The following is a 115343-nucleotide window of genomic DNA, read 5'->3' as shown; positions in this document are numbered from 1 at the left end:
TACCATTGCACTTATACTTGGCGTTGCTGTTGGGTTAGTTTTCGGAGAGCAGGCAGCTGTTCTGGCTCCGCTGGGCGACTTGCTGCTGAACTTGTTGACCTTTCTGATCATCCCGCTGATACTTTTTACCATGATGGTCGGCATTAACCAATCTTCCATCGGGGATCTCGGCAGAATGGGTGGCAAGGTTTTCATCTACTACGCCCTCAGTTCTGCATTTGCCATTGTTGTCGGTTTGGCCGTAGCCAGTTTTTTTCAGCCAGGAACCGGCATGCAGCTACAGGGCAATGAAACCTTCGACGTTCCGGATAATCCCGGGGTAATCAGCGTCCTGCTGAACATCGTTCCTTCCAATATTTTCACTGCTTTTACCGAGCTTAATCTGCTCGGCATCATCTTCACCGCCCTTGCTTTTGGCATCGCGCTGTCCTATATGCGCCATTCCAGTGAATTGGAAAGCTTGGGCGACCATCTATATAAAACTGTAAATGCGCTGAACGAAGTGACTCTGGTTGTACTGAAAGCCGTTCTGCAATATGTGCCAATCGGGATTTTTGCCATCATGGCCGAAACTGTCGGGAGCCAGGGCTTCGATACACTTTTGTCACTCGGTGAAATGGTGCTGGTATTATACGTGGCCCTGATTGTCCAGGTTGCGCTTTACACATTGATTTTGCTGCTTTTCAAAGTAAAGCCCGGACAATTTTTCAAGCAAGCGCGTACACCTATGTTGACTGCATTTGTCACCCAGAGCAGTTCAGGAACTTTGCCACTGACTTTGGATGCCGCTAAGAATCTGGGGCTTTCGAAAAGCCTATACGGATTCAGCCTGCCGCTCGGTGCGACCATCAATATGGACGGGGCTGCCATCCGCATTGCTGTTTCAGCCGTTTTCGCAGCAAACCTTGTAGGCAATCCTTTAAGTCTTTCCGAAATGCTGATGGTGGTGCTGGTCGGAACTTTGGCATCCATCGGAACTGCTGGCGTTCCGGGTGCCGGAATTGTCATGATTGCCACTGTATTTGTCCAACTTGGCTTGCCGATGGAAGCCGTCGCATTGCTGGTTTCCATTGATGCATTGGTCGGTATGGGCTGTACCGCACTGAATGTTACCGGCGACCTGGTCGGGACCACAGTGATTGATAAAAACGAAAAGAAAAGAAAAACTGCATAACCCGAGAAAAGAGGCTGCCAGGTAGGCTGCCTCTTTTCTATAAATCCCATTTCAGTTATTCTGATAGTACAGCAAAGGAGATGGCTCTATTGACAACAATTGGTTTGGTACGTCATGGCATAACGGATTGGAACATAAAGGGCATCGCCCAGGGATCTTCGGATGTCCCGTTGAACAGAACAGGAAGGCAGCAGGCCCAGTCGCTTGCAAACCGCCTTGCCACTGAAGAAAATTGGGATCTGATCATCTCCAGTGATTTGTCCCGCGCAAAAGAGACCGCTGAAATCATTGGCCAAAAGCTACAATTGCCGGTCAGCCATTTTGACACGCGGCTGCGCGAAAGAAGCGGCGGCAAGATCGAAGGCACAACAGAAAGAGAGCGCCTTGAAAAATGGGGAACCGATTGGCGCAAGCTCGATTTGGCGATGGAAAACCTGGATGTGGCAACTGAAAGAGGACTATCCTGCCTCGAGGACATCCTGGAAAATTTCAATGGCCAGCGTGTGCTGCTTGTCAGCCACGGGGCTTTAATTGGTCTCACACTGCAAAAACTGCTGCCTGAAAAATTCAAGGAAACCTCCATGGACAATACCTCCATCACGATTTTAAAAAACACCGAAAGCCAGTGGAACTGCTCGCTGTATAATTGTACTGTACATCTGGCGAAGAGCGAAAGTTATTGATTGTTGGCATAGCTTACCGGCTCTAGCAATTGGCCAAAAGCCGCTAATTCGGGGTAAAAACTATATAATAAACAGTCGCCGACAAAAAAACCAACACTGACCTTACACGACAGTAGAGAAGCGATTGTGTTCTGGCATTTCTTAACTTGTGCAATGACCAATTCGCCCAAGCATCACATGCTCAACTTATTGGATATCGGGCTGACTGATATAAGAACTGCTGCTTCCTACCCAGCTCAAGGCTTTTCTTTGAGGCGTCATCCAGCCAACCTCATTTCCGATATTTTCACAAGAATAATTTACTGAGAGATACTTGGACAGAAAAAGATAAGCGATGCCTGCAGAACACACATCAAATTGCAGAATGTGATAAAGTTAATAACAGTGAGAACCACAAATTTGAACGAAAAAGGAGAGATTCTTGATGTATATCGTAACCAACCGTATTAAAATGAAACCGGGATTCGCAGAAAAAATGGCTCCTAACTTCGCCCGCCCAGGTGCATTGCAGGAAATGGAAGGATTCATCAAAGTCGAAGTGACGATTACACAAGACTTGACCGAGTATGATGAATTGAACGTTAATATGTATTGGGAGACTCTGGAGAACTTTGAGGCCTGGAAAACCAGTGATACCTTTAAAGAAGCCCATAAACGCCCTGAAGCGAATGCGGACAGCAGTGAACCAAAAAAAGAATCGCCAATGCTTGGCAGTGAACTGGTGATCACCAAAATCGCCGCCCTTATTGAAGCCAAAACTTCAAACTGATGAATACAGACAGATAGCCTGGTTTTGGCTGTCTGTTTCTTTTGTGCCTGTCTATTTACTGTCTTATGAATTATATTACTCAGCAAGGAGAATTTTTATTGAACACTTCAAAACCTGCTTTATGGACAAAAGACTTTATCGTCACTGCCTTGGTGAACTTTTTCTTAGTCCTCATTTTCTATCTCTTGATGGTCACCATCGCTGTATACGCCGTCGAAGAATATAACGCCTCAACGAGCGAAGCCGGACTGGTTACCGGGATTTTCATCCTGGGTGCTTTAGCTGGAAGGCTGATCATTGGCCGTACCATTGACAAAATCGGCCGTAAACGGACCTTAATCATCGGTCTCGCTTTGTTTACGCTGACCACGTTCTTCTATTTCCTGAACTTCGGGCTGTCTTTTCTGCTGCTCAACCGCTTTTTGCACGGCATGACCTTAGGGATGGCAAGCACAGCAGCCGGAACCATCGTTGCCCAGATCATTCCAATGAGACGCAAAGGCGAAGGAATCGGCTATTTCAGTCTCAGCGCGACATTGGCGACCGCTTTTGGGCCGTTTATCGGGTTGATGATGAGCCAGTACAGCAGCTATGAAATGATTTTCGCATTGTGCTTAGCTCTAGGCACAATCAGCTTAATCGTGTCTTTATTTCTTTATGTACCACCAATTGATGCCCCGCCCTCCACTGACGAAACGAAAGGGTTTAAAATTTCCGATTATATCGAAACGAAGGCCGTCCCAATTGCACTCGTTAGTTTGGCAGTTGCCCTTTGTTATTCCAGTGTCCTGTCTTTCATCAACTTTTACGCCATGGAAGAGAATTTGGTGGAAGCAGCCAGCTATTTCTTCCTGGTCTATGCATTGGCAATATTGGTTTCACGGCCATTTACCGGTCGGCTGATGGATTTGAAAGGTGCAAACTTTATCATGTATCCAGCCTTCGCTGTTTTTGCAGCAGGATTGTTCTTGTTGAGCTTGTCGAGCAGCAGTACAGGCTTGCTGGTAGCCGGTGCGTTGATCGGCTTTGGCTTCGGCAACATGCAGTCAACGGCACAAGCTGTCGCAGTCAAACTGACGCCGCCTCATCGGATGGGGCTTGCAACCTCGACGTTTTTCATTTCGATGGATGCAGGGCTTGGCTTTGGCCCGTATCTGCTAGGCTTTGTGATTCCGCTGATCGGTTATAGTTCGCTGTATGGGATACTTGGCTTTGCGGTTCTGGCTACTGCGGTTCTGTATTATGGGATGCACGGCAAAAAAGAGCGCGCGGACGCGGCGGCTTTGGCTTATAAATAAAAGAAGTTTGCTTTTAAGTGCGTTGCAAACAGTTGGTGTCAAAGTAAACTATATAAGTTGAACTAAAGAAACTAGCTTTTCGCCAACGCTTCGGCCGCTCTGGGCATGCCTCCCGCAAGAAGCCAGGCAAAGAACGCCTGTCTTCTTGCTTCGCCTAGCCCCTGGACGCGCCGGCGCTAAAAAAATTAGTAAATTCAAAGCAAGCTTATGATTTTCCCCTGTAATCATAAAAGAGTTGGAGCAATTTAGCTGATTTGCACAATCTCACCAAGAAAGTGCTTGTTGTTAAATCTGATTATTTCACTAATATAAAAAAAACGGCCACTTGGGCCGTTTTTTTTATTCTTCCTCTTCTTCTGCTTTGTCAGCAATTGCTTTGGTTTTATGGACCGTGCCGTGTGGATGTTCAGGCGGCGCGTAGATTGAATAGATTTTTAAAGGGTTATCGCCCGTATTTGTGACGTTATGCCATTTTCCTGCTGGAATCATGATGGCATAGTCATCTTCGGCGTTTTCTTCGAATGTAAGGTTGTCCTCACTGTCGCCCATTTGGACAAATCCTTTTCCAGACTCAATCCGCAGAAATTGATCACCTTCTTCATGGACTTCCAGGCCGATGTCATCCCCCACTCTAATGCTCATCACGGTTACCTGCAGGTTTTTTCCTGTCCACAAAGCGGTACGGAATGTGTCATTTTGCTTGGTCGCCTCTTCGATATTCACCACAAACGATTCTGCTCCATAATCTTTTAATTCCATTGCCAATTCCTCCTCCGAATTTTCTTAACAGCCTTCTATACCTCTGTTTGGACTAACTGAAACAATTTGGAGAAGTCTTGTCTTACACCAGTAATTGCTTGACCAATTCTTTATTGCGCTTTTTGAATACTTCATTATGAGAAGACACCATCGCGATTTTGTTCGCGTCCGGCTGAATATAATGCTTGGCTTTATTGACTGCATTTGCCGCGTCATGGAAGGTTCCGGCAATCAAATTCAATTTCCCTTCATGCTGCAGGATGTCCCCCGCTGCAAAAAGGCCAGCTACTGAAGATTCGCTGCTCGGCGTGCCGGTGATGTAATAATCATCTGCAATTTCAATGTTCAAGGGGCTATTGCCAAGCAAACTGATGTCGCGTTCGTAACCGTGATTGATGATCATTTCGTCGATCGGCAACACTTGCTTTTCATTTGTTTCCTGATGGGTCAGTTCGACAAATTCAATGGCATCCCGACCATCTGAAGCGATCAGGCGCGTAATATTTGTATGCAGGCAGCAAATGGCTGATCCGTTCATGAGCTGTGTCACTTGTGCTTCATGTCCTGCAAGTTCCGGCTTGCGGTAGGTGACGTATACTTTTTTGGCGATTGGCTCCAGCTCATTGGCCCAGTCGATTGCAGAATTTCCGCCTCCCGAAATGAGGACCGTCTTGCCTTTAAAGCGACCCAGTGATTTGACCGTGTAATTCAGATTGGATACTTCAAAGCGTTCGGCTCCTTCAATCTTCAGTTTTTGAGGATTCAGGATACCACCACCCACTGCGACGATGACCGTTTTCGACAAGTGTACTTGGCCCGAAGAACCGATCAATTCAAAAATACCTTCTTCGTTTTTCGCTATGGATTCTACTTTTTCGTCTAATACGACTTCCGGTTGAAATGTCAGCCCTTGTGCAACTAATTGGTCGATAAGTTTGGCTCCCTGGATTGGTGGCTGTCCTCCCACGTCCCAAATCATTTTCTCGGGGTAGACATGAAGCTTGCCGCCCAATTGCGGCTGAAATTCGATAATCTTCGTTTTCATTTCCCGCAGCCCGCTGTAAAAAGCTGAATATAGCCCCGCAGGCCCCCCACCTATAATCGTTACATCAAAAAGCTCTTTTTCCACCATCTATATTCACCCTATCCTTTTATATTTCGTATTGACAACGCTAAAAATTAGTCTTATAGTATTGATTGTACTGAAAATGAGAATCATTATCAACGAAAAAGAATATAAATTTAGAAAAGGAGGTTTTTGGGATGGTGCGCTTATTCACCGAGGAGCTGAATATCGGTTATGGAGACCGGTTGATTGTCAAAGATTTGACCGTCCAAATTCCAGACAAGAAAATCACAACAATCATCGGCTCCAATGGCTGCGGCAAATCAACGCTGTTAAAAGCGATTACTCGGGTGATTTCGCATCAATCCGGAACAGTGGTATTGGATGGCAGCAATATTGCACTGGAAAACACGAAGTCCCTGGCAAAGAAAATGGCCATTCTTCCTCAAACCCCGGACAGTGCCGCAGGGTTAACGGTCGGCGAGCTGGTTTCCTACGGCCGTTTTCCTTATCAGAAGGGTTTTGGGCGACTGTCCAAAAGGGATTACGAGATCATCAATTGGGCACTCGACGTCACCGGCACGCAATTTTTCAAATACCATCCGGTTGATGCTTTATCCGGCGGCCAGCGCCAACGTGTCTGGATTGCGATGGCATTGGCACAGGAAACCGAAATGATTTTCCTAGATGAGCCGACCACTTACCTGGACATGGCCCACCAACTGGAAATTTTGGAGCTGCTGCAGCAACTCAACCGGGAACAGGAACGGACCATCATCATGGTGCTTCACGACCTGAACCAGGCGGCGCGTTTTGCCGATCACATCATCGCCATGAAAGACGGGCAAATCGTCAAATCCGGCAATTGCCACGAAGTCATTACCCAGCCCGTATTAAAAGAAGTATTCCGAATCGATGCCGAAATCGGGCTGGATCCACGAACACAAAAACCGATGTGCACAACATACAACTTAATCAAAGGAGTCTAACCGACATGAAAAAATTATTCTTGCCCCTATTTTTATTTACTTTGCTGCTGATCCTTGGCGCCTGCAATTCCGAATCAACTACGGAGGAAACTGAAAGCGCCACTGCTGACCAAACTTCCGATACCATTACATATGAATCTGAAAGCGGCCCGGTTGAAGTTCCTGCAGATCCACAACGTGTAATCGTACTATCTTCTTACACCGGTGACGTTATGTCCTTGGACGTTCCTTTAGTGGGAGTCGATTCTTGGTCAAAAAACAATCCGCGTTTTGAAGAAGCGCTGGCAGATGTGGAAGAAGTAGCAGACACAGACCTTGAGAAGATCATCGAATTAGAGCCTGACTTGATCCTTGGCGGCTCAACCATCAACAACATCGATAAATTGAGCGAAATCGCACCAACGGTCACATTCACTTACGGCAACTTGAGCTATTTGGATCAGCATCTGGAAATCGGAAAAGTGCTGAACAAAGAAGAACAAGCCCAAACCTGGATCACGGACTTCCAGCAACGCGCACAGCAAGCCGGGGACGACATCCGCGCTGAAATTGGCGAAGACACAACCGTTTCCGTTATTGAAAACTTCGACAAGCAAATCTATGTATTTGGAGACAACTGGGGACGCGGAACGGAAATCCTTTACCAGGAGATGAAATTAAAAATGCCTGTAAAAGTGGAAGAAATGGCTTTAGCAGACGGTTATTATATGCTTTCTCAGGAAGTATTGCCGGAATACATGGGTGATTACGTCATCTTCAGCAAAGACAGCACGCAAGACAACTCATTCCAGGAAACTGACCTGTACCAAAACACACCTGCCGCTCAAAACGGCCAAATCTTTGAAGCCAACGCCAAAGAGTTTTACTTTAACGATCCGATCACACTGGAATACCAATTGGAATTCTTTATCGAAAACTTTTTAGGTGAATGATAGTGCTGTAGAATCATCATTTTGTAAAACGCTTTGGGCATGGCTCTCGCAAGAAGCCGGAAAAATCATCTGTCTTCTTGCTTCGCCTAGCGCCCGTGGACGACGGCGCTGAGAAAGTTACTTCACTAGCGATAAGTGTCTATTTCTTCACTCACTTACCAGCAGTTTTTTGAAATATCTGTTGTGTACGATTAAGTAGTTCAACTTATATAACTAATAATTTCATTCGACTTCTATACTAAAAAAGAGGAATTCTGATTTTAGAATTCCTCTTTTAATCTCAGGAAAAGATGATGATCAATGAGCCCCAAAGTTTCCTTTCCAATTAAATTTATCTTAAGCTTACTTGCATTAGTGCTGACACTCATCGTCTCTCTGATTTTCGGGGCGGCGGACATCAGCCTGAAAGAAGTGGGACTGGCATTATTTTCAACCAGCTCCAGTGATGGCATCGGGGTCATTCGGGAAATCCGGCTGCCGCGTGAAATCGCCGCCATCTTTGTTGGTTCCGCTCTTGCAGTGTCTGGCGCGATGATGCAGGGCATGACCCGAAACCCGCTGGCCGATCCAGGTCTTCTTGGCTTGACAGCCGGTGCCAACGCCGCGCTTGCTTTCACTTTGGCCTTCATTCCTGCAGCCAATTATTTCGGCATCATGATTGCCTGCTTTATCGGAGCGGCGGCCGGTGCGGCTTTGGTGTTCGGCATCGGTGCTGCAAAAAAAGGCGGTTTCTCACCTTTTCGGATCGTTCTTGCAGGAGCTGCCATTTCGGCCTTTCTGACAGCAATTGCTGAAGGGATCGGCCTGTATTTCAATATCTCAAAAAACGTTTCACAATGGACTGCCGGCGGTTTGATCGGCACTTCCTGGGGACAGCTGCAAGTGGTTGTTCCGTTTATCGCCGTGTCTTTGCTGATTGCTTTGCTGCTGTCGCGTCAGTTGACCATCCTCAGCTTAAGTGAAGAAGCCGCCATCGGTTTAGGGCAAAAAACGGCGCAGATTAAAGCAATTCTCTTTGTCGTCATCACGCTTCTTGCCGGTTCCGCCGTTGCGCTTGCCGGCAATATGGCCTTTATCGGCCTGATGATTCCGCATGTGGTACGGGCGATTGTCGGAACCGATTATCGTTTCATCATTCCGATGTCCGCAGTTGCAGGAGCCATTTTCATGCTGCTCGCCGACCTCATCGGCCGAACCATCAATTCACCATTCGAAACACCGGTAGCCGCAATCATTGCGATCATTGGCTTGCCCTTCTTCCTGATCATAGTCCGTAAAGGAGGCAAAGCATTCGCATGATCCATCCAAGCTTACGCAAAAAACAACGAATTTCGTATTACCTATTGCTGGCTCTGATCTTGTTGACGGCAATCGCCAGTATGGGGCTGGGTTATTCTCCTATCTCCTACGACCGCTTGATGCCGGCAATTCTCGGCCAGGGTACATTCAAAGAAGAGTTTATCCTGTTTTCCATCCGCCTTCCGCGCATTTTGATCACCGTGCTGGCCGGTATGGCGCTGGCCTTGTCAGGCGCCATTTTGCAGAGCGTGACGCGCAATGATCTCGCAGATCCGGGAATCATCGGCATCAACTCTGGTGCCGGTGTCGCCATTGCGGTTTTCTTTTTATTCATTCCGGTCGAAGCTGGAGCTTTTGTCTACTTGCTGCCCGTCGTGGCGTTTGGCGGAGCTCTTGCAACTGCTGCATTGATTTATGCATTTTCCTACTCACGCAACACCGGCTTGCAGCCAATCCGGCTGGTGCTCGTCGGCATCGGCTTTTCGATGGCTTTGTCGGGAGTCATGATCGTTTTGATTTCTTCTGCAGAGCCGGAAAAAGTCGACTTTATCGCCAATTGGCTGGCTGGCAACATTTGGGGAGCGGACTGGCCGTTTATTGTAGCCATCCTTCCCTGGCTGCTGGTACTGATTCCGTTCAGCATGTATAAAGCCAATCGGATGAACGTCCTTGGCCTCAGTGATCCTGTCGCTGTGGGCATCGGCGTTTCTGTCGAAAAAGAACGGATTGTCCTGTTGTTAGCCGCTGTCGCTCTTGCTGCAGCCGCCGTCTCCGTTACTGGCGGAATTGCATTTATCGGCCTAATGGCACCACATATTGCCAAAGCTATCGTTGGTCCGCGCCATCAGATGTTCCTGCCGCTAGCCCTACTGATCGGCGGCTGGCTTTTGCTGCTGGCAGACACCGTCGGCCGGAACCTGCTCGAGCCTGCCGGAATCCCGGCAGGCATTATGGCAGCGCTGATTGGAGCTCCTTACTTTATTTATTTACTGTTGAAAAAATGACAGACAAAAACACAGTAATCTTCAGTGCGAAGATTACTGTGTTTTTATTTGCCCGAAAGCATTGATTGGACGCTTGCTACGGATCTGATCTATTCTATTTTAATGTCGTTTGTCTGTTGCCGCATCTTTCACCTCGGGCTGTTTCTGTTTATTGCGCATCTGCATCGACACCTGAAGTACCAAGCTCAACATGACACCGATGCCGGTGATTGTGTAAAGAATCGTAAAAATTTTACCGAAATCCGTCTCAAGGTCAAAATAAAAGATACCATACGATGGTATTCCTCTCTTTCAGTTGCAGTATCCCCATTTCTTCAGTATACGGGATTCTCCTCGAAAAAGGCCAACAAACCACGATGGTTGTTGGCCTTCCGTTTTATGCTTCCATTTGCTGGCCCTATAAAGGCGTTGCTGCCGGTTTTCCAAAGTAATATCCTTGGAATAATTGATATCCACGCTGCTTCAGCCAGTCAAAGTCCTCACGCGTCTCAATGCCTTCTGCCAATGGAATAGAGCCGATTTCGAAAGCTTTCTCCAGGAATTTCTTGGCGACTTTCTGCTTTTGTGTATCCGTTGCTACATTCTGGGCATATTGCATATCCAGTTTCATATACTTTGGCTTCAGATCCGCAAGCATCTCAATGGTGCTGTATCCCTCACCCACGTCATCCAATGCGTAATCGAATCCTTTTTCCCGATAATAAGTCAGGATTTTTTTCAAATGATCGAGATCGTCCACTTTTTCCGTTTCCACCACTTCAAATACCAGCGATTTCGGATCCACTCCTAATTGTTCAGACAAAGAAATTGTCGAGCTCAGGCAAAATTCAGGCGAATAAATTGAAGTGGGAATAAAGTTGATGAATGCCTTTTCTCCTTTTAGCGCAGCCGCATATTTAACAGCAGTCATTCTGCAGACCCGGTCCAATGCATACAATCGTCCGCGGGTTTTTGCTGCAGGGAAAATTTCATTCGGGTAAATCATCGAACCGTCTTCGTTTTGAAAACGCGCCAACATTTCATAGGCAAAAACGGTTTCATCCGCCTCCACAATCGGCTGATAATGGCATGTGAGCCGTTCGTTCTCGATAACATCGTCTATCCATTCGGTTGCGAAAACCCGAGCCAGCCCGTCAAATGGCTGCCATGCTTCCTGATTGATGCGGAACTTTACTTTTTCCACATCCAACACGTTGCTGCAAAAGTCCAGAAACTCCCTGGCGCCTTTTTCATCCATCTGCAGCTTGCTCCCTTTCCTGACGATCTCGATGCCTCTTCGATCTAAATGATCTATAACTATCTGCAATGCCGAAAGATTCCTGTCTCCTTCCAGCTTAATTTCAAATTTGATGGCCGTAACTGAGCAGTTATTGCATTCCATAATTACTCGCTCCCTTTTTTATGGTATTTATAGTTTACATTATAAGGAATAATAACTGTAAAATTTTTATTTACGCTTTTATCTATACCCTTTCTACTGAAAGATTTTCAACTTTGTTTAAATTAAAGGATATTTTTAATCGAGCTCGAATTTACCTTAATATAATATGTGAGGAGAGCCGTTTTCTAACGACTATTATTCCGATATAATAATTTAAAATAATGATATTCCCTAATCCTATACCTTGCGCCATTCTGCGGAAACAACTCAAACCATCAGCCTGGAGCGATTTCCTTAGAATCGCCCCTCTTAACATGAAAGGAGAATGATCATGGGAAAAATCGTTGTAGCGATGTATTTGACGCTTGATGGGGTCATGGAGGAACCTTCCTGGACTGCGCCGTATTGGGACGATGAGATAGCCAAATTCCAGCTGGATCTGCTGTTCGGCAGTGACGCGCTGCTGCTCGGAAGGGTAACGTATGAAGGGTTTGCAGCGGCTTGGCCGGCGGCAGAAGATGACGAGGGATTTGCAGAGCGGATGAACCAGCTGCCGAAGTATGTAGTTTCCACCAGCCTGAAGCGCACAGAATGGAATGCACGCCTGATCACCAGCAACGCAGCACAGGAAGTTGCCAAGCTGAAAAAAACCGGACAGCGGCTATTGGTCTATGGCAGTGCAGAACTTATCGAAACCTTGCTAAAGCATGATTTGATCGACGAACTGCACCTGATGACATTTCCGCTTGTTTTAGGAGAGGGCAAGCGGCTGTTCAAGGAAAATGCCGACCAGAAAATGTTCAATCTCAAGGAAATCCGTTCGACGGACGCAGGCGTACTCATCGCCAGCTACACGCCGGACAAATAAACCCCAAAGCAAAAAGGCTCCCTTTACAGGAGCCTTTTTGCTTTGGGTAATTACGCTTTGGAAAACTTCCTTTTGGCATAAACATAGGTGACTGCCAGTGCAGCAACCAAAACGCCGCCTTTAATGATGTCAAAAGCGTAATAAGGTAGGTTCAGTATCGTCAAGCCGTTCAGCAGAATGCCAATAACTGCGGCACCGAAAAATGTGCCCAGCGCATTTGGTTTGCCTGCCCCCAAAACGGAGTAGCCGACAAAGACAGCGGCGACTGCTTCCATCATCAATGGAGCCCCGGCATCAATCTGCCCCGAACCCACACGCGCCGTGAACAGGATGCCCGCCATCGAAGCAAAAACGCCCGATACCACATAAGCCGTAAACTTCACTTTTTTGACGCTGACGCCTGACAGCGTAGCCGCTTCGGCATTTCCACCGGTCATATACAGCACTCTTCCCCAGCGTGTATGGTTAAGCACTACATAGGAAGCGAGGACCATTATCAGCATGATCCATACAGGAACCGGCAGGCCCAGCATCTGTCCCTGGCCAATCCACAGAAAGGCTTCCGACAATTGACCAGGGGCGGTTCCGCCTGAAGTCAACGGCATATTATTGTAGATCGAATAGCCTTCCGTATACGTCCGGTGCAAGCCCGCTACGATATACATCATGCTCAAGGTCGCCAGCAGATCCGGAATGCCGATGACCACGATGAGAAAGCTGTTGACGGCTCCGACCAATACACCGATCAGTAACGGTAAGATCAGCACGAGCCATAAAGGCAGATCGTACCAGACCATCAAGGAAGCAGAAACGACCGTCGATAACGACATCGTCGAACCGACAGACAGATCAAAGCCATCCACCACCAATGTGAACGTCACCCCTAGAGCCAATAAGGTAACAATGGAAATCGAGCGCAGAATGTCCGAGAAATTGCCGTATGTGAAAAAGGAGTCACTAATGGTGCTGAAGTAAAAAATAATAAAAATGAGGAGGGCAATAGCACCATATTTAAATAGAAACTGAATCGCGTTTTCTTTCACCGAGCTCTGGTTTTTCCCCAAGTTCTTCTTTTCCGCCACTTGCATACAATAAAATCCTTTCTTGGGTCGCTTCTTGTCGTGACAATTCTTTCACGATTTGACCGTTGTACATTACGAGAATGCGATCGGAAATTCCGATGGCTTCGTGAATTTCACTTGAAAAATACAAACACCCTTTGCCGCTTTCGGCCAGTTGGCGGATCAATTTAAAAATATCGACTTTGGCGCCGATATCAACGCCTTTGGTCGGTTCATCAAACAGGTACAGGGTGGAATCGAGTGAGATCCATTTGCCGATGGCCACTTTTTGCTGGTTTCCGCCGCTCAAATGGACAAGCGGTGTATCTGTACTGTCGGTTTTGATGCGCAGCCGCTCAATGATTTCATTGGCAAAACGCTTTTCGGCTTGCCGGTCTATCAACAGACGCTTGGAGAATTTTTTCAGGTTGGGAAATGACGCATTGGCCTCAAGCGATTCCTGGACAAACAAGCCTTCTTTTCGGCGTTCTTCGGGAATCAGCGCCATCCCTGCTTTGATGGCGTCTGCCGGATGTTTGATCTTGGCGGTCTTTCCTGCAAGTTTAATCGTTCCGGATGTTAAAGGGGTTCCGCCGAACAACGCTTTGGCGAGTTCCGTTTTGCCGGCACCTACCAGTCCGACGACACCCACCACTTCGCCTGCTGCCACTGTCAGCGACAAATCCTTGAGCTTTTGGCCGTCCGATAAATTCGCCACTTCCAGCAAGGCCGTTCCGATATCATGCGCCCGCGGTTCCAATTCATGGCTGAGTGCCGCCCCGAGCATGGCTTCGATTACCTCGTCCTGATCGGCTTGAGCCGTATCATAGGTTTTGACAAGAGCACCTTCCCGCATGACCGTGATCCGGTCGCTGATTTCAAACACTTCCGGCAGGCGATGGGAAATGAAGACGCACCCGACGCCCTGTGCTTTTAATTTCTCAATGACTGTGTACAGTTTTTCCGATTCATGAATCGACAGCGGCGCCGTCGGTTCATCAAAAATGATGATTTTCGCCGAATGGACCAATGCTCTCGCAATCAGCACCATCTGCTTTTCCGCCAATGTCAGGCGCGCCGCTTTCTGCTGGACATTGATGCTGTCCGCCTGAAGCTCGTGCAGTACCTGACGGGCGCGGTCATTGATTTTTTGCCGCGAAACGAACAAGTTTCCCTTTTCTGCAAATGTATCAAGCAGAATATTTTCCGCAACGGTCAGCTCGGACACAATAGCGGTATCCACTTCCTGATAGACGCAGTAAATCCCCTGCTCTTTGGCTGCCTTCGGCGATTCCAGCCGAATGGCGGCGCCGTCTAGGTAGATTATTCCTTCATCCTGTTGGTAGACGCCCGAAAGAATTTTGATCAATGTGCTTTTTCCTGCACCGTTGACGCCAAGAATGGCATGGACTTCCCCTTTTTCCAATTGGAACTCTGCTCCTTGAAGCGCCGTCACTGTGCCGAATTTCTTTCCGATGGCGGTCATCGAAAGTAAAGGATCTGCCATAAGAATGCCCCTTTCTGATAAAAAAGCTGTCCCCATCTTTCAGGACAGCTCGAAATGATGAAGATTATTGGCCTTCCAATTCGCGCAGGTCCTCTGTGTAGCCCTGGTCGCTTGCTCCCCAGCCTTCTACGTATTCGCTCAACTCATCAGTTGTCACCGTTTTTTCCGGCAAGTTCTCCGCCTCAATAAATACAGGCTCCAAGACTACTTTTTCTTCCGGTTGTTCGCCGTTCAGCAGCTGATACAGGTAACGCACTTGAATGCGTCCGATATCCGCAGGATCGACAGCTGCAGAAGCAAGCCACGGGCTCTCTTCTTTTTGCATCAATTGCAGATCCTCGTCACTCATATCAATGCCGTAAACTTTAATATCTGTACGCCCTGCCTGTTCAATTGCACGGACGGCACCTTTTGCAAATTCATCCCAAGAAGCCCAGACCGCTGTGATCTCGCCTTCGTTCGGGTATTGCTTTAACACAGCTTCCATCTGTGATTGCGTATCCAGAGCCGTGTTGTCAGTAGCAGAACCAAATGCCGTGACTTCCTGGATGCCTGGATTGTCAGTCATGAATTTTTCGTAGGCAATCTGGCGCCTTTCCATTGGCGCAAAGCCTGCTGTCCAAATTTTGACGATATTGGCTTCACCATCATTATCTTCCGCCAATTTTTCCAAAGTCATTTCAGCCATCTTCTGGTCGCCCTGCTCCAAAGAAACAACGCCTTCCACGTCGATGCCTGTATCAAACGCCACTACCGGAATCCCAGCTTCCAGCGCTTTTTCCACTCCCTGGTTCAATGCTTCTTTTGTTCCGTGATCAATCAAGATGCCGTCGACGCCCTGGTTGATTGCGGCATCAAGGTTGGACGCCATTTTCGCCAAATCTCCTTCAGAGGTGAAAACGGTCGCTTTTCCGCCGAAATTCTCTACTTGTTCTTCCACCCCGGCAATATATTGAGCTGAAAATGTTCCAAGATTGATTTGCATGATCAATGCGATTTCCTTGCCTGCAAGCGGATGGTCTGAGGCTTCAGCTTCGGTATCTGAAGATGTTGTTTCTTCACTGACGTCCCCCTGCGGCTGGCATGCAGCCAATAAAATACTGATTAATAAGAGTGCGGCAAGCAGCCAAATGGATTGTTTTTTCATAGTTTTTCTCCTTTTCCTGCAGTTGCACCAAGCAAATCAGGGATGTTTTTTTGATAGTCGGGTTGGATAATGCCTTTTTCAGTAATGATTGCGGTAATGAGCTGTGCCGGTGTCACGTCGAATGCCGGATTAAATACTTTTGTGCCAAGCGGCGCTACCGGCTGCCCGTTCATGTGGGTGATTTCTTCGGGGTTGCGCTCTTCGATCGGAATCGCGGTGCCGTCTTCTATCGACAAATCGAAAGTTGAAGCCGGGGCTGCCACGTAAAACGGAATGCCGAATGCAGCAGCCAATAACGCCAGATTATAAGTTCCGATTTTGTTCGCGGTATCGCCATTGGCTGCAATGCGGTCGGCGCCGACAATGATGGCTTCGACTCCTTTTGCTCCAATGGTGTGCGCGGCCATGCTATCGGTGATTAACGTAACGTCAACTCCGGACTGCTGCAGCTCCCAAACCGTCAGGCGTGCACCTTGATAAATCGGCCGGGTTTCGCAGGCGAACACTTCAAATCCGCGGCCACGCTCGCTGCCAAGATGAAACGGCGCTAAGGCAGTGCCGTATTTGGCCGTAGCAATCGAACCGGCGTTGCAGATGGTCATGACACGCGTTTGCCCCTGCAATAACACCAGTGCATGCTCACCGATGCTGCGGCAGGACGCTTCATCTTCCTTGTGAATCTTCACAGCCTCTGCCAGCAGCAACAGTTTTGCCTGCGGCACGTTCTCCGCCTCCAGGACTTTGTCTTTCAGACGGCTGAGCGCCCAGCCGAGGTTGACTGCAGTTGGCCTGGAAGAATTCAGGTACGCCGCATCTTTTTCTACGTATTGCCCAAAGGCTTCCAGTGAATCCGTGTCATGGCGCTTGGCCCCCACGGCCAGTCCGTATGCTGCGGTGATGCCGATCGCGGGTGCTCCGCGAACCTTCAATGAAAAGATTGCTTCGTATACGTCTTCGACGGTTTCAAGCATCAAGTATTCAATGGTATGCGGCAGTTTTTGCTGATCCAGGATGGTCAGCTGCTGGCCGTCCCATTTGATGGACAAAGGAATGCTCATGTGCGCGCCTCCCCCAAAATTTGCAGCACATCATTGATTGATGCTATCCCTTGGCGCTGCAGGATCAAAGCGCGCCCTGTCTCCAGCGCCTGCTTCTTAGAGTGGATTCTTTTTTCCGTGTCTTCGATGCTGTCCAGGTCCTTAACATGCGCCAAGCCGATCGTCCGGCGAATCAATTCGCAGCCTGCAAAACCGGCCGCATCTGTCAACACTTTCTCCAGCACATACTCCAGGTAGCCTTCTGTGTCCCTGAACGATTCCACGCTGTGTTTTATCCACAACTCGGCGAAAGAAGCAGCGAAAACTTCCCATGTCTTTCCAATATCCTCCACAATCACTTGGCGACCTTCGCCTTCGCGTGTGATGGACTGAAAAATCAGATTGGCCAGAAACAAGCCGACATCAAATCCGATTGGGCCGTAAAAGCCGAACTCCGGATCGATGACCTTTGTTTCCGTCTGGCTCGCAAAAATACTGCCTGTGTGAAGGTCGCCGTGCAGCAGGGCTTCCGATTCGGTCAAAAAGCTTTTCTTTAATTTAGCCACTTCCAGCTGCAGCTTCCGATCGCTCCAAATTGCCTCGGCCGCTGATTGAAGCTGTGGTTCGTAATCGTTGGTATCGAGGTCAAAGAACGGATCCGTAAAAATAAGGTCTTCTGTAATCTTGCACAGCTCGGGATTGGAAAACTCCGCAGCCAAACGCTTTTTTTCAAAAGGATGCAAACCGTAATCCGATGTATGGAATAAAGTCAGTGCTAAATATTCGCCAATATCCTGCGACAGCCTTGGGAAATTCCGTCCGTGTATCAAGCCTTCCCGCACAATCTGCAAGTGGGACAAATCCTCCATCATGGTAATGGCCAGCTGTTCATCCGTCGCATAAACAGCCGGCACCAGTGACGGAACAAACTCTCCGTGCTTTTTCAGGACATTGGCTTCAATCGTCGCCCGCTTCAATGTCAGCGGCCAGCTTTCACCGATAATCTTGGCATACGGCAATGCCTGCTTGATGATCAGCCGCTTGCCTATATTCGGGTCTTCAATTTGGAAGACATAATTTAAATTGCCGTCGCCGATCTCCCGGCAGGTCAATTGAGCACCGTGATCAAAGGTATGGGCAGCCCTTGCCAATGCGATGGCTGTCTCTTCGGTTAATGCCTTGTAAGTAGTTGGAACAGTAAGAGTCATCATGGATCTTCCTTTCATCTGCAATATAAAAAGCCTCTTTCATAAAAGAAAGAGGCCAGAATAAGAGATCCCATGCCTCTTATCTTTCAGAAATACATTTCTGATGGAATTAGCACCGTGCCTTGCAGGATTTGCATCCTGGCGCCAAAGCGCCCCGTCTCACAACGGTATTACGGTCGGTTGCTGGGCGTCATCGGGCCAAAATCCCTCTGCCAGCTCTTGATAAGAGTACTACGTGTTATTCAATTAAGTTATGAAAAGAATCCTATCACGATTCAGAATTGACTGTCAATCCATTTTTCCCAATAAAAACAATTTTGCAATAACGGTGTTGACAGATTTCTACGCTCATGAAATAATCAGAATTACTTTACTGTATTCAATCGAATTTATTATTTTGAGTTATATATATTTCTATATGAGATTCCGCAAACCAACTACGCTTTCCTGCGGGCGAGCGCCAAGCCTCCTCAGTCGCTTCGCTCCTTGCGGGGTCTCGGCTGTCTCGCTTTCCCGCGGGAGTCTCCGTTGGTTTGCTCCATCTCCGAGTGGTGATGTAAAAAAATCTCCATTTATATTGATGATGCTTAGAAGAAAGAGTGAAAGGCGGCGACTCCTGCGGGAGCAGTGGCGGAGCAAAGCGGCAGAGGCCATGCCCGTGGAAAGCGTCCGCCTGGAACGACTGCTTCTTTGCAGAAGCATATGTTTAGTACTACTAGAAAAATCGTTGAACCTCTATAAAAATAATTTACCCAATTTCATATCTTTCTTATTCAGAGCAGGTGGAGGGACAAGCCCTATGATACCCGGCAACCGGTCCATTGATGGACACGGTGCTAATTCTTGCAGCCAGAACCGATGGCTGAGAAATAAGAAGTTGTTAACGCCCTTAACCTCTTCTTATTTGAAGAGGTTTTTATTTTTTAAATTTGCATGGGAGTGTGGAATAGATGAGCGTATTGACTGCTACTTATCAAGTGTACGGTAAGCCTGGCTCCTTCGAGAAAAAAGCGGAAGGCATCGCGTTGGGACTGACGATCGGTTCCTGGACCGATTTGCCGCTGCTCGAACAGGAACAGCTGAAACACCATAAAGGAAATGTTATTTCCATCAAGGAATTTGTGGAAGACAGCCATCCACTGAAACCGGATCTGATAAAGGCTGAACTTGAGATTGCCTACCCGAGCGTTAATTTCTCGGCCGATCTGCCCGCTATCCTCACTACTGTTTTCGGAAAATTATCACTGGATGGCGAAGTGAAGCTATTGGATCTGGATTTCAGCCATGAGCTGCTCAGCCATTTTCCCGGACCGCGCTTTGGCATCGAAGAAATCCGCAACACACTCGGTGTAAGTGGAAGGCCGCTTCTGATGAGTATTTTCAAAGGCGTCATCGGCCGTGACATGGATTTCCTCTCTGCTCAATTGCGCGAGCAGGCATTAGGTGGCGTGGACCTCGTCAAAGACGACGAAATTTTATTTGATAATCCGCTGACTCCATTCGAAAGCCGCATCATCACAGGCAAACGGGTGCTGGATCGTGTATATGAAGAAACCGGCCATCGCACGCTTTATGCGGTGAATCTGTCAGGCAGAACTTCCGAACTGAGAGGAAAAGCACGAAAAGCACGCGAACTCGGAGCCGATGCCTTATTGTTCAACGTCCATGCATATGGGCTGGATGTGCTGCAGGAACTCGCTGAAGATGATGAAGTCGGTTTGCCGCTAATGGCGCATCCCGCTTTTAGTGGTGCCTTTACCTCCTCAGCCTTCTATGGTCTTGCCACGCCGCTCGCACTTGGAAAATTGATCCGCTATGCCGGCGCAGATTTCTCACTGTTTCCTTCACCATACGGCAGTGTCGCATTGGAGAAAACAGCGGCACTGGAACTCGGCAAAGAACTGACGAGGGATAGTCCACTGAAACGCAGTTTCCCGGTGCCATCCGCCGGGATCCATCCGGGCCTTGTGCCTTTGCTGTTGGCTGATTATGAAATCGACAGTGTCATCAATGCCGGCGGCGGTGTCCACGGACATCCCGCTGGAGCAGCTGGCGGCGGACGGGCATTCAGACAAGCTATTGATGCGGTACTGCAGGGAGAAACCTTGCAGAATGCCGGCAAACAGCATAAAGAATTGCAAACTGCACTTGAGTTATGGGGGTGAAAAGATTGAACAAACCGATTATTTTCTGCGATTTTGACGGCACGATTACAGCCAATGACAATATCATCGCCATCATGAAGAAATTTGATCCGCCGGGCTGGGAACCGGTCAAAGACCAGATCCTTGACCAATCCATCTCAATACGTGAGGGTGTCGCGACAATGTTTTCTCTGCTCCCGGTTTCGGCAAAAGAAGACATCATTTCCTATGTTCTGGAGCAGGCGGAAATACGGGAAGGCTTTAGTGATTTTGTCGCCTATGCGAAAAAACAGCAGCTTTCTTTATACATTGTCAGCGGCGGCATTGATTTTTTCGTCTATCCGTTGCTTGAACCTTTTGGGCCTTTTGATGACATCTATTGCAATAGTGCCGATTTCTCGGGAGATCTCATCAACCTGGAATTTCCGCATGGCTGTGACGAAGCCTGCACCAGCCAAGGCTGCGGCTGCTGTAAGCCATCGGTCATCCGGGATCTTTTGGATAACGGCACCAAAAGCATTGTCATTGGGGATTCCATCAGTGACTGGGAAGCTGCTAAAGAAGCCAACTTTGTCATAGCCAGGGATTTACTGGCTGAAAAATGCAAAAAGGCCGGCATCGATTATGAGCCGTTTGAAACTTTCCATGAAGTCATCGCAATTGTTGATGATTATATAGGAGTGAAGTCATGACCGCATTACGTGAAAAATGGCTGGAACTGGCGGATGTTAAAGACGAACTGGCCGTTCGCGACTGGTTCATGGGCACCAGCGGCAATCTTGCCATTAAAGTGGCGGACCAACCGCTCGAATTCCTTGTCACTGCCAGCGGCAAAGACAAGAAAAAACGCACCGACGAAGACTTTTTGCTTGTTGACGCCAATGGCCAGCCTGCTGGCGAAACACCACTAAAGCCATCTGCTGAAACCTTATTGCATTGTGCGATTTATGGGAAGACGGAGGCTGGCTGCAGCCTGCATGTGCATACCGTCGCCAATAACGTCATTTCCGAATTATACGGCGATGCCGGAAAAATCGATTTCCAGGGACAAGAATTGATCAAGGCTTTCGGATTATGGGAAGAGGATGCGGTACTGACCATCCCCATCATCCCTAATTACGCCGATATTCCAAATCTTGCCAAAGCATTTGATCCTTATATTACAGCTGACAAAGGAGCGGTGCTGATCCGCAACCATGGCATCACTGTCTGGGGTAAAGATGGCTTTGAAGCAAAAAAACTGCTCGAGGCCTGTGAGTTTTTATTTCAATACCAATTGGCGTTGCAACTACATTTAAAATAAGAGAGGAAGATTGGCATGGCTATCATTAAATTTCAAGGAACAAATGATACAATCGAGGCGCAAACGGACGTGGCCGCATTTCTGGAGCAGCAGGAAGTCGTTTATGAACATTGGGACATCAATAAATTGCCAGAGCCTCTTCGCGAAAAATTCGATTTGAGTGATGAAGACAAAGACGAAATCCTTCAAGCATTCAAAACAGAAATCGATGACATCTCAGAGCGCCGCGGCTACCAGGCAGCGGATATCATATCCCTGTCAGACTCCAACCCGAAATTGGATGAGCTGCTGAAGAATTTCCAGCGCAAACACATTCATACCGACGACGAAGTGCGCTATATTGTCAGTGGGCATGGTGTCTTCATTATTCAAGGCAAAGACGAACGCTACTTCGAAGTCCACCTGACACCAGGTGACTTGATCTCGGTTCCTGAAAACATCACGCATTACTTTACACTCTCTGAAGACCGGAAAGTCGTGGCCATTCGGATCTTCGTCACAACTGAAGGCTGGGTACCCGTTTATCAGGAAGAAAGCAGCGTTTAAAACTAATAATCCCCCTCAAAAGACCCGACTGTGTCGGGTCTTTTTTATTTTGAAAAAATAGGTAATTCATTTCTATTTTAACCAATTTTTAAGCTATAATAATTTCGAGTTGTATTTTGGAAGAGAAAAGAGTGATATCAATGAAGACGGTGCTTCTGTCCCTTTTGGCAGTGGTTATTTTATTTGGATTCCCTATTATAATCTGGTTTTTTCAGGAAGAAAAAGGAGTGAATATTGCAATCATCGATAAGACGGTTCCGACCGAAAGTTACCGGGAACATAAAGGGCTGACCTGGCTGTTGAACCACCACCGCTATGTATCAGAGTCTCAAGGCACATACCAGGCAGATAGCGATTATTACGGTTTTGTTCCGGATGAAGAAGCAGAAAGCTACACCATCCGTGAGCTGCCTGAAGATTTATCCGGAACTGATCTCATTTACCTGGCAGATTCCTACGGTGTCTATGAAGAAGATCTGCCGTGGCAATCAGCGGAAAAAACACCGGGCAGTTCGTCCATGATTACCGGTGGACTCCAAATGAACGAATGGCAGACCATCAAAAAGCAGGTTCAATCTCAAGGCACCGATTTGGTTGTGGAGTTTAATACCTTCGCCTCCCCCACTGCAAAAGCAGTCGCGCAGGACATGAATGAGTTTCTGGGACTGGAATGGAGCGGTTGGAGCGGACGCCACTTTGTGGACCTCCATTCTCCTGAAGGCGAAGTTCCTCAGTGGATTGTAGACAACTATGAAGAAAACGATGTGAAATGGAATTTCGAAGGCGCTGGATTTGTCTTGGTCAATGATGCCGACGGCGAAATTGTGGTGCTTTCCGAAGAAGCCGGCGAAGTCGGCACTGACGGACTTCACCTTGCCTTCACCGAACAGGGCACTGACCGGTTCGATTTAGCGGACAGCCCTTCTTTCGGCTATTGGTTTGATATCAACCAGCCGGCTGCAGGCACCGAGGTTCTGGCCGACTACCAATGGGATCTCGAAAGTGCAGGCAGCGAGAAGTTGGTAACAGCCGGCATTCCGGAGAACTTCCCAGCTGTGTTCCATCAATCCAAGCATGGAGCAGACCTTTATTACTTCGCGGGGGATTTTGTCGATATTGACGACACCCCAGGCTTCTATCGCTATTCCGGCTTCTCGAAACTGCGTTCCTTCATTTCCATGGAATCGCTGGATGCCGAAAAGAGTTTTTACTGGCAGACTTACGTCCCACTGATGGAAACCATTTTGGCAAATACAGTAGATAAAAAAACACAGTTTGAAACGGTTAAAACAACTGCAGCCGAGACGGATGGCATTGTTTATCCTTCCCGTGTAAACGGACAGGCATTCGAAGTGTATCAGGATGGCGAATGGCAGCCGTTCACCATCAAAGGCATCAATATGGGAATGGCCAAACCTGGGACATTTCCTGGAGAAGCCGCGATTACGCGCGAAGAGTATGACCGCTGGTTCAAAGCCATCGGCGAGATGAATGCCAATGCGGTCCGCGTCTATACGCTTCATCCTCCAGCTTTCTATGAAGCGTTTGCTGCCTATAATGCCAGCGCAAAAGAACCGCTTTACCTGCATCATGGCGTCTGGATTGACGAGGAGCCTTTGGTGGAGACCTTAGATGCCTTTACCCCCGAAATTACTGAGCGCTTCGAGGCTGAGGTCAAAAAAATCGTGGACGTCATCCACGGTGACGCAGTCGTAGAACCAGAACCTGGCCACTCCTACGGAACTTATAAGACCAATATCTCCTCCTACGTCATCGGCTGGATGATCGGCATCGAATGGTTTCCCTTGACGGTTCATCAGATGGAGATTGATTATCCGGACCTGGGTGATTACGAGGGCACCCACGTATACACAGAAAGAGCCAATCCGATGGAGCATTGGCTTGCGCAGCAATTGGACCACCTTGCTAAGTACGAGTTGGACAAATACCAAAGCATGCGCCCGCTCAGCTTCACCAACTGGGTAACGACGGACAATATCGATCAGCCCGCAGAGCCGACTGAACAGGAAGACATGGCCACTGTCGATCCGAATCACATCAAAACCAAAGGCGTGACAGACACGGTCGGCATGTTTGCGTCCTACCATGTGTATCCGTACTACCCTGATTTTCTAAACTTGGATGAACGCTATATCGAATTCGTTGACCATCGGGGCGAATTCAACAATTACGCAGGTTACTTGAAAGATTTAAATGATTCCCACTACATGCCAATCGTCATCGCCGAATTCGGCGTTCCGGCTTCGCGCGGCATGACCCATGAAAATCCGTTCGGCTGGAATCAGGGATTTATTTCTGAACAGCAGCAGGGCAAGATTGTCAGCCGTTTGTACGAAGATATTCTCGAAGAAGGTATGATGGGCGGCATGGTTTTCACCTGGCAGGACGAATGGTTCAAGCGCACATGGAATACGATGGATTATGACAATCCAAACGAACGGCCATTCTGGTCCAATGCCCAAACCAACGAGCAGCAATTCGGCCTGTTGAGCTTTGATCGCCATAAAGTGAAAGTCGACGGTGTGGACGATTGGACAGAGGGCCAAATCCTGTACGAAAAGGATGATGGAGCGCTCAGAACGCTGGAGATAGATTCGGATGAGCGGTATGTCTACATTAAAACCCAATTCGATCCAGCCAATAAAACCTGGTGGGACAAGCAGGTTTTCAACCTTTATTTCAGCGTCCGAGAAGACGGAGGCATCGCAGTTGATGCTTTGGAGAACACGGAATTTCTGGCGGATTTTCACATGAAAGTTGAAGGATTGGATCAGTCACGTTTGTTGGTGGCTGGCGATTACGACACTTTCTACTATGATTATCACGAGCGGTTGGAGATGATTCCGGAAGAAGAAAAGATTGAGTCGGCCTTCCATCCGATCCGCTTGGCTTTGAATAAAGAGTTTGTTCGCCCAGACACCGGCGAAGTGTATCCATTTGATGCCTATGAAACAGGCATACTCCGATTCGGCATCGCCAACCCGGAGCATGAAGACTACGATTCCTTGAATGATTATTATTATGATAAAAAGACCGGAATCATGGAAATCCGGATTCCGTGGATGCTGCTGAATGCCAAAGACCCGGCAAAACGGGAATTTATCGGAGACCTTCAGAAAGATGGCATCGAAGCTTCCGAAACGATTGAAGGGCTCGATGTCGCAGCTACCCTAACCGGAGATAACGGAAAAACGGTTGAAACTTTTGATGCGTCTCAAGCCGCACAGTACACATGGGACACGTGGGGCTTGCCGCAATCCGAGGAGCGGCTGAAGCAATCGTATTACATTCTTCAGAAAACCTTTGGCGAGACAAACTGACGCAAACCAAGCAGCACAAAAAGAAGAGAGCCGGTTACAGGCTCTCTTCTTTTTGTGCTTCATCGGAGAAAACACCTTTTCTTTCCATGTCTCCCCATACGGATTTTTTCTTAAATGCATAAAACAAGCCCTGGACACGCCAGAAATTCATCAGGATCCGGTACCAGAATGTCTCGGTCAGTGCATAGACGTAGAGGACGAGGATGCTTTTGACGGTCGGATATTTATGATAAGTCCATTCCTCGAGCAGCACCGCAAGCGCGGACAACAGCGAGCCATACAGCACCATCACCAGCAGCATGATAACTGCAATATCCGTCTCAATTAAGGAAAAGGCCAGTCCGCCGATAATGATGAAATAGCCAGCCACTTCAAAGATTGCACTCAATAGCTCAATAAAGACGTAATAAGGCATCGAAAACAATCCGATTCCCCTGTATTTTGGGTTAAACAGCATTCCGCGATGCGTCCATAGCGTTTCCGCAAGGCCTCTTTGCCAGCGGATGCGCTGTGCACGCAAGGAAGCTACAGTGCTCGGAGCTTCTGTCCAGCAAACCGGATCCTGGATGTATTCGATCCGCTGTTTCGATTTTTCGTCTTTGATGGAACGATGCAATCGGACAATCAATTCCATATCTTCTCCAACGGTATCCGTTTTATAGCCGCCGACTTTGATGACACGGCTTTTTTCAAAGACGCCGAATGCGCCGGAAATGATCAACAGGATATTGACCCGGCTAAAGCCGAGTCGCCCAATCAGGAAGGCGCGGAAGTACTCGATAATCTGCATGACTTCCAACGGCTTTTTAGGCAACGCCACCTGCTCGATGACACCACGATTGATCTTGCAGCCATTGGCAATTCTCACGGTCCCACCTGTGGCTGTCACCATCCCGCTGGAATCAATAATCGGTTTCATGGTTTTCAGCAAAGCATCCTGCTCAAGAATCGAATCCCCGTCAATTGCCGCAAAATATGGATACCGCGAGAAGTTAATTCCGGCATTCAAGGCATCCGCTTTTCCGCCATTTTCTTTTTCAATTAAAAACAAATGCGGGTGAAGGGTTGAGCGATAGGCGCGCTTGATTTCACCGGTTTTAAAATATGTTCGGATGGCCAACTCGATCGGTTCCATTCCAAATTGAGCCAGCACCTTTTCACTGGTTCTGTCCGTGGAACCATCGTTGACCACAATGATTTCATATTGGGGGTAATTCAAATCCAATAAGGATCGGACTGTACTGACCACTCCCGCTTCCTCGTTATAGGCAGGAACCAGAATGGAGATTGGGTAGGTGTCTTTATTGATCGACATTTCCTCGATTTGTTCCTGGCGGTTCAATTTTTTCTCTTTGTTTATTTTCGGGCTGGCGACCAGGAAAAGAACCAAGTAAATCGCTCCAGCCAAGAGCATATAGCCGATTATTGCCCAGGAAATAATTTCGATGAATACTGTGATTCCGGTTCCGCTCATGTCAGGTTCCCGCCTTCCCTTGTCAGCATATGTTTGGCGATATCCCTGGCATATGCATCCGTATGATCAGCCGCTGCCTGCTCAAGCATCTTGTTTCCATCTTTAAAGACTTTAATGTTTTCAGCCCCAGCAAAGCGAACCCACCACACATTGTCTGACAGCAGGTCGACCAAATTTTGCTTGTACTGCTCAAAATGGCAGGCGCCCGTCAGCTTGGCTGCATACATCCGCTCCTGCCAGTGTTCCGAACCAAAAAATCCCAAAAGGATAGCAGGGTCTGCCATTTCTTTGTAATAACACAAACTGCTCATAGCTTTCAAACGGACCTCCTTGCGCTCATCCCGCAATTTCCTCTCGACAAACGGAAAGAGCATACCAATTTGGTGTTCTCCACTGAATGTGATAAATGCGTAAAGCATATTCTCTGAAATATCCTCTTTTAATTGCATCCGTTCCAGTGTCATCTTTAATAAATCTTCATCCAGACGGTATAACAACTCCTTGATCATTCCAAACGACAAGTCCCTGCTTTCGATGGCCGCATCCATTAGCCTGGCTTCTTGCAATGTGGCACAGACACGAATGCATTGGCGAAACTCTTCATCCCGCTTGCTGATTTTCATGAAATGCTGGTAGACCTCTTCCTTTAATGAAAAAAGCCGGAAATCCTCGATAAAGTACAGCGCGTTGATGCGTTCTGCCCATTGCCCTTTTTTCAAGACACGTCTGTAATGTTCGGCTAAATGCTTGTCTGCCAGCAGGTGGATCTTTGCTTTCTGTTCTCCCTGAAAATCTTCGGTTAAAAATTCATCAAGCATCGTTTCCATAAGCTTGAAACGATTTTTTTTTGCGACAGGCAAAGCCGGCTCAATCGGCTCTGTCCCTTCTATATATTTCTGGAATTGAGGTTTTAGGATTTCCATCATTTTTTTCATGTTATTTTCTGCAGCCAAATTTTTCATTTTCCAGCCGATCAACAAAGCTAAAATCAGCAATTGAATTCCCAGCAAACTGAAAACAACCCCTATAAAAATTCCGATCATTCATAACTCTCCTTTTCAGAGACACCTTGCACATATTTTCTACATACAAATATTTCTAAAATAATTTATAAAAACTCATAATTTATGGATATCATATCATATTTCACTTTTTTTAACTGCCAAAAAAACAGCAGGGTTTAGCCGAATCGGCCAACCTTGCTGTTTACCTTGTTTTTATCCAGCTTTAACGTTCCGTGGATAATATTCTACTGAACTTTGTCTTCACGGGGCCATCGTCTTCCAGCTGTCGACGTGATGGATGGCGATGCCGCCAAATCCCTTTGCTCCGGCATAATGGGCCGACACTGCAGATAGTTCAGCCTCCATAAAGGCTTCTCCTTCTTCATAGAAAGAAATGGCATCCCCTTCATCGGTCTGGCCGGTTTCAACTCCCACCACTACCGGTTTTCCATGTTTTTCTCCATAGGCTACTTCATTTTTCACAAGCTCTGTGATCATGGCTGCTGAATCCCGGTAAGCCATGAGGGTAACGCTTTGGGTGTTGGCAATCACCCATTCAGCGAGTACCCCTTTGCCATAGGTGTTTTTGTAGGAGATTTCATCGAACCAAAAAGGCAGATCTGCTTCGAGCGGCAAGTTCAATGCAGCTGTGCTCGATTTGGCTTTTGTCAGTAATGTTTGATAAGACTTCACGGTTGCTGCCCTGTTGGTGTTCCAGCCGCTGTAAAGATAGGGCTCTACATCCAGGTGGACACCGGCGAATTTTTGAGCCGGAGCAGCCCCTTGCTGATAGGCCAATAGCCAGGACATTAACCGATCCTGTTCGGCAAAACCTTTCGGGGCTACCCAGTCAGCAGCTCCGTCCAGTGCGTAGATGGCTATGCCGGCAGCTCCCGCTTTTTCGATAAAGCTTTGATAAACACCGGCCGGTATATCTGCATCAATTTGTACGTAGACCTTGTTGAGCTCTTTACTTTCCAGAAAAGCAAGTGTCCCCGCTTCATCACTGTAAATCATCCATGGATTCCATAGCCAGGTGGCTTTGATATCCACCTCAGCAGCTTGCGCATCAAAACCATTTTGTGTCATCATAAACAACAACCATACACCCGCTATCATTATTTTCTTCATTTTTCCGCATCCTCCCGTTCTGTCAGCCGTGGCTCACAGAACGAGAACCCAGGCAACCTGACAACCTTACGCTTTTTAGGCGGTTAGGCTCATGGCTTTGCGTCCTTCCCTTTCGGTGAAGTTTACCTTTTTCAGATTTTCATTATTATATGTCAAATAATTCAATTTTACCATCTTTTTTTAGCCCTTTTCAAATTAAAGATATAACGCAATAATCAACAATAGGATTCTTGTATTTCCTGAACAGAAGGAGTGAACCGAATGTCCCTAGCATTGCTTGAAGACGAAATCACATTAGCTTTGATAAAGGCTTTAAAAGAAGGGAAAATAAATGAATTCCAGGACATCCTGGAAGAACTTCAGCCATATGATATGGCCATCCAATACCGGCATCTGCCGGAGAAGCACCACAACAAGTTCCTGCTGTTTCTGACAATCCGCCAATTGACGGAAGTGATGAAGGAACTCCCCAAAAATGAGCAGATCGATATTCTTCAGAAGTTGGGCCTGGAAAAATCGTCCAAAGTCCTTGACCGTATGGACAATGACGATTTGGCGTTGCTGTTGGCCGACCTGGAACCTGAACGAATCGAAGAGCTGCTGTCGCAGATCAATCAGGACGACTCCACATTCGTCCAAAGCACCATGACTTATCCCCCTGAAACTGCCGGCCGCCTAATGAATAACCGATATGTGTGGATTCCGCGCCATTACACAATTCGGGAAGCTGTCGACAAAATCAAGCATTTTGCCGAGCTGGCGGAATACCTCAACTATCTTTATGTCGTAGATGAAGACAAGAAACTGGTGGGCGTTGTTTCCTACAAGGATCTGATTCTTGGAAATCTCGAGGACAAAATTGAGGAAGTCATGTACAATCGCGTCGTCAAAGCTGATGTATTGACCGATCAAGAAGATGCGGCCCAATTGATCAGCCGCTATGATTTTGTCACGCTGCCGATCGTTGAAAAAGACAATACCCTTGCCGGAGTGATAACGGTCGATGACGTCATCGATGTTGTGATGCAGGAAGCGAACGAAGACATTGAAAAACTGTCAGCTTCGGGTAAATCAATCGACTTTAACACGCCAGCCCTAACTGCAGCTTATCGCCGCCTGCCTTGGCTCATTCTCCTGCTGTTCATCGGGCTGTTTTCCGGAGGCATCATCAGCCGCTTTGAAAACACCTTGCAGACGGTGGTTGCTTTGACCTTCTTCATGCCGATGATTGCCGGCATGACAGGAAATACTGGAACTCAGTCATTGTCCGTTGTGGTCCGTGGATTGGCTACACAAAAACTGGACTCCAAGCAGACCATCAATCTGGTCATCAGAGAATTGTGGGTCGGCATAATCATTGGCGCCATCTGTTCTGTGCTGATCTTATTGATTGCTTATATATGGCAGGGCAATTTTGTGTTGGGCATTGTGGTCGGCGGTTCCCTGTTGATGACTTTAATCATCGGAACTTTAGCAGGAACCATCATCCCCCTTATTCTTTACCGATTCAATATTGATCCAGCTGTGGCATCAGGCCCTCTGATCACGACTATCAATGATATCCTGTCCCTGCTAATTTACTTTGGCATGGCCACCCTGTTCATTTCTCAACTGATGTAGAAAAAGGACTGATATTATTTACCTTTCGCACCTCGCTTAGGGCATAGCTCCCGCAAGAAGCCAGGCTATGTATTTCCAGTTTTTTATAGAATCTCAACATGCAGATTATCAACTCAACTTAAATAAATTCAACCTTTTTCAAGCAATTCGCTTTATCCCTAGTAAGTTACTCGGTATAATAGGTGGTAATACTAGGAGGCGAGTCCATGACCATTCCGAAACCCCTTGTCCAGACCAATCAGACTTTTATCGTCGTTACCGTATTGGCGGCGCTCTTGCTCCATCCTGCTATTCTGTTGTTGCCGTTTGCTGTCGGAACATATACATTGATCACAAAGAAAAATCCCGTCATCCAATCCAGCCGCCGCTTTTTGAAAAAGCCACTGGCAAGCTACCAGCAGGAAGATAAAGGCCAGCAGCTGTTCAACCAATGGATCGCGACAATTTGCATAGGGCTTTCGCTCGTTTCTTTCTCCCTCGGAATCCAACTGGCTGCCTATGCTTTTAGCATCATGGTCATTATCGCTGCAGGAGTTGCACTCATGGGCTATTGCATCGGCTGCACCATCCGTTACCGCTATATGATGTGGAAACACAACCGAACAGCATAAGAAAAGACCGGAAGCAATGGGCTTCCGGTCTTTTTTGTTTATAATAAATTTCTTATTTTACTTGGCCATTGCCGCGCACGATGTATTTCGTCGACGTCAAGGCAGGGAGGCCCATCGGTCCGCGCGCATGGAGCTTCTGTGTGCTGATGCCGATTTCAGCGCCGAAACCGAATTCAAAACCGTCTGTAAAACGGGTCGAGGCATTATGATAAACCGCCGCTGCATCAATTTCCATAAAGAACTGATCGACATTTGCGGAATTGGACGAAATGATGGCTTCCGAATGCTTGGTTCCGTAAGTGTTGATATGATGAATCGCTTCACTCACATCATCAACGGTTTTCATTGACACTTCCAGCCCAAGATATTCGGTTCCCCAATCTGCTTCTTCTGCAGGTATGACATTAGGAGAGAGTTTCTGTGCGACCTCATCTCCATGGATTTCCACTTGATTGTCCTGCAATGCTGCCATCAATTCCGGTAAATGCTCTTCTGCCCATTTTTTGTGGACCAGAATGCTTTCACAGGAATTACAGACTGAAGGCCGCTGTGTTTTGGCATTCAGCGCAATTGCTATCGCCATTTTGACATCCGCTTTCTCATCGATATAAATATGGCAATTCCCTGCGCCAGTTTCTAATACCGGAACAGTAGAGTTTTGGACGACTGTCTGAATCAGCTTGGCGCCTCCGCGTGGAATCAGTACATCAAGGTATTGGTTCAGCTTGAACATATGGGAAGCTGCTTCCCTGCTTGTATCCTCAAGCAATTGAACTGACTCAACCGGCAACTCGCTTTTCTCAAGTGCCCGATGGATAACCGCAACGATGGCTTTATTGGAATGGATTGCTGTGGAACTGCCGCGCAGCACTACCGCATTGCCGGTTTTCAAGCATAAGCTGGAGGCGTCAACCGTGACATTGGGACGCGCTTCGTAAATCATGCCGACAACTCCTAAAGGCACACGGATTTTGGACATCGTTAAGCCGTTCGGCCGCTCCCATTTCTCCAGCACCTCACCGACAGGATCCGCCAGTTTCGTCAATTGAATCAAAGCATCAGCCATGTCTTTTAACCGCGGTTCATCCAATTGCAGACGATCCACGAGGGAGTCACTCATTCCACCTTGGCGTCCTACTTCTACATCCTTGTTGTTTTCTTTCAGAATATAAGCCTGTTCTTCCAGCAATTGAGCTGAAATTAAACGCAGTGCGTTATTTTTTTGCTTGGTCGTCGACTTCGCCAATATTGCTGAGGCCTGTTTCGCCTGTTTCGCTTTTTGCACCAGTTCACTTTTCTCGATTTGCTGTTCTTGAAGAAGTTCGGTCATTCCTGATACCCCTTTCGATTTTCCGTTACTCAAACACCCATTTTCGTTTTCACGCCGATATAGGTCCCATCGCCTTTGCCATAGAGAATATCAACCAGTTTCTCACTGCCTGTTCCCGAACCGATAAATACCTGAACACCTAAAGCCAATGCGGTACGTGCTGCTTCAACTTTTGACTTCATGCCGCCAGTTCCAACATCAGAGCCGGCAGAAGATGTGGCTTCTATTAATTCATCTGGGATTTCATCAAGATGGAGGTATTTTTGAGCCTGAGGATTGGTTCTTGGATTGTCCCGATAAATGCCATTGATGTCTGTTAAAATCACAAGGAAATCTGCGTGGACAAGTCCACTCACCAATGCCGACAGCATATCATTGTCTCCAAACGTCAGCTCTTTCACTGACACCGAATCGTTTTCATTGATGATCGGCATGACGTTTCGTTCCAACAGCTTTGAAATAGTATCATTGGCATTTTTATAAAGATCTTTTGTCAACAGCAGCTGTGCAGCTACAATGCCGTGTTTTTTGCATTCATCTGCATAGGCCTGCAATAACAGGCTTTGCCCTACTGCTGCCGCCGACTGCTTATCGACTATTGTATCCGGACGTGATAAATACCCCATACTTGTACATCCTGAAGCGACTGCTCCAGATGATATCAATATCACTTCGTGTCCGTCTTTTTTTAAGCGAGCCAGTGCATCCATATGCTCGCACAACTTTTCAATCGACAGTTTACCGCATTCATCTGTCAATGAACTACTGCCTATCTTCACAACAATTCTTTTCTTCTCCACGTGCAATCACCACCCGTTTTTGATAAATAAAAAAAATTCTTCCATTTCATTCAAAAGCGGAAGAACCATGCCTCCGTGTCTTTGTTCTCTTCAGCTGTTTTATCGAATCTGTTTAATAGAGTTATTATGCACTGTTTTGCATTTTAAGTCAATTTAATAAATTTTATTTTGCTGTATAAATGGATTCGGAAAGTTTATCACATCTTTTTAATGCATATTTATGCACAAACATGAAAATTCTTCTTATTGCTCTCCCGAAAAAAATCTGTGCTCAAGACTCAAACGAAAGGACAATTAATTCTGATTTTTCTCTTTAAAATGAAGATTCGAATTTTTATTGAATTGCTAGTTTACCATACATTCCTCTTCTTTGTAACCGTGCTCCTTGTATAAGACAGGAATGGCACGGACAGCGTTAGGCTTCCCCATCATAGAACCAGTACGTCTCTTGACTCAAAAAAATTGTATAAAATTAGTTTTTTTATATTTTGAAACTGATTAAAAAAATCCACTTTTCCGGGAGATATATGAATCCATTTCCGCCTAAAAACACCAAAAAAGAAAGCGTGGAGAATCAAATCCACGCTTTCTTTTTTGGTTTATCCCACTTTGATAGAAAGCAAGATTCCAACTGATTGATTTAACCTTTATTTAGAACCCGCGCTCCATGTCATGCCCCATTTAAAGGCTCTATCCATTTCCCGATGACCTGAAAAATACTCGACCACTTTTTGGACGCTCAAGGTTTGATTTTTTTCATTTTCAACCAGGGCGATGGCACACATCCGCTTGCCTTTACGGTGTTCATCCAGACGGACCTCGACATCAGGCCCATTTTTTTGCTTTAATGTCACTACTCCATCCACTTCCGCCCAATTGGCTGCTCCTTCGTAGATAAAGGCATAAACCAAAATCCGTTTGAATTTCATGAGCTGGTCCCCGTTGATCCGAAGATTTTCTCCACCTTTGGACGTACCCGTGCGGTCATCGTGGTCGAGCGCAATATAAGGCAGCTGCTTTAAATTTCCGAAGGTATTGCCTAACGCTTGGACAACTCCTTTAGAACCATCTTTCAATTCAAACAAACAGCCTAAATCCAAATCTACCGAGTTGCTGGCATTCAGGAGTGATGACAAAAAGCCGCCCCCTGTTTTTTGTGTCCAATTCAAATTCACGACGATTTCACCTAATGGCGAATCGGTTTTGTTCAAATTGATTTTGTCCCCGGCCTTTTTCAGTTCTACTTTCTTCAAATTGATCGCAGCCGGTTTCGGGCTGGCAGTTTCTGTTTTTACAGGTGGGCTCTGTTTAGTAAAGGCATCTGCCTGCAGCTCGAGACTGAATTGTCTGCACAGCTCTCTAAGATCCCCAGAAACGCTTTGGCCAATCGCAGAAAACTTCCATTCTCCATTATGCAGGTAAACCTCTCCTGCTAAAAGAGTCAAGTCCGCATTAAACTCTGTGCCCAAATCATAACGGCATAGCTCTTTTTTATTTTGGCGGTCTTCAATCCGCAAGCGTTTGAGACCTGGCCGAAGTCCTGCTTTTTAGCAGTTCCGTCGTAGATGGTGATCGCCACGGCAATTTTTTTGATGCCGTCCGGAATTTTTTCCAGATCGATTGTCAGCTGTTCATCATCGCCTGCCCCCACTCCAGTGAGATTGTCCTTCGTCAGCTGGACTGCTGTTCCGCCGCCAGTCAAGTTGTTGTAAAAAACAATATTCTCTTTGCGGGCAACTTTTCCTTCCGCATCCACCAGTAATGCCACTGCATCCAAATCAATCGACGAAGCCGTTTGGCTGATATCCCAAGCCGATCTTCAATTGCTTTAACCCAGGATGCGCTTTTGTTAAATCCACTTTTTGCCCTTTGATCAATACCACCATTTGTTTTCCTCCTCGAATATAAGATTATTTAATTTTACTATACTGTAAATTCATCCTATTTCCACTTGATCCTGTGGTTTTTGCAAAAAACAATCCCACAAGGCTGCGCCCTGCGGGATTGTGGAATTTATTACAGCGGGCGGTAATCTGCCTGCAGCTGCTTCAAGCTTCTGTATTTCATAATTTGAGCCACATACCATAGCAATACCACCAAGGTGATGCAGGCTCCAATTATGGCGGAAACCTGATAATCCATGTTCAATCCTTCCGGTGCGTAGAAGATGTACATGGAAACCACGGCCGTCATGAAGATGGCGGGCACTCCAGCTATCCAGTGAAGCTTGAAGTTTTTCAATAGATAGACCGCAGCCGTCCATAGCATGAACGTAGCTACCAGCTGGTTGGTCCAGCCAACGTATCTCCAAAGGAACGTATAGTCGATTGTCGCCATATAGAAAGTCGGAATCGCCAATGGAATGGTTACTAGCAAGATTTTCACTTTGCCTTCCATATTTACAAATTTCGCCAGGATATCCGTTAAGATCATCCGTGAAGAACGAAGCGCCGTGTCGCCCGTCGTAATTGGCAGGATGATAACCCCGAAGATGGCCAGCAATCCGCCCATCGTACCCAGCAAGGAGATTGAGATTTCATTGACAACGCCTGATGGGCCTCCAGCAGCAAGTGCCGCTCCCAGTCCATCCGTACCGTTGAAGAAAGTCATCCCGGCTGCTGCCCAGATCAAGGCGATGATGCCTTCAATGATCATGGCTCCATAAAAAATCTTGCGCCCATCTGTTTCTTTTTTCATGGTCCGTGCAATAATTGGGCTTTGTGTGCAGTGAAAACCTGAAATCGCACCGCACGAAATGGTTACCATCAATAATGGCCAAATCGGCAGCTCGCCCGGATGCAGGTTCGTAAATGTCAGGTTCGGCATCGGTTTTCCAGAGAAAACCAAGGCAACAGCTACTGCAACTGCCATAAACAATAAAATCGCGCCCAACAAGGGATAAATGCGGCCAATCACTTTATTGATCGGCAAAATAGTCGCCAGGATAAAATAGAAGAAAATAATAACTAAAGCTGTCAAAAAATTAATTGGCGTTATTTGCGCAATCAATTGTGCAGGACCTGCGGTAAAAGCTGCAGTCACCAGCAGCATCAAAACCAGTGACACCCCGTTGATAAAAACTTTGGCGTTCTTGCCCAGGTATTTCCCCACTAAAGTCGGGAATTGTGCGCCTCCATGGCGCATGGACATGACCCCTGAAAAGTAATCGTGCACCCCTCCGGCAAAAATACAGCCAACGACGATCCAGACAAACGCAACTGGTCCATACAAAGCGCCGGCAACCGCTCCGTATATCGGGCCAAGGCCCGCAATATTCAATAATTGAATCAGATTGCCTTTCCACCAGCTCATCGGCACAAAGTCCAGTGTGTCTGTTTTGGAATAAGCAGGAGTCGGATTGCTATCATCGACTCCAAATACACGCTCGATAAATTTCGAATAAAATACATAACCTAAAATAAGTAAAGCCAAAGCGGCAAAAAAAGTAATCATATGGCGTTTCCTCCTGATGTCGTGTTATAAGCATAAATTATGATAACATGTTTTTTAATATATAAACATAATATTTAGAAAAAACAAATATACTGTAAAATAACTATATTAGTAACCAACAAACTGCTGTTGCTTATTTTTTAGATCTATATAGGAGCATTTTTATACGCATCAAATAGTATTAGAAAGAAAAAAAGAAAAAAAGAAAAAATACATTATACTTCAATCTGTTTTTGACCTCAAAAAAGCGCACAGGCCAAGTTTCTCCCGCGCGCTTTTGATCTTGTTCAGATTCTTGCTTTCCGGATCCCTTGTATAGCGTCAACAGCCGAAAAAATACTCACGGCCACAACTACGCTGCCGATCAGCCAGCCAATTGAGTGCCGATGTTCCGCCGAACATATCCTCGAGCCTTTGGCGGAATGCCTGATTGAAGACCGGGGTGGTACATTCCAGTCCGCCACGTTGCCCTTCCTGATAAATCCCGAGCAGCTTATCTGCATTAAAGTAGACCGTCGTCCAGATGGCGGTCCAGATCAGGCTGCCGAATATTTGGCTCCTTGGTATCTTTTTATCTTCCGAGATATGTGGACGCTCCTGAGATTCTCTTAAATCGTCCGGTGTCCATTCTTCAAAATTCAGCGCCAGCGGCCTTTGTGATGTTGAATGCTCAGCGCGCTCAACAACTGCCAGCACTAGTGTCAGCCAGAACACTACCTGGATTACCGCATTGATGATTCCTGAAATAACCCTTTCGATCAAATCTCCGATAATGGTGAAGATTGGCTCTTTTTCTGCTCCTGAAACAATCGTGACAATAAGGATGATGATGGTGGTTATCGTAATGGCAATCGGAAGGATGAGCTTCAGCAGCTGAAGATAGAGATCATAATACCGTGGGCCTATCAAATACATCGGCCGCTCCGCATAGCGGGTGGCCCAGGTCAGAAAGAATATTTTTAGCGTCCTGTTCCGAATAGTCTTCCGGCAACATTCCTCCAATCATCGCCCGCAACTCCACTTCAACTTCATCACGCTTTTTTTCAGGAAGCCTCCTCATGACTTCCCTGATGTAAAGTTCAATCAGTTTCATGGAAAATATCTCCTTCCACTAATGTCTGTAGCTGCTATGCCGGCTTCCCTAATGGCTTTTCAGTTGAGCAACAGCTCACCATCATCACTCCGCGTTTAGAATCCCTCACCTTTTAACTGTCTGATTTATTCCATTGTGCTCTTTTATTGTATTTAGCATACACCCTAATTTTTATTTTAAAAACAAAATCCAGCTATAAATTCAGATGATTTAGATATTCAGATGAAACTGCTGACAATACGTAATTCGCTCTCGAAAACACAAAAACAGGCTCACATCAATGAGCCTGTTTTTCTTCAGTTGCTGCTGGTTATTCAAAGCGCTTGTTGAATTCCATTGCTTCTGCTATTTTATTGTCCTGGCTGTCATAAACATCGCTTGTGGTGATCTTCATCGAGTCAAAGCTGCCACCTTCGACAATAAATCCGATGTTGCCCCGTTTGGTTTCACCGGCAGCAAGTTCACCGTTCAGTTCTTCCAGGTAAATATCATCTTCCCAAATCTTCAGCTCGTCTGCAGCAGTTTCCAATAAGGCCACTGGCGCAAAATGCAGCGGTTTATCCGAAGTATTGGTGATTTCCACAAACATTTTCACGACTCTAAATTCCTGGTCATGAGTATAGGAATGGAAAAAATCAATCAGGCTGTAATCCGGCTTTAGCTGAAGGATTTTCGATTCCGCTACAGTCAGCTCGACCGGCCCCACATCATAGGTTTCCTTGTCCATGTTCACCGCCTTGGCTGTGGCTTCGCCTTTGGCATCCCGCTGATTTTGTCCAGCTTCCTGCAGCATGCGATCATCCGTCACTTGCGGACTCAGCACGTAGTCTGCGTAATACTCCGGAATATCGTTTTGCCCGGCGGCCGAAGCCACCACTGTCGAATCTGCCTTTTCTGTACACCCTCCAAGCAAGATCGCGGAAAGCGCCAATAAACAAATGGCCTTTTTCATGTCAGTTCCTCATTTCACTGCTGTTTTATGTTGCCTTAGTTATCGTTGATTTCCACTTTTGCTTTCAGTAAATCAAAGATGATTTTTGCGTGGTCGGTATTGTCGAGCTGTCCTGCGAATTTATCGCTTGCTGGACCGTATGCGTAAACAGGGACATCTTCTCCTGTGTGGCCACCGGTTGTCCAGCCTGTATGGGAGCGTTTATCGAAAATCTTCTCGATGGAATTGTCGATGTCTCTGTACTTGCCGCCCTCTGCTGCTTTTTTCACGGTATCAATTTCTTCCGCTGTCAGATCAAGGTCGATATACTCGCTCAAGGTTTCTTCCACGCCAGCGCCGCCGACGATTTTTTCAGCCATGAAATCCGGTGTACGTTTTGCCGCTTTGATCGGCTCTCCGAACCAGTTATAGATGCCGTCCGCGCCGATTGAGAAACCGCCCGTCGAATGGTCAGCGGTTGCAACAACTAACGTATTGCCGTCTTCTTCAGCAAATTTGATTGCTGCCTGAAACGCTTTGTCATAGTCCTCCATCTCGCTCATCGCAGCCACTATGTCGTTGTCATGCCCTGCCCAATCGACCTGGCTGCCTTCCACCATAAGGAAGAAGCCTTCTTCATCTTGGGACAACCGGTCAATCGCCGATTCAGTCATCTCTGCCAATGATGGTGTGCTGTCGTCACGGTCAATCATTTTCGGAAGACCGGCCGGTGCAAACAATCCAAGCACTTGCTCGTCATCGCTGCTTAACAACTCATCCCGGTCTGTGATATAGCTGTAGCCGTCTTTCTGAAACTCTTCCGTAAGGTTACGGTCCGTCCGATCGAACAAATTGACTCCCCCACCCAGAAGAACATCGACTTTGTGCTCGCCATCGATTAATTCGTCGTAATAATCATCCGCAATCGCGTTCATGTTTTTCCGCGCAATGTCGTGAGCGCCGAATGAGGCCGGTGTGGCGTGTGTGATTTCGGAAGTTGAGACCAATCCCGTTGCTTTGCCTTTTTCTTTGGCTGCTTCAAGGACTGTTTTCACTTCGCTTTCATCGTTGTCTACGGCGATTGCATTGTTATAGGTTTTAATACCGGCAGCCATGGCGGTAGCAGATGAAGCGGAATCCGTGATATTTTGGTCAGGATCTTCCGGATAAGTCGATTGCTGTCCAACCAAATATGAATCAAAGGACATGTCTTCAACCAACTTGCTTGAAGCATCGTCCTGCAGGTAGCGGTAAGCCGATGTATACGATGTTCCAACACCGTCGCCAATCAGGAAAATAATGTTCTGTGCTTTATCTTTTTTGCCGTCTTTGCTTTTGCCTTGGCTGTGCTCAGGTGCTTTTCCTTGGTTCTTGACAGGTGCATGCGCGTCAGCTGATAGAGCAAAAGAATTGATGCCTGTCAGCGCCACAGCACAAGCCACGGCAATCGGAAGTACTTTCAATTTCAAGTTTTTATGTATCATTTTTTCTCCTCCAGTCATTTGATCAACATACCCAGTGTAGGGTTTGTTTATTAAGCGCTGATGAGAAAATTGTTTAGCTTTTGTAAATTGTTAAAAATAGGCATTTTTACACAATACAAAAAGCCCAGATAAATTTCCGGGCTTCAGATTATTCAGCAGTTGATGCAGTGGCGTTTTTTGCCAGCAGTAGATATGCCAGCAGTGCAATCAAGCACATGGTAAAGATGATCAGGCCCATGGGAACTGCCGTGTTTTCTCCAGCAATTCCCACCAACGGCGCAGTCGCAGCTCCGAGGATAAAAGGGAGCAGCCCCAGCAAAGCAGAGGCACTTCCTGCCACATGGCCCTGGCTTTCCATCGCAAGGGTGAAAGCGGCCGTCCCCACCACGCCAATCGACGTGATGAAAAAGAAGATGGGGATGACGACTGCCCACAAAGGACCTCCCAGCAGAATCACGGCCAATAAAACGGCACCGGCGGTGGTGGCAGTATAGAGGGCAGTTTCCAAAAACCGCTTTTCAGACCAGACATACGAGTACCGGCCAACAGCGTAACTGCCGATGATCAGTCCAATGCCATTCATGCCGAACAGCAGGCTGAAAGCTTGAGGTGATGCCCCGTAGATATTCTGATAGATGAAAGGAGTCCCCGACACATAAGCGAAAACGCCGCCGATCAGAAAACCCTGCGCCAACGCATACCCTGTAAACTGGCGGTTCTTTAAAATCCCTGCAAAATTGCTGAAGGTCGACTTCAAGTTGCTCGGGACACGTTTTTCAGGCGGTAAACTTTCCTTTAAGCGAAAGCCGGAAATCAGCAGGAGGACGATTCCCAGCACCGTCAGCACCAGGAAAATTCCTCTCCAGTCTGCAAACAGCAAAACACCACTGCCGACAGAAGGCGCCAGCAAGGGCACCAGATTGTTGACAACCATCAATAAGGCAAATAACCTTGTCAATTCTGCCCCGTTGCTGACGTCCCGAACTATTGCCCGGGAAATAACCAGCCCACCGGAAGCAGCAAAGCCCTGTACAAAACGCAGGAGAACGAATATGTAGATATTCGGAGCAAATATACAAGCCACTGATGCTACTATGTAGGCAACCAGGGAAATCAATAATGGCTTTCGTCTTCCCTGCATATCACTGAGTGCACCAGTGATCAATTGGCCAAGTGCCAGTCCCAGCAGACAAGCGGTTAAACTCAATTGAACAGATGTCGCGTTTGTCTCATAGACGTCCGCAAGAATTGGAAAAGCGGGTAAATACATATCGATTGTGAACGGAATTAAAGAAGTTAAAGCACCCATCAGCAAAATAAAATGGACGCGTTTTAAGCCAGTTAAACTTTCCAATACTTTTACACCTTCTTTTTTCATAAAAATAAACTATATAAGTTGAACTAATGATCTTCTCCTTCTGGTATTCCGCAAATCGGCTCTGCTTTCGGGCCCATAGAATTGCGGGTCATGCAGCCAGCGCTCTTTGTTCTGAGGATTTCCCACAGCAGAACAATACCTACTAAATTAATTAGTCCAACATACATAGTCTACCCAAGATTTGATTTCCTGCTTACAGCAAAATTGCCGTTTTCTAACATAACATAAAAAATCCTGTCTTTCTTTAAATACGTTCTCTCTTGTCATTATTTTTAAACCTTACATTCCACAGAACAGCTAAAAACCCGCGGCTATCGGCTTATCCTTTAGGATAAGCTGATAGCCGCGGGCTCAAGCAATACAATTAGTCATGCTGGTTTTACTTTACTTCCACGGTCCAGCCCAGTGTATCTTCAATCTTTCCTGTTTGGATGCCCGTGATTGTATCGTATAGTTTTTGCGACAATTCACCAATTTCATGGTTATTGATAATCATTTTCTTGCCTTGCCAGTTCAGCTCTCCGACGGGAGAAATGACCGCGGCCGTACCGGTGCCGAAGACTTCCTCCACGTGGCCGGCTTCGTAAGCTTCGTACAGTTCATTAATGGAAACACGTTTTTCTGTTACGGTAATTCCCCATGTGCCAAGCAATTCAATAATGGACATGCGGGTAATGCCTTTTAGGATGCTGCCATTCAACTCAGGCGTTACGACTTCCCCGTTGATTTTGAAGAAGATGTTCATGCTGCCCACTTCTTCAATGTATTTTTTCTCAACGCCATCCAGCCATAGGACGTCCGCATTGCCTTCTTTCTTGGCATTGGCCTGAGCTTGATAGCCAGCTGAATAGTTTCCGGCTGTTTTGGCCATGCCGGTTCCGCCTTTTACTGCGCGGGTGAATTTATCTTCCACATGGATGACAACCGGCTGAAGGCCGCCTGGGAAATAAGAGCCTACCGGTGACAGGATCACCATGTATTTATAGGTTTGAGACGGTCCGACTGCAAGGTTGGCGTCTGTCGCAATGATGTAGGGACGGATATATAGGGAAGTTCCCGGTGTTTTCGGGACCCAATCCTTTTCAAGCTTGACCAATTGCGTCAAATGCTCTAAAGCCTGCTCTTCATCAATTGGCGGAATGCTCAGGCGCTCGCTTGAAAGGTTCAGGCGCTCAAAGTTTTTTTCCGGGCGGAACAATAAGATGCGTCCGTCCTCAGTGTGATAGGCTTTCATGCCTTCAAAGACCGTTTGGCCATAATGAAAAATCATCGCTGCCGGATCTAAAGTAATCGGGCCGTAAGGAACAATTTTCGGATCGTACCAGCCTTTTTGGGTTTCGTATTCCAGGATGTACATATGATCTGTAAACGTAGTCCCGAATGGCACCTGGTCTTTCACCGGCTTTGTTTTTTTGCTGTTGTTCTCAATAACCTCAAGTTGATATGTAGTCATCATCAGGACTCCTTTTATAAAAATAATTTTAATTATCAGTCATATGAATAATTATACACGTTCCTTCTGTCCTTTAAAAGCTTCTCCGCCTACAATTCCGAAATTGCGATAAAAGACCCGTACCTTTACAAAACAAAAAGACCATTCAGCGAATGATCTCTACAAAGTGTGAAAGAATTTTAGCGGTTAGGCCCCAGATGACTTTATCTTCATAAATATAGAAATATTCGTCAACCTGACGCGTCCGCCAATTGTAATTTTCCCCTCCGGCAATCAAATCATAAGGAAAGCTTGCCTCCGGCTGGATATCAAAATTGATACGGTACACTTTCGGCTCTTTTTCCACGAAAAAGGATAACGGCACCGTAAAGATGCTATCCACTTCGGGAGGATTGGGTGTAAACACAGCCCCTCTATCGATGACGCCGGCAAAGGTGTATACAATCATACCAAAAGGCGAAACAATATAGTCCAATGGAAAGATGTCTGAGATTTCAGCTCTTTCTATCCCCAATTCTTCGATTGTTTCCCGGACGGCGGTGTCTTCTTCCGTCTGATCCTGAAAATCAATTCTGCCACCAGGAAAACAGATTTCCCCCGGCTGGTTTCTTAGGTCATAGGAACGGACTTCAAAGAGGACATGAATTTCTCCCCTTTTTTCGATAAGGGGCAAGAGAATTGCATATTTTGAAAAATCCTTGTTTCCCAATACATCAGGAATGCGGTTTTTCACTTTATCCAGCATGCTTTTCGGATCCATATCAACACCTCATCTCTTCCACCCAGTTTACCAAACCTTGCGCAATAATTCCTTTTCGGAGAAACCCTTTTGCAGCTCGGCGAATGGAATGAGCAGCCTACATCGTCAAAATTTCCCGGATATCCTCGGCAGTCATCGCTTTCAACGGTTCTTCACCCGATTGTATGACGTCATCGATCAAATTTTTCTTTTTCATCTGCAGCGCATTGATCTTTTCTTCGATGGTGCCTTTGGCGACTAGCCGGATCACCTGGACTTCTTTTTTCTGCCCCATGCGGTGGGCACGATCGGCGGCTTGCTGCTCGACCGCCGGATTCCACCAAAGGTCGTACAGGATGACTGTGTCGGCTCCTGTCAAATTAAGGCCGGTACCGCCAGCTTTCAAGGAAATCAAAAACAAATCTCCTTGTCCTTCATTGAAACGGCGGCACAAGTCTACACGCTCTATCGGCGGCGTCTGGCCATCCAGGTAAAAGTAAGGCACGCCCTCTTTCGCCAATTGATGGCCGATGATGCCGAGCATTTGGGTGAATTGCGAAAACACCAGCACGCGCCGGCCAGACAGCCGACATTCCTCTACAAGCTCCATCAATTGGTCGAACTTGGCAGACCCGCCATCGTAGCCTTCCACGAACAGGGCCGGGTGGCAGCATAATTGGCGCAGCCTGGTCAGCCCTGCCAAAATCCGGATGCGGTTTTTCTGGAAGCTGTCTTTGTTCAAATGCTTCAGCGCATCCTGTTTCAATTCAGCTAAGTATGCCGCGTATAATTTCTTCTGCTCTTTCTGCAGTTCCGAAAAATGCATGGTCTCCACTTTATCCGGCAACTCGGTCAACACGTCTGTCTTGACGCGGCGCAGGATAAAAGGGCGGACCCGTTTCTTGATGCTGTCGCGCCTCATTTCACTGAACAGCCTGCGATTCGGCAAAAGCTCCGGAAACACCACATTGAAAATCGACCATAATTCGTCCAACGAGTTTTCGATTGGCGTGCCGGTAAGTGCGAACCGGTAATCCGCCTGAATTTCCCTGACGGCCTTTGCCGTTTGCGTGACCGGATTCTTGAAGGCTTGCGCCTCGTCCAGAAACAAGCTGTGGAAGCTTTGGTTCCTGTACAACACCTGATCCATGCGCAAGGAAGGATAGGAAGTGATGACTACGTCCAGGCCTCCTGTTTTTTGGATCAATGCGGCTCTTTGCATTTTACTGCCATCAATGATTCCAGCTTTGACGCTTGGTGCAAATTTTTCCAGTTCATTCAGCCAATTGTAGACGAGCGATGAAGGAGCCACCACCAGCACAGGCTGCTGCTGTTTGCGGATATCCGGCAGCACCGAGACGATAAAGGCAATGCTTTGCAAGGTTTTGCCAAGCCCCATGTCGTCAGCGAGAATTCCGCCGAATTTATACTTCGCCAACAGCTTGAGCCAGCGGAAACCGGCTTCCTGGTAATCGCGCAGCACCCCATTCAAACTTTCCGGTATATCAGTAACGAGCTCGTCCGGTTGACTCAAGTTTTGCAGCAGGTGCGCAAAGCTGGCACCGGGATCAAGCAGTTGCCCCTCATCCAATGAAGCCGCCAAATGCAGCCCGTGAATCAGCGGTACGCGAATTTCTTCTCGCCCGAAATTAGCCGAAGTGATATCCAATTCACACAGGAAATCGCTCAATTCCATGAATTCGGCCGTTTCCAGAGACATTAACGTACCGTTAGGGATTCGGTAATAAGGCCGCTTTTCCTCCAGCGCCTTCAAAATCTTCTTGATTTCCGCTTCCGGAACGTCCTGAAGGTCGAAGCGGAACTCCAGCCAATCGGTGCGTTCGCTGATTTCAACTTTTATTTTCGGACCACCGTAATTTTTTTGAACACGCAGCTTAACGGCTGTCGTCGCGTAAATCTGCATCAGCTCTTCCAGCGCGGGAATAACATGATACAGAAAATGATATTCTGATTCCTCACCTTGCATATAGAAACCGCCATCGGTCTGTGTAAAGGCACTGTCTTTCATGATCTGCAGAATATCTTGTTCTTGCTGGCGCTGCCTGCGGACCCCTGGATAATGGCGGAATTCATCTTCCGGTTCTTCACATGGATTGATGACCAAATGGCCGTAATGGAATTCCACTCCGGCCAGCAGCCGGTGTTTGATGCGGTCGAGAAATAGCTTGGCGCGAAGAGGCGTTTCCACCAGCCGTTCCGCTACTGCATCACCAATGTGTACTTTTCCTAAACGCTCCAGTCCCGGTACGACCGTTGCCATGAAATGATCCAGGTCCTCGGCCGGTATGAGCAGCTGGTCAATGGATCCAGGCAGCAATCTTTTCAGTTCCGCCAAGCGCCGGGCATCTTCTCCAGCCAAATAGACCAAGGCGCCATCCGCAAACGCCATTTCGTACGCTTTTAGAATCAGTACTCTCTCCAGCCCTTCAACATCCAGACGAAAGCCACCGGAACGGTTTTCGTCAAAGTGGAATGACAGCGGCAATTCTTTTTCAATGCGGATGCCTTCTGTGATCCGGTCCACTCCGACAAGCTTGACGTTAGGGGCAGCCTGTAATAATGGCAGCAGCCGCTCCCAGTCCGAAGCCGCGATAGCCACCAGATCCGTTTCTTCAGGTCTTCTGGCGCCTGTAATTCGCGTTTTCGCCAAGTAAGTAAGGACCGTTTCTGTTTCTTCCTGCAACCGGTGGTTCTGTGGCGAGTAATGAAAGCCAGATGAATCAGTATATGATTCCTCCGTCCTCACCGCTTCTAGAAAATCACCAATACTCCCAATGGGTTCCAGCCCCCCGCTTCCCACAGCGAGCCGCAGAGCGGGCACGTAGCCCGTTCCGTCCAACAAGACCGGCAGGCAGCTGAATTCCACTTGAAGCGTTTGCCGCTTATCGAAATACTGCCGCCTGCCTTTTGTTCCTGCCCTTTGATGCGCAAACAGATCCATCATTTTCGCCGTAGGGTTTTCGCGTTGCTGCATTTCATCAATCGCCAGTAGAACACCGGCAATGTGATGGCAATAGGTCTTCACAAAACCAACCGGCGGACAGCTGCAGGAAGCCAGTATTTCTCCGTCAGATTCCTGCTTGACGCTGACATGATATTCATTGCGGCCTGTGATGATTCCTTTGATGAGCCGGTCTTCGTTAGGATCCGGCGCCAGCCGAATTTTGCCGGCCTGAATAAAAGCACGGCCTTTTTTATAAGCAGCCTGCCCGCATAATTTTTTTATTTTTGTTTCGTTAAGTGAAAAGTTCATGAGGCTAGTTCCTTCCTGAGGTGCCTGAATAGCCAGTAGTGAAAAATCTAGCAGTTTCCTCCATTATGTCCGACTGAGTATTGCTAATCAACTTCGCTCTCTTCTCGAGTTGGCTAATTAAAAGTCCGGATAAATAGAATAAAGACATTTCTCTAAGAGAAAGGCCTGAGCTTGTAGACAAAAGAATATTTATGATATTCAAAGAATGAATACTTATTTTATTGCGTTTGTACTGCATCCTCCGCTCCAGGTGGACGCTTTCCGCTACATTTAAAGAAGAAAGAGTTCATGAAGTGGTTTGGGAGAGCGTCCGCTCGACTCCTGCGGGAAAGCGAGACGGCCGAGACCCCGCAGGGAGCAAAGCGAACGAGGAAGCTTGGACGCGAGCCCGCGGTAAGCTTCGGAAAACCACGGCTTGTTAGAAGTTTCTCGACAGCCTGAAAATCCCCTCAACAGACAGTTGAGGGGATTTTACTTAAAGAGGTAACTAAATATTCGATTTTCAACTCCGTATTTGTTGTCTTAACTTTTTAAAAAACTTGAAAAGTATACTCTTTAGTTCACCCTAAATTGCCTGCCGGAGACTTCTCGATATCGGGAATCTGCCTTTTTATCGCTTCGATGGCTTCTTCCAGGTTCTGGACCTGCAGCACCCTTTTTTGCGTGTCCGGGTATTGAAGGCCGGCGTGCTTGTAGCGGGAATCGTAATAATACTCCAGCAACAGGCGCACAGCAGAGTCGAATTCGCCGGTGTCCAGATCCGATTCGATCTGTTTTGAAATATCCTGTGGCATCCGTGTTTTAATCCGTTGGAAGGCGGCTATGCACTCAGCCTGGTATTCCACGGGACGGTAATCCTCGATGATCTCTTTGATTCGTTCTTCTATCGGCATATCAATGATGAGCTGGATACTGTTGGTTTTCAGTTCCGTCACCCAGCTCGGGATGACAATTTTGCCAATCCGGGCACTTTCAGCTTCAAAAAGCACAAATGGCGACTTTTCAAGTTCGCGGAATTGCTGGACAAACAACGAGTCGAATTTTTTTTGGTTATTCGGCTCAACGCCGATGTGGCCGAAAATAGAGCCTTTATGATTGGCCAGCCCCTCCAAATCGATGACGGGATAGCCTTGTTTTTCCAGCTCTTTCAAAATTCTGGTTTTGCCCGTTCCAGTCAAGCCGTTCAACACATAAGCTTCAAAAGGGGCTTCCGGTTGCTCCAGCTGATTGATCACCCATCTCCGGTATTCACGGATTCCACCTTCCAGCCGGTTGACGTGAACGTCCATCAACGATAAAAGTGTAGCGGTTGTTCGGCTGCGCATGCCGCCGCGCCAGCAAAAGACCGTCTTATTGCCGTCAATCTGCTTAAACTGCTGAACAAATTCCGGCAACTTGGCGGAAATGATTTCAAGGCCGCGCACTTTGGCCGCTTCCACATTTACTTGTTTGTAGAGTGTGCCGATTTCTGCCCGTTCCGCATCATCGAAAAAAGGAATATTGATGCTGCCGGGAATCGAGAAATTCTCATATTCGGATGGCGACCTGACGTCGATCAGCACCATCTTTTTCTTTTCACTTAAAGGAATCAATTCTTTTACTGTAATATCACTGAACATCCATTTTCCTCCAAACACGCGCTCGTTTTAACTATTCTTCAAGTATACACCCATCGGGAATGCTTTTCGTTTTTGATTGCTTATCCTGAATAGAAGCGCTCTCCTTCATTTTTGCTGATAAAAGCGATTTTTTGGGGTTTTTCATCATATTTTTTAGGGCCGCGATTATGAAAAATATCCTTTTATACCAAGGATTTAGAGTATTTTCTTTTGACACTGCAAGGTTCAGGCATTATGATAACCAGTTATTCCCTACTAAATAACTCAGAAAAGGATGTTTTCATAACTTCAATTACACATGTTCAACCGGTTAACGATGCAAAAGATCAGGTTGCCCGGAAAGATGCAGCTTTAAACAGACCCCAGGTTTCATTGGTTGTCGGCGGACGTACCGTCATGTTTTTGATGCTGCTGTTCTTCATCATCGGGACTACGATCGGTGCTTATCACCTGCCGTTCTGGACAAAAGAAATGCCCGCATTCGAACCGATTTCATTGGCGACCTCTACCGGACTGGGCTATGGCGGCGCTTGGCTCGTGTCGATTATGATTTTCGGCTTAGTGGCCTTGGCCAGTGTAGTCATTGAGAAAAAAGAAGCGCGCCGAAAATTGCGCCTGTTCCATCTGCATCTGGATGGAAACGGATTTCCCGCGGCTCCTGGCCTTTATTTGCCGCTGCCATTGTCCTGGCTGTTTTAAATGCCTTAACACTTATGGTCCGCGGGACGCCTCGGGGGCATTACTTCGGCATTTGCTTGGGGATCAAAAATCGCTGAACTGTCCGGCGTTGACGTAGCCAGCTGGGGTTATTGGCAAGGCGCCAATGCGGCCATGCTTGAGGCTTCGATCTTTTCAGATTCCACCACAATTTTGAACTTCGGCGTCATCCTCGGGGCATTTCTTGCTTCAGCCGCTGGCGGATTATTCAAATTCACAAAAGTGAGAGTGGGCAATTTCTTAGCTTCTGTTATCGGCGGCCTGATGATGGGCTATGGTGCCCGTCTGGCGTTCGGCTGCAATATCTGCGCTTACTTTGGCGGCATCGCCTCGTTCAGCCTGCATAGCTATATCTGGGGCATCCTGGCTTTGGCCGGAACCTTTATTGCCTTATACCTCCGGCCGCTGTTTGGACTTACGGTACCTAAATCCAACGATTCTGTTTGCTGACAACGACACATGGATTAAAAGCAAAATCCCGCAAAACGGACATTTTAAAATGTTCGTTTTGCGGGATTTTTTTTCAGCTATTCGATTTATACTTTTGTTGCTTTTGCTTCCAATTGTGCCCATACTTTCGTTTTCAAGTAATGGTAGACACCATTTTCATCGCAGCTGAATTCCGTTACTTCATCCACCAATTCCTTGATATGATCCTGCGCATTTTTCATCGCCACGGCATGGCTGACATACTCGAACATCTTGACGTCGTTATCGCTGTCTCCAATGGCCAATGTCTCACAGCCGATTAAGCCGAACCGCTCCAGCATCTGCTCGATTCCCGATGCTTTGCTGACATTGGCAACCATCACTTCGGCATTATGTGGAGAGGAAGGAGTCACCGTAAATTCCATATGTTCTTGCAGCTCTTTCAGTTCAATTTTCCAGTCATTGATTTCATCACGGGTTCTTGCAAAAAAGTAAAACTTGGAAAAATGAGTGCCCGTAACTTCGTCTGTCCATTCAATATCTTCTTCAATCGCTTTTTGGCGTGAAATCCATTCGTTAATCTGCACGGAATCGGGCTTCGGATCCCGAACTGCCGCTTCCACAAACCCTTTGTCCTGATTCAGTACCAATCGTGTTTGGCCATGCGGGAAAAGCTCGTAATAAATTTGGCGTTCCCGTGCCTTCGCAATGATGGTTTCCACCAATTCCATTGGCAACGCATGCTCAAATACGACTTCTTCTCCGATGTAACCGGCCATGCCATTTGCGGTAATGATGCCATCCACAGCAAATCCTTCCGGAAGCATCTCTGCCAGTTCATCAGCAGATCTGCCTGTTGCCACAAACACAAAGACACCTGCGCTTCTCAGCTCATCTATGATTTCTTTCGTCTCCATACTCACTTCGTTTGTGTGATTCAAAATTGTCCCGTCCATATCCAAAAAGACGGCTTTAGTGTTAACTGCCACTCCATTACCTCCTGATCTTAAATACAATTGATTTAGCCTCAGTATACGCCTTGCTTTTTTTAAACTCAATGAATGTGCAGCAACCCTAATTTCTTCAGCCGGTTTAATACCTATTGCAGAAAGCAAAGAAATGCTAGAATAAGGGCAAGAGGAATTTTCAGATTTTTATTTACTGATAGAGAAATGATCCGTTTGAAACACTCGATTCTTCTCCGTTTCAGGAGAGCTGGCGTCCGCCTGGAGTGTTTTCTTTAGATCAACTTATATAGATTGAAGGAAAATCATTTGTGATGCCAGTCAGACCGGCTAAAAATCCGGGGGCAGATGGAGGCCAAAATGAAACAGATCTTGACCATACAAAAAGTATTGAATAATAATGTTGTCATCGCCAGCAATGATCTGTATAAAGAAGCGGTATTGATCGGCAATGGCCTTGGCTTTAATCGAAAAAAAGGGGATTCGGTCCCTTTTGATGAAGCTGATAAAACATTTTTGCTGCAGGACGAAAAGGAAATGGAGCAATACGTCAACCTGCTTCCTTATATCGAAGAGAAACTCATTGCCTTTATCCATGAACTGCTGTTGTTTATCGAGGAAAAAATGGGCAAGGAACTGAATGAGCATATCCATGTAGCACTGACAGACCATATTGCGTTTGCCATTAACCGGGCAAAAAAAGGGATTCAATTCTCTAACCCTTTCTTGTTTGAAATCGAGTCGCTGTATCCGAAAGAGTATATGGTGGCCAAAGAAGTGGTCCAAAAAGTGGAAGAACGGACAGGTGTTTCATTTCCTGAAGGCGAAATCGGCTTTATCGCGCTCCATGTCCACAGTGCCGTTACCGACAAGTCCTTGCGCGATATCAACCGCTACCATACCTTAATTTCGAAAATGGTAAAAATCATCGAAAACAGCCTGGAGATTCAATTGGAAAAAGACAATATCGACTACCATCGCCTCATCCAGCACCTTCACCGTGCCATCGACCGCGCCGATAAAGGGGACCCGCTGGGAGAAGAAAATAAATTAGCAGCTATGTTGAAAAGTGAATATCCGGTGTGCTATAATCTTGCTTGGAAGCTCATTAAAATAATGCAAAACCAATTGAATAAGCCTGTAGATGAAGCCGAAGTCATGTATTTGACTATTCATCTGCAACGCTTGACACATAAATTCTGACCATACGTGTTACTGATTCGATCAGGCATGAGTATGAAAAGATGCAAAAGTTGACGCCTAGGACAATTCTGTCCTTGTATCGACTTTTCCCTTTTCTGCTCATGCCTTTTTTGTATTCAATTGGCCTGTTCGATATTCGAATCATCAAGGAGGAAATCACATGTCATTCAATTTGTTCGGCACGTTGCAAAAAGTAGGTAAAGCACTCATGCTCCCAGTCGCACTATTACCAGCTGCCGGTATCCTATTGGCTTTTGGTACAAGCTTTGCACAAGAGTCATTTTTGGAAGCGGTTCCTTTTATGGGAGCTGACTGGATTCAGTCGTTATTATTCGTTATGGCGGAAGCCGGCGGCGTTATTTTTGACAACCTGCCTTTACTGTTTGCTGTAGGTGTTGCAATCGGCCTTGCCAATGGTGATGGAGTAGCGGGACTCGCTGCCATCATTGGTTACTTGATTATGAACGTCACGATGAAAGCTTTTGGTGGAATTACCTTGGAAATGACCGCTGACCCGGCATATGCCAATGTATTGGGAATTCCGACATTGCAGACAGGCGTATTCGGCGGGATTATCGTCGGTGTGATGGCTGCTTACATGTACAATAAATTCTTCAAAATCGAATTGCCACAGTTTTTAGGTTTCTTTGCAGGAAAGCGCTTTGTTCCAATCGTTACTGCCTTCTCTGCTGTTTTTCTTGGGATCGTCATGTTCATGGTTTGGCCATTCGCCCAAGCTGGTTTAAATACACTTTCACACTTTATGCTGGAAACAAACCGGACACTTGCAGCCTTCGTTTTCGGAACCATTGAACGCTCATTGATTCCGTTTGGTTTGCATCATATTTTCTATTCACCCTTCTGGTTTGAATTTGGCCAATATACAAATGCTGCCGGTGAAATCATCCGCGGCGATCAGCGCATCTTCTTTGCTCAACTGCAGGATGGTGTAGACTTTACTGCCGGTACATTCATGACCGGTAAATTCCCGTTCATGATGTTCGGCCTTCCGGCTGCAGCACTTGCAATCTATCACTGTGCACGTCCTGAGAAAAAGAAAGTTGTCGGCGGCATCATGGCTTCAGGTGCTTTGACTTCATTCCTTACCGGGATTACAGAACCACTTGAGTTTACGTTCTTGTTTGTAGCGCCTGTCCTGTTTGGTATCCATGCAATATTTGCAGGACTGTCATTTATGACGATGCACTTGTTAGAAGTTAAGATCGGTATGACATTCTCCGGCGGACTGATCGACTTCCTGCTCTTCGGCGTTATGCCGGGCAGAACAGAATGGTTCTGGGTCATTATTGTCGGTCTGGTCTTCTCGGTCATCTATTACTTCGGTTTCCGTTTCGCCATCCAGAAGTTCAACTTGATGACACCTGGACGTGAAGAAGATGAAGAAGGCGACGAAGAAATGGAAGAAATCGGCGACCTGCCTTACGAAATTCTTGCTGCCATGGGCGGACAGGAAAACATCACCCATCTTGATGCTTGTATCACGCGTCTGCGCGTCAGTGTAGAAGATAAAGGAAACGTTGATAAAAAAAGATTGAAAAAACTTGGCGCTTCTGGTGTTATGGAAGTCGGCAACAACATCCAGGCCATCTTCGGACCTGTCTCGGATAGCCTGCGCGGACAAATGCAGGACATCATCAATGGCAAATCGCCTCGACCAGCCGCTAAAACAGCTGCTCCAACTGAAAATGCCGTTGCTTCGGCAACGCCATTGGAATTCAATAGCCCGATCACAGGCGAACTCCTGCCAATTTCAGAAGTGCCAGATCAGGTATTCTCGGGCAAAATGGTTGGAGACGGATTTGCAATCAAGCCGACTGAAGGAAAAGTTTTTTCTCCGGTAAACGGAAAAGTCGTTACAGTCTTCCCTACTAAGCATGCTATTGGCATCGCGGCAGACAACGGCACAGAAATTCTGATCCATATCGGTATTGATACGGTCCACTTGAAAGGTGAAGGATTTACTTCACATATCGAGCAAGGCGATCTGGTTGAACAAGGACAGCTTCTAATGGAGATGGACTTGGATTACATCGCTGAAAATGCGGCGTCAATCATTACGCCAGTAGTCTTCACGAACCTTGAAGAAGGGCAATCGATCAAACTTAAAAAATCCGGCGCTGTAGCAGCCAAGGATCAGGACATCATGGAAATTATCCATGGAGAACCTGTCGTTTGATTTAGAAATACCAACATAAAGCCCGGCTGCATACGGAATCTCTCCGTATGCAGCCGGGCTTTCCTATATAAACGACTAAATCCGGAGGCTGAATCTATGAAGTTATTGACCTTGAATTGCCATTCCTGGCACGAAGAAAATCAATATGACAAGATACGCCATTTTGCAGAAACCATTAAAGAAAAAGACTATGACGTCATCGCTCTTCAGGAAGTCAATCAATCGATCGACGCGGAGCTGCTTTATGGCGATATTAAAAAAGACAATTTCGGGGTTGTGTTACTTGAAGAACTTGAAAGAATTGGAGCAGCAGACTATTCGCTTGTCTGGAGCTTTTCCCATCTGGTTTATGGCATTTATGAAGAAGGCGTCGCCATTTTAACAAAACATCCGATTTCAGAAGAATACTCTTTCTTCGTCAGCCAAAGCACAGACATCACCTACTGGAAAACACGGAAAATCGTTGGTGTTCAAATCCATTATCAAGATATGCCTCTCTCTTTCTACTCTTGCCATATGGGCTGGTGGATTGATGAGGAAGAGCCTTTTAAACAGCAGGCCGACCAGCTTCTGCAGCAAATCAACAGGGACGGACTGGCCTTTCTGATGGGCGACTTCAATAATTGCGCTTCTTTGACAGGAGAAGGCTATGATTACTTAATCAGCCAGAAGCTTCACGATACGTATGAGTTCGCAGAGCATAAAGACCATGGAACGACAGTCGAAGGAAAAATCGCGGGATGGCATGACAACAAACAGGATTTGCGCATCGACTTGATCTTGGCGAGTAGCCCCATAAAAGTGCAATCTTCACACGTCATTTTTAACAACCGCAATAAATCCATCATTTCGGATCATTTTGGTGTAGAAGCGACAGTGATTATTCCCAAGGCATCAGAGTAATTGACCTGAGTGTGGAAGAAGTTATTTGCATGGCTGTATTCTCTTGGAAAATGCGCTTTGAATGATATATGAGTGGAATTCATTGTTGTGAATGAATATTAATCCGCTCTGGAACTTTTGCAAACAAGTTCCCCGAAAACCGGTACTCTTTGAGAGTCCTCACTTGTTAACTCTATGATCCTCGGAATTAAGGAACACTTTAGTTTCTTTCTCTATAGTTGTTATAGAACCTTTTAGAAGAAAGAGCGGGGAGTGTCCGTCTAGAGCGATTTCTTAAAAGCCACTCTGCTTTAGCAGTTTAAAAGTAAGAGTTTCAAACTGACCCCTAAGTTTTATTCGGAATTGATACTTTTAACTAGTCCACATCTCTGCTAATCTTATCTGAAAAAGAAAAGATAGGCAGGTTACCGACAATGCAAAAAACAACTAGCTATTCACCCGCAGCCAATTCCCGCACTCTTGATTTAGTTTTAACCTCCATGGCCATTGCACTGGTCTTTGTTGCTACTTTACTATTGAATATCCGTCTTCCGATTGCGGCAAATGGCGGCCTTGTTCACCTCGGCACCGCTATGCTCTTTATCATCGCAATCCTATTCGGCCCAAAGAAAGGGCTGATTGCCGGCGCAGTCGGCATGGGACTTTTTGATTTGGTTTCCGGCTGGACATTATGGGCACCGATCACCATACTGGCACGGGGCCTCCAAGGTTACCTGGTCGGAAAAATTGCCTGGTCAGGCGGCAGAAATGGCGGCAGTACGTCGTTCAATATTTTAGCGGCAATCGTTTCGATTCCGTTTATGGTCGCTATCTACTACATCGGCGAAGCAATCATCTTCAGCAGCTGGATCATTCCGGCCGCTTCGATTCCCGGCAATCTCGTCCAGAACACAGTCGGGCTGATCATCGCAATCCCAGTGGCAGTCGCTTTAAAGAAAACTCCGTTTTTCAAATAAGCTTTCTTTGGATGGCCATACATGAATCTATACAAAAAGAGCATGCCTAAAAATTAGGCATGCTCTTTTTTCACTTTTGATACGGTCATTCCGTCTCCCACAGGAATCAACAGGGACTCCAATTGCGGGTGATTGGCCACCGTTTTATTGAAGGTTTTCATGATGTCCGTATAGCGTTTGGACTGGATGGTCTCATCCACCACAGTTCCTGCCGCAAGTACATTGTCTGCCACAATCAAAGCGCCCGGCGCTGCCAGCTTCAAACAGTAGCTCAAGTAGTTTTCATAGTTTTCCTTATCCGCATCGATAAAAAAGAAATCAAACTTCCGATTTTCTTCGACCAGCTTTTCCAAACTCTCCAAAGCCGCTCCCGTCCGATAAGAAACTTGGTCACCCAACCCCACTTTTTCCAGGTTGCGGTACGCCAATTCCGCATAGCTCTCCTCGAGCTCAAGAGATGTCAATTTTCCTTCTTTACCAGCGAATCCTCTCGCCAGGCAAATGCCGCTATAGCCTCCAAGAGCGCCAATCTCCAACACATTTTTGGCGTCTGAAATCGACACCAGCATCGTCAGCAGCTTTCCGGAAGCCGGAGAAACCGAAATCGAAGGCATGCCATTTTCTGTTATCAAAGAAACGACCTCCTCCAACTGCGGATCCTGTGCAGTGAACACCGCATCGATATACTGATTAGTTTTCTTCATTTTCAGCAGCTCCTTTTTTGTCAGTTGATCCTGTCGTTTCAACATCCTGTTCCTTGTTGCCCATCTCATCTTCATGAATTTCAAAAAGCTGCGTAAACTCGGCGATTACCATATCGATGGCTTTCAGCTCCCCCAGCAGAACCTGTTGGATGGGTTCAAATTCCGGTTTGTCCAATTGCTGATGGAGAGTGGAACGTTTGAGTTGCATCCCTTCTAAAAAGGCAAGAGCCCGTCCCCGTCTAAAGGTTTTTGCTCCACGCGGGGAATGACTTCTTCCTCTATGGCGTCCGCCGCCGCGCTCTTCTTTTTCTCTACCCGTTGTTTCTTCCCGATTCATCTATAACCCTCTTCCCTTTCGTATACAAACGTATACATTATGATAAATTGTATACGTTTGTATACGAAAATGCAAATAAAAAACCCCTTTCATCAACTTTGATGAAAGGGGCATACGCAAGCAATTATTTTGTGGAGCTTATATTTCTATCGGGCTTTTTTCATCCAGCTGAAGTGCCTTAGCTGTTGATGTATGAATTTCCTGAAGAAGTTCAGGGTTTTCAGACAATGAAACACCATATGACGGAATCATTTCTTTGATTTTTGGTTCCCATTCGCCTACCTGATCAGGGAAGCATCTTTTGAAGATTTCAAGCATCGCATGAACGGCTGTTGATGCGCCTGGAGAAGCTCCGAGCAATGCAGCAACTGAACCATCAGCAGCTGTCACAATTTCTGTACCAAACTGAAGAGTTCCTTTGCCTTTATCCGTATCTTTGATGACCTGTACACGTTGTCCCGCTACGACGACATCCCAGTCCTCAAGTTTGGCAGTCGGAATAAACTCGCGCAATTCTTCTACGCGCTTTTCATTCGACAGCATAACTTGCTGGATCAGATATTTTGTTAATGACATCTCTTTTGCGCCTGCAGCCAGCATCGTGAAGACATTGTTCGGTTTTACAGATCCGATCAAGTCCATATTTGATCCTGTTTTCAGGAATTTCGGCGAAAATCCTGCGAACGGTCCGAACAACAGGGATTTCTTGTTGTCGATAAAGCGTGTGTCCAAATGCGGCACTGACATCGGAGGAGCTCCGACTTTCGCTTTTCCGTATACTTTTGCGTGGTGCTGTTCGACGATTTCCGGATCGTTGCAGACCAGGAACATCCCGCTTACTGGGAATCCGCCGATATGCTTGGATTCCGGAATGCCTGTTTTTTGAAGCAAAGGCAAACTTCCGCCGCCACCGCCAATAAAGACGAAGTCAGCGTTATGGTATTCGATTTTATCGTTTGCCAGGTCCTGCACTTTTACTTCCCAAGTGCCGTCGCCGCTGCGTTTAATGTCTTTCACTGAATGTTTGTAGTTGATTTCGACCTGCTCTTCTTTCAAGTGGTCAAACAGCATTTCCGTTAAAGCGCCAAAGTTGACGTCTGTTCCGGAATCAATTTTAGTCGCCGCCATTGAATCGTTTGGAGAACGGCCTTCCATGATAAGCGGAATCCATTCTTTCAATTTCGCAGGATCAGCTGAATATTCCATTCCTTTGAATAATGGGCTGGTGGACAATGCTTCGAACCGCTTGTTCAGGAATCGGACATTGTCTTCTCCCTGCACCAAACTCATATGGGGAATCGACATGATAAAGTCCTGTGGATTGGCGATGCGCTTATTGTCTACAAGGAAAGACCAGAACTGTCTTGAAAGCTGGAACTGTTCGTTGATAGTGATCGCTTTTTTGATATCTACCGAGCCGTCAGCCTGTTCCGGTGTGTAGTTAAGCTCGCAAAGTGCAGCGTGTCCTGTTCCGGCATTGTTCCATTCGTTCGAGCTTTCAGATCCTGCTTTTTCAAGCTTTTCAAACACTTTGATATTCCAATCAGGTGCAAGTTCTTTAAGCATAGAGCCCAAAGTCGCGCTCATCACTCCAGCACCGATCAAGATTATATTTCTTTTTTTCTGTTGGTTGTCCATTATAACCTTCCTTATCCCTTATATTTGCATAAAGGTACAGCCTGCTCCGGATCAAATAATACAAAAAGCCAGGCTCAACCGATACACACATTTTCTGCTTCAATTATCTAACTATATCATATTTATCCCGCTTTAACGGACAGTATGACTCCCGTTTCTATAAGCAGGAGATCTACTGCCCGTTAAAGTCCGATTGAATTTTCTCTTTATTATTTATATCTATCTGCTTTTGCCTGTCAATTATACCTTAAGTGGAGAAGGTAAAAAAGAAAGATGCCCATTTTAAGAGGAAATGAGCCTGAAAAGCCCAAATGCAGACATTCTCCAGCATGTCCGCATTTGGGCTTTTATTATAAGGTAGCTGAAGAAGATTTTTCAACCCACCATAGTTTCTGTTTGCCATGAAAATCCAGCCGAGCTATTCCATTTTATCGGCTTTGTAAAGCTTCATAATGGCGCACCGCTTCTTTTGTGATTTCGCTGTCTTCAGGAAGGCCACTGATCGTTTTCAGAACAGCTGCTGGTCCATTTTTTCGGATCATTTCCTGGATTTCCATCGCTTCTTCATCCTCTGGAAAATCGAACGATAGCGCAGCTGCAATCGCCTTCGCCAAATTGGTGTAAGGCAATCCTGCTTTTTGAGCCTGGATCGCCGGACGGATCAAACGGTCTTCAGGACCGAGCTTGCGGATAGGTGCGCGGCCAACTCGTGTGACCCCGTCATTTAAGTAAGCATTTTTAAAGCGTTCAATATTCTTGTTGATATAAGTGAGGTGGTCTTCTTCATCAAGGCCATATTCCTTGACCAGGTAAGCGCCCGTCTCCTTAAGTGTTTCTCTGACCTGGTCGACGATCTTCTCATCAGCCAAGGTCTCGTCGATGGTCGACTTTCCAGCAAGATAGCCCAGATAAGCGATTACGGCATGGCCCGTGTTTACTGTAAACAGCTTGCGTTCAATGAACGGGGCAAGGTTCTCGACCATTTTCATACCGGTTACCGGTGGGATGTCTTCAGTGGTTTCCACGACCCACTCGTAATAAGGTTCAACCAGAACATCCAGCGAGCTTTGGTCCTGGATTGGCACAATGCGGTCAACCGCCGAATTAAAGAAATAAATCCTTCCTTCAAGCTTTTTCTTTGTTTCTTCATCCAGATTGTCCATGATGTGCTGCTTAAGGATATCCGTTGCTCCAATTTGATTTTCACAGGCGATGACATACAGCTTGTCATCTGTTGCCGTTACGCGCTTAGCTAAGCCACGGGCAATCAGCGGTGCAATTCTCGGCAAAATGTTTGGGCCGATTGCTGTCGTCAAATAGGTCGCTTGTTGAATCGCTTCAATAACATCATTTTCCTCCGTCATATTGTTGATGCCCGATACGTTTTCGATGGTGATGGATTCTTCCTGCGGCTGAGCCATTTTTACTTGATAACTTTTTTCTTCGTTCAGTTTATTGATGACCTGCTCTGCAACATCCACGAATGTTACATGGTAACCCGATTTGGAAAATAAAGCCCCGATAAACCCTCTGCCGATATTTCCTGCTCCAAAATGAATGGTCTGTTTCACTGCTCATCATTCCTTTATCAAATTATTTTGTAGGTATTCCAAAAAGATATCTTCTAATTTCTGCCGGATCACTTTCTCGTTGGAAGACGAGAAAACCATCATGGATACATCACTTTCGATCAAGCTAGTACTGATCAAACTCAATATTTCCTGCTCTCTGCCAGTCAGCACTGTGGGCGCCAGCATCAGCAATAGGTTTTTCATCTGCATGCCTTCGCCGTCCATCCCTTTGACCAGAAGAGGATCGTCCAAGTGGACGATTTGGAAGACTAGTTTTTGAATCGAATCGTCGCGGCAGTGAAAAAGCGCCATATTGGTATCCGGAATCCCCAATCCGCCTTTCTTTTCCCGCTCTTTTAATTCGTGCATGGCGGAGGCCGCGTCCGTAATCAACCCGTCACTTTTGGCCAGATCGATCACTTCCTGCAACACTTCCCAATGGTCCGAGGCAGTGGATTTGCGGATCACCTTGAAGTTGGCCAAGATCGCCTCCATGCTGCTTTGCACTTCTTTTATTTCCCGCAGGACATGCTGTATATTGCCCCGGCCTTTCGTTATCAAGGCTTCGTTGGAATTCCTGGGATTCAGGTAATGCTTTTTGCCGGTGATTTTCTCTACATTATTCTGCAGGTAGCTTTCAATATAGCCGATATCCCGATCGCTGAGCAACGGACTCACCATAATGTAATCGACTTCTGTAACAGGCAGCCGAATTGTCGAAATCACCAAATCATAATCCTGGAAATGGGCAGCTTGAAAATCGTTGATTGACAGAATTTCCACCGAATTGATTTCCGGCAGCTCTTTTTGGATCCGGCTTGCGAGCATCTTCGAAGTCCCGATGCCTGTCGGACAGATGACGACCGCGTCGATTCGGACCCTCTCTTCCTTCATCAGCAAAGCTGAACCGAAATGCAGGACAATAAAAGCCGTTTCATCAGCTGAAAAGTCCAGATCCTTGAACTCATTTTCCAGGCCCTGCTTGACCGCCATAAACAGCACCGGATATTTCCGCCTGATTTCGTCAGTCAACGGATTAAAGGATTCGAGCTTTTGGTTTAATCGGAAGATCGAAGGTCCCATATGGGCGAGCAGCCCCTGATACAGTGAAAAGTCATCGATCAGGTCGACGTGCAGCTGCACGGAAACATCGCGGATCAGGTTTTTTATCAGCCTGCCGAGCAGTACGCTGTCGTAATACGCTAAATCAGCCGCCTGTACTTTCGATCCTTTTAAAATCATCGTCAGAAAATGCACATCGGCATCAGTCAGCCTAACGGAAAGCTGATTTCTTAACTCCCGGCAGACATTCTTCATCAAGCGGTATTCGTTATCAGAGCTATTCCTTGCTTGGTCTCCCGGATCCAGTATAAATCCGGCTTCGGTCCGCTGAAGGGCCAGACAACTGTAGACGACCAATCCAATATAGTCACTATCCGCCAGCCTGGTTTGTTCTTTATTGATTTTTTGGTCCACCAATTGGTCCACGACTGCCAAGTATTTTGGCGAAAAATACCCAAGAATTTTTTCTTCCTGATTTTTTTCCTGTTGAAGAAAATACAGGCTCTCGATCATCTCTTCATAGAAGTAAGCGAGAATATAACTGCCAAGCGCATGCCGCTTATTGGCTTCTTCTCCATCGACTTCGACACCCACACCTCTTGTCCGCGACAACTCGATTGAAAACTTCCCCAGCCAGCCGGTCACATCATCCAAATAGGCCGTCAGCGTAGCGGTGCTGATTCCTAACTGTCCGGCAAGTACCTGTTTTTTAAAAAAGGGACCTTCGTGCAATAGAATAACCAACAGCTTCAGCTTTCTCTCTTCTGGCGTTTCATCCGCTGGACTGGCCGTCATCAGGTTTTGGATCAGGCGGTAGACTTGCTCATTTTTCCCCGCAATAAACAACCCTTCATCCTCCGTGCGTTCGACGGTCAATTCAAATTGCTGCAGCATCTTCCCTACCGACTTTAAATCCCGTTGAATGGTACGTGCACTGACATCCAGATACGAAGACAACGAGTGCACAGTATGCTTTCCGGAGGTTCTGACAATCAGCTCGATAATGGACTTTTCCCTAAATGTGATAAACATTCATTTCACTCATTTCACTTTTGGATGCCTTCTCCAAGACCAGGAAATGCAAATAGAACAAAAAGGCAGGAATCCCCGCCTTTCTATTGCTGCTATTCAATTGCTATTGATGATGGCCATTAATTCTTTAGCGGATTTTGCGTTCACCAGCTGATCTACATTGTCCTGTTCGGCACAAATGACAGCGATTCCCGAAAGGATTTCCAAATGCGTGCCATCCTTTCCGGCAATACCGAAAATCATTTTTGCACTTTCTCCATTAAAGTCTACTCCATTTGGAACCTGAACAACAGTAAAGCCTGACTTGATGACGGATTTTTTCGCCTCCTCCGTCCCGTGGGGAATGGCGACATTATTGCCCATATAGGTCGTCGTTATTTCTTCGCGCTTCATCATTTCCTCTACATAGGATTCTTCGACATATCCGCCTTTGACCAAGGCCTGTCCTGCGAATCGGATTGCGTCTTCTTTCGTGCGGAATTTCTGTCCAATAAAGACGTTTTCCTCCAGCAACAGCTGATCATCTTCCGCGCTATGCCGAACAACGGCTTCACTTTCTTTCACCAGCTCATGCTGATCAACAGTCTCACCATTTTGCAGACGGCCAATCAGTTTGTCGTATTCTGGACTTGATAGGAAGTTGTCGACTGAAATATGGTAGGCGTCCGGCATTTTATTTTCTGCACGCGGCGTTAATTTTTGCTGCGTAATAACGATTTGGGAATCGACTGCGATCGTGCTGATGGCCGTATTCGAAACTGATACGCCCAGTCCAGCTTCTTTTACTTTCTTGCGCAGAAGAGAAGCACCCATTGCACTCGATCCCATTCCAGCATCACAGGCAAAGACAATTTTTTGCACATTTGCTGGGAATATTCCCCTTCCGGCGCCTACAGGGGACGTTATTTCCCGGGAAATAGAACTTTTCTTTCCTTTCATCTGTTCCATTTTCTTTGTTGCTTCTTCCATGTCTTCATCTGTTTGTTTGCTTGATTTTAAAACGACTGCTGAAATGGCGAAGGACACGGCCGTTGCCACAAAAACTGCTGCAAAGTTGGCCAGGTAAGCCATGCTTTCAGGCGGTGTAACCGCTGCAATAGCCAGGATGCTTCCCGGTGATGCAGGCGCCACCAATCCGCCACCCATTAACACAAGTGTAAAGACGCCGCTCATGCCGCCGAAAATGACAGCCAGCAACAACATCGGCTTCATCAGTACGTACGGAAAATAAATTTCATGAATTCCTCCAAAGAAATGGATGATGGCCGCTCCCGGAGCTGATTGCTTGGCGATGCCTTTTCCAAAGAGCATAAATCCAAGCAGTACTCCGAGTCCAGGGCCAGGATTGGCTTCCAGAAGAAACAGGATCGATTTGCCTGTCTGCTGAACTTGCTCCAAGCCGATTGGCGTCAGCACGCCATGGTTGACAGCATTGTTCAAGAATAGAATCTTCGCCGGTTCAATCAAAATGCTGGTCAACGGCAATAAACCAGCTTCCAGCAACCAGTCCACACCTGAAACAAGAACCTCCGTAAAGGAACTTACAGCCGGTCCGATGCCGAGAAATGCAAGAATGGCAAGTGCACCGCCCAGAATACCGGCAGAGAAGTTGTTGACCAGCATTTCAAAGCCGGTCCGGACTTTTCCTTCGATCAATTGGTCAAATTTCTTGATGACGTATGCTCCGAGCGGTCCCATAATCATGGCACCCAAGAACATTGGCGTATCGGGAGCACCAACAATGACACCCATTGTCGCGATGGTTCCGACCACTCCACCCCGCTGGTCGTAAATCAGCCGGCCTCCTGTGTAACCAATCAAAAGCGGCAGCATGTAGGTAACCATTGGCCCTACTAATGAAGCAAGATTTTCATTCGGGTAAAACCCTGTTGGGATAAATAGTGCTGTAATCAATCCCCATGCAATAAATGCACCAATATTCGGTAAAACCATGGAGCTCAGGAAATTGCCGAACTTTTGCACCCGAACCTTCATTTTTGAATCGTTCATGTGATCTCTCCTTTGGAATGTAGTCATTTAAGTTGAACGAAAGCTTTAAGAAGAGCAGGTTAGAAGAAATCGCTCCAAGCGGATGCTTTTCGCTCTGTCTTTTAAGAAGCAGTTCAAAATTAAAGCTAAAAAACTTAAGCCAACTTATATACTTATAATGTTCCTTTATCATAGCCCTCGGATGGAAGCGCATTCAATGACAAGGAAAGTCAACTTTGTCGGGCTTGCCGTGACAAGGCTGTTGTTTCTGGAGCCAAAGCAAAAAGCTGCCGAGAAAATGGCAGCTTTTTGCTTTTTAAAATGCAGTTGAATTACTGGCTATAAGCTAAATGGACGCTCCGGAAGACGCCGCCTCATCGGCTTTTACACAATCAATTGCAACAACAATCGCGATGACAACTCTCTCCATCTCTTCATCCAAAATCTCGACCTTGTAGCTGTCTCCCCAGCTGAACCATTCCTTATTGACCCGGCCGTTGACTTCTCCATACTGCAGTACTTGAAAATCCATGTCCCACCAGTTTCCGTGAATTTCAATTCCGGTGCCTTCTATTTGTATAACGAGCCTTGGACACGGAAAACTCTTTCTTAATCGTTAAGCGCTCCTGGCCATTCACTTCAACAAAAAACTTCGGCCGGAAACTGAAAGTTTTTTTGGTAATGAGCGCGATTTTATGAGCTTAAGTTAAATGCTGTATTATTCATTGTTATGGTTCGCCGCCACTTTTTGTGCAGCTGCCCGGCAACAAGCCTGATCCAACTATTTATTAATAGCTGGCACATACCCTATTTCTTCCGGTTCTTTTTGCCGTATATAAGCATTCATCGGCAGTCCCCACTATTCGAGAGATGTCAGCTACTGTTTCGGGATAGGTTGCGGCACCTATGGAAACGGTGATGTTAATGGAATCCAATGAAGAAACTTTAAAATCATGGATTTCTACCGCTGTTCTGATCCGTTCCGCGATTTCCACTGCCTGTTCGTGCTGGCAATCCGGCAAGATTACAGAAAATTCCTCGCCGCCATTTCTTGAAACGATGTCAAAAGAGCGGCTCGCATTTTTCAACACTTTTCCAAGCTCTTTTAAAATTCTGTCGCCAACAGGATGCCCATACGTATCGTTGACATTTTTAAAATAGTCGATATCAATAATGAGCAAAGAAAGCTTTTCATTTTTCGTAGCTGCGTTGCTGACCAATGTGTTCCAGACGGCATCAAACTGCCGAACGTTATTCAAGCCTGTAAGAAAATCTGTCGTTGATTCCTCTTCGTATTTGGTTAAAAGAAACTGGGTTTTTAGAATGTACTCAACAAAGAAAATCGCGGTGAGCCCACCAATTATAGAAATCACCCAATAACAGGGTATCAGACTTTTCAAAACAAGAAAATCGTTAATAAGCCAGCTGATGACGATACTGAATACAATGTTTGAAAATATGATCATAACAAAACCTTGTTTATAAGAGTTGGCTTTGGAATCGTATTTTTTAAATAGTTTATAGATGATGATAAAGCCGATGATTAAAGCAAACATCAAGGCGGCAGCCGCCAATGCCGATGTGCTTACGCCAAAGATGAACCTTCCAAATATGATAACGATCGCACTTACGACAGCATGAGGAACACCCAGATAAATGATGAGGAGAATGACCGGAACAAAACGCAAATCGACGATTGTTTCAGCAGTTACCTGTATGGAGAAATACATTAAAAGAACCCCTAAAAATCCTCCTGCTAATCCATCGGCTATTACAGAATTTGTATAAGATTCTTCTAATCTAAGTTTTTGCCTTAATTGTAAATAGATAAAAATCAATGAAATTAGAACACATAAATTTACAAATAAATCATCAATAAACGCAAACAAAAGTTATTTCCTCCCTCTATAGACACTGACATTCAGTCTTCTGTTTAAAACTATTATGATTTAAATACTATAGCACAAAAATTTATGAAACTATTTCCCCATGAAAAAAGCACAATTTTTTCATCATTTTTTTATTAAAACGCATTTAATTTACAAATTAATTCGTAAAAACTGAAATCAAGAACCCTCGAAAAACCAAAAAAAACGAGAAGAAAACCTTCTTTCGAAGTTTGGCCTCTTCACGCTTTTGGGTCATACTATTTTCTTTTCTATTTAAACTCAATTTACTTGTTCCATACTAAAACAACATCCTATTAGAGCTGGTTAAAGAACGAGGCGAACAAGACAAAAACAATAAGAAGAACAATGATCGCGATAATGATTCCTGGCAGTACGACGATGAAAAATCCTTTCCAAGACGAGACACTATGCGCTTCGCCTACTGCTTTGCAGACGATGACGAATGTCCAAACAGACACTACCCCCATTACTAAAGACATGATAACTACAACCGGATCGCCTTCTACATCCGTCCGGTCTGCAAAGAAAGTTGCAGGTGATGCAAAAGCCCAGATAATCAGCAGTGGCAAAAGCCAAATTTGCGGTATTTGCGCTGTAGCAAGCGCCTTGAACATTTCTTGATAGGTCGCCGTTCCTTTAAACAACCGCCCAACCAGCATCAATATAGCTGCGCCTAAGAAATAGCCAAACGCACTCCCGATCGGACCGGTAATCAGTGCCTGAAGAATGGCTACCCACACTGGCATGTCTGCATTTCGGGTGTTCATAAGTCCAATCAGGCCTGAAGCAAATCCCGTCAAGACAATGAGCAAAATGATGTATTTAGCAGTCTTTCGGTCAATGACGAAGCGGACGGTTTCGCGTGTGCGCAGCCAAATATCGGTTAACGGATTCACCTCGCGCCCTTTGCGTAATCGATCTTCCCTCACCATAATTTCTTCCTCCTTTTGTTCGTTTTTCACGACGACTGGCAGCAGAATTTCCACATTTTTTCTTATATCTTTTCCTTTCCCTTTTTCACCTTTTGTTATCAGCAATATGCTTAAATTCTTTGCAAGAAAAAATAAAGGGGTTCTTCCAGGCCTAAGTTGCCTGAAAAAACCCCTTTTACAAAAAACACAATTGACCCCAACCCAAAACAGGGAAATGAAGATTCTGTAAAATACTAAAGCTTGTCGCCGGCTGGCACAGAGAGTGCCTCTTCGACAAACCCCATTGCCTTTTCAATGATAAAATCCAGTTCATGATCTATAGACACGATGTGATGGGAATTGTGCAGTTCGTATTTCCACGCAATAATTGCTGATATGCTTTGACCGATGCCTGCTCATAAGTGATTTCCACCGCATCCGCTTTTTTGATGTCCAGTTGGTCTTGTCTGACATAAGCGGAATCCGGTTGGTTGCGGTATGTTTCAAATGCAGGAATATCAATCGCCGGATTGATCAGGACAAGTCCTTGAATGTCCGGGTGGCAGCTGGCCAAATCCAAGCTCAAAGTTCCGCCCATCGATTGCCCAATGACAACAACGGCCGAACATGTACGCCTCAAATCGTTATAGGCGTCTTCTACCCGCGCAAACCAATCGTCGCAGGCAAACTGCTCAAGGTCTTTAGCATGTGTGCCGTGGCCGGGGGGAGCCTCGGACAAGAGACGGTATAGCCATGGGCAGCAATGGCCTCACCCAACTCTTTTACACTTTGCGGCGTGCCCAAAAAGCCGTGGCACAACAAAATTCCAGTGCTGTTGCCGTTCAGAAAAAGTGATTCAGCTTGTGGGATAATGGGACATTGTTCCTTTACTATGCAAATACTTCTTTGCCTGTTTTAAAGTAAGGAAGGCTCCTACTACTCCAACTCTTCTTCTGCAAGCAGCTTAAATCCTTCAATCATCGTGTCTTCTTCTACTTCAATCAAGATGCAGCGTTTGCCATTGTAATTGACTTGTTTAACGTATCGTAAGTCTTGAGGGCTGATCGCAATATTGGCGACTTTCGTGCTGATTTTGATGGATTTGGATGCGTAGCTTGGCACGATATGGCTGGCTTTCATTTCGTAGGTTTTGTCTTCTACGACTTGCTGAAAGGCCCTTTCCACTTTTTCCGCACTGACATCTTTGACACCGCTTGCCTTCAGCACACGTGTAATCTCCGTAGTATCCAAAATAGGTGCACTTTCTTCATCGTCTTCACTTTCTTCTGCCACAAGCAGCATCTGATTGATTTCATCGTATACGCCAGCGAGGGTTCTGGAATTTACTTCATCGCCGCCAATTACAACTTTGACAATTTCTTCAAATACCGCTTTCTCTTCCTCAGCGGTAATGATTTCATCACCGTTCAACACATTTTCGATAAACTGGAAATCCGGTTTATTCGCCTTGCCGGCGGCGTAGAGGATGTGATGGATGTCTGAAGCGTTATCCGTGAAGCTCGGGAACAAAAACCCGCCAATTGGCGAGCTTAGTTTAATGACAGGATCGACCAATACGTTTGCCTTATACTCTTTCTCGACAAAATCAAAGACCAGCGAACTTTTCGGCAATTCGGTTTGGTTCATGCTGCAAAGGATAAACGGAGTGGTATACACTTCATCCCGCATGTCAATTTCCGTTTCATCGGACTTGCGCCTCGTTGTTTTAGAATAATTTCCACGAATGAACGTGACCACCATGTCTTTTTCATACGGTCTTTCTTCCACCATCTTCAAGGCGATGCGCTGCATATTCGCTTTCCATTCAGCGACCTCTTTTGCCTCGAGCCCTTCATACAGGAGCCGCTGCGTATGGTCTGCCTGCCCCTCTTCTTGTGGCTGAAATTTTACTTCAAACATCTTGGCATCCAGTTTTCCGCCTAATACCTTTTTAAAATTATCAAAGAACAGCTCTTGCTGCTCCCGGTCCAACATGGAAAACGAGCGGCTTTCCTCGTGAAAGATCTCACTGCTTTCCTGTTGGATGTAGACGTTATAAATATCAGCAATTTTCAATAAATCGGTATCCAGTTTAAATCGTTTGCGAATATCTGCTATATCTTTCTTATTCATCTCTAAATCCAACTCCTTAACTCATAAGTCCGTGGTCTATACAAAAAAAGAGCATCCAAAGCTATAGTTAGCTTTTGACACTCTTTCATTATAACAATATTTCAGGTCAAGAAAGAAATACGGCTAATAATTACGCTAAAGAGTCGGATCGTTTAACGGCTCGTTGCGTATAACCGGCGATGAAGTTCATGGACCCGCTCTGCCAGTTCAGGGACAGGACCGTCTACTGCCACATCCTTAATCACATCTTCAATGGCCAGATTCCGAACACGCGATGGTGCAACGCCCATTTTGCTTAACCATCCGGCCAGTTGTTCTGAGGAACTTGCGTACACGATCCGTCCCAAGCCGACCCATCCGTGAGCCGCCGCACACATCGGGCAATGTTCCCCGGAAGTATAAACCGTCGCCTCGTTTCTTTCTTCAAGAGACAGGTTATTTGCCGACCACCTTGCTATCGCAAACTCCGGATGCTGTGTATGGTCACCGCCTGCCACGTGGTTATGATCTTCAAAAAGAACTTCTCCGGCAGCTGAAACAAGTACGGAACCGAACGGCTCGTCTCCTTTTTCTAAAGCTGTTTCCGCCAACTCCACACATCGCCGCAAATGCTCGAAATCCGTTTTGCTGATCATTTTTGACTCCTCCTTCGTGTGCTTTCCATTCCATCCATCTTTGCTGCAGATCTATGCCAGCGGAATTTCTTGACATCGGTAGAATTTTTTATTGATTTAATTAGCAATTCCGATCGATGTATTTTCATATTGTGCATCACTCAATGCTTTCAGGATGAAATGGGCAACGTCAGCACGTGATATGGACTTCGATTTTTCGGGTACACCCATCGCAGATTCTCTGTACTTTCCTGAAAAGGGGCCATCGGTTAATCCCATCGGCCTAACAAATGTGTAGTTCAGACCATGGGCTTCAATATAATCAGTAGCAGCCCGGTGATCTGTCAGTGCATTCTTAAGCACTCCCATCATCAATTTCCCGCTTACGCCTGGCAGTTCATTATAGATTCCCGCAGACGCGGTGTAGACGATCCGTTTTACACCATGCTCCTGCATGCCGGCAACAATATTTTTTATCATCTCTTGAAGCTCTGTTGATTTTTTCATCCCTTGACTGGAGCCTAAGCAGGAAACCACAGCGTCATGGCCAGCTATTGCTGCTGCCACTTCTGCCGGATTAAAAGCATCTCCTTTAACAACCGTTAAATTCTCATGTGTAACTTCCAGCTTTGCGGGTGTCCGTACAAATGCCGTGACCTCAAAACCACTCTCAATTGCCTGCTTCACGACAAATTGACCTACACCGCCCGTTGCCCCAAAAACAATAATTTTCATATCCCATCACCTGTCCTTCCCATCATTATTTAAATCGAAGTTCGTTCTTCAACTGAAAGCAGTGAGGGCAGCTTCACAGCCATGATTGGCGTTTCAAACTTTTGTAGTAATGAATAATTCTTCTCTAGGGACATTGGTTTCAGCAATCGCTTTGCCAACTCCTTCTTCATTTCCATAAATAACGGCAGTATCAATGCTTCTGTAGCGCACTTCAAGAGCCGTTTTTATTGACTGTACTAGCTCTTTCTTCATCTTCTACTTTAAAGACACCTAGGCCCAGCCATGGCATTTTCACACCATTATGTAACGCAGTTGTGAGGTTGGATATGATTTGACATGTTTGTCAGCCCTTATCTAAAAATGTTGTTTGATAAAATTACAGCTTTACGTAATTTCTCCACTTATGAATAGGTTTCCAATTCAGAAGTTTCTTCGCTTTTTCATTGTTTAACAGCGGCTCGAAACCTGTCAGTTCTTCTCTAAAATCAGTCACATCCGGAAAGCATGTTTCCATCAATTGTTTGCTCTCAATGTCCATACTGGTTTCATCCGCTCCGATATTGACGGCAACAGAACCAAGCTCATCAGTTTCCACGGCCAATCGATAAGCAGTAGCTGCATCCCGTGTATCAATATAACTCCACAAAATTGTTTTCCGCTGTTCTGGATTGTGGATGAATCCAGGAAAATTGGGATACATTTCAGGTGCTATGACATTTCCCAATCTAAACGATACTACCTGCATTCCTGTTCTGCGGTGGATCATGTCAGCTGTGTTTTCATTCACAATCTTGGACAACCCATAGCTTTCTTCTGGCAATTGCGGGTGTTGCTCATCTATCGGTACGTACTGTGGATTTAAATTTTGTTGTGAAAAACAAATACCATATGAAGACTCACTTGATGAAATTACAGCTTTTTTAATCCCCAAACTCCCTGCAGCTTCTAAAATGTTATACGTAGACATCACGTTATTCTGAAAAGTCACTTCGTTTGGATGTGAGTAAGCAACCGGAATCGCTGCAAGATGTACAACGGCATCAGCCCCAGCCAATACACCATAAACCTCGCCCAGATTCGTCAAATCTGTTATCACCGTTCTGCAAAGCGCTTCTTTTGGGTGCTTAAGATCTGCATTGACAACTTCATAACCATGCTCCAAAAATTCTTTTATAACGTCCCGGCCCAGCAGACCACTTCCACCTGTTACGACTACCTTTTGCATGTTCATTCCTCCATTTTCTAAGCGTTACTGAATTGCGTAGATAAAACTGGTTCATACAATTAGCTCGTTCATCAATCAAACTAACTATATGTGAAAAAATATTTATCATCAAGTAAGTCATGTTTGGCTCAAGCTATTTCAAAATTGTCGTTTTATAAACCGCTTCGAATGCTTTGGGCATGGCTTCTGGCGACCTTATGGTAAGGCTCACCATAACGTTGGAATAGAGTAAAACATTGACCTTAGTCAAAAGGCAGTGTGTATGTAGAATGTAGCTATCTACGAACATACTGCCTTCAATTTATTGATATCTATGGGTTTGTTATTTCAAACTGTTTAACGCAAGGGTACCAATACAATCAGCGGTGAATGTAATTCTTATTAGAGTTCTTACTAAGTTATTACCTGCTTCACTATCCGCATTAATCTTCAGTAGACGAAGATTAGTTTCATCTTCCTTTTCTAGGTAAGAATAACTTTCTTCTGATATAAAAGATTGGGAAGTAACCGTTAAGCGAACTAAACATGAACGGCTCTCACATAATGAAGGGAGAAGTGGGGGTCGAATCCTTCATATAAGATAAGGCCCATGTTCCCTTAAGTGGTGAGTACCTAGATTTCCTATGGTGATACGAATGTTATATACTGATTATACATACTTTATGGCTTTACTATGATGTTCGGAGGGGGATCTCATGATGTTCGAAAACAAAGTAGTGATTGTTAATGGTGGAACGGATGGAATTGGTAAGGAAGTGGTTCATTTCTTTTGTAAAGAAGGGGCTACCGTTCATTTTACTGGAAGAGATCGTAACAAAGGCTCTCAGGTAGAGAGTGAATGCAATGGGAAGGCTCATTTTTACCAAGTCCATAACGAAAACGTGGAAGAAATCGAAAGCTTTTTTAAAGCACTTGAAAATGATGGGCATAATGTTGATATTCTATTCAATAATGCTGGTGTTCTGTCTAAAGGAATGGGGCCATTGTCTCGAGTAAAGCTAGATGACTGGAATTATTTAATTGCTGTCAATCAAACGGCTATCTTCGCCTACATGAAATATTCTTTAGTCGTGATGAGTAAGCAAAAAAATGGAGTCATCATTAATAACGCAGCCATCCTTGGAAACGATAAGGTTAATCCTATGCTGCCAGCTTATAGCGGGACAAAAGCAGCGGTTGTTGCGATGACTCAAAGCACGGCACTTCGCTTTGCTAACCTAGGAATCCGAGTAAATTGCATATCCCCTGGCCCTACAGAAACCGACCTAGCCATTAATGCATATGGCGGAATAGAGAATTATGAAAAACAATCACAGGGACACCCTAGAGGAAGTTATGGGAAACCAAGTGAAATTGCAGAAGTCGTTCTGTTCTTAGCTTCAGACAAAGCATCCTATATAAACGGTGCAGAAATAGTCGTAGATGGCGGCTACTCATTAAAATAAGCGGATTTAGGGGACAGGGACTTTGTTTTAAGACAAAGTCCCTGTCCCCTTGTTCATGCTGCTCCGATTGGCCTCGGCTCATGGAATACTGCTCTGAATTACTGGAAAGATATATCCCGACCTCGGACAGCAGCTAACTATTTAGTCAATAAGCTCTATTTCAGCTAATAAATATAAAAGGGACCTGCTAGAGTCCCTTAATAGTTTACCTTTATTTATGGTACGGTTCACCCTTCATAATCCGGAAAGCCCGATACACCTGCTCCACCAAAATCAACCTCATCAATTGATGCGGAAACGTCATCTTAGAAAACGACAGTTTCTCATCCGCACGTTTCAACACTTCATCATGCAGCCCCAAGGATCCGCCGATCACAAAGACGATTTTGCTGCGGCCATAGGTCATCAGCGATTGGATGTCTTTTGCCAGCTGTTCGGAGGTTTTCATTTTGCCGTCGATTGCCAATGCAATAACATATGCGTCTGGTGAAATTTTCGCCAAAATCCGCTCTGCTTCCCTCTTTTTGACGATTTCCATGTCAGCCTCGCTCAATTGCTCTGGCGCTTTTTCATCTGCCACTTCGATCTCATTGATTTTTGTATAGCTTCCGAGCCGTTTTGTGTATTCTTCAATACCCGATTTTAAATATTTTTCTTTTAACTTCCCGACACTGATAATTGAGATATTCACATGTTATCCCCCTTCACAATAAATTTACAAACAAGTTACCCACAAATGTTATACACATATCCACAACTATTTCTACATCTTGTGCCCGATCAAGCGTTTGCCACAAGATACGTTGCAGCCTCTTCACAGTAATCGCATCTTGTGGATAACTTTTCTATTTCTGATAATTCTGTAAGTATAGGGTAGCTTTTTATTTCCGCTACAAACATATCCAATGCATGCTCCACGTGGGTTTTACAGCATTTAATCTCCATTTTTTCCACCTCTTTCGATTTCCGAATATTCCACATAGTTATACACATTTCACTCTATTTTATCCACAACCCATTTTAACAGAAGAAAAGAGCTACGGATAGCGAAGCTTTTGTGCGCCTGTGGATTGTTAATAATAAATTTACAACAAAAAAGTTATCCACACATCGTCTTTCTTTTTCCCGAACATTGTATGTTGGAAGTGGTTTCTCAGATTTACAGATTTGAATAGTATATTAGCAGAACTCAAAATTTTTAAATGAGAAATATTCATTTTTGTTTATGGAGCACTGGCAAATAGGGGGAAATTATAAATAGACTTCTTCTCTTCAAATTTCTACATAAGATATGCAGCAAATCAGCGAAGACTCCCGCGGAATAGCGAGACAGCCAAGACCCCACAGGGAGCATAGCGACCGAGGAGGCTTGGCGCTCGCCCGCAGGAAAGCGGAGCTGATTTGCGGAATGTCAAATAGCAGACAAATTATTAATGCGAAATAAAAAACCCGCATAGAATCGAAATTCTACACAGGCTGGCTAGCTGCTCCTCTATAACGCTGAATTATCAACAAGCTCCAATTCAAACTCCATCAGTTCTCCATTGCGATAGGCGCTGACAGTCATTGTGTCGCCGATCGTTTTTTCATTGTACAAATGCTGGCGCAATTCGATGATGTCCGTAATTTCGACACCGTCCATCTCTACAATGACGTCAAACTGCTCCATACCGGCCTCTTCTGCTGCTGATCCTTCCACTACTGAATTGATGACTACGCCCTCTGTGACGTCTTCAGGCAAGTTTAAGGTCTCCTGGCGATCTACACGCGGGACTTGGATCAAGTCAAGCAGCGTAATGCCCATCGATGGCCGGATCATTTCCCCGTTTTCTTCAAGTGAACTGATGACCGGCATTGCGGAATTGATCGGGATCGAAAAGCCAATGCCTTCAACTGCTGATGTTGCAATTTTCATCGAGTTGATACCGATCAGCTGTCCCGCCAGATTGACCAATGCACCACCGCTGTTGCCTGGATTGATGGCAGCATCTGTCTGCAGCACTTCGGCCTGCCAATCTTCCTGGCCATCCCCGTCCAAATCAACCGGAACCGCGCGATCTTTTCCGGAAACCACGCCTGTTGTCACCGAGCCAGAAAAATCAAGGCCCAATGGGTTGCCGATGGCGATGACCGTCTCGCCTTGTTTCAAGGCATCCGAATCGCCAAATTGGGCCACAGCTTGTACATCGGCTCCATCCATTTCGAGAACGGCCAGATCAGTCCAAATGTCGCTGCCGACCACCGTCGCGTCGACTTTAGTGCCATCCGACAGGGTCACTTCAATGCCGCTGGCGCCGTCAATAACATGATGATTGGTGACCACATGCGCAGTGCCGTTTTCATTTTTGTAAATGACGCCCGAACCCGTCCCGACCGCCTGCTCCTGCTGGGGTGACTGAGACCAGAAATCTCCGGCTGCCTGCAGATTGGTGACCCCCACAACTGCATCCGCCGCAATATCGACCGCATCTGTCACATCCGTAGTGATATCGACCGAAACCGAGTCGGAGCGTCCTTCCGTTTCCTGCTGGACGATTTGCGTATCATTGCCATTGTCCGGGATCAGCCCCGGCATCGAATAAAACAATAACCATACCAATAAAGCACCGGCCGCTACTCCGGCCACACCTGCAGCAAATGTGCCCAAACGGCTCGATTTCTGCCGGCCGTTCGGTGTTTGATTGTAATAGCCCATTGCGTTCATCCTTCCTCATTCTTTTTGGTTAACCTTAGTGTAGAAATTCGAAACAGACAAAGCAAGCTGGAAGAGTTGGAAGATTTTTTATAGATTTTAAAATTAGAAATTTAAGCTTCCTTTTCTAAAAAATATTCGTACATAAATAAGTTGGCTTTAAAATTCATCCTGTTCTAACCCACTTAGGTTGCTGGGAGTGCAGGTGCTCGACTCCTGCGGGATAGCGAGACGACCGAGACCCCGCAGGGAGCAACACGCCAGGATTGGGTGCGAGCCCGCGGAAAGCGAGCGCCGGAACGGAAAGCAACTCGGTTGACGCCTGCCAGAAGCTGATTCACTCTCGCTCTATACAAAAACAGCCGGAAGCTGATCCGCTTCCGGCTGTTGGTTACACGACGATTAATTTGGTCGGCACATTGGCATGTGTGTCGAAAAGATCGACATATTCTCCAACGATGATGCCTTTTGTCTGAAGGGTCTGCTCAACGCTCATGCGCGCAAGATCCTTCATATTATTGTCTTTGCTCAAATGCGACAAGTAAATGCGCGTCGGTTTTTCAGCAAGTACTTCGCTCATGGCTACCGCTGCATCTTCATTTGACACGTGGCCCACATCGCTGAGAACCCGGCGTTTGACCGACCATGGATAACGGCCCATCTGCAGCATTCCCACATCGTGGTTGCTTTCAAACACATAGGAATCCGATGCCTGGATAACGCCTTTCATCCGGTCGCTGACATAGCCGGTATCTGTGATTAACGACAGCTTTCGTCCGTTGGCATGAAACACATAAAACATTGGATCTGCAGCATCATGCGAGACGGCAAACGATTCAATGTCGAGCGAACCGAATGTCTGGACTGTGTCCATATCAAAATGGAATCGCTGTTCCAGTGGAACCGCCCCGATCAAACCATCCATTGCGGTCCAGGTTTTGGCATTGGCATAAATCGGCACTTTATGTTTACGCGCCACGATGCCAAGCCCCTTGACGTGATCGCTGTGTTCATGAGTGACCAGAATTCCGTCCAAATCACTCATTTTTTTGCCGATGGCTGCAAACAATTCTTCCATCTTGCGGCCACTGAGTCCCGCATCCACCAGGAAGGAATGCTCCCCGTTTTCGATATAAGTGGCATTGCCGCTCGATCCACTGGCTAATACACTGAATTGCATAGCAAAATCTCCTTACTCTGTTTCCTCTTCTTGTTTGTTCAACTCGATGACGCCATCTTTTACAGCATTGACGAAATAATCCTCGCGGCTGCCATCTGAAAGTTCCGCTTGAATATGCCAAGTCGGAACAAACATCTGCCGGTCTTCCGATACTTGTACATGTACGGAATAGCCCAATTCTGTTTTATTGATGGTCAAGTCTCGTTCCAGCAAGTTTTTCTGGTAAAGCGTGTGAATTGCCGTGATGGCAGACACCAATTCCTTTGGCTCCTGATTTTCGATAATGTCAGTGAACATCGTTTGTTTGTAGCGGACAATATCCCCATCATTGTTCCAGTACACCGTCACTTTTCCATCCTTGCTGAAGTAAAGTGTTTCGCCATCAAAGTTCTGGAAATACACGGCTTTGTTTTGTTCTTTATCAATTTCCCATAATTCGTAGGAACTGCCTTCGTGGACAATCTCTTCGACAAAAGCATCTAACGCATCTGCACTTTCTGCTTCTCCTGTCAGAGAAACAGGTTCTTCATAAGCAACCTGCAGCTGCTTGCCGTCTTGGATATTGACTTGCACATTTTCCTGTGGCGCCTCTTTCGCTGTGAATATTTTCGTTTCACCACGAATATAAGGCATGCCTTTGACATCTTCCGGGAGATTCGAATAGGTGATCTCATCAGCCTTCAATTTTTCATCTACCGACGATTCCGAAAGTTCTTCTAAATTTTCAGATTCCGTATAACGGTCCAAATACAAGGAGTATAAAAAGACGTTCAAAATAGAAAAGACAATAATAAAGATGCTCTTGGTTTTATTCCAATCCAAGTTCACGCCCTCCTGTCAATTCACTCGTCAGTTCAGTCCACGTACCATCCGCTTTAAAATACCAGGCCGGCTCAAATGTGATCAAAAATCCCTCTTCGCTGCGCGTCAGTTTATACGCAGGAGTAATATCCGTGATAGCGGATAAATCCTGGTCATTGATTTGTGTGATGGATGCTAAAACTTCCTCGCCGGAGGCAAGCACCGCCATACTGCTGTCCACTTCCGAATCCAGTTGATAGATCGGCCGGTTATAGCTGTAAGCCTGTTCTTCCCCTCCATCTATTCCCCAAGTAAGATCGAGAGACGTCGCAGTTGTTGAGCTGAAGACCGGCAAATCGGCTACATACAACTGATACTTGATCTGTTGGCTCACCGAGTTCATGCCAGCGTAAATGTATCGATCTGTCCAGCCGCCATGCCCATTGACGTAGCTGAGGGAATCGAATAATAGATCTGATGGAATCGCTGGATCTGACGTTTCAGCTCTTGGCTGAATATAGCTGATGCTTTTCGTGTTGGGATTTTCTCTCATCAATGCACCGGAATCATCTGTATATTCCTGTGTTGTTAAATCTGCTGATAGCGTCAGTGCCGGACCATCCAATAAAGCTTCAGCAAATTTTGCGGTTGAGGTTTCTTCCAGTAAATAATCGAAGCTTGCTTTCTCGACTTGGCCTTTCTGCACGTAAACCGGCAAGGTGCCAATCGTATCATTGGTGATATAGGTTTCGTATTCAGCAGCCTCTGCTAAGATATCCGTCTGGAATTGTCTCAAGTTTTCGGCTGGAATAGAGGCTTTATAAATTCTGCCGGATACCGTATTAATGAAGTACAGGGCCGGTCGGTCGTTGGCAGGTGCATCCCATTCGATGATGATTCGGTCAAAAGACGATTCAGGAATCGTTGTATCGATGATGTTCGTTATTGTATCGAATACCGGGAAAGGAACGGGTCCCGGATAATAGACAACCGCCCGGTTCGAGCTGTGCATATAAGATTCCATCGTATCAGGAGTCGTTTCTTCTTGCACCAGCCTTACATCTTGAATCTGCCATTGCTCCAATGCATCAAGCAGCAATTGGACATTGCTTTGATCAGTAGTTCCAGTGATTGCGTCTTCATTATGAAACAGCAATTGTACCGGTCGAACAATTTCTTCCGTATTCTTGGTGTCTGCTATCGGCTCATCGATGGTAGCAGACGGCTCAATGGTTTCGTGGCTAGGAGTGAAGGTCCAGATAGTGAAAGTCAATGCCAGGCTGAGCAGAATCAGTAAAAATAATGCCACCGATTTAATTTGCTCTACATATTTCAATCCCACTCACCTCCTCCATCATCCATATCGAAAGGCAGCGTGAAGAAGATGTTGGTTCCTTTTCCGTACTTGCTTTCTGCCCAAATGACGCCGCCATGAGCGTTAATCATTTCTTTTGAAATGGCCAGTCCTAAACCGGTTCCGCCCATTTCACGGGAACGCGCACGGTCAACCCGGTAAAAGCGGTCAAAAATGCGATCTACATTTTCTTTCGGAATCCCCATTCCTTCATCACTGATTTGGATTAATAAAAATCCTTCTTCCACAGTCATTCCAAAGCGGACTTTTCCACCTTCTGGGGAATATTTCAACGCATTGGAAATAATGTTATCAATCACTTGTGTCAATTTATCAGGATCGATTTCCACAAAATACTGTTCTTTCGGCAAATGCCGTTCAAAGTGGACTTTATGTGATTTCGACATTTCAAAACGATCGATGATGCGATTGAAAAAGACATTGAATTCGACCATTTCCTTGCTTAGCTCGGTTTCACTCGAGTCCATTTTCGACAACTTCAACAAGTCATTGACCAGCCGGATCATCCGCTCCGTTTCCGTTTGCGTGACATTCAGGAAATTCGGCGCCAGATTCGGATCCTGCCATGCCCCATCAGCCAAAGCTTCCAAATAACTGCGCATTGTAGTCAAAGGCGTCCGCAATTCATGCGATACATTGGCCACAAATTCGCGGCGTTCAATATCGATTTTCTCCTGTTCTGTATTGTCGTGCAGAACCGCAATCAGCCCATTGACAAATCCGGTTTCTTTTTGAATGACCGAAAACGTCGTCCGCAGCAAGGTGCTTTGTTCATACGAACTGAAATCAAGCGTCACTGCTTCTTTCATATCAATCAAATCTTCAAAGGTGTATTGTTCTTCCAGCCCCAGTATGCTGGTCACCGGTCGGTTGATCACCGTTTCACGTGAAACATTCAGCAACTGCAGTGCCGGATCATTGATCAAAATGATTCGTCCCCGTCTATCGGTTGACAGGACACCGTCCGTCATATTGGAAAGGACTGAAGCCAATTTTCGGCGTTCGCTTTCCGTAGACTGCTGAGACTCCTGCAGCCTGTTCGTCAAATGGTTAAAGGCTCGGGCAAGCTGGCCGATTTCGTCATCGCTGTAAACCCGCACTTTGCGTGAAAAGTTTCCTTTTGCCATAGCCTGCGCCTGTTTTCGCATATCGGCAATCGGCCTTGATATCGTTTGGGCGACCAGAATCCCCAAAATCGCGGTTATGACCAGAGATATGGCGGTACCGACAGCAAGAATGGAGTTGATATCGTCCATTTGATCATAGACATTTTCAATTTCTGCCACTACATATAAGGTTCCGAGAATCTCTCCACCCGCTGCAACGATCGGCTGGGTACGCACCCAAATCCGCTCATCGCTTTCCTCATCGACAAAGGTTTGCTCTTGTTCGACTTCTCCAATGATGGTGCTCCGGATCAGGTCATTTGTCGAGCGCTGGCCAACCAAGGATTGGTTTTCAATTACGGAAGATGCCAGAATGCTGTAGCGCGTATTGACGACGCGTATCTCATTGATATCGTCCGACTGAAAACCGTACAGCACCGTCCGCAGTGTCTGCTCGAGCGTCAAGTCGTCATCTGTGCGCTCTTTGATCATTTCTTCCCGGACACTGAATTCGATGATTTCCATCCGGTCTACGATCGAACTTTCAAAGTTCCCTTTAAGTGTTTCTTCCAGTTGCTGGGCAAAGTAAAGCCCGATAATCTGCATAGCCAGCAGAATAAGCAGAATGTAGATTAAAACAAATTTCACATGTATCGATTTTAAAAAATTAACTTTTGACATTCAATTACTCCTGTTCAGGATTTCGCAAATAATACCCGACACCGCGGCGCGTCACAATCCACGCGGGGTGGCTTGGGTTGTCCTCGATTTTTTCACGCAGACGGCGGATGGTGACGTCTACTGTCCGGACATCGCCGAAATAATCATAGCCCCATACCGTCTGCAGCAAATGTTCACGGGTCATGACTTGGCCGATATGCTTGCCGAGGTAATGAAGCAATTCAAATTCGCGGTGAGTCAATTCGATGGTTTCATCCCGCTTCAAAACAAGATAGGCATCCGGCTGGATTGTTAAAGAACCTACCTGGATATCATTTGAATTTTGTCCTTCTTCTTCAGCAGGCGCAATATTTTGGCGGCGTAAATTCGCTTTTACGCGGGCAATCAATTCACGGGTCGAAAAAGGCTTTGTGACATAATCATCCGCACCCAATTCCAGACCGAGAACTTTGTCGATCTCCGAGTCTTTTGCCGTTAACATGATGATGGGAAAATCGAACTTCTTGCGGATTTCACGGCATACTTCCATGCCATCGCGATTTGGAAGCATTATATCCAATAACATCAAATCCGGTTGGATTTCTCCAGCAATCTTGATCGCTTCATCTCCGTCATAAGCGCACACTACATTAAAACCTTCTTTTTTTAAGTTAAACTGCAGAATATCTGCAATCGGCTTTTCATCGTCTACAACCAAAATTGTTTTGCTCATCATTTTTCTCCCCTTTTTCTTTCCGCCTATACCCTATTTTTCCCGCTGAACACTCTTTATACTACCCTATACTTTATCATTCTTTAGGCCATTCCGCACCTATTCAGCGGCTGTATGCCTGTCCGGTTCAAGGAAACCTGAAGCAGACCAGGCAGGCTCTATTGTCACAGCATGGTTACATGGTCGTCTTCTCCTTGTCATATTTGCCACATTGCGTTCTTCCTCCCCTTTTTATTTCCGAAAAATAAATAGTAAACAGCAAAAAGCAGCCGCCCAAAGGCGACTGCTTTCCTGATAGTTTTTATTGATTTGTTGCATATGCTTTTGGTTAAGACCAAGCCCTTTTAGAAGAAAGAGCAGCATAGCGAAGTGTCGAACCTACTCGGGCCAAAAGCCTGAGTCAGTTCGGCGCAAGCCCGCAGGAAGGATCGCCAGGTTTATTTGGCCTGCCGATTTTCTTTTTGTTTCCTTCTTGCCGGTTGCTTAGAGTGGAAGCGCTCGACTCCAAGCAACTAGCACGAGCCGAAGACCCTGGAGCGAACGCAGTGAGTGAAGCGGCTGAGGCCGTGCCCGCGGAAAGCGAGCGTTGGAACGGAAAGCAGCCTCTTTAAGCTTCTTGTTCGTTCCGCTCTCTGAAAAATTTTAAAAAAGATCCTTGACTAATGATAAGAAAGCGTCCGCCTGGAGCGATTTCTGCCGCCTGCGCTCTCCTTAACCTACTAAAAATTATCTCCAAACACTCGTAACAATATTCGTTTGGTTGCGGTCAGGACCGACAGAGAAAATGGAAATCTGGACACCTGTTAATTGAGCGATGCGCTCCAAGTAATGGCGCGCGTTTGCAGGAAGTTCATCCAATGATTTGCAGTTTGTCACATCTTCCGGCCAGCCTGGAAGTTCTTCGTATACCGGTTCGCACTCATCAAGCATACGCAGATTCGCTGGGTATTCCGTAATCAGCTCTCCCTGGTAGCGGTAAGCGGTACAAATCTTCACCGTATCAAGTCCTGCCAATACGTCGATCGAGTTGACTGTCAAATCCGTCAAGCCACTGACGCGTCTTGCATGGCGTACTACCACGCTGTCGAACCAGCCGATGCGGCGTGGACGTCCCGTCGTTGTTCCGTATTCTTTGCCGACTTCGCGGATCTTCTGGCCCACTTCATCATGCAATTCTGTAGGGAACGGTCCGTCGCCAACACGTGACGTGTAGGCTTTGCAGACACCGATGACGTGCTGGATTGTTGTCGGACCGACACCTGCACCGATTGTCACTCCGCCCGCTACCGGGTTGGAAGATGTTACATACGGATAAGTCCCTTGGTCGATATCGAGCATAACGCCTTGAGCGCCTTCAAACAATACGCGGCGGCCTGCATCAACTGCATCGTTCAACACTTTTGACGTATCCGTTACATATTTGGCGATTTCCTGGCCATATGCGTAATACTCTTCCATGATTTCTTCTACAGTAAATCCTTCTGTCTCGTAGAACTTCTCGAACAGACGATTTTTCTCTATTAAGTTCATGCGCAGTTTTTCCTCGAACACAACATGGTCTAACAAATCCGCCATGCGAATTCCAACACGTGCCGCTTTGTCCATATAAGCAGGTCCGATGCCTTTACCTGTTGTTCCGATTTTATTTGCTCCGCGTCGTGCTTCTTCCAATTCATCCTGCTTGATGTGGTATGGCAATAAGACGTGTGCACGATTGGAAATGCGCAGGTTCTCCGTTGTCACTCCACGGTCATGAAGACCTTTCAGTTCTTTTACAAGCGCTTTCGGATCCACGACCATGCCGTTTCCGATTACAGATGTTTTATCTTTATAGAAAATCCCTGAAGGAATCAAATGCAATTTGTACGTTTCTCCACCAAAAATAATGGTATGTCCAGCGTTGTTTCCGCCTTGGTAACGTGCAATCACTTCTGCATGTTCAGATAGAAAATCAGTGATTTTCCCTTTTCCTTCGTCTCCCCATTGCGTTCCTACTACTACGACTGATGTCATCGTCCGCACCTCCGTTAGGCTATATGCCCTGTCTCAAACAGTGTTTATTGTACCAATGAAACGCCTTATCGTCAATATAAAACAGAAGAAAACACGAACATATAAATGTGTTACCACATTTAATGTTCGTGTTTAAAAGTCTCCGCCAGATTCATGCTGACTCCAGTCAATGGTGACGAATTTATTATATTCTTTCACAAAAGCCAATTTCACCGTACCGGTCGGGCCGTTACGCTGTTTGGCGACAATGATCTCAATCATATTCTGGTCTTCGGTTTCCTTGTCGTAATAATCTTCACGGTACAGGAAGGATACAATATCGGCATCCTGCTCAATACTTCCGGATTCACGTAAATCGGACATCATCGGCCGCTTATCCTGCCGCTGCTCCACTCCACGGGATAGCTGTGACAGGGCGATGACCGGCACTTCCAGCTCACGCGCCAGACCTTTCAGGGAACGGGAAATATCCGATACTTCCTGCTGGCGGTTTTCACCGGCTTTACCGGGGCCCGCGATCAACTGAAGGTAATCGATCATGATCATGCCGAGGCCGTATTCCTGTTTCAGACGGCGGCATTTGGCGCGGATATCATTGACCCGGATCCCCGGCGTATCGTCGATGAAAATTCCGGCATTGGACAAGCTGCCCATTGCCATCGTCAGCTTGCGCCAGTCTTCGTTTTGAAGCGCACCTGTACGCAGCACCTGTGCATCGATATTGCCTTCTGCACACAGCATACGCATGACCAGCTGTTCGGCACCCATCTCCAGACTGAAGATGGCGACATTCTCGTCTGTTTTGGTCGCGACATTCTGCGCAACGTTCAAGGCGAAAGCCGTCTTACCGACAGAAGGCCGTGCAGCTACGATAATCAAGTCGTTTCGCTGAAACCCTGCTGTTATCTTATCCAAGTCTTGAAAGCCTGTAGGGATGCCTGTAACGTCCCCTTTGCGCGTATGCAGCAGTTCGATGTTGTCATAGGTCTTGACCAGCACATCTTTGATGTGGGTAAAGTCACCGGCATTTTTCCGGCTCGAGACTTCCATCATTTTCTTTTCCGCTTCGGCAAGCAAGGCTTCTACTTCGTCTTCGCGTGTAAAGCCATCTTCTACGATGGTTGTCGCTACCCGGATAAGGCGGCGCAGCAGCGCTTTCTCTTCTACAATATGGGCATAATGCGCAACGTTCGCTGCCGTTGGTACCGCGTTGGCAATTTCCGTTAAATACGATAAGCCGCCAACGTCCTCCAACTCTTTTTTGACAGAAAGCTCTTCTGTCACGGTCACCACATCGATCGCTTTTCCGTGATCCGATAAATTCAGCATCGTCTGGAAAATCTTCTGATGGGCAATCCGGTAAAAATCCTCCGCCATCACGATTTCTGCAACCGTAATGAGGGAAGGTGGTTCTAAAAAGATGGCACCAATGACCGATTGCTCGGCTTCATGGTTGTGCGGGGGGACACGATCTATCATTTCGTTCATTGGTCTCCCACCTTATGCTTCTTCAGTAACATGAACTCGAAGCGTAGCGGTCACATCATGATGCAGTTTCACAGAAATATTGGTATAGCCGAGCGCGCGGATCGCATCATCCAAATCCATTTTACGCTTGTCCAATTTAATGCCGTGTTTTTTCTCAAGAGCTGTTGCTACTTGTTTTGTAGTAATCGATCCGAACAGGCGTCCGCCTTCGCCGGATTTAGCTGTCAATTCGATAGTCAGGCTTTCCAGCTTTTCTTTCAGCTGTTCAGCTTCCTCGCGCTCCTGATCGGCTTCTTTCTGTTCTTTTTTCTTTTGGCCGTCCAATTTGCTGATAGTCGCCTGATTGGCTTCAATCGCCCAATTATTTTTCAACAGGAAGTTATGCGCGTAGCCATCCGCCACGTTTTTGATTTCACCTTTTTTGCCTTTGCCTTTTACGTCTTTCAAAAATATCACTTTCATTCGTTTGCTCCTCCTTCATGATCTTCCATAATCGCCGCTTTTAATTGTTCAAGGGCTTCTTCTATTGTTGCATTCGGCATTTGTGTGGCTGCATTGGTTAAATGGCCGCCGCCGCCGAGATTTTCCATAATGATCTGGACATTCACTTCGCCAAGTGACCTCGCACTGATGCCGATGCCGCCTTCTGAGCGCTCAGCCACCACAAAGGACGCGCTAACATCCTTCATCGTCAGCAGGATATCTGCTGTCTGGGCGATCAGTACCGGGCTATAGGCGCGGTTGGGCTCGCCTTTTGCGATGGCAATGCCGCCACCGACAAATTCCACTGTCTGAACGATTTTCGCGCGTTCAATATAGGTTTCCAGGTCTTCTTTCAAAATGCGCTGGACGAGGACGGTATCGGCTCCATTCGAACGCAGATAAGAAGCTGCTTCAAATGTCCGGGCGCCCGTTCTTAATGTAAAACTCTTCGTATCGACAATAATTCCAGCCAGCATCGCTGTCGCTTCCAGCATGGACAGTTTTTCATGTTTCGGCTGGTATTCGATCAATTCGGTAACCAATTCGGCGGTCGAGGAAGCATAAGGCTCCATATAGACCAGCATCGTGTTGGTGATGAATTCCTCGCCTCTCCGGTGGTGGTCGATCAGAACGACCCGTTCCATCCGCTGCAGCAGCCTTTCATCGATGACCATCGATGGCTTATGCGTATCTACGACAACAAGCAGGGAATGCTCGGTCATGTCCGCCAGCGCTTCTTCAGGCGTGATGAACTGCTCAAACAGCTCAGGATCGCCTTCGATTTCTTCCATCAGCCTCATGACACTGCGGTCATATTCATCAAAGTCAATGACGATACGGCCTTTGACTTTATTCATGGCGGCCATTTTGGCGACACCGACTCCGGCACCGATGGAATCCATATCAGGCATTTTATGGCCCATCACAAAAACCTGGTCACTTTCTTGAATCAAGTCACGCAGGGCATGCGAAATAACGCGCGCCCTGACACGTGTCCGTTTTTCGACCGGATTGGTCTTGCCGCCGTAGAATTTCACTTTTCCGCTCGGATGCTTGATGGCCACCTGATCTCCCCCGCGGCCGAGCACCAGATCCAGGCCGGATTGGGCCAGACCGCCGAGTTCAACCAGCGATGCAGAGCCGGCGCCTACCCCGATGCTCAAGGTCAATGCCAAATTGTCTTTGGCGGTGACTTCGCGGATATCGTCCAGGATGGCGAATTTCGACAGCTCTAGTTCTTTCAAAATCGATTCGTTGAAGACCGCCATAAAGCGGTCGGATGAAATGCGTTTTACAAAAATCCCCTGATTTGCGCCCCATTGGTTGACGAGCGATGTGACCAAACTGTTCAGATTGCTGCGCGTCTGATCATCCATTCCCTGTGCAAGCTCATCGTAATTATCGATGAATAAAATACCGATGACCGTACGGTCTGCGTAGTATAGCGCCTCGATTTCCACTTGTTCCGTAATATCAAAAAGATAAAACAAGCGGTCATTCGCTTTGTAATACGCGCGGTATTTGCGGTCACCTAATGTGATGGTCGCATCTTGGGCTTCATCGGATTTCACCAATGCATGGAAGTCATCGGACAGTGTATAGAGAGACTCGCCGATCAGCGTATCGTACTCCAGCGTCGACGTCATATAGGGATTTGCCCATTCAATATCGCATTTTTCATTGATCAGTAAAATTCCAATCGGCATCTCAAGCAGCGCTTCTTCTCCGACTTTCTTCATCCGGTATGACAAAGTTTCAATATGTTTTTCAGTAGCTTCATAGACTCTTTTTTCCGTCACCCACGCCGCCGTAAAAGCCAGCGCAAAAAGCAGTGTAAAAATCCCTGCTGCCCATTCCGACCAAAGTGAAATCAGAATCGCTGCGGCCATACCAAGAGACAGCAGCGCGATAAGCGGGTATCGAAGTTTTCTTTTTCTAAAAAAAGCCGACATTATTCTTCAGCTCCTTATTTTCCTTTAAACTCGTGTGCCCGCTTGACCCAACCCCGGATATCGAATCCAAGGTCTACGATTCCAACAATACTCGTAAATGACTGCAGCGGCAGTGCCAATAAGGTTACCAGCACTACCACCCATTTTGGCCAGCCTTCCTGGTGGATGTAGAAATGGTAAAAAGAAATACCTTGCAGGAATAGCAGGAATTGTAGCAGCACGGTTGCATTGATGAAGACCATGTATGCCATCGTTCCAGGTTCGAACTCTGACAACAGTGAAACAATCAACACGATTAAATAATACCATAAAACGGATTTCGGCAACTTCATGCTGCGGAAAGGTGGGAACTTGGGAGCTTCTATCCCGAGACGCTTTAAAATCGGCAGCAGGATCAACAGCAGCACCCATACCGTCATGAAAACACCCAACACCAACAACACTGGCAACATAGTTTCAAACGAAAACTGCAATTGCCCGACAAGTTCATTGTATTCTTCCATAGAAACTTCGGAAGCCCCAAAGCGTTCCATTAATGCACCCGTCTGTTCGTAGGACTGATCGAACATAGCCGAAAACTCTTCCAGAACATTAATGCCGAACAACACAATGGAAGCCACGTATTGAACCATTAAGGACACCAGCAAAACAATGCTGGCACCCATGAACATGAATAATTTGCTTTTCTTATAATAAATCGAAATACCGATTGCCAATCCCAACGGCACATGGATTAACGCCAATGGCACTGACAAAAGGCCGCCGATGATAAACGCCAGCACCAAACAGACCGATGCGAAAAGCGCAGAGGCTTTCCATGGATACTTCGCGCTGTACCAAGCGACCGGCAATGCCAGAATCAAAGTACTTACTAAACTTAAAATAGGAACGTACACCGAGATCGCCAACAAGACTGTAAATACTGCCGCCATCATGGCCCCATTTGTAAGTTGTCGCGTTTGTTGATTTTGCATATGACTGTTTTCCCCTTCTTTCGGGCAGATTTCATCTTTTTAATTGTACCATGATTCAAGAACCTGAACAAAATGAGCGGTCCCCGGTGGAAAGGCGTGACCGCTCTAAAGCAGAAAACGAGAAAAAGAACACAGATTTCCGGAGGTCTTTAAGCTGCTTAAATAATTTCTATGCTTAGATATTCCACGAATATGCCTTTCTTTTGAGGCTACAGGATATAGATCAGGCAGCTGGCGAAAGGCTACGCTAGTTAGTTCTTTATCCAACTGAATAATAATGTAGTTTTCAGTTGGTATTATCTGCAGCATCTCATCTTAGAAGAAAGAGCGCAAGGCGTTACCCGCAGAAAAACGCCCGGCTGGAGCGACTTTTTCCCTTCCTCCCTCTACTACAGTATAAAAAGTTAACTCATCAGCGTGATTTTGTAATTTTAACGCGTCCACTCAAAATGACCAAACCTATTTCAGCGCATAAAAAAAAGACCGGTTTCCCGGTCTTTTTGAAATCATTGTCCAGACTCCAGCACCCAGGTTCACTGGGCGCTTTCGCTTTTCTTTAATTATCTTTCTTCCGCAACAAACGGTAGAAGTGCCATGATACGAGAGCGTTTGATAGCGATTGTCAACTTACGTTGCCATTTAGCGCTAGTGCCTGTAACACGACGTGGCAAGATTTTTCCTCTTTCAGAAATGAATTTCTTCAAAAGGTCAGTATCTTTATAGTCAATGTGCGTGATGTTGTTGGAAGTGAAGTAACAAACCTTTTTCCGTTTTTTTCCTCCGCGACGTGGTGCCATATCGAATTACCTCCTTTGCTTAAAAGTTGATCGTCAGGTTCAGTCCTTCTTAGAACGGTAAATCGTCATCCGATACTTCTATCGGACCGCTGCCGCTTGAGAATGGATCTTCATCTACACGAGTATGATTTTGCTGACTTGGGCTCGGTGATTGGTTCTGTTGATAGGAAGGCTGCTGTCCTTGCGAACGGTCCGCATTGGCGCTTTTCGGTTCAAGGAATTGAACACTGTCCGCCACTACTTCTGTCGTATAAACACGCTTCCCGTCTTGTCCCTCGTAGCTACCAGTCTGGATGCGGCCTTCAACGCCAGCCAAACTTCCTTTTTTCAGGAAATTCGCCGTGTTTTCAGCCTGTTTACGCCAAACGGTACAATTAATGAAATCAGTTTCGCGTTCACCTTGAGCGTTCGAGAATGTCCGGTTTACAGCAAGTGTAAAACGGGCAACTGCTGCGCCGCTTGGTGTGTAACGAAGGTCTGGATCTTTTGTCAGTCTTCCGACTAAAACAACTCGGTTAATCATCAGAATTCAACCTCCTTCAAGTCAAAAAAATTCAGTGCCAGTATCCTGTTTACGCGTCTTTGCGTACAGCGATATGACGAATAATGTTTTCGTTGATATTCGCAAGACGTGTGTATTCGTTGATAGCTTCAGAACCAGCGTTTATTTTTACGATCTGGTAGAAACCTTCACGCAAATCGTTGATTTCATAAGCTAAACGACGTTTACCCCACTCTTTCGACTCGATGATTTCAGCTCCGTTAGAAGTAAGGATTTCTTCAAAACGCTCAACTAGAGCTTTTTTAGCTTCCTCTTCAATTGCAGGCTGAATGATATACATTAATTCATATTCTCTCATCGTGTTGTCACCTCCTCATGGACTTGGGCCCTGCTGTATACAGCGGGCAAGGAGCAAGCAATTCATAAATATTACTCACATCGTTGTATTGTATCACAACTCGAATAGGCTCGCAAGCATGATTTTACACTGAAAATCATCTATACTTTTTGCATATACACAGAAGGATGTGAAAGCTATGACCCCTTCCCATATCATTGAACTGAAAATGGACGAAATAGCTCCGAAAGCGCTCTGGTTCAATGCTTTTTTGCTGGTGGCATTCGCAGTTGCCTATCATTTTTTCAACGAGCCTTTGACATTCCAATTTTCCTTGGGTGGAATCCTCTTTTTTCTAATGGGCTATGTCGTGTTGATTGTTGTGCACGAGCTTTTCCACTTGATCGGCTTTGTATTGTTTGGAAAAGTCCCTGTTTCTTCATTAACTTACGGCGTCAACCTGAAAATGGGCATCGCTTATGCCACCACCAGCAGGCCTGTACAAAATCATGCCATGCGCAAAGTTCTGCTGCTGCCTTTTTGGACAACTGCTTTTATTCCCACGGTATTGGGTTTTTGGCTCAACAGCCAGGTGCTGGTCCTGCTGGGTGCGATGCTGACTGCAGGAGCTTTCGGTGACTTTGTCATGTACCGCGAATTGCGCAAAGAAAAAAACGCGGCGTGGATCATTGATGACCCTTCACTGCCGCGCCTGCATATTTATGAACGCTACCCTGAAAGTGAAAGCGCCGACTAATTAATACCGGCGCTTTTCCTATACCATAGAATGTGCGGTATCCCATTTCCCTGTTGGAATCTGTTCTTTCAGCACCTTTTCGTCTTTTGCAATATAAACAATCGTTTCTAGATGTTTGCTGCCTGCCTCTACTTTGATCGTCACTTTGTCGTATAAATCTATTTCGGGATTTCCTGAATAATCCTCGAGGAAATCCAGCGCCGGCCAAAGAACATCCGGAATTTCATAGATTTCTCCGTTAACCTGCCCGCTGGCCGCTGGAATCATAGCCGGATAACCCATTCCTGTATCGTATAAAGTTCCTTTTGCAGTTGCCTGTTCTTCCACCAATTCCGCTTCTTCCAAATAACAATGATACTTCCCGCCGCGTTTCAGCGTTCCGTATGCGAATAACAACATTTCCTATTCCTCCATGCAAAAACCGGATGCAACAAGGCACCCGGTTTTTTTTTTTAGTTTTGTGGTACTTCGAGTTTAAGCTTTCGTTTCCGCTTTTAGACTTATCCAGCTGCATCGACCTGCTCCTCGGGTCGTAAGCCACTCTGGCTGTGCGGCTGAAAACACGCCACTTCACCAGATCGTCTTACGCCTGTCGGAGCATAACGGTCGCTTCTGCTTTTAGACTTATCCAGCTGCATCGACCTGCTCCTCGGGTCGTAAGCCACTCTGGCTGTGCGGCTGAAAACACGCCGCTTCACCAGATCGTCTTACGCCTGTCGGAGCATAACGGTCGCTTCCGCTTTTAAACGTTAAATCTAAATAGCATTACGTCGCCGTCTTTGACGATGTATTCTTTGCCTTCTTGACGCACTTTCCCTGCTTCTTTAGCTGCCGCCATTGATCCGGCTTCGACCAGTTCTTCATAGGCAACCGTTTCGGCACGGATAAATCCGCGTTCGAAGTCAGAGTGTATAACGCCGGCACATTGTGGTGCTTTCATGCCTTTTTTGAATGTCCATGCACGCACTTCTTGGACGCCTGCAGTAAAATAAGTCGCTAATCCAAGAAGACTGTACGATGCTTTGACCAATTGGTCCAACCCGGACTCGTTGATGCCCAGCTCTTCAAGGAACATTTCTTTTTCCTCGTCTTCAAGTTCAGCCATTTCTTCTTCGATTTTCGCACAAATCACGATAACATCGGCATTGTCTTTGGCCGCGAACTCACGAACCTTTTGGACATATTCGTTGTTATCAGCATCCGCGATTTCATCTTCTGAAACGTTTGCTACGTAAAGCATCGGCTTGAGTGTCAATAAATTCAAGCCTTTTGCAATGTGCAACTCATCTTCGGTGAATTCGATTGAACGCGCCAAATCGCCGTTTTCAAAAGCTTCACGTAATTTCATCAGGACAGGCTCTTCTGCAACTGCGTCCTTATCTTTTTGCTTTACCAATTTCGCCGCGCGCACAATGCGTTTTTCGATACTTTCCATGTCGGCCAAAACCAATTCCAGGTTAATGACTTCAATATCAGAAATCGGATCCACTTTTCCGGTTACATGGGTAATGTTATCGTCAGCGAAGCAGCGAACCACTTGGCAAATCGCGTCAACTTCGCGAATGTGAGACAGGAATTTGTTTCCAAGACCTTCACCTTTGCTGGCGCCTTCAACAATTCCTGCAATATCGGTAAACTCGAAAGCCGTTGGCACGGTTTTTTTCGGATCTACCAATTCCGTCAATTTATTAAGACGTTCATCTGGAACTTCAACAATCCCGACGTTCGGATCTATTGTACAGAACGGATAGTTTGCCGCTTCCGCGCCCGCTTTCGTAATTGCATTAAATAACGTGGATTTCCCCACGTTTGGTAATCCTACAATCCCTGCAGTTAATGCCATAGGATGCACAACCTTTCCTCTATATCAAACGAATTATTTTTTACACAACCATTCCATTATAGGAATAGAACTTGAAATTGTCCATTTTTCATTCTGCTTCGGCTTTAACCAAAACCTTTTTCATCTTTTTATTGAATTCCACACGCGGCAGCATTACGCTGTGCTGGCAACCCTCACATTTAATCCGGACGTCAGCCCCCATGCGGATAATCTTCCAGGCATTAGCTCCACAAGGATGGCCTTTTTTCATTTCAACTATATCGTTCAGTCCAAACTCCTTCATTTCCATGAGTTTGCCTCCTTCTACTCTATTAAGCTTTAACTTCTTTTGCTGCTGCGGCTTCTTCCGGAGATCGCTGCATCATCACCATGCGTGGATAAGGGATTTCGACTCCCCGCTGATCCAGGTAATCTTTCAAATCGCGACGCATTCCTCTGGCCACGGCAAAATGCTGCATTGGCAAGGTTTCTGCGGTGATCCGCACCACAATTTCAGTTGTTGTTAAGTTTTGGACACCCAGCAATTCCGCTGGTTTGATGATTTGTTCGTAGCGATCCTGCAAGCTATCCAGAAACTCCGCGATCAAGCTTTCTACGCGTGTGATATCCGATTCATAGGAAATGTTGACATCGACCACCGCAATGGAATTGTGGATTGAAAAGTTTACGACATCTGTTATCGTGCCATTCGGGAAAATAAAGAGTTCCCCGGTCCAGGCCTTTACTTTTGTCGTCCGTAGGCCAATCTCTTCCACGGTTCCCTCAGCAACACCGATCCGGACATAATCTCCTACCGAAAATTGGTCTTCAAAAATGATGAAAAATCCGGTAATTACATCACGCACCAAGTTCTGGGCACCAAAACCAATGGCCAGCCCCAGAACCCCTGCCCCGGCAATCAAGCCGGTGATATCAATTGTAAACGTCGACAGAACCGAAACACCCGCTATGAAATAAACGACATAGGCCACCACATTCGATAATAATTTCGACAAGGTTTGCTGCCGCCGCTCATTATAAAGCATCGGCCCTTTGATGCGGACAGAAAAGGTTTTGCGAATCAACACGCGCAACACCTTAACCAAAACTACCGCCGCAACTGTTATCAATACCACTTTCAGAAAAATGACGATTAAACCTAACCACATCGCTTCATCTGAAAGTACGCCTAAAATTTGTTGTGTTATTTTTTCAACATTCACTCTTTCACCTTCCTGCACTTACATCAAGTTGAATTTATAGATAATGGTAACCAAAATTCCGACAACTAGTATACCCGGCAACAAGTTCGCCACTCTTATTTTTGTGACACCCATCATATTCAAACCAATCGCAGCAATCATAACCCCGCCAGTTGCACTCATTTCCATGATGAACATATCAAGAGCATCAGCAGGTATGGCAAGGCTTATTTGAGTCGCAAACAAAGCAATCAACCCCTGGTAAACAAATACTGGAATCGCTGCAAGCAGGACACCAAAGCCCAATGTGGACGCTAGAACGATGGAAGTAAACCCATCAATAATCCCTTTGGAAATCAACACACCGTGCTCATTGCTCAAGCCACTCTCCATTGCGCCGATAATCCCCATTGCACCAATTACAAAGATCAATGTCGCTGTAACAAATCCTTGAGCAATGCTGCCTTTACTTTCTTTTGCGCCCAGCATCCGTTCAATCCAATGGCCAAACGCATTCAGCTTGCCATCTAAATTCGCCCATTCACCAAGGACAGCCCCCAACACCAAACTGATGATGACAATAACGAAGTTTTGGCTCTCAAAGCCCATCTGCAGTCCAAGAACAACCACTGCCAGCCCGATCACATACATGACCGTTTCTTTCATCTTTTCAGGAATATTGCGGAGAGCCCTTCCAAGAATGGTTCCCACAACAATTAAAATTGCATTGATCAACGTCCCAAAGAGAACCACTGCATTTCTCCTCCTCACACTAGACTCTATTTACCGGTTGGCTCTCTTCTCCCTCTTTCCAAAGGAAATATTCGTTTTCCATTAAAACGATAGGTTTTTGATTTCCACGTATTTCGTCTATCAAAAACAGAACCTATTCCCCCTTTCCGGGAAATAGGCATATGTCAGCTTAACAATTCTAAAATCCGTTCCAAATCATCTTCCGAGAAAAACTCGATCTCTATTTTCCCTTTATTCTTGTTCTTCTTGATTTGGACGTTTGTGCCAAAACGATCTCTGAGTTCAGATTGTTTTTCTTCTATAAAAATATCTTTCTTTTTCTCAATTGTTTCACGTGGAACATCTTCATTCAAACGCTGCACCAAATTTTCCAATTGACGCACATTCAGGTTTTCCTTGACTACTTTTTCAGCCGTCTCCGGAATCAACTTCTTGCTTCTTAACCCCAGCAATGTACGGCCGTGGCCCATCGATAACTCCTTATCCGAAATGAGTTTGCGGACATTTTGAGGCAAAGCCAAAAGACGCACATGGTTAGCGATATGGGGACGGCTTTTCCCTAAACGGAAAGCAAGCTGTTCCTGGGTCAGATTCAATGCTTCCATCAACTTCTGATAAGCTTCCGCTTCTTCAATCGGAGTCAAATCTTCACGTTGAAGGTTTTCTAATATAGCAAGTTCCATCATCTGTTGATCCGTCAGCTCTTTGATAATAGCTGGAACTATTTTTAACTTAATCAATTTAGCTGCACGGAAACGGCGTTCCCCTACAACCAGTTCAAACTTTTCACCAGCTTTTCTGACAACAATTGGTTGCAAAATCCCGTGTTCTTTAATGGATTCTGCCAATTCCTCTAAAGCCGCCTGATCGAAAATTTTCCGTGGTTGGTAAGGATTTGTCCGGATTTCCCCGACACTGATTTGGTTTACTTTGTCCGCTTCATTGATTGTCTCACCTGGAAACAGTGCATTAATGCCTTTTCCCAATCCTTTAGCCATTATGAATCACTTCCTTCGCCAATTCTAAATACACTTCTGCGCCTCTGGATTTTGGATCATAGATAATAATTGGCTCTCCGTGGCTAGGTGCTTCACTCAATCTCACATTTCTTGGAATGATCGTTTTATACACTTTGTCCTGGAAATACTTTTTCACTTCTTCAATTACCTGAATTCCTAAGTTCGTACGGGCATCCAGCATGGTCAATAGGACACCATCAATCATTAAATCATGATTTAAATGCTTTTGCACTAAGCGAATAGTACTTAATAATTGGCTTAGTCCTTCTAACGCATAGTATTCACATTGCACAGGAATAATAATCGCATCGGAAGCTGTCAATGAATTCAATGTCAGCAACCCTAAAGACGGTGGACAATCAATGATTATGTAATCGTACATATCTTTGACTTCTTCCAAGGCGTTTTTCAAGCGGGCTTCTCTCGAAATGGTTGACACCAATTCAATTTCAGCTCCGGCAAGAGAGATTGTGGCAGGAACCACGTGCAGGTTCTCTACTTTGGTTTCCATGATTGTACTCTTTACATCCACGTCATCGATTAACACTTCGTAGATGCATTGGTTGACATCCCCTTTGTTTACCCCCACCCCGCTGGTGGCATTTCCTTGAGGATCGATATCTATTAACAGAACTTTTTTGCCTAAATAAGCAAGGCAGGCACTTAAGTTCACTGAAGACGTTGTTTTTCCTACGCCGCCCTTTTGATTGGCGATCGCAATAGTTCTACCCACACTTGCACCAACTTTCTTTAATACTCTTTTCATTTTACTGCGGAACCTTTATTTTAGCTATTTTGTGAGGCTTCCATTTTCTTATTGTATCAAAAATTTTTAACAATACGATGCCATAGCTATTAAAAAAGCTCTTTCCATACGGAAAGAGCGCTTTATGATTTTTTTTTCGGAATTTTCACTGTGATTTGATAATATTCTTCATGCTCTTCTTCCTCAGTGGTCACATCGATGCCACTTTTGGTAACCATGTTCAAAGATTCTTTAATGGTGTTCATTGCAATCCGCATATCACGGCTAACTGCTTTTCTGCGTGCTTTCGGTTTTTTCGGTTCTGTTGACAGCAGCTTGCTTACTTTCATTTCTAGCTGCTTTACGTTCAAACTTTCCTCAACGGTTTCATCAAACAGCTTTTTCTGCAGTTCAGCATCCTTCACCTGCAAAAGAGCTCTGGCATGCCGTTCCGTCAGTAATCGGTTCAGTAGAGCCGTTTGAATTTCTTCCGGTAACTTCAGCAACCGCAGCTTATTGGCTACTGTAGACTGTCCTTTTCCAAGGCGCTGCGCTAATGCCTCCTGCGTAATCTCCTGTATTTCCAGCAGGTTTTGGTAGGCGTGAGCCTCTTCTATTGAAGTTAGCTCTTCACGTTGCAGGTTTTCTATAAGGGCAATAGACGCCGTTTCCTTATCGCTTAAGTTCCGTATGATTGCCGGAACTTCCTTCCAGTCAAGTGATTTCATCGCACGGAAGCGCCGTTCTCCGGCAATGATTTCGTATTCCCCTTCATTATCGGATTTTCGGACCACAATCGGCTGAATCACTCCGTGAACATGGATCGTTCTCGCCAATTCCTCAATTTTCTCTTGATCGAACACTGTTCTTGGCTGGAATTTATTGGCGTGTATTTTGTCGAGCGGCAATTTCAGGATTTCTTCTGAAGACTCGTGTTCTGCCGCTTCCTTCTTTGCTGTCTCATTTGCTTTATCGCCGCCTCCGAAGAAACGGGAAAAAGGACTTTTCATCCTCAAGCACCACCTTTTACAAGCTCACTTTTCTGCTGAATCTTTATCACTGATGTTCTCTTGGCAGTAAAATGTTTCACGTGAAACATTAAGAGATTGGTGACTTGTTTGGGACTCCAGCTTTCCGTGGGTATTTCCTTGGCGTTTCTTTGAATTTCTTGAAGACTTGGATATAGCGTTCGCTTTCTTCTATTGGCAGCAGGAAAGAATGGACGGCATCTAATTTCACGCCGAGTTTCTGCAATGCTTTTTCTGCGTCATCCAATTCGTCTGCAGCAGAGGAAGCTTTCATTGCGGCAAACACTCCGCCTTTTTTCACAAGCGGCACACATAATTCAGCCAGGACTGACAGACGGGCTACGGCTCGCGCTGTTACCAAATCATAACTTTCACGGTGCACGGACTGCCCAAAATCTTCTGCTCTTGAATGGACAAACTTCACCTTGGCAAGTCCAAGTTTGCTGCTCAAGTGTTCCAAAAATTGAATGCGTTTGTTTAAGGAATCCACAATCGTCACTTCAATATGGGGGAAACAGATTTTTAGTGGGATGCTTGGGAATCCGGCTCCGGCTCCGACGTCGCAAAGCTTCATGGGCTTTGTGAAATCCAAATAGAACGCGGCAGTGATAGAGTCATAGAAGTGCTTTAAGTAAACGGCTGGCTGCTCCGTGATTGCCGTAAGGTTCATTTTTTCATTCCACTCGACTAATTCCTTGTAGTAAACCCGGAATTGCTCTAGCTGCTGTTCGGTCAAGAGGATCCCTTTTTCACTGAGGGCATCTTTAAACTGTTGTTCATTCAAACTGGCTTCCTCCCTCTCTTATAGGTTTTCTATGTAAAAAATAAATGGGCTGGTGTGAGCCAGCCCATTCTGTTGTCTAGCTTATGCCTTTTGTTCAATAAGTTGATCCATCTGTTTGACAGGCACTTCTGTCTTTATGTTCATACTGAGATTTTCGCGATCTTTCCTTGTTCAATATACACCAATAAGATGGATATGTCAGCCGGATTCACGCCAGAGATGCGTGTGGCCTGTGCAATGGACAACGGACGAACTTCTGCAAGTTTGCCGCGGGCTTCGGTCGCAATGCCTGAAATCGCATGATAATCGATATTGTCTGGAATTTTTTTGTTTTCCATTTTCTTGAGTTTGTCGACCTGCTGCAGTGATTTTTCGATATAGCCTTCGTATTTGATGTGAATTTCGACTTGTTCTTTTACTTCATCTTCCAGCTCGACTAATGAGCTTGTTAGCTGCGAAATCATATCATAGGTCATTTCCGGTCGTTTCAAAAGATCCGCTCCGCGAATGCCATCCTTCAATTCACTGCCTCCTGCGTCGCGAATCACTTGTTGAGTCGTTTCATTCGGCTTGATCATGATGCCTCTCAAGCGTTTGATTTCTTCTTCAATGCGCTCTTTTTTCGCCAGGAATTTCACATACCGTTCTTCCTTGACCATGCCGATTGCATAAGCCAATTCAGTCAAACGTATATCCGCGTTGTCGTGGCGCAGCAATAAACGGTATTCTGCACGAGATGTCAGCAAACGATAAGGTTCGTTGGTCCCTTTTGTCACCAAATCATCGATCAATACCCCGATATATGCATCCGAACGGCTCAAAATAACTTCTTCTTTGCCCAGCACTTTAGCCGCTGCATTGATTCCTGCCATCAACCCTTGGCCGGCTGCTTCTTCATAGCCGGATGTTCCGTTGATCTGGCCGGCAGTATAAAGATTTTCAATCCGTTTTGACTCCAACGTCGGCCATAATTGCGTGGGTACGATGGAATCATACTCGATGGCATAACCTGCACGCATCATTTCAGCCTTCTCAAGCCCCGGAATCGATTCCAGGAGCTTCCGCTGCACATGTTCCGGTAAACTGGTTGAAAGACCTTGTACGTAAACCTCACGTGTATTACGGCCTTCCGGCTCCAGGAAGATCTGATGGCGCGGCTTGTCGTTGAAACGGACGACTTTGTCTTCAATTGAAGGACAATAGCGCGGGCCTGTTCCTTTGATCATTCCGGAATACATTGGCGACAAATGAAGATTGTCATCAATGACCTGATGCGTCTGTTCGTTTGTATAAGTCAACCAGCATGGCAGCTGATCTGTAATGTATTCAGTGGTTTCGTGGCCAAAGGCGCGCGGCACATCGTCGCCGGGTTGAATTTCGGTTTTGCTGTAGTCGATGCTGTTGCTGTTGACGCGTGGAGGCGTCCCTGTTTTGAAACGAACCGTTTCAAAACCGAGTTTCTCCAGGTTTTCTGCCAATTTAATGGAAGGCTGTTGATTGTTCGGTCCGCTTGAATAGCGCAGATCTCCGATGATGATCTCACCGCGCAGGAATGTTCCCGTCGTAATTACGACGGAGTTGGCACGGTAAATGCCCCCTACTTGTGTGATCAACCCTTGGATTTTGTCATCTTCGACAACCAATTCTTCAGCGATGCCCTGATGCAAGGTTAAATTCGGTTCTTCTTCCATCAAGCGTTTCATTTCCTGCTGATAAAGCACTTTGTCGGCCTGTGCACGCAATGCGCGGACAGCAGGTCCTTTTGCTGTATTCAACATTCTCATTTGAATGTGTGTTTTATCGATAACGCGCCCCATGGCTCCGCCAAGTGCGTCAATTTCGCGTACAACGATGCCTTTCGCTGGCCCACCGATAGATGGGTTGCATGGCATGAATGCGATCATATCCAGATTCATCGTCAAAACAAGCGTTTTAGCGCCCATCCGTGCCGATGCAAGAGCAGCTTCCGCTCCTGCATGTCCGGCTCCTACAACGATGACATCGAACGTGCCTGCTTCGTATTGTGGCATGTTCGTTCATTCCCTTCGAGTTTTATTTCCCTAGACAGAACTGAGAGAATAACTGGTTGAGGAGGCCGTCATCTGCGGTATCTCCAATGATTTCACCAAGAATTTCCCATGTTCGGGTAACATCAATTTGAATCATATCTACAGGAACTTCCATTTCAGCAGCTTCAATGGCATCTGAAATGGTTTTATGTGCCTGATGCAGCAACGCAATGTGTCGCACATTGGATACATAGGTCATGTCCCCTGCTTCGATTTCCCCTTGGAAAAATAAGGCGGCAATAGCTTCTTCAAGCTGGTCGATGCCTTCTTCTTCGATCAGGGAAGTTGTCACCAGCAGTTTATTGCCTGCCAGTTTCTGTACTTGTTCCAGGTCGATTTTTTGCGGCAAGTCGGTTTTATTGATAACGACAATATAGTCCATATCCTTGACCGTTTCAAACAACAGCTCGTCTTCCGGAGTCAACGCTTCTGCATAGTTCAGAACGTAAAGAATCAAATCGGCTTCCTTTAATACTTTTCGTGAACGTTCAACGCCGATCCGCTCAACAATGTCCTCTGTTTCCCGGATTCCCGCTGTATCGACCAAACGCAGCGGCACACCGCGGACATTTACGTATTCCTCTATTATATCACGGGTCGTTCCCGCTATTTCTGTGACAATGGCTTTATTTTCCTGAACCAGGCTGTTCAATAGAGAAGATTTTCCGACATTGGGACGTCCCAAAATGACAGTTGAAAGCCCTTCTCTCAAGATTTTTCCCTGCGAGGACGTCTGCAGCAATTTATCGATTTCCGAACGGACCCATTTTGATTTTTCCAGCATAATCGGACGTGTCATTTCTTCCACATCATCATATTCCGGATAGTCAATGTTCACTTCCATTTGGGCAATCGATTCAAGCAGGGCCTGACGCAGCGTGCCGATCAGCTTCGACAGCTTCCCTTCCATCTGGTTGAGTGCAACATCCATGGCACGGTCCGTCTTCGCACGAATCAGATCCATAACCGCCTCTGCCTGGGACAAATCGATGCGGCCATTTAAAAATGCCCGTTTGGTGAATTCTCCCGGCTCCGCGAGCCTTGCCCCTGCACGCAATGCCAGCTCAAGCACCCGGTTGACCGACACAATTCCACCGTGGCAATTGATTTCAATAACATCCTCGCGGGTAAAGGTCTTTGGCGCTTTCATCAGCGATACCATGACTTCTTCCGCTACTTCCCCCGTCGCCGGATCTTCAAGATGTCCGTAATGGATCGTATGGGTAGGCTGAGCAGCCAATGTCTTTTTGCTCGGAGCCCGAAACAGTTTATCTGCAATAGCTACTGCTTCTGGACCGCTCAAGCGGACAATCGCGATTGCTCCTTCTCCGCTGGGTGTCGATATGGCAGCGATTGTGTCGAATTCCATGATGTTCCCTCCTCTTAAGAAAAGCGGCAACGCCGGCCCTGTGGATAAAAAACAAAGCAGCGCAGCAGCCCGAATGCCAAAATATATGTTCATAACTTTTTTTACGCTTTAAAAAAGTTGTCCACATGTGGACAACCAATAAATGCACATGGCTTTCTAACATACTACAATAGCATAAAGCACTCGAAATCAAAAGACACAGCACTCTATTTTGATAAATTTCGTCATTATAAGTTTATAAGGCTGTTTGTATTGACTAATCCATCTGCTGGAGAATACTTGCAAACTCCTCTCTTTTCCATGTCCACATAATGTGGGTCATGCAACTGCTGCCGAGATCTTTTGGGCGCTTTCACTGATTTACTCAAGATCTAATTGAGCCAAGAGGACTTTAAATCTCTTATTTGGCTCTCAACGGTACAGATTTAAAGAAAGAGCGGAAAGCACCAGTGACTCACAGGAGCTTGTCGACGAAGATGCTCAGCGCTTCGCTTAGAGCGATTTCTTCAAACTTAGCATTATTAAAAATCTTATTCTTTATTTCAAGTTCTACGTACGGTATAAAAAAAGCCCGCCATATCGGCGGGCTTTCAGCTCATTTATGCGGTTCAATGACGAGATAACGGTTGGGATCTTTCCCTTCCGAATACGTATCAATGTCCAAACGCCTTGATAATGCCTGGTGGATGACTTTTCGTTCGTAGGACGGCATCGGTTCGAATTGAACACGTCCACCGGTCCGAATTGCTTTATCAGCCATCCGATCCGCCAATTGCTCCAGCGTCTCCTGACGGCGTTCCCGGTAATTCTCAGCATCCAGTTGAACGATCATGAACTGGTTTGAGTACTTGTTGGCAACAAGTTGAGCCAATTGCTGAAGGGAGTTCAAGGTTTGTCCCCGTTTGCCGATCAACATAGCCACTTTTTCACTTTCCAAATAAAAGCTGACTTTTTTGCCCCGATGCTCATGGGTAATCGCTAAATCCTCGATTTTCATCCCTTTGGCGATCGATTGGATATAGTTTTTCGTTTCTTGAATCGCCTGTTCATTTGAGATAGCAGGAACTTCTTCCTCTTCTCCCTCTTTTTCAGGCGAAACTTTAGGTGTTTCTTGGATTTCAACAGCTTTTTCAGCTGTACCATCCGATTTCTCTTTTTCAGCAAGCGTGGTTTTCTCGATCACGGTAACTTCGATTTCTGCTTTTTTGGCACCGAAACCGAAAAAACCTTTTTTCTCTTCCTGGATGACTTCGATGCTTACTTCTTCACGTGTAACTTGGAGTTTTTCTAATGCTTCAGATATCGCGCTTTCAACAGTTAGACCCGTTTGCGTAATCTGTTTCACTTTTTAACCCCTCCTGTTTTTGTTTTAACAGGCTGCTGTACTTCTTTTTTCTCCCACGGACGATAGATAACCAGGTTTTGGATAAGCGAAATGATATTTCCGATGACCCAGTAAAGCGTCAATGCAGAAGGCAAAACAATACCGAATCCAATGATCATTACCGGCATGAAATACATCATGATCTTCATTTGAGGATTATCCATTGCTGGTCCGGTCCGCAATACGACAAATTGCATCAAACCGGCAATTACCGCTAAAATGATGCTTGGTTCTGCCAACGGAAAAATAAGAAATGCACCCAAATCGATTTCAGGTGTGCTGTTCATGCGGCTGATTGCGTGATAAAACCCGATCAGTACCGGCATTTGAATCAAAATGGGCAAACAACCCGCCATCGGGTTGACGCCTTTTTCCTGGAATAAGGCCATCATTTCTTTTTGGTATTTCTGTTGAGTGACAGCATCTTTTGACTTGTACTTTTCTTTCAGTTTAACAAGTTCAGGCTGCACTTCCTGCATACGTTTTGAACTTTTCGTCTGTTTGATCATCAATGGCAGCATCACTAGTCGGATGATGATTGTGACAGCAATAATCCCGAAACCGTAAGTTCCCAGTAGATTTTTGAAGTATGTGATGGCTGACACCAATGGCCAAACGATAAATTCATTCCAAAACCCTTCACTCTGGTCACTGATCGGCTGATCAAACTCCGTACAGCCGGAAAGCAGCAATGTTGCTGCAATCAGTGAAATAAGCAAAACTAATTTCTTATTCACCCTTCTTCCCCCAAACTAATTTTCAATTACTTCTATAATAACATCTATTCTGCATAGCCTTCTACTTCTTAGGCAAGGCACGTGCAATCCTCAATACATGTTCAAGACTTTTCTTGCTTTCGTGAAAATCCAATGTGGCCGCCTGTGGTCGGGCGATAATAATGTAGTCCGCATTCGGCAATATATCATCTTTCAATTCCAAGAAAGTCTGCCGGATATAACGTTTGATGCGGTTGCGTACGACTGCATTCCCTACTTTTTTGCTGACGGACAATCCCAGGCGAAATTCTGGCTGCTCACTTTTAAATACATAAACGATAAACTGCCGATTCGCAAAAGATTTTCCTTTTTTAAAGACATGCTGGAACTCTTTGTTCTTCTTGATCCGTTGATGCTTGTTCATTCTTTCACCTGCTTATTTTAATACATTTCCACCAAAATCGAGCAGAAAAGAAAAAAAGACCACTGATGCGGTCAGTGGACTTAAGCTGATAATACTTTTCTTCCTTTGCGACGGCGTGCAGCTATTACTCTACGTCCGTTTTTTGTGCTCATACGTGCTCTGAAGCCGTGTACTTTGCTGTGCTTACGTGTATTTGGTTGGTATGTGCGCAATGTCATATGTGACACCTCCTATAATAAGAGTTAACTATTTTCTAAAGACAGTCTCGACTATTATAAAGGCTCACGGGTCTAAATGTCAATGTCTTATTACAAAACCCTTCCGGATCTCGTTCCTCCACTTGCTTTAAGTTATACACAGTTCCATTACTTATCCCTTGATGGCCTGTGCACTGTTTTTTCCCTGAAAATAATTATCCACATGCCTTATCTACAGTTTTTTAACATACAAAGCCCTTGTGGATAGTTATTATGTGAGCAAAAAAAGATATGTGGATAACTTAAAGAACTTCTTGTATTGTCTCATCTTTTTTGGTAACATTAACTTGTTTTCACTTGTTAATAGTTTTCACCCCAAATAAGTTATCCACAAATTGTGGGTAAGGTGTGGATAGTTATTCACCGCCTTGTTTGCAAATGTTATCCACAAGCTGTGATTTTGTGTATGATATACTTTAAAATATAGTTATATATAAAGGAGAAGAGCTATTGAAACACTTAGACGAACTTTGGTCGAGTGTCTTAGCCCAAGTTGAAACCAAAATCTCCAAACCAAGTTTTGAAACGTGGTTAAAATCGACAAAGCTTTTATCCTACCAGGATGATACCGTCACTATTTCAGCGCCGAATTCATTTGCCCGTGATTGGTTGGAAAACCATTACGTACACTTGATTACCGGAATTTTATCGGATTCCACCGGTGATGATATGATGATTAAATTTGTTGTGCCCAAAGATCAGGATATGGATGATTTTCAACTCCCTGCGCCTCGCGTTAAACCGGGACAAGACCAGCAGCAAGAGTTTTTGCCTGGCATGCTGAATCCTAAATACACTTTCGATACGTTTGTAATTGGTTCAGGCAACCGCTTCGCCCATGCCGCCTCTTTGGCCGTGGCCGAAGCGCCAGCAAAAGCTTATAACCCGCTGTTTATCTATGGGGGAGTAGGACTTGGCAAGACACATTTAATGCATGCAATCGGACATTATGTCCTCGAACACAATCCGAACGCCAAAGTGGTTTACTTGTCTTCGGAGAAATTTACAAACGAATTCATCAACTCGATCCGTGACAATAAAACAGGGGAATTCCGTGACAAATACAGGGGTGTCGATATTCTCCTGATTGATGATATCCAATTTTTAGCGGGCAAAGAACAGACACAGGAAGAGTTCTTCCATACATTCAACACGCTGCATGAAGAATCCAAGCAGATCATCATTTCAAGTGACCGGCCTCCAAAAGAGATCCCAACACTCGAAGATCGGCTCCGCTCCCGCTTTGAATGGGGCTTGATCACGGATATTACACCGCCTGATCTGGAAACCCGAATTGCTATTTTGCGCAAGAAAGCAAAAGCGGATGGACTGGATATTCCAAATGATGTCATGACCTATATTGCCAATTCCATCGATTCGAATATCCGCGAACTTGAAGGGGCATTGATACGCGTTGTCGCTTATTCCTCTTTGATCAACCGTGATATGAGCGCCGAATTGGCTGCAGAAGCCTTAAAAGACATCATGCCGAACTCGAAACCGAAAGTTATTACGATTTTGGACATCCAAAACGCAGTCGGCGACCAGTTCAACGTTAAATTAGAAGATTTTAAAACAAAACGCCGCACCAAAGACATTGCGTATCCACGCCAGGTCGCTATGTACCTGTCCCGTGAAATGACCGACTTTTCTTTGCCTAAAATTGGTGAAGAATTCGGCGGACGCGACCATACGACCGTAATTCACGCACATGATAAAATTTCTAAAATGCTAAAAGAGAATCAGCAGCTCCAGCAAGACGTCAAGGACATCAAAAGTGCGCTTGGCAAGTAAAAAGGACTGTGGATAACCCGATAAATCAGCAAGCAGTTTATGCACAGGCTGTCTACATGTGGATAAGCTGCTTTTATTGACTTTAAAAGGCTTATCCACATATTCACAGCCCCTACTACTACTATTACTTTAAAAGCCTTTAAATAAAATATGTATATAAGCGAGGTTCAAGAATGAAATTCGAGATAAAACGTGAGCGATTAGTTGAAGGATTAAACGATGTAATGAAAGCAGTAAGTTCAAAAACCACCATTCCGATTTTAACCGGGATTAAAATGGATGTTTCTTCAGATGGAATGAGATTGACAGGCAGTGACTCAGATATCACAATCCAAACATTTATTCCAGCAGAAGAAGATGGAGAACAGATCATCCAAGTAACAGATGGAGGAAGCATTGTTCTTCAAGCAAAAGTGTTTGGAGAAATCATTCGTAAATTGCCGACCAATGAAGTTGAAATTGAAATCACAGGAAATTTTCAGACGCATATCCGTTCAGGAAAATCCGAGTTCCACTTAATCGGCCTGGATGCAATGGATTATCCACAATTGCCTGATATCCAGGATGATCGTTTATTTACCATTCCAGCAGATCTGTTAAAGACCATCAACCGTGAAACCGTCTTTGCTGTATCAAGTTCTGAAACACGTCCCGTATTGACAGGCGTACATTGGGAAGTGAAAGATGGGGAGCTTGTTTGCGTAGCCACCGACAGCCACCGTTTGGCACGCCGCAAAACCAAGCTGGAAACTTTGCCGGAAGGGGAATACAGCGTTGTAATTCCTGGAAAAAGCTTGACCGAATTGAATAAAATCCTCGACGATACTTCTGAAGCAGTCGAAATCGTCATGACCAACCAGCAGGTATTATTCAAATCCAAGCATATTCTCTTCTTTTCTCGTCTATTAGAAGGGAACTATCCGGACACGAGCCGCCTAATACCAGCAGAATATAAGACAACTGTAACCGTAAATGGCCGTTCTCTTCTTCAGGCGATTGATCGGGCATCCTTATTGGCGAGAGAAGAACGAAATAACGTTGTACGCTTCTCCGCAAATGCAGGCAATGAAGTAGAGGTTTCTTCTAACTCACCTGAAGTTGGTAAAGTAGAAGAGCAGTTGCAAGCACATAGCATCGAAGGAGAAGAACTAAAAATCTCTTTCAGCGCAAAATTCATGATGGATGCACTAAAAGCAATCGACGGACAGGATGTCGTGATCCAGTTTACTGGGGCAATGCGTCCATTCATATTAAAATCGGCACTTGATGACTCGATTTTGCAGCTGATTCTTCCTGTCCGAACGTATTAAAATTAAAACAGACCCTCAGGATAGCCGTCTAGGCTATCCTTTTTACTTTTTAGCTAAAATAGGGTAAAATAGTGGGATAGACTATGAATCGAAGGATGAGTGCATTTTGAGAGAAATCGGGATTGAGACTGAATATATAACACTTGGACAATTGTTAAAAATGACGGATACAATAAGTTCAGGCGGAATGGCTAAATGGTTTTTAGGTGAGCATGAAGTTTTTGTAAATGGTGAAGCTGAAAACCGCAGAGGCCGGAAGTTGCGTTCAAATGATCTGGTCAATATTCCAGGATTTGGAGATTTTCGTATCGTGACCGCTGAAGGCATGAGCTTCGATGCGGATTGACCGCCTTGAGCTTGTCAATTACAGGAACTATGAATCGCTAGAACTGGATTTTTCTCCAGAGATCAACGTCTTTATAGGAGAAAATGCACAAGGCAAAACTAATATCATGGAATCGCTCTATGTTTTATCCATGGCAAAATCGCATCGTACTTCCAATGACAAGGAATTGGTACGCTGGGAAGCTGATTATGGTAAAATTAAAGCTGAAGTTTTCCGTAAATACGGCAAACTTCCTCTTGAAATCACCTTGTCAAAAAAAGGGAAAAAAGCAAAAGTCAATCATTTGGAACAGCGTAGGCTGAGTGATTACATTGGCCAATTGAATGTCGTCATGTTTGCGCCTGAAGATCTGCATCTTGTCAAAGGGAGTCCGCAGGTGCGAAGGCGTTTCATTGATATGGAGATTGGGCAGATTTCTCCAGTGTATCTGCATGATTTAGTAACTTATCAAAAACTCCTCAAACAAAGAAATCACATATTAAAGCAACATTATGGGAAACAAAAGATCAATGATGTCATGTTTGATGTCTATACAGAACAATTCATTGAAGCGGCTGTTAAAATCATCCGCAAGCGGTACCAGTTTATGGAGCTTTTGCAGAAATGGGCTGAACCGATCCATCACGGCATTTCCCGGGGGCTCGAACAACTTCAAATCCGCTATCAACCGATCAGCGGTTTAAAGCCTGAATGGACGCCTGAAGAAATGGCGTCTTTTTTAGAGCAGAAACTGGCAGAGGTGAGCAAACGGGAAATTGAGCGGGGAGTCACGCTCGTAGGCCCTCACCGGGATGAACTTCAATTTTTCGTTAATGGTTACGATGTTCAGACTTATGGTTCACAAGGACAACAGCGGACCACGGCCCTGTCGTTAAAATTAGCTGAAATTGAGCTGATTAAACAGGAAGTCGGAGAAGCACCGGTACTGTTGCTTGATGATGTGCTTTCTGAATTAGATGACTACAGACAGTCCCATTTATTGAATACAATCAAAGGATCTGTGCAGACCTTCGTCACAACGACAAGTGTTGAAGGCATCCAGCACGAAACAATCCAAAGTGCACGTCTTTTTGAGGTTTCCCACGGGACAGTCAAGGAGTGAATATGCGTGTATATCCAGATTGGAGCAGCACAAATTCTCCGAATAGCTGAAATTATTGCCGTCATCCCATACAAAAATAAGATGCCGGTTGCTTTTGTGCGGCTGCTTGTCCCCGTGGAATCCGTAAAATCGCTGATTGTGACCGAAGATTTCATTTACGGATCGCCTTATCGGACACAGGCGATCATGAAAAAAATAGAAGAACACAGATTGTGAAGATGCGGAATAAAGAAATGCGTAAGAAAGAGCAGGTGAATGGAATGGCTATGGAAGAAAAAGGTCTACAGGAATCGTATGAAGCGAGTCAGATTCAAGTGTTGGAAGGATTGGAAGCTGTTCGTAAGAGACCGGGGATGTATATCGGTTCAACGGGTTCAAGAGGGCTTCACCATTTGGTTTGGGAAATCGTCGACAATAGTATAGATGAGGCGTTGGCAGGCCATTGTAATGAAATCCAAGTCACTATTGAAAAAGACAACTGGATTCGCGTGGAAGACAACGGACGCGGAATCCCTGTCGGCATGCAGGAAAAAATGGGGCGTCCGGCAGTTGAAGTCATTATGACAGTGTTGCATGCGGGCGGTAAATTCGGCGGCGGCGGCTATAAAGTATCCGGCGGCCTTCACGGCGTAGGCGCTTCTGTTGTCAATGCCTTGTCCGAAACGACAGAGGTATTCGTAAATCGTGACGATAAAAGACATTACATCAAATTTGAGCGCGGAGCGGTAACAGAAGATCTGCGTGTCATCGGTGATTCAGAACACACTGGTACGACTATCCGTTTTAAAGCGGATTCGGAAATCTTCACAGAAACTACGGTCTACGAATTTGACCTCCTGGATCATCGTCTGCGTGAGCTTGCTTATTTGAACCGCGGCTTAAAAATTATCGCAAGAGATGAGCGCGAAGGCGAAGAAAAAGAGAAAGTCTACCATTTCGAAGGTGGCATCAAGTCGTACGTCGAGCATTTGAACAAAACAAAAGATCCACTTCATGAAGAAGCAATTTTTGTTGAAGCTGAAAAAGAAGGCATCACGATTGAAGTGGCTATGCAATACAATGCCGGCTATGCAGCGAATATCTTCTCTTTCGCCAACAATATCAATACCCATGAAGGCGGAACGCACGAATCAGGCTTTAAAACCGCTTTGACGCGCGTAGTCAATGACTATGGCCGGAAAAATAGCATGCTGAAAGAACAGGATCTCAACTTGACTGGCGATGATGTGCGTGAAGGATTAACTGCAATCATTTCCATCAAGCATCCGGATCCACAATTTGAAGGCCAGACAAAAACAAAATTGGGCAATACGGAAGTCAGCACCATCGTCAATAATTTATTCTCTGGCGGATTTGACCGGTTCTTATTGGAGAATCCTTCCGTTTCGCGAAAAATTGTTGAAAAAGGAATTATGGCTTCCCATGCGCGGATGGCTGCTAAAAAAGCCCGTGAATTTACGCGCCGCAAATCTGTATTGGAAGTTTCAAGTCTTCCAGGTAAACTAGCTGACTGTTCGTCACGCGATCCTAAAGTCAGTGAAATTTACATCGTTGAGGGTGACTCAGCAGGTGGTTCTGCAAAATCAGGCCGTGACCGCCATTTCCAAGCTATTTTACCGCTTCGAGGAAAAATTCTAAACGTAGAAAAAGCTCGTCTAGACCGCATCTTGACCAATGCTGAAATCCGCAACATCATTACGGCATTGGGAACAGGAATCGGCGAAGAATTCAATTTGGCAAAAGCGCGTTACCATAAAGTTGTCATCATGACTGATGCTGATGTCGATGGAGCTCACATTCGCACCTTGCTGCTGACGTTCTTCTTCCGTTATATGCGCCCATTGCTTGAAGCTGGCTATATTTACATTGCCCAGCCACCATTGTTCCAGATCAAACAAGGCAAGCATGTGGATTACGTCTATACAGATCAGCAACTAAAAGATGCACTTGAAAAATTGTCTCCAACGCCAAAACCGAACATTCAGCGGTATAAAGGATTAGGAGAAATGAACGCCACGCAGTTATGGGACACGACAATGGATCCGGATGTCCGGACCCTGTTGCAGGTCACATTAAACGATGCAATGGTAGCGGACGAAACCTTCCACATCTTAATGGGAGACGACGTCGAACCACGCCGCAATTTTATCGAAGAAAATGCGAAATACGTTAAAAACCTGGACGTTTAAGTGATGTAGAGTTGAGAGGAGGCTGCGGGTATGGCTGAACGGCCTAGCAGTGGTGTTGAAGAAATAAATATAAGTACGGAAATGCGAACTTCTTTTTTGGATTATGCAATGAGCGTAATCGTATCCCGTGCCTTGCCGGATGTGCGTGACGGATTAAAACCGGTTCATCGCCGTATTCTGTATGCAATGTACGATTTGGGGATTACCTCAGACAAGGCCTATAAAAAATCAGCGCGTATCGTTGGAGACGTTATTGGTAAATACCATCCTCACGGTGACACAGCTGTTTATGAAACCATGGTCCGCATGGCACAGGATTTCAGCTACCGCTATATGCTGGTAGACGGACACGGAAATTTCGGGTCTGTTGACGGAGATTCGGCTGCAGCGATGCGTTATACTGAGTCCAAAATGTCGAAAATTTCCATGGAATTACTGCGCGACTTAAATAAAAATACAATTGACTATAGAGATAACTATGATGGCCAGGAAAAAGAGCCGGTTGTTTTGCCGAGCCGTTTCCCAAATTTATTGGTAAACGGAACTTCTGGTATTGCTGTTGGTATGGCGACCAATATTCCGCCGCATCATTTAGGCGAAACCATTGACGCTGTATTGGCATTGGCTGACAATCCAGCCATCACTACCGAAGAGCTGATGGAATTTATTCCAGGCCCTGATTTCCCGACCGGCGGCATCATTCTTGGCCGCAGCGGCATTCGCCGTGCTTATGAAACCGGGAAAGGCTCTGTTTTGATCCGTTCGGTTGTTGATATTGAAACAAAGGCCAATGGCAAGGAAGTCATCATCGTCAACGAAATTCCATATCAGGTAAACAAAGCCCGATTGATCGAGAAGATTGCCGAGCTCGTGCGCGATAAGCGGATTGACGGCATCACCGATCTGCGGGATGAATCTGACCGCAACGGCATGCGCATCGTCATCGAAGTTCGCAGAGATGCCAGTGCAAGTGTCTTATTGAATAATTTATACAAACAAACGGCGATGCAAACGAGCTTCGGCATCAATATGCTGGCGCTGGTAGACGGCCATCCGAAAGTTCTGGGCTTGAAAGAAATTCTTTTCCATTACTTGGAGCACCAAAAAGTGGTGATTCGCCGCCGTACACAATTTGAATTGACCAAAGCGGAAGACCGCGCCCATATTCTGGAAGGTCTCCGTATTGCATTGGATCATATCGATGCCATTATTGCCTTGATCCGTGGTTCACAGACTGCTGAACAGGCACGCAACGGCTTGATGACCGATTTCAATTTAACTGAACGCCAATCGCAAGCGATTTTAGATATGCGCCTGCAGCGTTTGACTGGATTGGAACGGGATAAAATCGAGGAAGAGTATCTAGCGCTGGTGAAATTGATTGAAGAACTCAGAGATATTCTGGCGAATGAACACCGCATTCTTGAAATCATCCAGGAAGAGATGCTTGAAATCAAAGAACGTTTCAGCGATAAACGCAGAACGGAAATTACGACCGGCGGAGCGGAAATGTTTGAAGATGAAGATTTGATTCCAGTGGAAGCATCTGTATTGACGTTGACTCACAACGGCTACATTAAACGTTTGCCGGCGAACACGTACCGCAGCCAAAAACGTGGCGGACGCGGAGTGCAGGGAATGGGCACTAACGAAGACGATTTCGTTGAACATTTACTGTATACGTCTACCCATGACACTATTTTGTTCTTCACGAACAAAGGGAAAGTATACCGCAAAAAAGGCTATCAGATTCCTGAGTACGGCCGCACTGCCAAAGGCTTGCCGCTGGTCAATCTGCTGGAAATCAGCAAAGAAGAGAAAGTCACAGCCGTTATACGCGTTAATGAATTTAAGGAAGATGCTTTCTTCTTCTTTACAACACGCGAGGGCATCAGCAAACGGACGCCTGTGACGAATTACGCCAACATCCGCCAAAATGGTTTGATTGCCATCAGCCTTCGCGAAGAAGACGAACTGATTTCAGTCAAGCTGACGGACGGCAACAAGGAAATGGTCATCGGCACAAAAAATGGTGCGTTGATCCGATTCCCTGAAACAGACATTCGCAGCATGGGCCGAACAGCCAGCGGAGTCCGGGGAATCCGCCTCCGTGAAGGAGATGCAGTAGTCGGTATGGAGATTTTGGATCCTAACGACAATGTACTGGTCATCACCGAAAAAGGATATGGCAAGCAGACGAAAGAATCTGAGTACCGTGTTCAATCACGTGGCGGCATGGGAATCAAGACCTGCCAGATCACCGATAAAAATGGACCGCTTGTTGCAGTGCGAACTGTTAATGGTACAGAAGACATCATGCTGATCACCGTCAACGGAATTTTGATCCGCATGGACGTCAACGATATTTCAACAACAGGCAGAAGTACGCAAGGGGTTCGTTTGATCCGATTGGGTGACGATGAGATTGTCGCTACCGTGGCCAAAGTCAAGAAAGATATTGATATCCCTGAAGATTTGGAAGAGATCGAAGAGGATGTCGAAAAAACATTGATTGAAGATAGCGTTGAAGCAGAAGACGTTGTAACGGATGAAAAGATTGATGATATAGAAGAAACTCCAGAAGAAGACGAAGAATAAGAATAAACTTCCAACCCGCTGATTTTATTCAGCGGGTTTTTTTATGCGGAAAATTCAGCAGTGAGTTTATTCAGAACTGTCCGATTCAAAAAGCCTTTTAGCTTATCCGAATGTTCCGGTTTTACAAGGTGGCAGCCGTGATCCCTAGGCCGCCGGATGACTGCGGATCTTTGGCACTCTTCAAGGATATTTTCTTTGTGAGTCTTGAAGATGGAGCTCTTCACAGCAGACGGCTGCGACAACTCCTCTTGCGGTGAAAAAACTTTTTCGCAAAGACCGAGCTAGTGGGAACCACAACTGAGATGCTTAATGGTTCATCCGCACAAAGAAGCGGAGACAAAGCGTCTGAAAATCAAGTAACTTCTATAGAGTTGCGCGAAGCAAAAGTCTGGACAGTCAAAATGAGCAGGTGCCATCCACTTTGTTTGCTTGATTTATTGTAGGTGTTCTGTTGTTCTTGTGTTTTGTTCGATGCGATCAAAGACGCGTCAGTAGTTTTCCCAGAGGCAGAGACCGTAAATGGGATCTGCAGCATTTTCACTGGTCATCACAATAAGAAGATCGGAAAGATTGCACTTATTCTCATTTTATTGTATTGGGCGAATGCCTAGAAGCAATCCATACAGACATCTTCGATTTGCTGAGAAGCCTTCAACTTGCGTGAAAGCATGTTGCATATTCAATTAATAATTCCGGTCGGATTAAGAAGGACAGGGAGTGGAATGATCTCGCCATCCTACTCATGTAAAGTGGCGAGAGTTTAACAGTAAAAAGAGTTTTGAATAAAACCAAAGTTTTTTGCATAAACTATTGACTCTCATATATCGGCATGGTATATTAATCAAGTCGCCAATGAGCGCGGCAAACAAACTGAACCTTGAAAACTGAACAGCAAAACGTCAACAAACAGCAACGGCCGTTGAACGCGGTCCGCGCACAACTTACTGATCAGCGTTATGCAGATCAAAGCGAATCGTGCGTCTTCGGACGGCGATA

General features: G+C 45.8%; 98 protein-coding genes, 5 pseudogenes and 3 riboswitches (1 of these 106 running past the window's edge). Of the genes and pseudogenes, 31 read left to right on the top strand and 72 right to left on the bottom strand.

Annotated elements, in window-relative coordinates; all coding sequences use genetic code 11:
- The 4 genes from J7I83_RS10610 to J7I83_RS10595 all read left to right on the top strand — a co-directional run.
- On the top strand, positions 1–1174 hold the 3' portion of the coding sequence (locus J7I83_RS10610; RefSeq protein ID WP_215100671.1) for a dicarboxylate/amino acid:cation symporter. The gene continues 50 nt to the left of window position 1, outside the view; the window shows 1174 of its 1224 coding nt (coding positions 51–1224); the start codon falls outside the window, past its left edge; the stop codon is at positions 1172–1174.
- 89 nt (positions 1175–1263) lie between these two features.
- Positions 1264–1857, top strand: coding sequence for a histidine phosphatase family protein (locus tag J7I83_RS10605; RefSeq protein WP_215100670.1), 594 nt, complete (start codon positions 1264–1266; stop codon positions 1855–1857).
- A gap of 424 nt (positions 1858–2281) precedes the next feature.
- Positions 2282–2626, top strand: coding sequence for a heme oxygenase (locus J7I83_RS10600; RefSeq protein ID WP_215100669.1), 345 nt, complete (start codon positions 2282–2284; stop codon positions 2624–2626).
- Positions 2627–2724: 98 nt separating this feature from the next.
- The gene (locus J7I83_RS10595) at positions 2725–3924 is read left to right on the top strand and encodes an MFS transporter (protein ID WP_215100668.1); all 1200 of its coding nucleotides are present in this window, start codon (positions 2725–2727) and stop codon (positions 3922–3924) included.
- Positions 3925–4263: 339 nt separating this feature from the next.
- On the opposite strand, the pseudogene J7I83_RS10590 reads toward J7I83_RS10595, so the two are convergent.
- Positions 4264–4686 (bottom strand): annotated as a pseudogene (locus J7I83_RS10590) (cupin domain-containing protein); the annotation flags it as partial.
- Between the two features lie 79 nt (positions 4687–4765).
- Positions 4766–5815: an NAD(P)/FAD-dependent oxidoreductase gene (locus J7I83_RS10585; RefSeq protein ID WP_215100666.1), complete on the bottom strand. Its 1050-nt coding sequence runs from the start codon at positions 5813–5815 to the stop codon at positions 4766–4768.
- Between the two features lie 131 nt (positions 5816–5946).
- Between J7I83_RS10585 and J7I83_RS10580 the strand changes: the two genes are divergently transcribed.
- The 4 genes from J7I83_RS10580 to J7I83_RS10565 all read left to right on the top strand — a co-directional run bounded on the left by J7I83_RS10580 (position 5947) and on the right by J7I83_RS10565 (position 9973).
- The gene (locus J7I83_RS10580; protein WP_215100665.1) at positions 5947–6738 is read left to right on the top strand and encodes an ABC transporter ATP-binding protein; all 792 of its coding nucleotides are present in this window, start codon (positions 5947–5949) and stop codon (positions 6736–6738) included.
- A gap of 5 nt (positions 6739–6743) precedes the next feature.
- Positions 6744–7670: an iron-hydroxamate ABC transporter substrate-binding protein gene (locus J7I83_RS10575; RefSeq protein WP_215100664.1), complete on the top strand. Its 927-nt coding sequence runs from the start codon at positions 6744–6746 to the stop codon at positions 7668–7670.
- Positions 7671–7970: 300 nt separating this feature from the next.
- Positions 7971–8969 (top strand): FecCD family ABC transporter permease, encoded by a 999-nt coding sequence (locus tag J7I83_RS10570; protein ID WP_215100663.1) that lies wholly within the window; start codon positions 7971–7973, stop codon positions 8967–8969.
- Positions 8966–9973, top strand: a complete 1008-nt coding sequence (locus J7I83_RS10565) for a FecCD family ABC transporter permease (RefSeq protein WP_215100662.1) — start codon at positions 8966–8968, stop codon at positions 9971–9973. Before J7I83_RS10570 ends, J7I83_RS10565 begins: the two co-directional genes overlap by 4 nt.
- Positions 9974–10370: 397 nt before the next feature.
- On the opposite strand, the gene J7I83_RS10560 is transcribed toward J7I83_RS10565, so the two are convergent.
- Entirely contained in the window at positions 10371–11354 is a 984-nt protein-coding gene (locus tag J7I83_RS10560) for an EAL domain-containing protein (RefSeq protein WP_215100661.1), read from the bottom strand.
- 331 nt (positions 11355–11685) lie between these two features.
- On the opposite strand from J7I83_RS10560, the gene J7I83_RS10555 reads away from it, so the two are divergent.
- Complete coding sequence (locus J7I83_RS10555; protein ID WP_215100660.1) at positions 11686–12222, top strand: dihydrofolate reductase family protein; 537 nt, start codon at positions 11686–11688, stop codon at positions 12220–12222.
- Positions 12223–12272: 50 nt separating this feature from the next.
- On the opposite strand, the gene J7I83_RS10550 is transcribed toward J7I83_RS10555, so the two are convergent.
- The 5 genes from J7I83_RS10550 to mtnK form a co-directional block, all read right to left on the bottom strand.
- Positions 12273–13310, bottom strand: coding sequence for an ABC transporter permease (locus tag J7I83_RS10550; RefSeq protein WP_215100659.1), 1038 nt, complete (start codon positions 13308–13310; stop codon positions 12273–12275).
- Positions 13234–14790 (bottom strand): sugar ABC transporter ATP-binding protein, encoded by a 1557-nt coding sequence (locus tag J7I83_RS10545; protein ID WP_215100658.1) that lies wholly within the window; start codon positions 14788–14790, stop codon positions 13234–13236. The genes J7I83_RS10550 and J7I83_RS10545 overlap by 77 nt, the downstream gene beginning before the upstream one ends.
- Positions 14791–14854: 64 nt before the next feature.
- Positions 14855–15937 carry a sugar ABC transporter substrate-binding protein gene (locus J7I83_RS10540; protein WP_215100657.1) on the bottom strand — a complete coding sequence of 361 codons (1083 nt, stop codon included), beginning with the start codon at positions 15935–15937 and terminating at the stop codon, positions 14855–14857.
- Positions 15934–16995, bottom strand: coding sequence for an S-methyl-5-thioribose-1-phosphate isomerase (gene mtnA / locus J7I83_RS10535; RefSeq protein ID WP_215100656.1), 1062 nt, complete (start codon positions 16993–16995; stop codon positions 15934–15936). The genes J7I83_RS10540 and mtnA overlap by 4 nt, the downstream gene beginning before the upstream one ends.
- Positions 16992–18182, bottom strand: a complete 1191-nt coding sequence (gene mtnK, locus J7I83_RS10530; protein ID WP_215100655.1) for an S-methyl-5-thioribose kinase — start codon at positions 18180–18182, stop codon at positions 16992–16994. Before mtnK ends, mtnA begins: the two co-directional genes overlap by 4 nt.
- Positions 18183–18258: 76 nt before the next feature.
- Positions 18259–18411, bottom strand: a riboswitch (SAM riboswitch).
- Between the two features lie 537 nt (positions 18412–18948).
- Positions 18949–19058: riboswitch (SAM riboswitch) on the top strand.
- Positions 19059–19132: 74 nt separating this feature from the next.
- Here mtnK and mtnW point away from each other — a divergent pair.
- The 5 genes from mtnW (at position 19133) to J7I83_RS10505 (ending at position 25516) form a co-directional block, all read left to right on the top strand.
- A complete protein-coding gene (mtnW, locus tag J7I83_RS10525) occupies positions 19133–20347 on the top strand; it encodes a 2,3-diketo-5-methylthiopentyl-1-phosphate enolase (RefSeq protein ID WP_215100654.1) in 1215 nt (404 codons plus the stop codon).
- Positions 20348–20352: 5 nt separating this feature from the next.
- Complete coding sequence (locus tag J7I83_RS10520; protein WP_285228687.1) at positions 20353–21018, top strand: 2-hydroxy-3-keto-5-methylthiopentenyl-1-phosphate phosphatase; 666 nt, start codon at positions 20353–20355, stop codon at positions 21016–21018.
- Positions 21015–21629, top strand: coding sequence for a methylthioribulose 1-phosphate dehydratase (locus J7I83_RS10515; RefSeq protein WP_215100652.1), 615 nt, complete (start codon positions 21015–21017; stop codon positions 21627–21629). The genes J7I83_RS10520 and J7I83_RS10515 overlap by 4 nt, the downstream gene beginning before the upstream one ends.
- Before the next feature lie 15 nt (positions 21630–21644).
- Positions 21645–22175, top strand: a complete 531-nt coding sequence (locus tag J7I83_RS10510; RefSeq protein WP_215100651.1) for a 1,2-dihydroxy-3-keto-5-methylthiopentene dioxygenase — start codon at positions 21645–21647, stop codon at positions 22173–22175.
- 140 nt (positions 22176–22315) lie between these two features.
- Positions 22316–25516: a hypothetical protein gene (locus J7I83_RS10505; protein ID WP_215100650.1), complete on the top strand. Its 3201-nt coding sequence runs from the start codon at positions 22316–22318 to the stop codon at positions 25514–25516.
- 34 nt (positions 25517–25550) lie between these two features.
- Here J7I83_RS10505 and J7I83_RS10500 read toward each other — a convergent pair whose 3' ends face one another.
- The 3 genes from J7I83_RS10500 to J7I83_RS10490 form a co-directional block, all read right to left on the bottom strand.
- Entirely contained in the window at positions 25551–26990 is a 1440-nt protein-coding gene (locus J7I83_RS10500) for a glycosyltransferase family 2 protein (protein ID WP_215100649.1), read from the bottom strand.
- Positions 26987–28033 (bottom strand): HEAT repeat domain-containing protein, encoded by a 1047-nt coding sequence (locus J7I83_RS10495; protein WP_215100648.1) that lies wholly within the window; start codon positions 28031–28033, stop codon positions 26987–26989. Before J7I83_RS10495 ends, J7I83_RS10500 begins: the two co-directional genes overlap by 4 nt.
- A gap of 222 nt (positions 28034–28255) precedes the next feature.
- A complete protein-coding gene (locus J7I83_RS10490) occupies positions 28256–29125 on the bottom strand; it encodes an amidase (RefSeq protein ID WP_215100647.1) in 870 nt (289 codons plus the stop codon).
- A 48-nt stretch (positions 29126–29173) separates the two neighbouring features.
- Positions 29174–29262: riboswitch (cyclic di-GMP riboswitch) on the bottom strand.
- A gap of 124 nt (positions 29263–29386) precedes the next feature.
- Here J7I83_RS10490 and mgtE point away from each other — a divergent pair.
- On the top strand, positions 29387–30745 hold the full coding sequence (gene mgtE / locus J7I83_RS10485) for a magnesium transporter (protein ID WP_215100646.1): 1359 nt from the start codon (positions 29387–29389) through the stop codon (positions 30743–30745).
- Positions 30746–30951: 206 nt separating this feature from the next.
- Positions 30952–31356 carry a DUF4395 domain-containing protein gene (locus J7I83_RS10480; protein ID WP_215100645.1) on the top strand — a complete coding sequence of 135 codons (405 nt, stop codon included), beginning with the start codon at positions 30952–30954 and terminating at the stop codon, positions 31354–31356.
- A 52-nt stretch (positions 31357–31408) separates the two neighbouring features.
- On the opposite strand, the gene J7I83_RS10475 is transcribed toward J7I83_RS10480, so the two are convergent.
- The 14 genes and pseudogenes from J7I83_RS10475 to mnmH all read right to left on the bottom strand — a co-directional run bounded on the left by J7I83_RS10475 (position 31409) and on the right by mnmH (position 48910).
- A complete protein-coding gene (locus J7I83_RS10475; protein WP_215100644.1) occupies positions 31409–32686 on the bottom strand; it encodes a glutamate-5-semialdehyde dehydrogenase in 1278 nt (425 codons plus the stop codon).
- A 29-nt stretch (positions 32687–32715) separates the two neighbouring features.
- Entirely contained in the window at positions 32716–33486 is a 771-nt protein-coding gene (proB, locus tag J7I83_RS10470) for a glutamate 5-kinase (protein ID WP_215100643.1), read from the bottom strand.
- A gap of 647 nt (positions 33487–34133) precedes the next feature.
- A pseudogene (locus J7I83_RS10465) lies at positions 34134–35242 on the bottom strand (TerD family protein).
- 22 nt (positions 35243–35264) lie between these two features.
- Complete coding sequence (locus tag J7I83_RS17830; protein WP_251047585.1) at positions 35265–35372, bottom strand: TerD family protein; 108 nt, start codon at positions 35370–35372, stop codon at positions 35265–35267.
- Positions 35373–35502: 130 nt separating this feature from the next.
- The gene (locus J7I83_RS10460) at positions 35503–36939 is read right to left on the bottom strand and encodes a carbon starvation CstA family protein (protein ID WP_215100642.1); all 1437 of its coding nucleotides are present in this window, start codon (positions 36937–36939) and stop codon (positions 35503–35505) included.
- A gap of 321 nt (positions 36940–37260) precedes the next feature.
- The gene (locus J7I83_RS10455; RefSeq protein WP_215100641.1) at positions 37261–37854 is read right to left on the bottom strand and encodes a hypothetical protein; all 594 of its coding nucleotides are present in this window, start codon (positions 37852–37854) and stop codon (positions 37261–37263) included.
- Positions 37826–38032, bottom strand: coding sequence for a hypothetical protein (locus J7I83_RS10450; protein WP_215100640.1), 207 nt, complete (start codon positions 38030–38032; stop codon positions 37826–37828). The genes J7I83_RS10455 and J7I83_RS10450 overlap by 29 nt, the downstream gene beginning before the upstream one ends.
- Positions 38033–38342: 310 nt before the next feature.
- A complete protein-coding gene (locus J7I83_RS10445; protein ID WP_215100639.1) occupies positions 38343–38984 on the bottom strand; it encodes a hypothetical protein in 642 nt (213 codons plus the stop codon).
- A gap of 35 nt (positions 38985–39019) precedes the next feature.
- Positions 39020–40447 carry an alkaline phosphatase gene (locus tag J7I83_RS10440; RefSeq protein WP_215100638.1) on the bottom strand — a complete coding sequence of 476 codons (1428 nt, stop codon included), beginning with the start codon at positions 40445–40447 and terminating at the stop codon, positions 39020–39022.
- A gap of 148 nt (positions 40448–40595) precedes the next feature.
- Positions 40596–41801 carry a multidrug effflux MFS transporter gene (locus tag J7I83_RS10435; protein WP_215100637.1) on the bottom strand — a complete coding sequence of 402 codons (1206 nt, stop codon included), beginning with the start codon at positions 41799–41801 and terminating at the stop codon, positions 40596–40598.
- Between the two features lie 403 nt (positions 41802–42204).
- On the bottom strand, positions 42205–43278 hold the full coding sequence (locus J7I83_RS10430) for a branched-chain amino acid aminotransferase (protein WP_215100636.1): 1074 nt from the start codon (positions 43276–43278) through the stop codon (positions 42205–42207).
- Between the two features lie 145 nt (positions 43279–43423).
- Entirely contained in the window at positions 43424–44038 is a 615-nt protein-coding gene (locus tag J7I83_RS10425; protein WP_215100635.1) for an NUDIX hydrolase, read from the bottom strand.
- Between the two features lie 97 nt (positions 44039–44135).
- Complete coding sequence (locus J7I83_RS10420) at positions 44136–47291, bottom strand: DEAD/DEAH box helicase (RefSeq protein WP_215100634.1); 3156 nt, start codon at positions 47289–47291, stop codon at positions 44136–44138.
- Positions 47292–47851: 560 nt separating this feature from the next.
- Positions 47852–48910 (bottom strand): tRNA 2-selenouridine(34) synthase MnmH, encoded by a 1059-nt coding sequence (gene mnmH, locus J7I83_RS10415; RefSeq protein WP_215100633.1) that lies wholly within the window; start codon positions 48908–48910, stop codon positions 47852–47854.
- 234 nt (positions 48911–49144) lie between these two features.
- On the opposite strand from mnmH, the gene J7I83_RS18100 reads away from it, so the two are divergent.
- Positions 49145–49609 (top strand): hypothetical protein, encoded by a 465-nt coding sequence (locus tag J7I83_RS18100; RefSeq protein ID WP_353048259.1) that lies wholly within the window; start codon positions 49145–49147, stop codon positions 49607–49609.
- 30 nt (positions 49610–49639) lie between these two features.
- A pseudogene (locus J7I83_RS18095) lies at positions 49640–50077 on the top strand (YeeE/YedE thiosulfate transporter family protein); the annotation flags it as partial.
- An 86-nt stretch (positions 50078–50163) separates the two neighbouring features.
- On the opposite strand, the gene J7I83_RS10405 reads toward J7I83_RS18095, so the two are convergent.
- Positions 50164–51045, bottom strand: a complete 882-nt coding sequence (locus J7I83_RS10405; protein ID WP_215100632.1) for a Cof-type HAD-IIB family hydrolase — start codon at positions 51043–51045, stop codon at positions 50164–50166.
- Positions 51046–51381: 336 nt separating this feature from the next.
- On the opposite strand from J7I83_RS10405, the gene glcT reads away from it, so the two are divergent.
- The 4 genes from glcT to J7I83_RS10385 all read left to right on the top strand — a co-directional run bounded on the left by glcT (position 51382) and on the right by J7I83_RS10385 (position 56280).
- Positions 51382–52224, top strand: a complete 843-nt coding sequence (gene glcT / locus J7I83_RS10400) for a glucose PTS transporter transcription antiterminator GlcT (RefSeq protein ID WP_215100631.1) — start codon at positions 51382–51384, stop codon at positions 52222–52224.
- Between the two features lie 160 nt (positions 52225–52384).
- On the top strand, positions 52385–54421 hold the full coding sequence (ptsG, locus tag J7I83_RS10395; protein ID WP_215100630.1) for a glucose-specific PTS transporter subunit IIBC: 2037 nt from the start codon (positions 52385–52387) through the stop codon (positions 54419–54421).
- Positions 54422–54517: 96 nt separating this feature from the next.
- Positions 54518–55324 carry an endonuclease/exonuclease/phosphatase family protein gene (locus J7I83_RS10390; protein ID WP_215100629.1) on the top strand — a complete coding sequence of 269 codons (807 nt, stop codon included), beginning with the start codon at positions 54518–54520 and terminating at the stop codon, positions 55322–55324.
- Positions 55325–55737: 413 nt separating this feature from the next.
- A complete protein-coding gene (locus tag J7I83_RS10385) occupies positions 55738–56280 on the top strand; it encodes an ECF transporter S component (RefSeq protein ID WP_215100628.1) in 543 nt (180 codons plus the stop codon).
- Between the two features lie 53 nt (positions 56281–56333).
- On the opposite strand, the gene J7I83_RS10380 is transcribed toward J7I83_RS10385, so the two are convergent.
- The 15 genes and pseudogenes from J7I83_RS10380 to J7I83_RS10310 form a co-directional block, all read right to left on the bottom strand.
- On the bottom strand, positions 56334–56984 hold the full coding sequence (locus J7I83_RS10380) for an O-methyltransferase (RefSeq protein ID WP_215100627.1): 651 nt from the start codon (positions 56982–56984) through the stop codon (positions 56334–56336).
- The gene (locus J7I83_RS10375) at positions 56971–57321 is read right to left on the bottom strand and encodes a hypothetical protein (protein WP_251047584.1); all 351 of its coding nucleotides are present in this window, start codon (positions 57319–57321) and stop codon (positions 56971–56973) included. The genes J7I83_RS10380 and J7I83_RS10375 overlap by 14 nt, the downstream gene beginning before the upstream one ends.
- Before the next feature lie 138 nt (positions 57322–57459).
- The gene (locus J7I83_RS10370; protein WP_215100626.1) at positions 57460–58959 is read right to left on the bottom strand and encodes a malate:quinone oxidoreductase; all 1500 of its coding nucleotides are present in this window, start codon (positions 58957–58959) and stop codon (positions 57460–57462) included.
- A 428-nt stretch (positions 58960–59387) separates the two neighbouring features.
- The gene (locus J7I83_RS10365) at positions 59388–60530 is read right to left on the bottom strand and encodes a mannitol-1-phosphate 5-dehydrogenase (RefSeq protein ID WP_215100625.1); all 1143 of its coding nucleotides are present in this window, start codon (positions 60528–60530) and stop codon (positions 59388–59390) included.
- 6 nt (positions 60531–60536) lie between these two features.
- Positions 60537–62624 (bottom strand): BglG family transcription antiterminator, encoded by a 2088-nt coding sequence (locus J7I83_RS10360; RefSeq protein ID WP_215100624.1) that lies wholly within the window; start codon positions 62622–62624, stop codon positions 60537–60539.
- A 96-nt stretch (positions 62625–62720) separates the two neighbouring features.
- Entirely contained in the window at positions 62721–64634 is a 1914-nt protein-coding gene (locus J7I83_RS10355) for a PTS mannitol transporter subunit IICBA (protein ID WP_215100623.1), read from the bottom strand.
- Positions 64635–64959: 325 nt separating this feature from the next.
- Positions 64960–65308: pseudogene (locus J7I83_RS10350) on the bottom strand (LURP-one-related/scramblase family protein); the annotation flags it as partial.
- A gap of 93 nt (positions 65309–65401) precedes the next feature.
- The gene (locus J7I83_RS10345; RefSeq protein ID WP_215100622.1) at positions 65402–66502 is read right to left on the bottom strand and encodes a diguanylate cyclase; all 1101 of its coding nucleotides are present in this window, start codon (positions 66500–66502) and stop codon (positions 65402–65404) included.
- A 314-nt stretch (positions 66503–66816) separates the two neighbouring features.
- Positions 66817–67455, bottom strand: a complete 639-nt coding sequence (locus J7I83_RS10340) for a Yip1 family protein (protein ID WP_215100621.1) — start codon at positions 67453–67455, stop codon at positions 66817–66819.
- A 316-nt stretch (positions 67456–67771) separates the two neighbouring features.
- On the bottom strand, positions 67772–68173 hold the full coding sequence (locus J7I83_RS10335) for an alpha/beta hydrolase (protein WP_215100620.1): 402 nt from the start codon (positions 68171–68173) through the stop codon (positions 67772–67774).
- Between the two features lie 197 nt (positions 68174–68370).
- Positions 68371–69567: a DUF4317 domain-containing protein gene (locus J7I83_RS10330; protein ID WP_215100619.1), complete on the bottom strand. Its 1197-nt coding sequence runs from the start codon at positions 69565–69567 to the stop codon at positions 68371–68373.
- Between the two features lie 152 nt (positions 69568–69719).
- Entirely contained in the window at positions 69720–70202 is a 483-nt protein-coding gene (locus J7I83_RS10325; RefSeq protein WP_215100618.1) for a nucleoside deaminase, read from the bottom strand.
- A gap of 96 nt (positions 70203–70298) precedes the next feature.
- Positions 70299–70916, bottom strand: a complete 618-nt coding sequence (locus J7I83_RS10320) for an NAD(P)-dependent oxidoreductase (protein ID WP_215100617.1) — start codon at positions 70914–70916, stop codon at positions 70299–70301.
- 96 nt (positions 70917–71012) lie between these two features.
- Positions 71013–71205: pseudogene (locus J7I83_RS10315) on the bottom strand (aldo/keto reductase); the annotation flags it as partial.
- Between the two features lie 87 nt (positions 71206–71292).
- On the bottom strand, positions 71293–72141 hold the full coding sequence (locus tag J7I83_RS10310) for an NAD-dependent epimerase/dehydratase family protein (RefSeq protein WP_215100616.1): 849 nt from the start codon (positions 72139–72141) through the stop codon (positions 71293–71295).
- Positions 72142–72839: 698 nt separating this feature from the next.
- On the opposite strand from J7I83_RS10310, the gene J7I83_RS10305 reads away from it, so the two are divergent.
- Positions 72840–73586, top strand: coding sequence for an SDR family NAD(P)-dependent oxidoreductase (locus tag J7I83_RS10305; RefSeq protein WP_251047583.1), 747 nt, complete (start codon positions 72840–72842; stop codon positions 73584–73586).
- A gap of 211 nt (positions 73587–73797) precedes the next feature.
- Here the strand turns inward: J7I83_RS10305 and rlmH are convergent, their stop codons facing one another.
- The 16 genes from rlmH to rpsF form a co-directional block, all read right to left on the bottom strand.
- The gene (gene rlmH, locus J7I83_RS10300; protein WP_215100614.1) at positions 73798–74277 is read right to left on the bottom strand and encodes a 23S rRNA (pseudouridine(1915)-N(3))-methyltransferase RlmH; all 480 of its coding nucleotides are present in this window, start codon (positions 74275–74277) and stop codon (positions 73798–73800) included.
- Between the two features lie 89 nt (positions 74278–74366).
- Complete coding sequence (locus tag J7I83_RS10295; protein ID WP_215100613.1) at positions 74367–74531, bottom strand: CxxH/CxxC protein; 165 nt, start codon at positions 74529–74531, stop codon at positions 74367–74369.
- A gap of 547 nt (positions 74532–75078) precedes the next feature.
- Positions 75079–76281 (bottom strand): S1C family serine protease, encoded by a 1203-nt coding sequence (locus J7I83_RS10290; RefSeq protein WP_215100612.1) that lies wholly within the window; start codon positions 76279–76281, stop codon positions 75079–75081.
- A gap of 388 nt (positions 76282–76669) precedes the next feature.
- On the bottom strand, positions 76670–77458 hold the full coding sequence (locus tag J7I83_RS10285; RefSeq protein WP_215100611.1) for an MBL fold metallo-hydrolase: 789 nt from the start codon (positions 77456–77458) through the stop codon (positions 76670–76672).
- Positions 77459–77470: 12 nt separating this feature from the next.
- Entirely contained in the window at positions 77471–78286 is an 816-nt protein-coding gene (locus J7I83_RS10280) for a two-component system regulatory protein YycI (protein WP_353048258.1), read from the bottom strand.
- Entirely contained in the window at positions 78267–79601 is a 1335-nt protein-coding gene (locus tag J7I83_RS10275; protein ID WP_353048257.1) for a YycH family regulatory protein, read from the bottom strand. The genes J7I83_RS10280 and J7I83_RS10275 overlap by 20 nt, the downstream gene beginning before the upstream one ends.
- On the bottom strand, positions 79592–81421 hold the full coding sequence (gene walK / locus J7I83_RS10270) for a cell wall metabolism sensor histidine kinase WalK (protein ID WP_215100608.1): 1830 nt from the start codon (positions 81419–81421) through the stop codon (positions 79592–79594). The genes J7I83_RS10275 and walK overlap by 10 nt, the downstream gene beginning before the upstream one ends.
- Before the next feature lie 4 nt (positions 81422–81425).
- A complete protein-coding gene (gene yycF / locus J7I83_RS10265; RefSeq protein WP_191714548.1) occupies positions 81426–82133 on the bottom strand; it encodes a response regulator YycF in 708 nt (235 codons plus the stop codon).
- A 726-nt stretch (positions 82134–82859) separates the two neighbouring features.
- A complete protein-coding gene (locus tag J7I83_RS10260) occupies positions 82860–84146 on the bottom strand; it encodes an adenylosuccinate synthase (RefSeq protein ID WP_215100607.1) in 1287 nt (428 codons plus the stop codon).
- Between the two features lie 132 nt (positions 84147–84278).
- The gene (dnaB, locus tag J7I83_RS10255; protein ID WP_215100606.1) at positions 84279–85634 is read right to left on the bottom strand and encodes a replicative DNA helicase; all 1356 of its coding nucleotides are present in this window, start codon (positions 85632–85634) and stop codon (positions 84279–84281) included.
- A 12-nt stretch (positions 85635–85646) separates the two neighbouring features.
- Positions 85647–86096, bottom strand: coding sequence for a 50S ribosomal protein L9 (gene rplI / locus J7I83_RS10250; RefSeq protein WP_215100605.1), 450 nt, complete (start codon positions 86094–86096; stop codon positions 85647–85649).
- A complete protein-coding gene (locus J7I83_RS10245) occupies positions 86093–88069 on the bottom strand; it encodes a DHH family phosphoesterase (protein WP_215100604.1) in 1977 nt (658 codons plus the stop codon). Before J7I83_RS10245 ends, rplI begins: the two co-directional genes overlap by 4 nt.
- Positions 88070–88083: 14 nt before the next feature.
- Entirely contained in the window at positions 88084–89043 is a 960-nt protein-coding gene (locus tag J7I83_RS10240) for a YybS family protein (protein WP_215100603.1), read from the bottom strand.
- Between the two features lie 560 nt (positions 89044–89603).
- Positions 89604–89840 (bottom strand): 30S ribosomal protein S18, encoded by a 237-nt coding sequence (gene rpsR, locus J7I83_RS10235; RefSeq protein ID WP_006830564.1) that lies wholly within the window; start codon positions 89838–89840, stop codon positions 89604–89606.
- A gap of 49 nt (positions 89841–89889) precedes the next feature.
- The gene (ssb, locus tag J7I83_RS10230) at positions 89890–90363 is read right to left on the bottom strand and encodes a single-stranded DNA-binding protein (protein ID WP_049693560.1); all 474 of its coding nucleotides are present in this window, start codon (positions 90361–90363) and stop codon (positions 89890–89892) included.
- 49 nt (positions 90364–90412) lie between these two features.
- Positions 90413–90700, bottom strand: coding sequence for a 30S ribosomal protein S6 (gene rpsF, locus J7I83_RS10225; protein WP_215100602.1), 288 nt, complete (start codon positions 90698–90700; stop codon positions 90413–90415).
- Positions 90701–90878: 178 nt separating this feature from the next.
- On the opposite strand from rpsF, the gene J7I83_RS10220 reads away from it, so the two are divergent.
- The gene (locus J7I83_RS10220; protein WP_215100601.1) at positions 90879–91436 is read left to right on the top strand and encodes a DUF3267 domain-containing protein; all 558 of its coding nucleotides are present in this window, start codon (positions 90879–90881) and stop codon (positions 91434–91436) included.
- Positions 91437–91454: 18 nt separating this feature from the next.
- On the opposite strand, the gene J7I83_RS10215 is transcribed toward J7I83_RS10220, so the two are convergent.
- The 15 genes from J7I83_RS10215 to rpmH form a co-directional block, all read right to left on the bottom strand.
- On the bottom strand, positions 91455–91835 hold the full coding sequence (locus J7I83_RS10215) for a gamma-glutamylcyclotransferase family protein (protein ID WP_215100600.1): 381 nt from the start codon (positions 91833–91835) through the stop codon (positions 91455–91457).
- A gap of 343 nt (positions 91836–92178) precedes the next feature.
- Positions 92179–93279: a redox-regulated ATPase YchF gene (gene ychF / locus J7I83_RS10210; protein ID WP_215100599.1), complete on the bottom strand. Its 1101-nt coding sequence runs from the start codon at positions 93277–93279 to the stop codon at positions 92179–92181.
- 88 nt (positions 93280–93367) lie between these two features.
- The gene (locus J7I83_RS10205; RefSeq protein WP_142830309.1) at positions 93368–93568 is read right to left on the bottom strand and encodes a DUF951 domain-containing protein; all 201 of its coding nucleotides are present in this window, start codon (positions 93566–93568) and stop codon (positions 93368–93370) included.
- A gap of 22 nt (positions 93569–93590) precedes the next feature.
- Positions 93591–94481 carry a mechanosensitive ion channel family protein gene (locus J7I83_RS10200; protein ID WP_215100598.1) on the bottom strand — a complete coding sequence of 297 codons (891 nt, stop codon included), beginning with the start codon at positions 94479–94481 and terminating at the stop codon, positions 93591–93593.
- 18 nt (positions 94482–94499) lie between these two features.
- Positions 94500–95213, bottom strand: coding sequence for a DUF554 domain-containing protein (locus J7I83_RS10195; RefSeq protein WP_215100597.1), 714 nt, complete (start codon positions 95211–95213; stop codon positions 94500–94502).
- A gap of 164 nt (positions 95214–95377) precedes the next feature.
- Positions 95378–96211 (bottom strand): ParB/RepB/Spo0J family partition protein, encoded by an 834-nt coding sequence (locus J7I83_RS10190; RefSeq protein WP_215100596.1) that lies wholly within the window; start codon positions 96209–96211, stop codon positions 95378–95380.
- Positions 96204–96965, bottom strand: coding sequence for a ParA family protein (locus J7I83_RS10185; RefSeq protein WP_142830346.1), 762 nt, complete (start codon positions 96963–96965; stop codon positions 96204–96206). The genes J7I83_RS10190 and J7I83_RS10185 overlap by 8 nt, the downstream gene beginning before the upstream one ends.
- Positions 96966–97120: 155 nt before the next feature.
- Positions 97121–97987: a nucleoid occlusion protein gene (noc, locus tag J7I83_RS10180; protein WP_215100595.1), complete on the bottom strand. Its 867-nt coding sequence runs from the start codon at positions 97985–97987 to the stop codon at positions 97121–97123.
- Between the two features lie 88 nt (positions 97988–98075).
- Positions 98076–98789 (bottom strand): 16S rRNA (guanine(527)-N(7))-methyltransferase RsmG, encoded by a 714-nt coding sequence (gene rsmG / locus J7I83_RS10175; protein WP_215100594.1) that lies wholly within the window; start codon positions 98787–98789, stop codon positions 98076–98078.
- 140 nt (positions 98790–98929) lie between these two features.
- Positions 98930–100819: a tRNA uridine-5-carboxymethylaminomethyl(34) synthesis enzyme MnmG gene (gene mnmG, locus J7I83_RS10170; RefSeq protein WP_215100593.1), complete on the bottom strand. Its 1890-nt coding sequence runs from the start codon at positions 100817–100819 to the stop codon at positions 98930–98932.
- 22 nt (positions 100820–100841) lie between these two features.
- A complete protein-coding gene (gene mnmE / locus J7I83_RS10165; RefSeq protein WP_215100592.1) occupies positions 100842–102227 on the bottom strand; it encodes a tRNA uridine-5-carboxymethylaminomethyl(34) synthesis GTPase MnmE in 1386 nt (461 codons plus the stop codon).
- Positions 102228–102822: 595 nt separating this feature from the next.
- Positions 102823–103572, bottom strand: coding sequence for an RNA-binding cell elongation regulator Jag/EloR (gene jag, locus J7I83_RS10160; protein WP_215100591.1), 750 nt, complete (start codon positions 103570–103572; stop codon positions 102823–102825).
- Positions 103569–104348, bottom strand: coding sequence for a membrane protein insertase YidC (yidC, locus tag J7I83_RS10155; protein WP_215100590.1), 780 nt, complete (start codon positions 104346–104348; stop codon positions 103569–103571). Before yidC ends, jag begins: the two co-directional genes overlap by 4 nt.
- A gap of 61 nt (positions 104349–104409) precedes the next feature.
- Positions 104410–104751, bottom strand: coding sequence for a ribonuclease P protein component (gene rnpA / locus J7I83_RS10150; protein WP_215100589.1), 342 nt, complete (start codon positions 104749–104751; stop codon positions 104410–104412).
- Positions 104752–104831: 80 nt separating this feature from the next.
- The gene (rpmH, locus tag J7I83_RS10145; RefSeq protein WP_006830546.1) at positions 104832–104969 is read right to left on the bottom strand and encodes a 50S ribosomal protein L34; all 138 of its coding nucleotides are present in this window, start codon (positions 104967–104969) and stop codon (positions 104832–104834) included.
- Between the two features lie 489 nt (positions 104970–105458).
- Between rpmH and dnaA the strand changes: the two genes are divergently transcribed.
- From dnaA to gyrA, 7 genes are all read left to right on the top strand, one after another.
- A complete protein-coding gene (gene dnaA / locus J7I83_RS10140) occupies positions 105459–106802 on the top strand; it encodes a chromosomal replication initiator protein DnaA (protein WP_215100588.1) in 1344 nt (447 codons plus the stop codon).
- A 173-nt stretch (positions 106803–106975) separates the two neighbouring features.
- Positions 106976–108112 (top strand): DNA polymerase III subunit beta, encoded by a 1137-nt coding sequence (gene dnaN / locus J7I83_RS10135; RefSeq protein WP_215100587.1) that lies wholly within the window; start codon positions 106976–106978, stop codon positions 108110–108112.
- A gap of 106 nt (positions 108113–108218) precedes the next feature.
- Positions 108219–108458 carry a S4 domain-containing protein YaaA gene (gene yaaA / locus J7I83_RS10130; protein WP_285228685.1) on the top strand — a complete coding sequence of 80 codons (240 nt, stop codon included), beginning with the start codon at positions 108219–108221 and terminating at the stop codon, positions 108456–108458.
- Complete coding sequence (gene recF / locus J7I83_RS10125; RefSeq protein ID WP_215100586.1) at positions 108448–109560, top strand: DNA replication/repair protein RecF; 1113 nt, start codon at positions 108448–108450, stop codon at positions 109558–109560. The genes yaaA and recF overlap by 11 nt, the downstream gene beginning before the upstream one ends.
- Positions 109561–109566: 6 nt before the next feature.
- A complete protein-coding gene (locus tag J7I83_RS10120; RefSeq protein WP_215100585.1) occupies positions 109567–109776 on the top strand; it encodes a hypothetical protein in 210 nt (69 codons plus the stop codon).
- Between the two features lie 44 nt (positions 109777–109820).
- Positions 109821–111749: a DNA topoisomerase (ATP-hydrolyzing) subunit B gene (gyrB, locus tag J7I83_RS10115; protein WP_483313434.1), complete on the top strand. Its 1929-nt coding sequence runs from the start codon at positions 109821–109823 to the stop codon at positions 111747–111749.
- Positions 111750–111779: 30 nt separating this feature from the next.
- A complete protein-coding gene (gene gyrA / locus J7I83_RS10110; RefSeq protein ID WP_215100584.1) occupies positions 111780–114347 on the top strand; it encodes a DNA gyrase subunit A in 2568 nt (855 codons plus the stop codon).
- The last annotated feature ends 996 nt before the right edge of the window (positions 114348–115343 follow it).

The sequence above is a fragment of the Planococcus sp. ISL-110 genome (assembly GCF_018613575.1).
GTDB lineage: Bacteria > Bacillota > Bacilli > Bacillales_A > Planococcaceae > Planococcus.
This window is presented reverse-complemented; position numbering and strand designations above follow the sequence as displayed.

Bases quoted from the DNA above. Each gene is read 5' to 3' on its own strand.
- J7I83_RS10600 (WP_215100669.1), top strand. From the start codon at position 2,282: ATGTATATCGTAACCAACCGTATTAAAATGAAACCGGGATTCGCAGAA.
- J7I83_RS10585 (WP_215100666.1), bottom strand. From the start codon at position 5,815: ATGGTGGAAAAAGAGCTTTTTGATGTAACGATTATAGGTGGGGGGCCT.
- J7I83_RS10580 (WP_215100665.1), top strand. From the start codon at position 5,947: ATGGTGCGCTTATTCACCGAGGAGCTGAATATCGGTTATGGAGACCGG.
- J7I83_RS10575 (WP_215100664.1), top strand. From the start codon at position 6,744: ATGAAAAAATTATTCTTGCCCCTATTTTTATTTACTTTGCTGCTGATC.
- J7I83_RS10570 (WP_215100663.1), top strand. From the start codon at position 7,971: ATGAGCCCCAAAGTTTCCTTTCCAATTAAATTTATCTTAAGCTTACTT.
- J7I83_RS10565 (WP_215100662.1), top strand. From the start codon at position 8,966: ATGATCCATCCAAGCTTACGCAAAAAACAACGAATTTCGTATTACCTA.
- J7I83_RS10560 (WP_215100661.1), bottom strand. From the start codon at position 11,354: ATGGAATGCAATAACTGCTCAGTTACGGCCATCAAATTTGAAATTAAG.
- J7I83_RS10555 (WP_215100660.1), top strand. From the start codon at position 11,686: ATGGGAAAAATCGTTGTAGCGATGTATTTGACGCTTGATGGGGTCATG.
- J7I83_RS10550 (WP_215100659.1), bottom strand. From the start codon at position 13,310: ATGCAAGTGGCGGAAAAGAAGAACTTGGGGAAAAACCAGAGCTCGGTG.
- J7I83_RS10545 (WP_215100658.1), bottom strand. From the start codon at position 14,790: ATGGCAGATCCTTTACTTTCGATGACCGCCATCGGAAAGAAATTCGGC.
- J7I83_RS10540 (WP_215100657.1), bottom strand. From the start codon at position 15,937: ATGAAAAAACAATCCATTTGGCTGCTTGCCGCACTCTTATTAATCAGT.
- mtnA (WP_215100656.1), bottom strand. From the start codon at position 16,995: ATGAGCATTCCTTTGTCCATCAAATGGGACGGCCAGCAGCTGACCATC.
- mtnK (WP_215100655.1), bottom strand. From the start codon at position 18,182: ATGACTCTTACTGTTCCAACTACTTACAAGGCATTAACCGAAGAGACA.
- mtnW (WP_215100654.1), top strand. From the start codon at position 19,133: ATGAGCGTATTGACTGCTACTTATCAAGTGTACGGTAAGCCTGGCTCC.
- J7I83_RS10515 (WP_215100652.1), top strand. From the start codon at position 21,015: ATGACCGCATTACGTGAAAAATGGCTGGAACTGGCGGATGTTAAAGAC.
- J7I83_RS10510 (WP_215100651.1), top strand. From the start codon at position 21,645: ATGGCTATCATTAAATTTCAAGGAACAAATGATACAATCGAGGCGCAA.
- J7I83_RS10505 (WP_215100650.1), top strand. From the start codon at position 22,316: ATGAAGACGGTGCTTCTGTCCCTTTTGGCAGTGGTTATTTTATTTGGA.
- J7I83_RS10500 (WP_215100649.1), bottom strand. From the start codon at position 26,990: ATGAGCGGAACCGGAATCACAGTATTCATCGAAATTATTTCCTGGGCA.
- J7I83_RS10495 (WP_215100648.1), bottom strand. From the start codon at position 28,033: ATGATCGGAATTTTTATAGGGGTTGTTTTCAGTTTGCTGGGAATTCAA.
- J7I83_RS10490 (WP_215100647.1), bottom strand. From the start codon at position 29,125: ATGAAGAAAATAATGATAGCGGGTGTATGGTTGTTGTTTATGATGACA.
- mgtE (WP_215100646.1), top strand. From the start codon at position 29,387: ATGTCCCTAGCATTGCTTGAAGACGAAATCACATTAGCTTTGATAAAG.
- J7I83_RS10480 (WP_215100645.1), top strand. From the start codon at position 30,952: ATGACCATTCCGAAACCCCTTGTCCAGACCAATCAGACTTTTATCGTC.
- J7I83_RS10475 (WP_215100644.1), bottom strand. From the start codon at position 32,686: ATGACCGAACTTCTTCAAGAACAGCAAATCGAGAAAAGTGAACTGGTG.
- J7I83_RS17830 (WP_251047585.1), bottom strand. From the start codon at position 35,372: ATGGTGGTATTGATCAAAGGGCAAAAAGTGGATTTAACAAAAGCGCAT.
- J7I83_RS10460 (WP_215100642.1), bottom strand. From the start codon at position 36,939: ATGATTACTTTTTTTGCCGCTTTGGCTTTACTTATTTTAGGTTATGTA.
- J7I83_RS10455 (WP_215100641.1), bottom strand. From the start codon at position 37,854: ATGTATTTGATAGGCCCACGGTATTATGATCTCTATCTTCAGCTGCTG.
- J7I83_RS10450 (WP_215100640.1), bottom strand. From the start codon at position 38,032: ATGAAACTGATTGAACTTTACATCAGGGAAGTCATGAGGAGGCTTCCT.
- J7I83_RS10445 (WP_215100639.1), bottom strand. From the start codon at position 38,984: ATGAAAAAGGCCATTTGTTTATTGGCGCTTTCCGCGATCTTGCTTGGA.
- J7I83_RS10440 (WP_215100638.1), bottom strand. From the start codon at position 40,447: ATGATACATAAAAACTTGAAATTGAAAGTACTTCCGATTGCCGTGGCT.
- J7I83_RS10430 (WP_215100636.1), bottom strand. From the start codon at position 43,278: ATGACTACATATCAACTTGAGGTTATTGAGAACAACAGCAAAAAAACA.
- J7I83_RS10425 (WP_215100635.1), bottom strand. From the start codon at position 44,038: ATGGATCCGAAAAGCATGCTGGATAAAGTGAAAAACCGCATTCCTGAT.
- J7I83_RS10420 (WP_215100634.1), bottom strand. From the start codon at position 47,291: ATGAACTTTTCACTTAACGAAACAAAAATAAAAAAATTATGCGGGCAG.
- mnmH (WP_215100633.1), bottom strand. From the start codon at position 48,910: ATGTTCAGTGATATTACAGTAAAAGAATTGATTCCTTTAAGTGAAAAG.
- J7I83_RS18100 (WP_353048259.1), top strand. From the start codon at position 49,145: ATGATAACCAGTTATTCCCTACTAAATAACTCAGAAAAGGATGTTTTC.
- glcT (WP_215100631.1), top strand. From the start codon at position 51,382: ATGAAACAGATCTTGACCATACAAAAAGTATTGAATAATAATGTTGTC.
- ptsG (WP_215100630.1), top strand. From the start codon at position 52,385: ATGTCATTCAATTTGTTCGGCACGTTGCAAAAAGTAGGTAAAGCACTC.
- J7I83_RS10390 (WP_215100629.1), top strand. From the start codon at position 54,518: ATGAAGTTATTGACCTTGAATTGCCATTCCTGGCACGAAGAAAATCAA.
- J7I83_RS10385 (WP_215100628.1), top strand. From the start codon at position 55,738: ATGCAAAAAACAACTAGCTATTCACCCGCAGCCAATTCCCGCACTCTT.
- J7I83_RS10380 (WP_215100627.1), bottom strand. From the start codon at position 56,984: ATGAAGAAAACTAATCAGTATATCGATGCGGTGTTCACTGCACAGGAT.
- J7I83_RS10375 (WP_251047584.1), bottom strand. From the start codon at position 57,321: ATGAATCGGGAAGAAACAACGGGTAGAGAAAAAGAAGAGCGCGGCGGC.
- J7I83_RS10370 (WP_215100626.1), bottom strand. From the start codon at position 58,959: ATGGACAACCAACAGAAAAAAAGAAATATAATCTTGATCGGTGCTGGA.
- J7I83_RS10360 (WP_215100624.1), bottom strand. From the start codon at position 62,624: ATGTTTATCACATTTAGGGAAAAGTCCATTATCGAGCTGATTGTCAGA.
- J7I83_RS10355 (WP_215100623.1), bottom strand. From the start codon at position 64,634: ATGAACGATTCAAAAATGAAGGTTCGGGTGCAAAAGTTCGGCAATTTC.
- J7I83_RS10340 (WP_215100621.1), bottom strand. From the start codon at position 67,455: ATGGTGAGGGAAGATCGATTACGCAAAGGGCGCGAGGTGAATCCGTTA.
- J7I83_RS10330 (WP_215100619.1), bottom strand. From the start codon at position 69,567: ATGAATAAGAAAGATATAGCAGATATTCGCAAACGATTTAAACTGGAT.
- J7I83_RS10325 (WP_215100618.1), bottom strand. From the start codon at position 70,202: ATGATCAGCAAAACGGATTTCGAGCATTTGCGGCGATGTGTGGAGTTG.
- J7I83_RS10320 (WP_215100617.1), bottom strand. From the start codon at position 70,916: ATGAAAATTATTGTTTTTGGGGCAACGGGCGGTGTAGGTCAATTTGTC.
- J7I83_RS10310 (WP_215100616.1), bottom strand. From the start codon at position 72,141: ATGCAAAAGGTAGTCGTAACAGGTGGAAGTGGTCTGCTGGGCCGGGAC.
- J7I83_RS10305 (WP_251047583.1), top strand. From the start codon at position 72,840: ATGTTCGAAAACAAAGTAGTGATTGTTAATGGTGGAACGGATGGAATT.
- J7I83_RS10295 (WP_215100613.1), bottom strand. From the start codon at position 74,531: ATGGAGATTAAATGCTGTAAAACCCACGTGGAGCATGCATTGGATATG.
- J7I83_RS10290 (WP_215100612.1), bottom strand. From the start codon at position 76,281: ATGGGCTATTACAATCAAACACCGAACGGCCGGCAGAAATCGAGCCGT.
- J7I83_RS10285 (WP_215100611.1), bottom strand. From the start codon at position 77,458: ATGCAATTCAGTGTATTAGCCAGTGGATCGAGCGGCAATGCCACTTAT.
- walK (WP_215100608.1), bottom strand. From the start codon at position 81,421: ATGTCAAAAGTTAATTTTTTAAAATCGATACATGTGAAATTTGTTTTA.
- yycF (WP_191714548.1), bottom strand. From the start codon at position 82,133: ATGAGCAAAACAATTTTGGTTGTAGACGATGAAAAGCCGATTGCAGAT.
- J7I83_RS10260 (WP_215100607.1), bottom strand. From the start codon at position 84,146: ATGACATCAGTCGTAGTAGTAGGAACGCAATGGGGAGACGAAGGAAAA.
- dnaB (WP_215100606.1), bottom strand. From the start codon at position 85,634: ATGAACGAAATGATAGATCGTGTCCCCCCGCACAACCATGAAGCCGAG.
- rplI (WP_215100605.1), bottom strand. From the start codon at position 86,096: ATGAAAGTGATATTTTTGAAAGACGTAAAAGGCAAAGGCAAAAAAGGT.
- J7I83_RS10245 (WP_215100604.1), bottom strand. From the start codon at position 88,069: ATGTCGGCTTTTTTTAGAAAAAGAAAACTTCGATACCCGCTTATCGCG.
- J7I83_RS10240 (WP_215100603.1), bottom strand. From the start codon at position 89,043: ATGCAAAATCAACAAACGCGACAACTTACAAATGGGGCCATGATGGCG.
- rpsR (WP_006830564.1), bottom strand. From the start codon at position 89,840: ATGGCACCACGTCGCGGAGGAAAAAAACGGAAAAAGGTTTGTTACTTC.
- ssb (WP_049693560.1), bottom strand. From the start codon at position 90,363: ATGATTAACCGAGTTGTTTTAGTCGGAAGACTGACAAAAGATCCAGAC.
- rpsF (WP_215100602.1), bottom strand. From the start codon at position 90,700: ATGAGAGAATATGAATTAATGTATATCATTCAGCCTGCAATTGAAGAG.
- J7I83_RS10220 (WP_215100601.1), top strand. From the start codon at position 90,879: ATGACCCCTTCCCATATCATTGAACTGAAAATGGACGAAATAGCTCCG.
- J7I83_RS10215 (WP_215100600.1), bottom strand. From the start codon at position 91,835: ATGTTGTTATTCGCATACGGAACGCTGAAACGCGGCGGGAAGTATCAT.
- ychF (WP_215100599.1), bottom strand. From the start codon at position 93,279: ATGGCATTAACTGCAGGGATTGTAGGATTACCAAACGTGGGGAAATCC.
- J7I83_RS10205 (WP_142830309.1), bottom strand. From the start codon at position 93,568: ATGGAAATGAAGGAGTTTGGACTGAACGATATAGTTGAAATGAAAAAA.
- J7I83_RS10190 (WP_215100596.1), bottom strand. From the start codon at position 96,211: ATGGCTAAAGGATTGGGAAAAGGCATTAATGCACTGTTTCCAGGTGAG.
- noc (WP_215100595.1), bottom strand. From the start codon at position 97,987: ATGAAAAGTCCTTTTTCCCGTTTCTTCGGAGGCGGCGATAAAGCAAAT.
- mnmG (WP_215100593.1), bottom strand. From the start codon at position 100,819: ATGCCACAATACGAAGCAGGCACGTTCGATGTCATCGTTGTAGGAGCC.
- mnmE (WP_215100592.1), bottom strand. From the start codon at position 102,227: ATGGAATTCGACACAATCGCTGCCATATCGACACCCAGCGGAGAAGGA.
- rnpA (WP_215100589.1), bottom strand. From the start codon at position 104,751: ATGAACAAGCATCAACGGATCAAGAAGAACAAAGAGTTCCAGCATGTC.
- rpmH (WP_006830546.1), bottom strand. From the start codon at position 104,969: ATGACATTGCGCACATACCAACCAAATACACGTAAGCACAGCAAAGTA.
- dnaN (WP_215100587.1), top strand. From the start codon at position 106,976: ATGAAATTCGAGATAAAACGTGAGCGATTAGTTGAAGGATTAAACGAT.
- recF (WP_215100586.1), top strand. From the start codon at position 108,448: ATGCGGATTGACCGCCTTGAGCTTGTCAATTACAGGAACTATGAATCG.
- gyrB (WP_483313434.1), top strand. From the start codon at position 109,821: ATGGCTATGGAAGAAAAAGGTCTACAGGAATCGTATGAAGCGAGTCAG.
- gyrA (WP_215100584.1), top strand. From the start codon at position 111,780: ATGGCTGAACGGCCTAGCAGTGGTGTTGAAGAAATAAATATAAGTACG.